100 protein-coding genes and 1 pseudogene (2 of these 101 running past the window's edge) are annotated in these 111,337 nt (G+C 73.8%); 41 read left to right on the top strand and 60 right to left on the bottom strand.

The window, feature by feature from the left end; translation table 11 throughout:
* The 6 genes from ACFYNO_RS13695 to ACFYNO_RS13670 all read right to left on the bottom strand — a co-directional run.
* Positions 1-510: the beginning of a DegT/DnrJ/EryC1/StrS family aminotransferase gene (locus tag ACFYNO_RS13695; protein WP_388010434.1), read on the bottom strand. It extends 633 nt beyond the left edge of the window; 510 of the gene's 1,143 nt are visible here — the first part of the coding sequence; it begins with the start codon at positions 508-510; its stop codon lies beyond the left edge, outside the window.
* Entirely contained in the window at positions 507-1,307 is an 801-nt protein-coding gene (gene trpA, locus ACFYNO_RS13690; protein ID WP_388010431.1) for a tryptophan synthase subunit alpha, read from the bottom strand. Before trpA ends, ACFYNO_RS13695 begins: the two co-directional genes overlap by 4 nt.
* Entirely contained in the window at positions 1,294-2,496 is a 1,203-nt protein-coding gene (trpB, locus tag ACFYNO_RS13685; protein WP_388010428.1) for a tryptophan synthase subunit beta, read from the bottom strand. The genes trpA and trpB overlap by 14 nt, the downstream gene beginning before the upstream one ends.
* Entirely contained in the window at positions 2,493-3,287 is a 795-nt protein-coding gene (locus ACFYNO_RS13680; protein WP_388010425.1) for an indole-3-glycerol-phosphate synthase, read from the bottom strand. The genes trpB and ACFYNO_RS13680 overlap by 4 nt, the downstream gene beginning before the upstream one ends.
* Positions 3,288-3,407: 120 nt before the next feature.
* On the bottom strand, positions 3,408-4,436 hold the full coding sequence (gene trpD, locus ACFYNO_RS13675) for an anthranilate phosphoribosyltransferase (protein ID WP_388010417.1): 1,029 nt from the start codon (positions 4,434-4,436) through the stop codon (positions 3,408-3,410).
* On the bottom strand, positions 4,436-5,782 hold the full coding sequence (locus tag ACFYNO_RS13670; protein ID WP_388010414.1) for a nucleotide sugar dehydrogenase: 1,347 nt from the start codon (positions 5,780-5,782) through the stop codon (positions 4,436-4,438). Before ACFYNO_RS13670 ends, trpD begins: the two co-directional genes overlap by 1 nt.
* A gap of 223 nt (positions 5,783-6,005) precedes the next feature.
* Here ACFYNO_RS13670 and ACFYNO_RS13665 point away from each other — a divergent pair.
* Positions 6,006-6,296 (top strand): annotated as a pseudogene (locus tag ACFYNO_RS13665) (GntR family transcriptional regulator); the annotation flags it as partial.
* 165 nt (positions 6,297-6,461) lie between these two features.
* The gene (locus ACFYNO_RS13660; RefSeq protein ID WP_388010758.1) at positions 6,462-7,529 is read left to right on the top strand and encodes a PLP-dependent aminotransferase family protein; all 1,068 of its coding nucleotides are present in this window, start codon (positions 6,462-6,464) and stop codon (positions 7,527-7,529) included.
* A 7-nt stretch (positions 7,530-7,536) separates the two neighbouring features.
* Here the strand turns inward: ACFYNO_RS13660 and ACFYNO_RS13655 are convergent, their stop codons facing one another.
* Positions 7,537-8,136 (bottom strand): phosphoribosylanthranilate isomerase, encoded by a 600-nt coding sequence (locus ACFYNO_RS13655; protein ID WP_388010411.1) that lies wholly within the window; start codon positions 8,134-8,136, stop codon positions 7,537-7,539.
* Between the two features lie 123 nt (positions 8,137-8,259).
* On the opposite strand from ACFYNO_RS13655, the gene ACFYNO_RS13650 reads away from it, so the two are divergent.
* Positions 8,260-9,222 (top strand): DMT family transporter, encoded by a 963-nt coding sequence (locus ACFYNO_RS13650; protein WP_388010408.1) that lies wholly within the window; start codon positions 8,260-8,262, stop codon positions 9,220-9,222.
* On the opposite strand, the gene ACFYNO_RS13645 is transcribed toward ACFYNO_RS13650, so the two are convergent.
* The 3 genes from ACFYNO_RS13645 to ACFYNO_RS13635 are packed head-to-tail and all read right to left on the bottom strand — an operon-like array spanning position 9,146 to position 13,903.
* Complete coding sequence (locus ACFYNO_RS13645) at positions 9,146-10,411, bottom strand: MFS transporter (RefSeq protein ID WP_388010405.1); 1,266 nt, start codon at positions 10,409-10,411, stop codon at positions 9,146-9,148. The genes ACFYNO_RS13650 and ACFYNO_RS13645 overlap by 77 nt on opposite strands.
* The gene (locus tag ACFYNO_RS13640; protein WP_388010402.1) at positions 10,404-12,899 is read right to left on the bottom strand and encodes an ATP-grasp domain-containing protein; all 2,496 of its coding nucleotides are present in this window, start codon (positions 12,897-12,899) and stop codon (positions 10,404-10,406) included. The genes ACFYNO_RS13645 and ACFYNO_RS13640 overlap by 8 nt, the downstream gene beginning before the upstream one ends.
* On the bottom strand, positions 12,896-13,903 hold the full coding sequence (locus ACFYNO_RS13635) for a Gfo/Idh/MocA family oxidoreductase (RefSeq protein WP_388010399.1): 1,008 nt from the start codon (positions 13,901-13,903) through the stop codon (positions 12,896-12,898). Before ACFYNO_RS13635 ends, ACFYNO_RS13640 begins: the two co-directional genes overlap by 4 nt.
* A gap of 300 nt (positions 13,904-14,203) precedes the next feature.
* Here ACFYNO_RS13635 and ACFYNO_RS13630 point away from each other — a divergent pair, with 300 nt between their 5' ends.
* Positions 14,204-14,593, top strand: coding sequence for a hypothetical protein (locus tag ACFYNO_RS13630; RefSeq protein WP_388010396.1), 390 nt, complete (start codon positions 14,204-14,206; stop codon positions 14,591-14,593).
* 97 nt (positions 14,594-14,690) lie between these two features.
* On the opposite strand, the gene lysA is transcribed toward ACFYNO_RS13630, so the two are convergent.
* On the bottom strand, positions 14,691-16,034 hold the full coding sequence (gene lysA, locus ACFYNO_RS13625) for a diaminopimelate decarboxylase (RefSeq protein WP_388010393.1): 1,344 nt from the start codon (positions 16,032-16,034) through the stop codon (positions 14,691-14,693).
* Between the two features lie 262 nt (positions 16,035-16,296).
* Between lysA and ACFYNO_RS13620 the strand changes: the two genes are divergently transcribed.
* Together ACFYNO_RS13620 and ACFYNO_RS13615 are read left to right on the top strand one after the other, a co-directional pair.
* Positions 16,297-17,850: a Na+/H+ antiporter gene (locus tag ACFYNO_RS13620; RefSeq protein ID WP_388010390.1), complete on the top strand. Its 1,554-nt coding sequence runs from the start codon at positions 16,297-16,299 to the stop codon at positions 17,848-17,850.
* Between the two features lie 78 nt (positions 17,851-17,928).
* Positions 17,929-18,570, top strand: a complete 642-nt coding sequence (locus ACFYNO_RS13615) for a class I SAM-dependent methyltransferase (RefSeq protein WP_388010387.1) — start codon at positions 17,929-17,931, stop codon at positions 18,568-18,570.
* Here ACFYNO_RS13615 and ACFYNO_RS13610 read toward each other — a convergent pair.
* The 3 genes from ACFYNO_RS13610 to ACFYNO_RS13600 form a co-directional block, all read right to left on the bottom strand.
* On the bottom strand, positions 18,551-19,804 hold the full coding sequence (locus ACFYNO_RS13610) for an MFS transporter (RefSeq protein ID WP_388010384.1): 1,254 nt from the start codon (positions 19,802-19,804) through the stop codon (positions 18,551-18,553). The genes ACFYNO_RS13615 and ACFYNO_RS13610 overlap by 20 nt on opposite strands.
* 87 nt (positions 19,805-19,891) lie before the next feature.
* Positions 19,892-20,248, bottom strand: coding sequence for an ArsR/SmtB family transcription factor (locus ACFYNO_RS13605; RefSeq protein WP_388010381.1), 357 nt, complete (start codon positions 20,246-20,248; stop codon positions 19,892-19,894).
* A gap of 236 nt (positions 20,249-20,484) precedes the next feature.
* Entirely contained in the window at positions 20,485-22,284 is a 1,800-nt protein-coding gene (locus tag ACFYNO_RS13600) for an APC family permease (RefSeq protein WP_388010378.1), read from the bottom strand.
* 483 nt (positions 22,285-22,767) lie between these two features.
* Between ACFYNO_RS13600 and ACFYNO_RS13595 the strand changes: the two genes are divergently transcribed.
* Positions 22,768-25,338 carry a carbohydrate-binding module family 20 domain-containing protein gene (locus ACFYNO_RS13595; RefSeq protein ID WP_388010375.1) on the top strand — a complete coding sequence of 857 codons (2,571 nt, stop codon included), beginning with the start codon at positions 22,768-22,770 and terminating at the stop codon, positions 25,336-25,338.
* A gap of 263 nt (positions 25,339-25,601) precedes the next feature.
* Positions 25,602-26,372: a G1 family glutamic endopeptidase gene (locus ACFYNO_RS13590; RefSeq protein WP_388010372.1), complete on the top strand. Its 771-nt coding sequence runs from the start codon at positions 25,602-25,604 to the stop codon at positions 26,370-26,372.
* Positions 26,373-26,391: 19 nt separating this feature from the next.
* On the opposite strand, the gene ACFYNO_RS13585 is transcribed toward ACFYNO_RS13590, so the two are convergent.
* Entirely contained in the window at positions 26,392-28,428 is a 2,037-nt protein-coding gene (locus tag ACFYNO_RS13585) for an AAA family ATPase (protein WP_388010370.1), read from the bottom strand.
* Positions 28,429-28,515: 87 nt separating this feature from the next.
* Here ACFYNO_RS13585 and ACFYNO_RS13580 point away from each other — a divergent pair, with 87 nt between their 5' ends.
* Positions 28,516-28,761 (top strand): hypothetical protein, encoded by a 246-nt coding sequence (locus tag ACFYNO_RS13580; protein ID WP_388010367.1) that lies wholly within the window; start codon positions 28,516-28,518, stop codon positions 28,759-28,761.
* On the opposite strand, the gene ACFYNO_RS13575 is transcribed toward ACFYNO_RS13580, so the two are convergent.
* Entirely contained in the window at positions 28,685-29,452 is a 768-nt protein-coding gene (locus ACFYNO_RS13575; RefSeq protein WP_388010364.1) for a hypothetical protein, read from the bottom strand. The genes ACFYNO_RS13580 and ACFYNO_RS13575 overlap by 77 nt on opposite strands.
* A 30-nt stretch (positions 29,453-29,482) precedes the next feature.
* Complete coding sequence (locus ACFYNO_RS13570) at positions 29,483-30,604, bottom strand: TIGR03364 family FAD-dependent oxidoreductase (protein WP_388010361.1); 1,122 nt, start codon at positions 30,602-30,604, stop codon at positions 29,483-29,485.
* Between the two features lie 247 nt (positions 30,605-30,851).
* Here ACFYNO_RS13570 and ACFYNO_RS13565 point away from each other — a divergent pair, with 247 nt between their 5' ends.
* Positions 30,852-32,273 (top strand): APC family permease, encoded by a 1,422-nt coding sequence (locus ACFYNO_RS13565; protein ID WP_388010358.1) that lies wholly within the window; start codon positions 30,852-30,854, stop codon positions 32,271-32,273.
* Positions 32,274-32,280: 7 nt separating this feature from the next.
* On the opposite strand, the gene ACFYNO_RS13560 is transcribed toward ACFYNO_RS13565, so the two are convergent.
* Positions 32,281-33,468 carry an ROK family protein gene (locus ACFYNO_RS13560; RefSeq protein ID WP_388010355.1) on the bottom strand — a complete coding sequence of 396 codons (1,188 nt, stop codon included), beginning with the start codon at positions 33,466-33,468 and terminating at the stop codon, positions 32,281-32,283.
* Positions 33,469-33,575: 107 nt separating this feature from the next.
* Between ACFYNO_RS13560 and ACFYNO_RS13555 the strand changes: the two genes are divergently transcribed.
* From ACFYNO_RS13555 to ACFYNO_RS13535, 5 genes are all read left to right on the top strand, one after another.
* Positions 33,576-34,439 (top strand): AAA family ATPase, encoded by an 864-nt coding sequence (locus ACFYNO_RS13555; protein ID WP_388010352.1) that lies wholly within the window; start codon positions 33,576-33,578, stop codon positions 34,437-34,439.
* Positions 34,436-35,788 (top strand): VWA domain-containing protein, encoded by a 1,353-nt coding sequence (locus tag ACFYNO_RS13550; RefSeq protein WP_388010349.1) that lies wholly within the window; start codon positions 34,436-34,438, stop codon positions 35,786-35,788. The genes ACFYNO_RS13555 and ACFYNO_RS13550 overlap by 4 nt, the downstream gene beginning before the upstream one ends.
* A gap of 145 nt (positions 35,789-35,933) precedes the next feature.
* Entirely contained in the window at positions 35,934-36,590 is a 657-nt protein-coding gene (locus ACFYNO_RS13545) for a GNAT family N-acetyltransferase (protein WP_388010346.1), read from the top strand.
* 125 nt (positions 36,591-36,715) lie between these two features.
* Positions 36,716-38,533 (top strand): serine/threonine-protein kinase, encoded by a 1,818-nt coding sequence (locus ACFYNO_RS13540; RefSeq protein ID WP_388010343.1) that lies wholly within the window; start codon positions 36,716-36,718, stop codon positions 38,531-38,533.
* A 19-nt stretch (positions 38,534-38,552) separates the two neighbouring features.
* Complete coding sequence (locus ACFYNO_RS13535; RefSeq protein ID WP_388010340.1) at positions 38,553-39,740, top strand: M20 family metallopeptidase; 1,188 nt, start codon at positions 38,553-38,555, stop codon at positions 39,738-39,740.
* A 40-nt stretch (positions 39,741-39,780) separates the two neighbouring features.
* Here the strand turns inward: ACFYNO_RS13535 and ACFYNO_RS13530 are convergent, their stop codons facing one another.
* Together ACFYNO_RS13530 and ACFYNO_RS13525 are read right to left on the bottom strand one after the other, a co-directional pair.
* Positions 39,781-40,674 carry a UTP--glucose-1-phosphate uridylyltransferase gene (locus ACFYNO_RS13530; protein WP_388010337.1) on the bottom strand — a complete coding sequence of 298 codons (894 nt, stop codon included), beginning with the start codon at positions 40,672-40,674 and terminating at the stop codon, positions 39,781-39,783.
* Between the two features lie 47 nt (positions 40,675-40,721).
* Complete coding sequence (locus ACFYNO_RS13525) at positions 40,722-41,123, bottom strand: VOC family protein (RefSeq protein ID WP_388010334.1); 402 nt, start codon at positions 41,121-41,123, stop codon at positions 40,722-40,724.
* A 163-nt stretch (positions 41,124-41,286) separates the two neighbouring features.
* Between ACFYNO_RS13525 and ACFYNO_RS13520 the strand changes: the two genes are divergently transcribed.
* Positions 41,287-42,663 carry an MFS transporter gene (locus tag ACFYNO_RS13520; RefSeq protein ID WP_388010755.1) on the top strand — a complete coding sequence of 459 codons (1,377 nt, stop codon included), beginning with the start codon at positions 41,287-41,289 and terminating at the stop codon, positions 42,661-42,663.
* Positions 42,664-42,670: 7 nt separating this feature from the next.
* On the opposite strand, the gene ACFYNO_RS13515 is transcribed toward ACFYNO_RS13520, so the two are convergent.
* The 4 genes from ACFYNO_RS13515 to ACFYNO_RS13500 all read right to left on the bottom strand — a co-directional run bounded on the left by ACFYNO_RS13515 (position 42,671) and on the right by ACFYNO_RS13500 (position 46,739).
* On the bottom strand, positions 42,671-43,939 hold the full coding sequence (locus ACFYNO_RS13515; RefSeq protein WP_388010752.1) for a sugar ABC transporter permease: 1,269 nt from the start codon (positions 43,937-43,939) through the stop codon (positions 42,671-42,673).
* 62 nt (positions 43,940-44,001) lie between these two features.
* Positions 44,002-44,781 carry an ATP-binding cassette domain-containing protein gene (locus tag ACFYNO_RS13510; RefSeq protein WP_388010331.1) on the bottom strand — a complete coding sequence of 260 codons (780 nt, stop codon included), beginning with the start codon at positions 44,779-44,781 and terminating at the stop codon, positions 44,002-44,004.
* A gap of 19 nt (positions 44,782-44,800) precedes the next feature.
* Positions 44,801-45,907: a sugar ABC transporter substrate-binding protein gene (locus tag ACFYNO_RS13505; RefSeq protein ID WP_388010328.1), complete on the bottom strand. Its 1,107-nt coding sequence runs from the start codon at positions 45,905-45,907 to the stop codon at positions 44,801-44,803.
* Positions 45,908-46,037: 130 nt separating this feature from the next.
* Positions 46,038-46,739, bottom strand: coding sequence for a transglycosylase SLT domain-containing protein (locus ACFYNO_RS13500; protein WP_388010325.1), 702 nt, complete (start codon positions 46,737-46,739; stop codon positions 46,038-46,040).
* Between the two features lie 116 nt (positions 46,740-46,855).
* Here ACFYNO_RS13500 and ACFYNO_RS13495 point away from each other — a divergent pair, with 116 nt between their 5' ends.
* The gene (locus ACFYNO_RS13495; protein ID WP_388010322.1) at positions 46,856-47,671 is read left to right on the top strand and encodes a class I SAM-dependent methyltransferase; all 816 of its coding nucleotides are present in this window, start codon (positions 46,856-46,858) and stop codon (positions 47,669-47,671) included.
* Here ACFYNO_RS13495 and ACFYNO_RS13490 read toward each other — a convergent pair.
* From ACFYNO_RS13490 to ACFYNO_RS13475, 4 genes are all read right to left on the bottom strand, one after another.
* Complete coding sequence (locus ACFYNO_RS13490) at positions 47,643-48,722, bottom strand: monodechloroaminopyrrolnitrin synthase PrnB family protein (RefSeq protein ID WP_388010319.1); 1,080 nt, start codon at positions 48,720-48,722, stop codon at positions 47,643-47,645. The two genes, ACFYNO_RS13495 and ACFYNO_RS13490, sit on opposite strands and share 29 nt — an antisense overlap.
* A gap of 24 nt (positions 48,723-48,746) precedes the next feature.
* Positions 48,747-49,346, bottom strand: coding sequence for a GNAT family N-acetyltransferase (locus ACFYNO_RS13485; RefSeq protein ID WP_388010316.1), 600 nt, complete (start codon positions 49,344-49,346; stop codon positions 48,747-48,749).
* Positions 49,347-49,358: 12 nt separating this feature from the next.
* Positions 49,359-53,327: a molybdopterin-dependent oxidoreductase gene (locus ACFYNO_RS13480; protein ID WP_388010749.1), complete on the bottom strand. Its 3,969-nt coding sequence runs from the start codon at positions 53,325-53,327 to the stop codon at positions 49,359-49,361.
* 224 nt (positions 53,328-53,551) lie between these two features.
* Entirely contained in the window at positions 53,552-54,904 is a 1,353-nt protein-coding gene (locus ACFYNO_RS13475; RefSeq protein WP_388010313.1) for a serine hydrolase domain-containing protein, read from the bottom strand.
* Positions 54,905-55,297: 393 nt separating this feature from the next.
* On the opposite strand from ACFYNO_RS13475, the gene ACFYNO_RS13470 reads away from it, so the two are divergent.
* Positions 55,298-55,855 (top strand): YceI family protein, encoded by a 558-nt coding sequence (locus ACFYNO_RS13470; RefSeq protein WP_388010310.1) that lies wholly within the window; start codon positions 55,298-55,300, stop codon positions 55,853-55,855.
* A gap of 42 nt (positions 55,856-55,897) precedes the next feature.
* Complete coding sequence (locus tag ACFYNO_RS13465) at positions 55,898-56,431, top strand: DUF3515 domain-containing protein (protein ID WP_388010307.1); 534 nt, start codon at positions 55,898-55,900, stop codon at positions 56,429-56,431.
* A 206-nt stretch (positions 56,432-56,637) separates the two neighbouring features.
* Here ACFYNO_RS13465 and ACFYNO_RS13460 read toward each other — a convergent pair whose 3' ends face one another.
* A complete protein-coding gene (locus ACFYNO_RS13460; RefSeq protein ID WP_388010304.1) occupies positions 56,638-57,579 on the bottom strand; it encodes an esterase/lipase family protein in 942 nt (313 codons plus the stop codon).
* Positions 57,580-57,900: 321 nt separating this feature from the next.
* Between ACFYNO_RS13460 and ACFYNO_RS13455 the strand changes: the two genes are divergently transcribed.
* Positions 57,901-59,085, top strand: a complete 1,185-nt coding sequence (locus ACFYNO_RS13455; RefSeq protein ID WP_388010301.1) for a helix-turn-helix domain-containing protein — start codon at positions 57,901-57,903, stop codon at positions 59,083-59,085.
* A 7-nt stretch (positions 59,086-59,092) separates the two neighbouring features.
* On the opposite strand, the gene ACFYNO_RS13450 is transcribed toward ACFYNO_RS13455, so the two are convergent.
* Together ACFYNO_RS13450 and ACFYNO_RS13445 are read right to left on the bottom strand one after the other, a co-directional pair.
* Positions 59,093-60,136: a LacI family DNA-binding transcriptional regulator gene (locus ACFYNO_RS13450; RefSeq protein WP_388010298.1), complete on the bottom strand. Its 1,044-nt coding sequence runs from the start codon at positions 60,134-60,136 to the stop codon at positions 59,093-59,095.
* A 73-nt stretch (positions 60,137-60,209) separates the two neighbouring features.
* Complete coding sequence (locus tag ACFYNO_RS13445) at positions 60,210-60,518, bottom strand: cupin domain-containing protein (protein ID WP_388010295.1); 309 nt, start codon at positions 60,516-60,518, stop codon at positions 60,210-60,212.
* Positions 60,519-60,659: 141 nt separating this feature from the next.
* Here ACFYNO_RS13445 and ACFYNO_RS13440 point away from each other — a divergent pair, with 141 nt between their 5' ends.
* Positions 60,660-61,262 carry a hypothetical protein gene (locus ACFYNO_RS13440; protein WP_388010292.1) on the top strand — a complete coding sequence of 201 codons (603 nt, stop codon included), beginning with the start codon at positions 60,660-60,662 and terminating at the stop codon, positions 61,260-61,262.
* Here ACFYNO_RS13440 and ACFYNO_RS13435 read toward each other — a convergent pair.
* The 5 genes from ACFYNO_RS13435 to ACFYNO_RS13415 all read right to left on the bottom strand — a co-directional run bounded on the left by ACFYNO_RS13435 (position 61,235) and on the right by ACFYNO_RS13415 (position 65,000).
* Positions 61,235-62,155 carry a PfkB family carbohydrate kinase gene (locus ACFYNO_RS13435; protein WP_388010289.1) on the bottom strand — a complete coding sequence of 307 codons (921 nt, stop codon included), beginning with the start codon at positions 62,153-62,155 and terminating at the stop codon, positions 61,235-61,237. The two genes, ACFYNO_RS13440 and ACFYNO_RS13435, sit on opposite strands and share 28 nt — an antisense overlap.
* Positions 62,156-62,350: 195 nt before the next feature.
* Positions 62,351-62,743, bottom strand: a complete 393-nt coding sequence (gene mscL, locus ACFYNO_RS13430) for a large conductance mechanosensitive channel protein MscL (protein ID WP_388010286.1) — start codon at positions 62,741-62,743, stop codon at positions 62,351-62,353.
* Positions 62,744-62,891: 148 nt separating this feature from the next.
* A complete protein-coding gene (locus ACFYNO_RS13425; RefSeq protein ID WP_388010283.1) occupies positions 62,892-63,200 on the bottom strand; it encodes a hypothetical protein in 309 nt (102 codons plus the stop codon).
* Positions 63,201-63,501: 301 nt separating this feature from the next.
* Positions 63,502-64,395 (bottom strand): SDR family oxidoreductase, encoded by an 894-nt coding sequence (locus ACFYNO_RS13420; RefSeq protein WP_388010280.1) that lies wholly within the window; start codon positions 64,393-64,395, stop codon positions 63,502-63,504.
* A gap of 20 nt (positions 64,396-64,415) precedes the next feature.
* Positions 64,416-65,000 carry a TetR/AcrR family transcriptional regulator gene (locus ACFYNO_RS13415; protein ID WP_388010277.1) on the bottom strand — a complete coding sequence of 195 codons (585 nt, stop codon included), beginning with the start codon at positions 64,998-65,000 and terminating at the stop codon, positions 64,416-64,418.
* Between the two features lie 457 nt (positions 65,001-65,457).
* Between ACFYNO_RS13415 and ACFYNO_RS13410 the strand changes: the two genes are divergently transcribed.
* From ACFYNO_RS13410 to ACFYNO_RS13395, 4 genes are read left to right on the top strand one after another with little or no spacing between them, the layout of a single operon-like run.
* On the top strand, positions 65,458-66,342 hold the full coding sequence (locus ACFYNO_RS13410; protein ID WP_388010275.1) for a DUF4231 domain-containing protein: 885 nt from the start codon (positions 65,458-65,460) through the stop codon (positions 66,340-66,342).
* Positions 66,342-66,764 (top strand): hypothetical protein, encoded by a 423-nt coding sequence (locus tag ACFYNO_RS13405; protein ID WP_388010272.1) that lies wholly within the window; start codon positions 66,342-66,344, stop codon positions 66,762-66,764. Before ACFYNO_RS13410 ends, ACFYNO_RS13405 begins: the two co-directional genes overlap by 1 nt.
* Before the next feature lie 54 nt (positions 66,765-66,818).
* Positions 66,819-67,133, top strand: a complete 315-nt coding sequence (locus ACFYNO_RS13400) for a DUF4267 domain-containing protein (protein ID WP_388010269.1) — start codon at positions 66,819-66,821, stop codon at positions 67,131-67,133.
* A gap of 10 nt (positions 67,134-67,143) precedes the next feature.
* Positions 67,144-67,794, top strand: a complete 651-nt coding sequence (locus ACFYNO_RS13395; protein ID WP_388010266.1) for a GNAT family N-acetyltransferase — start codon at positions 67,144-67,146, stop codon at positions 67,792-67,794.
* Positions 67,795-67,812: 18 nt separating this feature from the next.
* Here the strand turns inward: ACFYNO_RS13395 and ACFYNO_RS13390 are convergent, their stop codons facing one another.
* From ACFYNO_RS13390 to ACFYNO_RS13375, 4 genes are all read right to left on the bottom strand, one after another.
* Positions 67,813-68,421 carry a TIGR03086 family metal-binding protein gene (locus ACFYNO_RS13390; protein WP_388010263.1) on the bottom strand — a complete coding sequence of 203 codons (609 nt, stop codon included), beginning with the start codon at positions 68,419-68,421 and terminating at the stop codon, positions 67,813-67,815.
* A 73-nt stretch (positions 68,422-68,494) separates the two neighbouring features.
* Positions 68,495-69,031, bottom strand: a complete 537-nt coding sequence (locus ACFYNO_RS13385) for a PadR family transcriptional regulator (protein ID WP_388010260.1) — start codon at positions 69,029-69,031, stop codon at positions 68,495-68,497.
* 91 nt (positions 69,032-69,122) lie between these two features.
* On the bottom strand, positions 69,123-71,144 hold the full coding sequence (locus ACFYNO_RS13380) for an FAD-dependent oxidoreductase (RefSeq protein WP_388010257.1): 2,022 nt from the start codon (positions 71,142-71,144) through the stop codon (positions 69,123-69,125).
* 114 nt (positions 71,145-71,258) lie between these two features.
* Complete coding sequence (locus tag ACFYNO_RS13375; protein ID WP_388010254.1) at positions 71,259-72,794, bottom strand: MFS transporter; 1,536 nt, start codon at positions 72,792-72,794, stop codon at positions 71,259-71,261.
* 124 nt (positions 72,795-72,918) lie between these two features.
* Here ACFYNO_RS13375 and ACFYNO_RS13370 point away from each other — a divergent pair, with 124 nt between their 5' ends.
* Positions 72,919-73,917, top strand: coding sequence for an Lrp/AsnC family transcriptional regulator (locus ACFYNO_RS13370; protein WP_388010251.1), 999 nt, complete (start codon positions 72,919-72,921; stop codon positions 73,915-73,917).
* Between the two features lie 30 nt (positions 73,918-73,947).
* On the opposite strand, the gene ACFYNO_RS13365 is transcribed toward ACFYNO_RS13370, so the two are convergent.
* From ACFYNO_RS13365 to ACFYNO_RS13335, 7 genes are all read right to left on the bottom strand, one after another.
* Positions 73,948-75,027, bottom strand: a complete 1,080-nt coding sequence (locus tag ACFYNO_RS13365; RefSeq protein WP_388010248.1) for a Zn-dependent alcohol dehydrogenase — start codon at positions 75,025-75,027, stop codon at positions 73,948-73,950.
* A gap of 31 nt (positions 75,028-75,058) precedes the next feature.
* Entirely contained in the window at positions 75,059-76,477 is a 1,419-nt protein-coding gene (locus ACFYNO_RS13360) for an aldehyde dehydrogenase family protein (protein ID WP_388010245.1), read from the bottom strand.
* 112 nt (positions 76,478-76,589) lie between these two features.
* Entirely contained in the window at positions 76,590-77,351 is a 762-nt protein-coding gene (locus ACFYNO_RS13355) for a 3-oxoacyl-ACP reductase (protein ID WP_388010746.1), read from the bottom strand.
* Positions 77,352-77,402: 51 nt separating this feature from the next.
* Positions 77,403-78,800, bottom strand: coding sequence for an aldehyde dehydrogenase family protein (locus ACFYNO_RS13350; protein WP_388010242.1), 1,398 nt, complete (start codon positions 78,798-78,800; stop codon positions 77,403-77,405).
* Entirely contained in the window at positions 78,797-79,507 is a 711-nt protein-coding gene (locus tag ACFYNO_RS13345) for a gamma-glutamyl-gamma-aminobutyrate hydrolase family protein (protein WP_388010239.1), read from the bottom strand. The genes ACFYNO_RS13350 and ACFYNO_RS13345 overlap by 4 nt, the downstream gene beginning before the upstream one ends.
* Positions 79,504-80,862, bottom strand: a complete 1,359-nt coding sequence (locus ACFYNO_RS13340) for a glutamine synthetase family protein (RefSeq protein WP_388010236.1) — start codon at positions 80,860-80,862, stop codon at positions 79,504-79,506. The genes ACFYNO_RS13345 and ACFYNO_RS13340 overlap by 4 nt, the downstream gene beginning before the upstream one ends.
* Positions 80,859-82,415, bottom strand: a complete 1,557-nt coding sequence (locus tag ACFYNO_RS13335; protein ID WP_388010233.1) for an amino acid permease — start codon at positions 82,413-82,415, stop codon at positions 80,859-80,861. Before ACFYNO_RS13335 ends, ACFYNO_RS13340 begins: the two co-directional genes overlap by 4 nt.
* A 186-nt stretch (positions 82,416-82,601) precedes the next feature.
* On the opposite strand from ACFYNO_RS13335, the gene ACFYNO_RS13330 reads away from it, so the two are divergent.
* Entirely contained in the window at positions 82,602-83,345 is a 744-nt protein-coding gene (locus ACFYNO_RS13330; RefSeq protein WP_388010230.1) for a FadR/GntR family transcriptional regulator, read from the top strand.
* Positions 83,346-83,348: 3 nt separating this feature from the next.
* Here the strand turns inward: ACFYNO_RS13330 and ACFYNO_RS13325 are convergent, their stop codons facing one another.
* The gene (locus ACFYNO_RS13325; RefSeq protein ID WP_388010227.1) at positions 83,349-84,143 is read right to left on the bottom strand and encodes a DUF4389 domain-containing protein; all 795 of its coding nucleotides are present in this window, start codon (positions 84,141-84,143) and stop codon (positions 83,349-83,351) included.
* Positions 84,144-84,308: 165 nt separating this feature from the next.
* On the opposite strand from ACFYNO_RS13325, the gene ACFYNO_RS13320 reads away from it, so the two are divergent.
* Positions 84,309-84,749: an RrF2 family transcriptional regulator gene (locus tag ACFYNO_RS13320; RefSeq protein WP_388010224.1), complete on the top strand. Its 441-nt coding sequence runs from the start codon at positions 84,309-84,311 to the stop codon at positions 84,747-84,749.
* A 76-nt stretch (positions 84,750-84,825) separates the two neighbouring features.
* Positions 84,826-86,004, top strand: coding sequence for a globin domain-containing protein (locus tag ACFYNO_RS13315; protein WP_388010221.1), 1,179 nt, complete (start codon positions 84,826-84,828; stop codon positions 86,002-86,004).
* A gap of 28 nt (positions 86,005-86,032) precedes the next feature.
* Here ACFYNO_RS13315 and ACFYNO_RS13310 read toward each other — a convergent pair whose 3' ends face one another.
* Together ACFYNO_RS13310 and ACFYNO_RS13305 are read right to left on the bottom strand one after the other, a co-directional pair.
* The gene (locus tag ACFYNO_RS13310) at positions 86,033-86,437 is read right to left on the bottom strand and encodes a (2Fe-2S) ferredoxin domain-containing protein (protein WP_388010743.1); all 405 of its coding nucleotides are present in this window, start codon (positions 86,435-86,437) and stop codon (positions 86,033-86,035) included.
* Positions 86,438-86,506: 69 nt separating this feature from the next.
* Complete coding sequence (locus ACFYNO_RS13305; protein WP_388010218.1) at positions 86,507-86,716, bottom strand: hypothetical protein; 210 nt, start codon at positions 86,714-86,716, stop codon at positions 86,507-86,509.
* Between the two features lie 159 nt (positions 86,717-86,875).
* On the opposite strand from ACFYNO_RS13305, the gene ACFYNO_RS13300 reads away from it, so the two are divergent.
* Positions 86,876-87,547, top strand: a complete 672-nt coding sequence (locus ACFYNO_RS13300; protein ID WP_388010215.1) for an alpha/beta fold hydrolase — start codon at positions 86,876-86,878, stop codon at positions 87,545-87,547.
* 7 nt (positions 87,548-87,554) lie between these two features.
* On the opposite strand, the gene ACFYNO_RS13295 is transcribed toward ACFYNO_RS13300, so the two are convergent.
* Positions 87,555-88,676, bottom strand: coding sequence for a Gfo/Idh/MocA family protein (locus tag ACFYNO_RS13295; RefSeq protein WP_388010212.1), 1,122 nt, complete (start codon positions 88,674-88,676; stop codon positions 87,555-87,557).
* 113 nt (positions 88,677-88,789) lie between these two features.
* Between ACFYNO_RS13295 and ACFYNO_RS13290 the strand changes: the two genes are divergently transcribed.
* Positions 88,790-89,425: a TetR/AcrR family transcriptional regulator gene (locus tag ACFYNO_RS13290; RefSeq protein ID WP_388010209.1), complete on the top strand. Its 636-nt coding sequence runs from the start codon at positions 88,790-88,792 to the stop codon at positions 89,423-89,425.
* Between the two features lie 71 nt (positions 89,426-89,496).
* Entirely contained in the window at positions 89,497-90,066 is a 570-nt protein-coding gene (locus ACFYNO_RS13285) for a maleylpyruvate isomerase N-terminal domain-containing protein (protein ID WP_388010206.1), read from the top strand.
* Positions 90,067-90,132: 66 nt separating this feature from the next.
* On the opposite strand, the gene ACFYNO_RS13280 is transcribed toward ACFYNO_RS13285, so the two are convergent.
* The 3 genes from ACFYNO_RS13280 to ACFYNO_RS13270 form a co-directional block, all read right to left on the bottom strand.
* Positions 90,133-91,506, bottom strand: coding sequence for a hypothetical protein (locus ACFYNO_RS13280; RefSeq protein ID WP_388010203.1), 1,374 nt, complete (start codon positions 91,504-91,506; stop codon positions 90,133-90,135).
* A gap of 9 nt (positions 91,507-91,515) precedes the next feature.
* Positions 91,516-91,926: a DUF4259 domain-containing protein gene (locus ACFYNO_RS13275; RefSeq protein WP_388010200.1), complete on the bottom strand. Its 411-nt coding sequence runs from the start codon at positions 91,924-91,926 to the stop codon at positions 91,516-91,518.
* Between the two features lie 83 nt (positions 91,927-92,009).
* On the bottom strand, positions 92,010-93,227 hold the full coding sequence (locus ACFYNO_RS13270; protein WP_388010197.1) for a saccharopine dehydrogenase family protein: 1,218 nt from the start codon (positions 93,225-93,227) through the stop codon (positions 92,010-92,012).
* Between the two features lie 337 nt (positions 93,228-93,564).
* On the opposite strand from ACFYNO_RS13270, the gene ACFYNO_RS13265 reads away from it, so the two are divergent.
* Positions 93,565-94,509: a hypothetical protein gene (locus tag ACFYNO_RS13265; RefSeq protein WP_388010194.1), complete on the top strand. Its 945-nt coding sequence runs from the start codon at positions 93,565-93,567 to the stop codon at positions 94,507-94,509.
* A gap of 36 nt (positions 94,510-94,545) precedes the next feature.
* Here the strand turns inward: ACFYNO_RS13265 and ACFYNO_RS13260 are convergent, their stop codons facing one another.
* Positions 94,546-95,586, bottom strand: coding sequence for a PHP domain-containing protein (locus ACFYNO_RS13260; protein ID WP_388010191.1), 1,041 nt, complete (start codon positions 95,584-95,586; stop codon positions 94,546-94,548).
* Between the two features lie 73 nt (positions 95,587-95,659).
* Between ACFYNO_RS13260 and ligD (ACFYNO_RS13255) the strand changes: the two genes are divergently transcribed.
* Positions 95,660-96,556, top strand: a complete 897-nt coding sequence (ligD, locus tag ACFYNO_RS13255) for a non-homologous end-joining DNA ligase (RefSeq protein WP_388010188.1) — start codon at positions 95,660-95,662, stop codon at positions 96,554-96,556.
* 26 nt (positions 96,557-96,582) lie between these two features.
* On the opposite strand, the gene ACFYNO_RS13250 is transcribed toward ligD (ACFYNO_RS13255), so the two are convergent.
* Positions 96,583-97,581, bottom strand: a complete 999-nt coding sequence (locus ACFYNO_RS13250; protein WP_388010185.1) for a Ku protein — start codon at positions 97,579-97,581, stop codon at positions 96,583-96,585.
* Positions 97,582-97,680: 99 nt separating this feature from the next.
* Here ACFYNO_RS13250 and ACFYNO_RS13245 point away from each other — a divergent pair, with 99 nt between their 5' ends.
* Positions 97,681-98,481, top strand: a complete 801-nt coding sequence (locus tag ACFYNO_RS13245) for a helical backbone metal receptor (RefSeq protein ID WP_388010182.1) — start codon at positions 97,681-97,683, stop codon at positions 98,479-98,481.
* Between the two features lie 191 nt (positions 98,482-98,672).
* A complete protein-coding gene (locus tag ACFYNO_RS13240; protein ID WP_388010179.1) occupies positions 98,673-99,971 on the top strand; it encodes a recombinase family protein in 1,299 nt (432 codons plus the stop codon).
* 6 nt (positions 99,972-99,977) lie between these two features.
* Here the strand turns inward: ACFYNO_RS13240 and ACFYNO_RS13235 are convergent, their stop codons facing one another.
* Positions 99,978-100,232, bottom strand: a complete 255-nt coding sequence (locus ACFYNO_RS13235) for an SHOCT domain-containing protein (protein ID WP_388010175.1) — start codon at positions 100,230-100,232, stop codon at positions 99,978-99,980.
* Positions 100,233-100,475: 243 nt separating this feature from the next.
* Here ACFYNO_RS13235 and ACFYNO_RS13230 point away from each other — a divergent pair, with 243 nt between their 5' ends.
* Together ACFYNO_RS13230 and ACFYNO_RS13225 are read left to right on the top strand one after the other, a co-directional pair.
* A complete protein-coding gene (locus tag ACFYNO_RS13230) occupies positions 100,476-103,115 on the top strand; it encodes a TIM-barrel domain-containing protein (protein WP_388010172.1) in 2,640 nt (879 codons plus the stop codon).
* A 204-nt stretch (positions 103,116-103,319) separates the two neighbouring features.
* The gene (locus ACFYNO_RS13225; protein WP_388010169.1) at positions 103,320-104,093 is read left to right on the top strand and encodes a class I SAM-dependent methyltransferase; all 774 of its coding nucleotides are present in this window, start codon (positions 103,320-103,322) and stop codon (positions 104,091-104,093) included.
* A 7-nt stretch (positions 104,094-104,100) separates the two neighbouring features.
* On the opposite strand, the gene ACFYNO_RS13220 is transcribed toward ACFYNO_RS13225, so the two are convergent.
* Positions 104,101-105,150 (bottom strand): TIGR03617 family F420-dependent LLM class oxidoreductase, encoded by a 1,050-nt coding sequence (locus tag ACFYNO_RS13220; RefSeq protein WP_388010166.1) that lies wholly within the window; start codon positions 105,148-105,150, stop codon positions 104,101-104,103.
* Positions 105,151-105,527: 377 nt separating this feature from the next.
* Between ACFYNO_RS13220 and ACFYNO_RS13215 the strand changes: the two genes are divergently transcribed.
* Positions 105,528-107,483 (top strand): putative Ig domain-containing protein, encoded by a 1,956-nt coding sequence (locus tag ACFYNO_RS13215; protein WP_388010163.1) that lies wholly within the window; start codon positions 105,528-105,530, stop codon positions 107,481-107,483.
* A gap of 391 nt (positions 107,484-107,874) precedes the next feature.
* Here ACFYNO_RS13215 and ACFYNO_RS13210 read toward each other — a convergent pair whose 3' ends face one another.
* Entirely contained in the window at positions 107,875-108,393 is a 519-nt protein-coding gene (locus tag ACFYNO_RS13210; protein ID WP_388010160.1) for a histidine kinase, read from the bottom strand.
* A 188-nt stretch (positions 108,394-108,581) separates the two neighbouring features.
* Here ACFYNO_RS13210 and lnt point away from each other — a divergent pair, with 188 nt between their 5' ends.
* On the top strand, positions 108,582-110,126 hold the full coding sequence (gene lnt, locus ACFYNO_RS13205) for an apolipoprotein N-acyltransferase (protein WP_388010157.1): 1,545 nt from the start codon (positions 108,582-108,584) through the stop codon (positions 110,124-110,126).
* A gap of 7 nt (positions 110,127-110,133) precedes the next feature.
* On the opposite strand, the gene ligD (ACFYNO_RS13200) is transcribed toward lnt, so the two are convergent.
* Positions 110,134-111,141 (bottom strand): non-homologous end-joining DNA ligase, encoded by a 1,008-nt coding sequence (gene ligD, locus ACFYNO_RS13200; RefSeq protein WP_388010154.1) that lies wholly within the window; start codon positions 111,139-111,141, stop codon positions 110,134-110,136.
* 59 nt (positions 111,142-111,200) lie between these two features.
* Between ligD (ACFYNO_RS13200) and ACFYNO_RS13195 the strand changes: the two genes are divergently transcribed.
* Positions 111,201-111,337, top strand: the 5' end (the start) of a protein-coding gene (locus ACFYNO_RS13195) for an ATP-dependent DNA ligase (protein ID WP_388010151.1). It continues 931 nt past the right edge of the window; only the first 137 of its 1,068 coding nucleotides appear in the window; it begins with the start codon at positions 111,201-111,203; the stop codon falls past the right edge of the window.

Raw genomic sequence — 111,337 nt, 5'->3', positions numbered from 1 at the left:
GGCCCGCATGCCGATGCCCTCGGCGCTGTCCTCCAGCAGCAGCAGGCCATGCCGGTCGGCGAGGTCGCGCAGCGGGCGCATGTCGGCCATCTGGGTGAACAGGTGGACCGGCATGATCGCCTTGGTGCGCTCGCCGATCACGGCCTCGGCGGCGGCCGGGTCCATCGCGTAGGAGCCGGGCAGGATGTCCACCAGCACCGGCTCGGCGCCCACGTGCAGCACCGCGGAGGCGGAGGCGAAGAAGGTGTAGGCCGGGACGATCACCTCGTCGCCGGGGCCGATCCCGGCGGCGCGCAGCAGGATCACCAGCGCGTCGGTGCCGTTGCCCACCGCGATGGCGTGCTTGGCGCCGGTGTAGGCGGCGATCGCGGCCTCCAGCTCGCGGCCGAGCGGTCCGAAGGTGAACCGGCCGGACTCGCCGACGGCGCGCAGCCGCGGCTCCAGCCGGTCCCAGTCGCGGCGGATCGAGCCGGCGCCGGTGAAGAACGGCACCTGGTCGGCGGCGCTCATCGGCAGGCTCCCTTCAGCTCGCGGATCAGCTCGCCGGCCGCGCGGACCCGGGCGGACGGGCTGTCGGCCCCGCCGATCGCCTTGAGCAGCGCGCTGCCGACGATCACGCCGGCCGCCTTGCCGCGCAGCGACCGCACGTGCTCGGGCCGGGAGATGCCGAAGCCGACGCAGACCGGCAGCGGGCCGGCCGCGGTGCGCACCCGCTCCAGGTAGTCCTCGATGCCCGGGTCGAGCTGGTCGCGCACGCCGGTGACGCCGTTGGCGGCCAGCGCGTAGAGGAAGCCGCGGGAGCGGGCCGCGCCGGCGGCCAGCCGCTCGGGGCCGCTGCCGGGGGCGGAGAAGAACACCTGGCCCAGCTCGCGGGCCTCCGCCTCGGCCACCCACTCGTCGGCCTCGTGCGGCGGCAGGTCGGGGACGATGAAGCCGTCCGCGCCCGCGTCGGCGGCGTCCGCGTAGAGCTGGCCCAGGCCGTAGCGCAGGAACGGGTTGCAGTAGCCCATCAGCATGATCGGCACCTGCACTCCGGCCTCGCGCACCCCGGCCACCAGGTCCAGCACGGCGGCCGCGGTGGCGCCGTTGGCCAGCGCGTGCTGGGTGGTGGCCTGGATCACCGAGCCGTCGCCGAGCGGGTCGGAGAACGGCACGCCGAGCTCGATGATGTCGGCGCCGGCGGCGCAGACCGTCTCCAGCAGTGCGGCCGTCTCGGGGAGGCTGGGGTAGCCGCCGGTCAGGTAGGCGACCAGCACGGACTCGTCGCGCTCGGCGGCGCGGGCGAAGGTCTTCTCAAGCCGTTCCATCGGCCTGCTCCTTGCGCTGGGCGATCGCGGCCATGGCACTGGTGAGGTCCTTGTCGCCACGACCGGAGAGGTTGACCAGGATCTGGCTGCCGCGGCCGAGTTCGGCCGCCAGCTTGAGCGCGCCGGCGACGGCGTGCGCGGACTCCAGGGCCGGCACGATGCCCTCGGCCCGGGAGAGCAGCTGGAAGGCGTCCAGCGCCTCGTCGTCCGAGGCCGTGCGGTACTCGACCCGGCCGGTGTCCTTGAGGTGGCTGTGCTCGGGGCCGGCGCCGGGGTAGTCCAGGCCGGGGGCGATGCTGTGGGTGAGCATCACCTGGCCGTCGTCGTCCTGCAGCAGGTAGGTCCGCATGCCCTGCAGCACGCCCAGGTCGCCGTAGAGCAGCGGGGCCGCGTGGTGGCCGAGTTGGCCGCTGCCGTCGCCGGCGGCCTGGATCCCGACCAGCCGCACCGGATCGTCCAGGAACCCGCTGAAGACGCCGATCGAGTTGGAGCCGCCGCCGACGCAGGCGACCACCAGGTCGGGCAGCTGGCCGGCGGCGGCCAGGAACTGCTCGCGGGCCTCCTTGCCGATCACGGTCTGGAAGTCGCGCACCATGGTCGGGAACGGGTGCGGGCCGACCGCCGAGCCGAGCAGGTAGTGGGAGGTGTCGGGGTTCGCCAGCCAGTCCCGGATCGCCTCGTTGACCGCGTCCTTGAGGGTCGCGGTGCCCAGGTCGACCAGCCGCACCTCGGCGCCCAGCAGCTCCATCCGCTGCAGGTTGGGCTGTTGGCGCTCGGCGTCCACCCGGCCCATGTAGATGGTGGCGTCCAGGCCGAGGTGGGCGCAGGCGGCGGCCACGGCCACGCCGTGCTGGCCGGCGCCGGTCTCGGCGATGATCCGCTGCTTGCCCAGCCGGCGGGCCAGCAGGGCCTGGCCGATGGCGTTGTTGATCTTGTGCGCGCCGGTGTGGGTCAGGTCCTCGCGCTTGAGCCAGATGGTCACGCCGTGCGGCTCGATGCCGAGCCGGCGCAGCCGGGTCAGCGGGGTCGGCCGGCCCACGAAGGTGGCCAGCAGGTCCGCCAGCTCGGCCTCGAACATCGGGTCCTGACGGGCCTTCAGATAGGTGTCCCAGACCTCGTCGAGCGGGCCGACCAGGGTCTCGGAGACGAACTGCCCGCCGTACGGGCCGAACCGGCCGTTGCCGCTCATCGCCGCACCTCGCCCACCGGCAGGCCCAGCAGCTCGCCGAGCGCCTTGCCGCGGTCCGCGGCGGTGAGCAGGTTCTCGCCCACCAGGCAGGCGTCGAAGCCGTGGTCGGCGATCCGGCGCAGGTCCTCGCGGCCGGAGATGCCGCTCTCGCTGACCGTCAGCACGCCGGCCGGGATGCGCTCGCGCAGCCGGGCCGAGTTCTCCAGGTCGACCGCGAAGGTCTGCAGGTCGCGGTTGTTGATGCCGATGATCGAGGCGCCGGCGGTCAGCGCCCGGTCGATCTCCTCGGCGGTGAAGGTCTCGACCACGGCGTCGAGTTCGAGCTCGCGGGCGGCCTGGACCAGGTCGGCCAGCAGCGGGTCGCCGACCGCGCGGACGATCAGCAGCACCGCGTCGGCGCCGGTGCGGTGGGCCAGTTCGACCTGGCGGACGTCCACCAGGAAGTCCTTGTACATCACCGGGACGGTGACCTGCGGGTCGCCGGCCACCTGGGCCACCAGCTCCGGCGAGCCGCCGAAGAACGGGGTGTCGGCGAGCACCGAGACGGCCGAGGCGCCCTCCGCCGCGTAGCCCCGGGCGGTCTCCACCGCCCGCTCCAGCGGGAGCAGTTGGCCCTTGGTCGGGGACTTCGGCTTGACCTCGGCGATCACCGCCATCTCCGGCCCGCCGATCGCGGCGGCGAAGCGGCCGGCCACCGGCGCGGCGGTCCGCCCGGCGGCGGCCAGCTCGGGGACGCCGGTGATCCGGCTCCACTCCTCGCGCTTGCGCGCGACTATCTCGTCGAGGTGCACGGCGGCAGCTCTCCTTCGTTCCGTTCGGTTCGGTTCGGTTCGGGAAGCTCGGTTCGTCGGCCGGTGGTTGGTCCGGCCGGGCCCAGCGGCGGAGCGGGCCCGGCCGGACCGGCCTGGGGGTCAGGCGGTGGGGACCGCCTGGCCGGACAGCACCCGCAGCAGCGCGGTCCCGCTGCCGTCGGCGATGGCGGCCCGGGCCAGGTCGATCCCGCCGGCCAGGTCGGCCGCCTCGCCGGCCAGCAGCAGGGCCGCCGCCGCGTTCAGCACGCAGGTGTCCTGCACCGGTTCGCCGGCCCGGCCGGCCAGCACCTGGTGCACGGCGGCCGCGTTGCGCTCGGCACCGCCGCCGCGCAGCTGCTCGGCATCGGCCGGCAGCAGGTCGAACTCGGCCGGGTCCAGGGTGAATTCCTCCACCCGGCCGGCGGAGACGGCGAGCACCTGGTTGGGTCCGGTGGTGGTCAGCTCGTCCAGCCCGCCGTGGCCGTGCACCACCCAGGTGCGGTCCATGCCGAGCAGCAGTGCGGCCTCGGCCAGGATCTCCTGGTCGCGCCGGTCGGCGGCGCCGACCAGGCGGCCGGTCAGCGCCACCGGGTTGGCCAGCGGGCCGGCCAGGTTGAACAGCGTCCGGAAGCCCAGCCGCTTGCGGATCGGGGAGAGCCGGCCGACCACCGGGTGCACGGCGGGGCTGAACAGGAAGGCGAACCGGTTGCGGGCCAGCCGGTCGGCGACCTCGGTCACCGGGCCGAGCGGCACGCCCAGCCGCTCCAGCACGTCCGCGCTGCCGCAGCGGCTGGTGGCGGCACGGTTGCCGGCCTTGGCGACAGTGGCCCCGGCCGCGGCGGCCAGCAGGCCGGCGATGGTGGAGATGTTGATCGAGTCGCTGCCGTCGCCGCCGCTGCCGACCACGTCCACGGCCGGTCCGGACCAGTCGATCGGGGCCGCGGCGGCCCGGATCAGCCGGACGGTGGTGGCGATCTCCAGCGCGCTGGGGCCCTTGGCGGCCAGCGCGGTGAGCAGCGCCGCCGCGTCCAGCGGTTCGGCCCGCTCGTCCAGCAGGGCGCCGATCGCGGCCCGCGCCTGGTCCTCCGTCAGGTCCAGGCCGCGGACCGCCTGCTTGGTGGCGGCGCCGATGGCCAGGGCGAGGTCCATCAGAGCACCACGACGTTTCCGGCGGGGGCCAGGTCGCCGCGGGTGTCCAGCACCAGCTCGGCCTCGGCCCAGACCGGGTCGGCGGCGATCCGGCCGTGCGGGGTGACCAGCACCACGCAGTCGTAGTCGGCCAGTCGGGCGTCGGCCCACTCCACCGAGGCGACCTGGTGGCCGTCCACGGTGAGCTGCGGCACCATCGGGTCGTGGTAGGCGACCTCGGCGCCGGCCTCGCGCAGGAGCTGGATGATGTCCAGCGCCGGCGCGTTGCGCAGGTCGGACACGCCGGGCTTGTAACTCACGCCGACCACCAGCACCTTGGCGCCGGCCAGCTTGGCGTCGCGCTCGGCGAGCAGTTCCTCGATCCGGTCCACCACCTGGCCCGGGCGGCCGGCCACCCGGCGCTGCGCGGTGGCGACCAACTCCAGCGGTGTGCCCTCGAGTTCGGCCCGCTCGATGAGGAACAGCGGGTCGACCGGGATGCACTCGCCGCCGACCCCGGGGCCGGGGTAGTGCGCGAGGAAGCCGAAGGGCTTGGTGGCGGCGGCGTCGATCACCTCGCGGGCCCGCAGCCCGAGCTTGCCGCACAGGTCGGAGAACTCCAGCGCCAGCGCGATGTTGACCAGCCGGAAGGTGTTCTCGTACACCTTGGACAGCTCGGCGACGTCGGGGCTGGAGACCGGGTGCACCGAGCGGCAGACCTGGCCGAAGAGCAGCTCGGCCCGGGCGGTGCTCTCGGCACCGATCCCGCCGACCAGCTTGGCGGTGTTGGCCAGGGTCCAGCCGTTGGTGTTGGCGGGGTCCACCCGCTCCGGCGCCATGGCGACGAACAGGCTCTCGCCCGGGACCAGTTCGGTCCGCTCGGCGATGGTGCGGGCGATCTCGGCGGTGGTGCCGACCGGCACGGTGGACTGCAACACCAGCAGCATGCCGGGGCGCAGCAGCGGCAGCACGCTGTCCACCGCGCCGTGCACGTAGCTCAGGTCGGCGCCGCCGTCGGCGGTCACCGGGGTGGGCACGCAGAGGATCAGCACATCCGCCTCGCGGAGCCCGATGTGCTCGGTGGTGGCCGTCAACTTCTCGGCCACATCCTGGAGTTCAAGGTCGGTGAGGTCCGGGAGGTAGGACTCGCCGCGGTTCACGGCGGTGACCTTCCGGGGGTCGAGGTCGCAGCCGGTGACCGCGAAGCCGGCGCCGGCGAAGCCCAGGGCCAGCGGCAGGCCGGTGTAGCCGAGGCCGACGATCCCGACTCGCAGGGTGCGCTCGGCGACACGCTGGGCGAAGTCTCCGGCCAGGTCGCGGGTGGCACCGGTCTCGGCGGGGCGCACAGGACCAGACAGCATTGTCATGTCGATTTCCCTCAGTCCAGCAATCGGCTCGATGTGGGGGCTGATCCAGCAGACCAGTTGGGCGCCGCGACCACCCAGACCACTCCGGGGCCGGAACAACGGACCAGCCGGACCGAATGGCCCGCCCCCGCGTTCCCGACCGTGCGGTCGGGCCGACCGGGGTGTTGCATCGGACCCAGATCCTTAAGTCTTCAATTAGTGACAGGCCCGAGTTCCGGATGTAATGATCGGAGGGAGGGGGCGGGTGGCGGACCCGTTTCCGGCGTGGAGGGGGACGCATTCACCCATGGCTTGGCATATGTCGATCGAGGTCGACAGGGACTCCAGTGAATCCCTGACCAAACAGATCCAGACGGCCATCAAATACCGGATCACCGAGGGTATTCTCCGGCCGGGCAGCCGGCTCCCCTCCTCGCGGCAGCTGGCCAGCGACATCGGAGTCTCGCGGAGCGTCGCGGTGGAGGCGTACGCGCAGCTCACGGCCGAGGGCTATCTGGTCTGCGCACAGGGTTCGGGTACTCGGGTGGCCGATATCGGCGAGGCCATGTCATCCGGCAGCGAAAATACGCTCCGTGAGGTCGAACCAGCACCGGTTGCCTGGGATTTACGAACCGGCAAGGCCAATGTCACGAATTTTCCCCGAGTCGAATGGCTGGCGTGCTACCGGTCGGTACTCGCGGTGGCCGGCACCGCCGAACTGGATTATCCATTGGTCAATGGCCTGCCCGCGCTGCGCGAGGCACTGGCCGGTTATCTCGGTCGGGTACGCAACGCCCGCACCACGCCTGACCGGGTGATGGTGACGGCCGGTTTCGCGCAGGGTCTGTCACTGCTCTGCGAGGCCCTTCCCCTGCTCGGCATCCGCACCCTGGCCCTGGAGGATCCGGGCCACAGCGGCCAGCGCCGGTTCATCGAGCAGAGCGGCATGCACACCGTGCCGATCCCGGTGGACGCCGAGGGCATCGACGTGGACCGGCTGCGCGAGAGCGGCGTGCGCGCCGTCCTGGTCACCCCGGCGCACCAGTTCCCGACCGGCATCACGATGAGCCCGCAGCGCCGCCGCCAACTGGTCGATTGGGCCGAGCAGGTGGACGGCCTGATCATCGAGGACGACTACGACGGCGAGTTCTGGTTCGAGCCGCACCCGCGGCCCAGCGCCCTGCAGAGCCTGGCCCCCGGCCACACCGTCTACGCCGGCACGGCGAGCAAGACCCTGGTGCCCGGGCTGCGGCTGGGCTGGCTGGTCATCCCCGACCACCTGAGCCACCTGCTCACCCGGATCCGCTCCCGGCACGACCTGGGCTCGGACGGCATCACCCAGCGGGCCTTCGCCGAGCTGATCAACACCGGCATGCTCGACCGCCACCTGCGCCGGGTCCGGTCGCGCTACCGCTCGCGCCGCGAGGTGCTGTTGCAGGCGGTGGCCCAGCAGCTGCCGCAGGCCAAGGTGATCGGCTCCTCGGCCGGCCTCCACGCCTTCCTCCAACTCCCGGCCGGGGTGGACGAGTCGGCGCTGGTGGCGGCAGCACTGCGGCGCTCGGTGCTGGTGTACGGGGCGCAGCGCTACCAGTTCGCCCCCGGGGTGCGCCCGGCCGGGCTGGTGGTCGGCTACTCCAGCCTGCCGCTGGCCGGGCTGAGCGCGGCGATATTCGCCGTGCGGGACGCGCTGGACGAGCAAGCGCCGGGCGCCCGCCCGGCGCTGCGCGAACTGCCGGTCACCGAACGGACCGGGGTGCTGCTCGGCTGACGACCCGTCAGCCCGCGGCCTTGGCGAGCCGGACGAACTCGGCGATCAGCTCCGGGTCCTTCACTCCCCGGCTGATCTCGACCCCGCTGGAGACATCCACCCCCCAGGGGTCCGCGCCGGCCACCGCCTGCGCCACATTGCCGGGGTTCAGCCCGCCGGCCAGCAGCCAGCGGCCGCTCCGCCGCCCGCGCAGCGCCGACCAGTCCCAGGCCTCCCCCGAGCCCGGCCGCGGCGAGTCCAGGATCAGCAGGTCCTCGCCGAACTCCCCGCACTCGGCCGACCCGGCCGTGGCGGCGGCGGTGGCCCGCACCAGCGTCACCCCCAGGTCGCCGAGCTCGGCGAAGGCCCGGGGCGGATGGGCGCCGTGCAGCTGCACCGCCCGCATCCCGGCGGCCCGCACCTCGGCCCGCACCTGCTCGGCCGGCTCCTCCTGGTAGACCGCCACCGTCAGCACCTCCAGCGGCACCTCGGCGGCCAGCCGCCGGGCCTGCTCCACACTCACCCGGCGCGGACTGTCGCTGAGCAGGAACCCGACCGCGTCGGCACCGGCGGCTACCGCCGCCGCCACGTCCTCGGCGGTGCGCAACCCGCAGACCTTGACGAACACTGCGTACTCCCCTGATCGGCTCCGGCCGGTGGCCGGAACGGCGGTGTTGACGGAAGTGGTCCGGTGGACCGGACCAGAAGTGGACCGGGCACCGGACCGGGTGGCACCCGCTACGTTCGGTGCATGACGGTTGAGGCGAACACCCTGCGCGGCAGCCTGTACGGCGCCGCGGCGATGCTCTCGGTCGGCAGCTCGGCCGCGGTGAGCCCGCTGCTGACGGGTTATCCGCTGCTGGCCGGGCAGGCCTGGCGGTACCTGGTGGCCGGGCTGCTCCTGCTGCTGGCCGGCCGGCGCCCCGCCCTGCGGCCGCCGCGGCTGGCCGGCCGGCAGTGGGCCCGGCTGGTGCTGCTGGCCGGCACCGGCATGGCGGGCTTCAACGTCTGCCTGCTGCACGCCGTGCGGTACACCTCACCGTCCACGGTGGGCGCGGTGGTCGGGGCGGCGCCGGTGGTGCTGGCGGTGGCCGGGCCGCTGGGGGCCGGCCGGCGCCCGTCGGCCCGGATCGCGGTCTGCGCGGTGCTCAGCACGGTCGGGGTCTTCGTGGTGCAGGCCTTCGGCGGCGGTTCGGCGGCCGGGCTGCTCTGGGCGCTGGGCGCGCTGGCCTGCGAGTGCTGCTTCTCGCTGCTCGCGGTGGCGCTGCTGCCCGCGCTGGGGCCGCGCCGGCTGGCCGGGCTGGCGGCGCTGCTGGCCGCGCCGCTGCTGGCGCTGGCCGCGGCGCCGGCCGAGGGGGCCGGCGCGCTGCGGCTGCCGAGCGCCACCGAGCTGCTGGCGCTCGGATACCTGACCCTGGTGGTCACGGCGCTGGCCTTCTTCCTCTGGTACGCGGCCGTCGAGCGGCTGGGGGTGGACCGGGCCGGGCTCTTCGCCGGCCTGGTGCCGATCACCGCCGTGCTGCTCGGGCCGCTGCTGGGCACCGGCGGCCTGCGGCCGAGCGCGGTGCTCGGGGCGCTGCTGGTGACCGCCGCCGTGGTCTACGGTGTGGCGGCGCCCACCGCCGCCACCGCGCCCGCTACTCCGCCGCCGCCCGCCGCACCTCACGGGAGGCGAGGAACGCCAGCGCCCCCAGCACCAGGCCGATCCCGGTGACCAGCAGCGCCGTGCGCGGGCCGAGCCAGCCGGCCAGCAGCCCGCCGCAGAACCCGCCGACCGGGATCACCGCGAAGGCCGCGAACCGGTAGCTGGCGCTGACCCGCCCGGTCAGCTCCGGCGGCACCAGCGCCTGGCGCAGCGCCACCGAGTGCACGTTGAACACCGTCATGCCGAAGCCGTTGCCGACGTAGCCGGTGACCAGCAGCACCACGCCGAGCACGCCGCCGTCCGAGGCCGCCGGGAGCAGCAGCAGGAAGGCGCAGGCCACCACCATGCCCCAGGCCATCGAGCGCCCGGCGCCGAGCCGGTGGCCGAGCTTCTTGGCCACCAGCGAGCCGCCGAAGGCGCCCACGCTGCCGGCCGCCACCACCAGGCCCAGGCCCGCGTCGCCCAGGTGCAGGGAGCGGATCGCGTACAGCGGCATGACCACCAGGACCACGTCCCAGAGCAGGTTGAACCAGGCGCTCTCGGCCATCACCACCCGCAGCACGGGGTGCGAGAGGGTGACCCGCAGGCCCTCGGCGATCTCCGCCCGGATGCTGCGCCCGGTGCGCTCGCGCACCGGCTCGGTCTGCCGGATGCCGACCAGCGAGCCGACCGAGAACAGGTAGGCCAGCGAGTTGACCAGCACCGCGACGGGCGCGGTGAGCAGCTGGATCAGCACGCCGCCCAGGCCCTGTCCGGCGGTCTGCGCGATGGACTGGCTGGACTGCAGCTTGCTGTTGCCCTCGACCAGCAGCCGGCGCTCGATCAGGGTGGGCAGGTAGGCCTGGTAGGCGACGTCGAACTGGGCGGTGAACAGGCCGGTGCCGAAGGCCACCAGGTAGAGCAGCCCGATCGACAGGTGGCCGGCCCAGTAGCAGATCGGCACCAGGGCGAGCGCCGCGCACCGGCCGAGGTTGGCGGCGATCAGCAGCGGGCGGCGGCGCACCCGGTCGGCCAGCACGCCGGCCAGCAGGGTGACGCAGGCGACCGGCAGGTACTCCAGCGAGTTGAGCAGGCCGAGCTGCCGGGGGCTCGCGTTCAGCAGGTGCATCGCCGTCAGCGGCAGCGCCAGCAGGGTGACCTGGGCGCCGAACAGGGCCACGCTCTGCCCGGCCCACAGCCGCAGGAAGTCCCGGTGGCCCCAGAGCGTCTCGGCCTTGACGGGTGCGCCGACCTGAGCGAGGGTCTGCGTCTCAGCCATCGAGATCCCCGTCCGCCACGGGCGACCAGTCGATCCGGTAGAGCTTGACGGCGACGTCGATGGCCTGCCGGATCTGCTCCGAGCTCGCGGCCCGGAACCGGTAGGCGCCGGCGGTGTGCACCGCCCCGCCGTTGCCGTCCAGCACGGTGCCGGCCGGCGGCAGCGCCTCGGCGTAGACCTCCGGCACCTCGGCGAGCAGCGAGGAGACCTCGTGCACCACGCAGGGCCGCACCGGCGGCTCGGGCATCATCAGGTAGCCGCCGACCTCGCCGCCGACCTCGGCCGTCGGGTAGTCGCGCTCCAGGCCGAGCTGGACGTGCACGGAGGCCTCGATCAGGTCCAGCCCGTAGACCTCCTCCCAGACGAACCGCAGCTGGCCGCCGCCGGCCCGGGCGCCGATCTCCAGGAAGACCAGCTCGTCGGTGCCGTTGGCGCGGAACACCTCCAGGTGGAAGACCTCGTCGGTGAGGTCCAGCGCCTTGAGCACGCCGCGGGCGAACTCCACCACCCGGGCCTCGAACTCGGCGTCGTCGTTGACCACCGAGCCGAACGGGGTGCCGGTGGCGAAGTCCAGGCAGGAGCCGACGCAGCGCCAGCTGCGGATGGTGCGCAGCTCGCCGCCGGCCACCACGCCGTCCACCTGGTAGAGGTTGCCGTCGATGAACTCCTCGCACTGGTAGCCCGTCAGGTCCTCGCCGGCGGCCAGCACCCGCTCCAGGTCCGCGGGTTCGCCGATCACGTGGACGCCCTGGCTGTCGGCGCCGCCGCGCGGCTTGAGCACGAACGGGTAGCCGTCGGTGGCGGCGAACTCGCGGACCTGCTCGGCGGTCTCCACCGGACGGTTGGTCGGCACCCGCAGGCCCGCGGCGGCCACCGCGGCCTTCATCACCACCTTGTCGCGCACCAGCCGCACCTCCGCCGGCCGCTTGCCGGGCACGCCGAGGCGCTCGCGCAGCTCGCCGCCGAGCTCCAGGTCGAACTCGGAGAGCGCCAGCACATGGGTGAACGGGCCGGTCTCGGCCGCCAGTTCGGCGGCCGCGGCGTGCACGGCGGCACGGTCGGCGAGGTCGGGCAGCACGACGATCCGCTCGGCCTGCGCGGCGTCCAGCGGGCCGGCGCCGGCCTCGGTGGTCAGGTAGCTCACCCGGTCGGCCCGGTGGTCGAGGTAGCGGTGGTACTCGGCGAACCGGTTGTTCCAGCGGTTCAGCACCAGGACGTGCCGTCCCATGCGGGGCTCCAATCGGGTGGGGGCGGCCGGGGGGCGCGGTTCGAACCGCAGGCCCCGCTCGGCCAGGTCGAGGGCTTCGACGGTGGAGGGGTGGTCGGCCGCGGCCGCCAGCACGTAGCCGAGCCGGGCGGCCGAGCTGCCGGGCGGCGGGATCGGCCGGCCCGGCTCGATCAGCGCACCGACCTCGCGCACCCGGGGGTCCGCGGTCACTTCCGGTTCCACCAACAGGTTCTGATAGCTCGTCAGTTCGGGCCGGAGCAGGTAGCGGATGCCGGCCTGCGCGGTCGGCCGGGCCACCGGGCGGGCCACCGGCAGGCCGGCGTGGCAGCGCAGCGCCAGCTCGTAGAGGTCGCCGCCGCCGGCCAGCCGCAGCAGATCCGGGATCCGGTCGCCGGGCAGCCGGGCGCCCAGCTCCATCAGTCGCGGACCGGCCGCCGAGCGGCGCAGCTCCAGGTGGAACGGCCCGAGTTGGAGGCCGAGTGCGGCGACCACCTCGAGTGCGTACTGCTCGGTCTCGCGGCGGTCCGCCTCGCCGAGCCGGGCCGGCAGCAGGTGGCCGGTCTCGACGAACCAGGGCTCCGGGCCGAGCAGCTTCTCGGTGACGGCCAGCACCTGCGCCCGGCCGTCCTCGACGAACCCCTCGACGCTGAACTCCGGCCCGCTGATGTACTCCTCGACCAGCACCAGGGGCAGCCCGCGGCGGCCCAGGTAGCCGGTGCCGTAGTCGTGCACGGCCCGGAAGGCGGCCAGCGCCTGCTCCGGGTCGTCGGCCCGGCGGACGTTCAGGCTGCCCGACTGGTCCACCGGCTTGACCACGCAGGGGAAGCCCACCAGGGCGAGGGCGGCGGCGAGTTCGGACTCGGCGGCGACCACGGCGTAGCGCGGCTGCGGGAGGCCGGCGGCGGCCACCGCCTCGCGCATCAGGTGCTTGAGCCGCAGGGTGCGGGCGGTGCCGGCGGACAGGCCGGGCAGGCCCAGCTCGGCGGCGGCCGCGGCGGCCAGCGGCACGTAGTGCTCGAAGCCGGGCAGCACCGCGTGGAAGGCCCGGTCGGCGTGCAGGGTGCGCAGCAGGGCGAGCACCGCCGCATCGTCGTTGGTGTCGATCCGGTGCACCTCGGCGGCGAGTCCGAGGTGGCGGGCGGGCACCCGGCGCTCCTCCCGGTCGGCGGTCAGCACCACGGGCTGCCAGCCGAGTTCGGCGGCGCGGTCGATCAGCGCGCAGCCGGCCGAGCGGGGTTCGATCAGGGCGATCCGGATCATGCCGGCACCTCCAGCGGCCATTCGGTGGCGGTCTCCCGGGCTTCGGCGAGCAGGTCGATGGTGCGCCGGTGCTCGGCCAGGCTGCCCGGCGCCGGAGCAGAGGCGTCGGCGAAACGCGCGTAGGCGGCGGCCAGGAACTGGTCCAGCGGCGCGTCCTCGATCACCTCGCGCCCGGGGCGGCCGGCGATCCGCAGCTGGCCGTACGGGTCCTCGCCGCTCACCGGGTAGTCGGCCAGCAGCTCGCCCCGGGTGCCGGTGATTCGCAGGTGGCGGCGGCGCACCTGGGCGGTGAGGTCGCTGAGCAGGGTGCTGATCCGCCCGTCGGCGTGCTCCAGCCGCAGCAGCGCGCCGCCCATCGCCGGGACCGTCCGGTCGGGCAGCGGCAGCGGCCAGTGCAGTGCCGAGAGCAGCCGGGCCGGACCGCCCAACTCCAGGGCCAGCAGCACCTGGTGCGGCATCTCCACCTCGAAGGCGGTGTCATGGGCGCGGTTCGCGGCGGTACGGGCGAACCGGGGCTTGCTCTGCTCCATGTGCAGCGAGACCGGTTCGCCGATCTCGCCGGCCGCGATCAGCTCGCGGACCCGGGCGGTGATCCGGCTGCTCGGCCAGATGCTGACCGGCAGGATTTCGGCCACCTCGCCCAGCCGCTCCAACTCCCGTGCCTCCGCGGCGGTCGGGGCGATCGGCTTCTCCAGCACGATCCGGCGGGCGCCCAGCGCCACCAGCTCGCGCACGCACTCCAGGTGCACGGCGGGCGGGGTGGTGACGTGGAACACCGCCTGCGCCACCGGTACCCGCGCGGCCGCGGCCGCCACCGTGGGCAGCACCGGCACGCCCTGCGGCGCCTGCGGCAGCGCCGGATCGACCACCAGCACCTCCAGCCGGTCGCCGAACTGCGCCCGCAGCGCCCGGTGGTGCAACTCCCGCCCGGCCCGCCCGTATCCGACGAGCACCGCGGGGCCCGGCACCCGCCCGCCCGCATCACCGGCGTCCACCCAGGTCACGGCCGCCCTCCCTCTCCGGTGCCGGCCGTCCAGCTGCCGCCCAGCGGATCTCCTCCGGTCCTCGCCCCAAGTCTGCGAAGCGGCCCCGGAGTGCTCCAGACCACTGCCGACCGGGTGCAGCGGTCCACTCGCGGCGGGCGGTGCCGGGCCGCGCGGATTTGGCCGGAAAGTGCCGCAACCCCGGTGTTCAGCCGGCCGTCCCTGGCCACCTGGATCGCATACGTGTTCTTCTCACCAAGGCGTCGCTCCGCATCTCCTGTCCGGACAGGATCCTCACGAGACAACCGAAGGAACCGTCACATGCGCCTCATCCACGCCCTCGCCGCCACCGCCGTCACCGGCTCGCTGCTCCTGCTCGCCGCCCCCGCCTCGCAGGCCGCCACCCCCGCCGCGTGCACCACCTACAACCCCTCCAACCCGAGCCTCGGCTACGGCCAGGTCACCCTCTGTCCGCAGAGCAACGGCAGCGTGCAGGCCACCGGCTACGTGGTGATCACCGAGCCGTACAACGCCTGGCTCAGCCCGGAGTGCGTCGGCCTCTGGGTCAACGAGGGCAGCACCAACGGCACCCTGCTCGAGCCGATCGTCTGTGCCGTGTCGAGCGCACCGACCGCCCGGGCCACCATCAACGAGAACTTCACCCCGGCGGCTCCGGTGACGGGCGTCAAGGTCAGCCCGGTCACCATCTGATCCGCTTCCGACTGGCGGTGGGCCGCGCCGCCCGGGCGCGGTCCACCGCCGTTCAACTGCCGTTCCGAGATCAGTTGACGATCAGTCAGGGGCCGTCTCAGCGCCCCACCTCGCGGCGCAGGAAGTCCTCCACGGTCTCCCGGCGGATCAGCTGCCGGGCCCGGCCGTCCCGCACGGCGAGCACGGCGGGGCGGCCGACCAGGTTGTACCCGGAGGCCATCGACAGCTGGTAGGCGCCCGCCACCGGGACGGCGAGCAGGTCGCCGGGGCGCAGGTCGGCCGGGAGCTCGGCGTCGGGGATCAGCACGTCGCCGGCCTCGCAGTGCCGGCCGACCACGTCCACCGCCACCGGGGCCGCCGTGCTGGCCCGGCCGACCAGCCGGGCGGTGTAGCGGGAGCCGTAGAGCGCGGGGCGCGGGTTGTCGCTCATCCCGCCGTCCACCGCGGCGAAGACCCGCCCGTCGGTGCCGTGCTTCACCGCCAGCACCCGGTAGACCGCCACCCCGGCCGGCCCGACCACCGCCCGCCCGGGCTCGACCAGCAGCCGGGGCACCCGCAGTCCGTGCTCCGCGCAGGCCGCCGCCAGCCGGGCGGTGACCAGCCGGGCGAAGTCCGCCAGGTCCAGTTCGGGTTCGCCGGGCCGGTAGGCCACGCCGTGGCCGCCGCCCAGGTCGAGCTCGGGCAGTTCGACGCCGTGCTCCGCCCGGATGCCCGCCAGCAGCGCGGCGATCCGGTCGATCGCGGCCAGGAACGGCGCCACCTCGGTGATCTGCGAACCCAGGTGGCAGTGCAGCCCGGCGAGCCGCAGCCCGGGCTGGGCGAGCACCCGGCGGACCGCCTCGGCCGCGTCGCCGCCGTCGATCGGGAAGCCGAACTTCTGACCGGCCACCCCGGTCCGCACCGCCGCGTGGTGGCCGGCCGCCACCCCGGGCAGCACCCGGACCAGCACCCGCTGCGGCTCCTCCGCCACCGCCAGCGCGGCCAGCCTGGGGATCTCGGCCAGGCCGTCGATGACGATCCGTCCGACCCGCAGTCGCAGCGCCAGCCGCAGTTCCTCGGGGCTCTTGGCGTTGCCGTGCAGGATCATCCGCTGGGCCGGGAACCCGGCCGCGGCGGCGAGCCGCAGCTCGCCGGCCGAGCAGACGTCCAGACCCAGTCCTTCCTCGGCGACCCAGTCGGCCACCGCGCTGCACAGGAAGGCCTTGGCCGCGTAGCAGACCTCGGCGTGCGGCAGCGCGGTGCGGTAGGCCCGGGCGCGGGTCCGCAGCTCGGCCTCGTCCAGCAGGTAGAGCGGGGTGCCGAACCGGTCGGCCGCGTCGGCCAGGCCGACCCCGCCGATCGCGAGCTCGCCGCCGGGCAGCGCCCGGGCGGAGGCCGGCCACGGGGAGCCGGGGGCGCTGTGGCGCGGGTCGGCGGTCGGCGCGGTGGCGACGGTGGTCATCGGCTGCTCCTCGGTCCGGGCTGCCGCCTGTGCGGCCTGCTCCCTCCCAGTGCACGCCGCGCGGCCGGGTGCGCGCAGCGGCCTTGACGCGGGGTCTACGGGAACCCGCCCGGTTTTGACGGCTCCTTCACCCGCCCTGATCGCCGCAGTAAGAACTTGCTAAAATATGCAATCGGTGTGCCGGGAAGTCTGGTCGGCCGGGGGACGGACTGCGGCAGCCGCCGAGGGGGACCCCGAGAGCGGAAGCCCGAGGTCTCGGTCCATGCGCGCGGTCGGAACGGTCCTGCTCCTGGTGGTACTGGCGACGAGTGTCGCGACCGGTGCCCGGCGATGGCGGATTCCCGCGCCCTCCCTGCTGGTGCTGGCCGGGCTCGCCGTCGCCCTGGTGCCCGGCACCCCGCCGCTGCACATCGCCCCCGAGACCATCGGCCTGGTGGTGCTGCCCCCGCTGCTGTACGCCAGCGCGGAGGAACTGTCGCTGCGCGACCTGCGCACCGTCTGGCGACCCGTCACGGTGCTGGCGCTCGGCCTGGTGCTCTGCTCGGCGGCGGCCGTCGCCGGGCTGGCCGCCGCGCTCACCCCGCTGCCGCTGCCGATGGCCTTCGTGCTCGGCGCGGTGCTGGCCTCCACCGACCCGGTCGCGGTCAGCGCGCTCGGCCGCCGGCTCGCCCTGCCGGGGCGGGTGCAGGTGCTGGTGCAGGCCGAGAGCCTGTTCAACGACGCCACCTCACTGGTGCTCTTCCGGGTCACCGTGACCGTGGCGGTGGCCGCCTCCGCGTTCAGCTGGCCCGGCGCGCTCGGCGAGTTCGTGCTGCTGGCCGGCGGCGGCAGCGCGATCGGCGCGGCGGTGGCGGCGGTGGTCACGCTGATCCGGCGGCGGACCGCCGATCCGGTGCTGGAGACGGTGATCGCGCTGGTCACCCCGTACGGCGCGTACGTGCTGGCGGAGGGCGCGCACACCTCGGGGGTGACGGCGGTGGTGGTCGCCGGGGTGCTGCTCGGGCGCTCCGGGCACCGGCACAGCGACGCCCGGATCCGGCTCCAGCTGCACGCGGTGTACGCGGTGGTGATCTTCCTGCTGGAGAGCGTGGTCTTCAGCCTGGTCGGCCTGGAACTGCCCACCATGGTCCGCGAGCTGCCCGCCGGGACCGGGATGTGGCCGCTGCAGGCGCTGGCCGTGGCGACGCTGCTGGTGGGGCTGCGGGTGCTCTGGATGCTGCCGCTCTCCACCGCGCTGCGGCCCAGCGGCGGGCGGCCGTCCTGGCGGATAGCCGGGGTGGTCAGCTGGGCCGGCACCCGGGGCGTGATGCCGCTGGCCGCCGCGCTCTCCATCCCGCTGACGGCGGCCGACGGGCTGCCGCTGCCGGGGCGGCCGCTGATCCTGGTGCTGACCACGGCGGTGGTGGTCTTCACCCTGGTCGTCCAGGGGCTGAGCCTGGCCCCGCTGGTCACCCGCTCCGGCCTCGCCCTGGAGCCCGAGCACACCGCCCGCGAGGAGCAGCAGGCCCGCCGGCAGCTAGCCCAGGCGGGCCTCGAACACCTCGACGCCCTGGCCGAGTTGGAGGCCACCCCGGAACACGTGCTGGACCGCGTCCGGCGCAACCTCCAGGCCCGTCTCCAACACGCCGAGGACACCGCCGAACCCGACGCCGGCACCCCCACCCTCGCGGCCTACCTCGAACTGCGCCGCGAGGTGATCGAGATCCAGGGCACGGAGCTCCACCACCTCTACGACACCCACCGGATCAGCGACACCACCCGGCGCCGGCTCCAGCGCGACCTGGACCTGGAGGAGGCGGCGCTGGGGAGCCGCTGAGCCCGGCGGTGCTTGCACTCGGCCCGCCGTCGGCTAGCCTGACCTGCGGATCCATCACACCCGGACGAGGCGGCACAGGTGGTCGAGGGACAGCGGGAGCACTGGGAGCGCACCTACGGCGAGCACCCCGGGATGTACGGCGAGGAGCCCTCCGAGCCCGCACTGCGCGCCGCCGAGGTGTTCGGCGCCGCCGGGGCCCGCGAGCTGCTGGAGCTCGGCGCCGGCCACGGACGCGACGCGCTGCACTTCGCCCGGCGCGGGTTCACCGTCACGGCCGCCGACTTCAGCCCGGGCGGGCTGGCCCAGCTCGCCGGGGCGGCCCGCGCCCAGGGAGTCGCCGACCGGGTGCGCACCCTACTGCACGACGTGCGGGCGCCGCTGCCGCTGCCGGACGGCTCGGTGGACGGCGTCTTCGCGCACATGCTGCTCTGCATGGCGCTCGGCACCGGGGAGCTCCGCGCCCTGACCGCCGAGGTCCGCCGGGTGCTCCGGCCCGGCGGCACCTTCGTCTACACCGTCCGCCACACCGGCGACGCCCACTTCGGCGCGGGCACCGACCACGGCGACGACGTCTGGGAGCACGGCGGTTTCGCCGTCCACTTCTTCTCCCGCGAACTGGTCGACACCCTCGCCGAGGGCTGGACCCTGCACGAGGTCCGGCCCTTCGAGGAGGGCGCCCTGCCCCGCCGCCTCTGGCAGGTCACCCAGTCGCCCTCCTAGCCGCGACCGGCAGCCCGAACCGCACCACCCGGCCGGGCCGCCACCACCGCGCGGCCAGCACCGCCGCGCCGAGTGCCAGCCCGCCCTGGGCGAGCACGGCCGCCGGGAGCCCGGCCGTCGCGCCCAGCCAGCCGGCCAGCGGGTAGGTGAGCAGCCAGCAGCCGTGCGAGAGCGAGAACTGCGCCGCGAACGCCTCGGTCCGCCGCTCGGCACTGACGGACCGTCTGATCAGCCGTCCGGCAGGCGCGTTGACGGTCGCGCAGGCCGCGCCGAGCGCCGCCCACACCGCGAGCAGCGCCGGCCACCGCCAACTTCCGTGCCCAGCAGCCACGGTGAGCACCGCCAGCGGCCCGAAGAGGGCCGCGACCGCGAAGCCGCCGCCGAGCAGCACCGTCCGCTCCCGGACCCGCTCCAGCGCCCGGGGCAGCAGCAGGGCGGCGGTCATCGAGCCGGCCCCGTAGGCGCCGAGCGCGAACGGCACGTCGCCTGCCGCGCGGTGCAGCTGGTCGCGCACGTACACCACGGTGTTGACGTAGACCACCGCCCCGCCCGCCGCCACCGCCAGGTTGAGCGCCAGCAGCGCCCGCAGCCCGGGCACCCGCCAGAGCAGCCGCGCGCCTTCGGTGGAGCGGACCAGCGCCCCGCCCCGCACCTCCCGCGCGGCCGGCTTCGGCAGCGCCGCGGAGACCACCAGCGCCGCCGAGCCGAGGAACCCGATCGCCGTGCCGAAGAAGAGCTGGTGGTAGGTCAGCACGGCGAGCAGCCCGGCGGCCAGCGCGGGGCTGCACAGGTTCTCCAGGTCGTAGGCCAGGCTGGCGAGCGTGAGCGCCCGGGTGTACTCCCGTTCCTCGGTGAGGACTTCGGGGATCAGCGATTGGAAGGCGGGGGTGAACGCGGCCGAGGCGGCCTGCAGCACGAAGATCAGCAGGTACACCTGCCAGACCCGGTCCACGAACGGCAGCGCCAGCGCCGTGCCGGCCCGCAGCAGGTCGGCCCCGACAAGCAGCACCCGCCGCGGCAGCCGGTGCGCCTGGGCGCCGACCAGCGGCGCCAGTCCGACGAAGGCGACCATCTTGATCGCCAGCGCCGTGCCCAGGACCTCCCCGGCCCGCGCCCCGGCCAGCCCGTAGGCGAGCAGGCCGAGCGCCACGGTCGCCAGGCCCGTCCCGGTCAGCGCGACCACCTGGGCGGCGAAGAGACGGCGGTACGTACGGTGGCGGAACAACCCGAACACGGCACACCTCACCCGGGCCTCGGCTTCGGACGACGAGCCGAGCATAGCTCATGTGCGCACCTGCGCACATATGAACGGAACCCGCGGTCAGTCGTGCGCGGGCAGGTGCCCGATCTCGTGGTCCGCCACGCTCAGCGCCTCGTCCACCAACCGCCGCAGGTGCCCGTGCCGCAGCGCGTAGACCACCCGCCGGCCGTCCTTGCGGGTGTTCACCAGCCCGGCCAGCCGCAGCTTCCCGAGGTGCTGGCTCACCGAGGTCCGGGTCGCCCCGCTGATCTCGGTCAGCGTGCTGACATCGGCCTCCCCCTCCCCCAGCCGGTGCAGCAGCACCAGCCGGGTCCGGTCGGCCAGCAGCGCCAGGATCCCCGCCGCGACGTCCAACTGCTCGTCCGTCACCGCTGCCCGCACATGGTTCGCACCTGGGACCCGTTCGCCCTTGCTCATGCCTCTCATCCTAGGAGCCGCCACTCCCCGCCCACGTCGAAGGGCGCGGCACCCGGCCGCCATGCCAGGTACCGCGCCCTCCGGCGGTTCGACCGGGCCGCCGATTCCCCGTCGGGCGGCGCCGGTCCGTCGTCCACGGACGCTACCCGCGCCCGGCGGCCGGCCCGGCGGGCCCTGACGGGTTCTTCACGCGCGGGGGCCCGATCCTGACGGCATCCTGCCGCCCGGCCCCGCCGTCAGTCCGGCATCCGCAGCCGGAACCGCAGCCGGCAGATCACCGCGTCGGTGTAGCGCCGCAGCGCCAGGTCGAGCACCACGCCGCGCTGGTTCTGCAGCAGCCGCTGCCAGGGGTGCGGCAGGTGGATCTCCGGGATCAGCACCACCAACCGCTCGTGGCCGTGCTCCTCGGCGTCCACCCGGCGCAGGTAGTCCACGATCGGCCGGGTCAGCGAGCGGGTCCGGCTAGGCAGCGGGATCAGCGGCACCTGGGGGTGCCAGGCCGCCCAGTCCGCGCGCATCCGCTCGGCCGCCGCCTCGTCGTCCTGGTAGACCACGGTGACGGCGCGCACCTCGTCGCCCATCGAGAGCGCGGCGCTCAGCGCCTCCCGGGTGAGCAGGTCGACGGCGCCGACCGGCACCACGACCAGCGAGCGGCGCGGCTGCGGCGGCCCCGGCACCTCGTCCACCCGCAGCGCCCGGCCGATCCGCCGGTAGCTGCGGTGCACCGCCTCGAAGAGCAGCACGAGCACGGCCACCGCCAGGAAGACCAGCCAGCCGCCCTCGCCGAACTTGGCGACCAGCTCGATCACGGTGGCCGCCGCGGTGAGCACCGCGCCGACGCCGTTGAGCGCGGCCCGGCCGCGCCAGCCCGGACCGCGTTCCGCCAGCCAGTGCCGCACCATGCCGACCTGGGAGATGGTGAAGCCGATGAAGACGCCGATCGCGAAGACCGGCACCAGCGCCTGGGTGTCGCCCTGCGCCCCGACCAGCAGCACCAGGGCGGCCAGCGCCAGCACCAGCACCCCGTGCCGGTAGACCTGCCGGTCGGCGCGGAGCGCGAAGACGTGCGGCAGGTGGTGGTCGCGGGCCAGCAGCGAGGTGAGCACCGGCATGCCGCCGAAGGAGGTGTTGGCGGCCAGCGCGAGCAGCGCCATGGTGGCGAACTGCACCACGTAGAAGCCGAGGTTGTGCCCGATCGAGGCCTCGGTGAGCTGGGCCAGCAGGGTCTTGCCGCCGGTCGGCGCGGCGTGGAACCTGCGGATCAGCAGCGACAGGCCGATCAGCATCGCGCCGAGCAGCCCGCCCAGCGCGATCTCGGTCTGCTGGGCCCGCCGCACCCGGGGCGTGCGGAAGGTCGGCACGGCGTTGGCGATCGCCTCCACGCCGGTGAGCGCGGCGCAGCCGGAGGCGAAGGCCTTGAGCAGCAGGAGCAGCCCGACGCCCTGGGTGGCGGCGCCCGGCTGGGCCGGCGCGATGACCGGGTGGCTGCGGAGCAGGCCGGCGGCGATCACGGTGAGGACGGCGGCCACGAAGACCAGGGCGGGCAGGATCAGCACCTTGGCGGACTCGGCGATGCCGTACAGGTTGACGGCGGTGATCAGGGCCAGCACGGCCAGGCAGATCACCACCCGGTCGCCGTAGAGCGCCGGGAAGGCGGAGGTGAGCGCGGCCACGCCGGCCGAGACCGAGACGGCCACGTTGAGCACGTAGTCGATGATCAGCGAGGCGGCGGCGACCAGGCTGACCCGCCGTCCGAGGTGGCGTCCGGCCACCGCGTAGGCGCCGCCGCCGTTCGGGAAGGCGGCGATGACCTGGCGGTAGGAGAAGATCAGCGCGGCCAGCAGCACCACGATCGCCAGCGTGACCGGCAGGGCGAACTCCAGCCCCCGGGGGCCCGCGACGGCGAGCACCAGGACGATCGCCTCCGGGCCGTACGCCACCGAGGCCAGCGCGTCCAGGGAGAGCGCGGCCAGCCCCTGCGGCACGGTCAGCCGGTCCCGTTCGGCCTCGCCGCCGGCCCCCTCCGTCACCGCCACCACCGCTCCTCGCTGCCGGTCCGCCACCCCTGCGGCGACGGTAGTCGCCAGGCGTCGACTGCCCCGGAAAGGCGCGCCAATGCCTGCCGGAGACCCCCTTCGACCACCGTGGTGACACCTTGACTTCCATTGCAGCAAGTTACGGTAAGAATTTGCAATGAACTCTTGACGCACCTGGCCGGGAAGCGGGATCGTCAGGACCCGCGGCCGTCCCGTCCCGAGGGAGGCCGCGGCTGACGTTCCGTCAACGCCGCGCGGGCCCGTGCGGCGGCGGCAGCGGCAGCGGTCGTGCGGCACCGAGCGGGACCTCGGCGGCCGCACGGCGGAACGGGCAGCGCCTGACCCCCAGGCGCGAGCGGAGCGCGGCGCGAGCAGCGCTCCGGACCACCCCACCCACCGGCCGCCGGCCGCGGCCCCAGCATGCGCCCGCCCCACGGCGCGCCCCGCGGCCGGCCGTCCGTCACCCACGGGAGTTCCCCCGACATGAGCATCCTCCGCAGACAACCCGGCGAGCGGCCGACCCGCCGGGCCTCGGCCGGCCTGGCCGCCGCCGGCACCCTGATCGCCGGCGTCGTCCTGCCGCTCTCGCTCCAGGGCACGGCGCACGCCAGCTCGCCCAACGGCGGCGACGTGGTCGCCAACCTCTTCGAGTGGAACTGGCCCTCGGTGGCCAACGAGTGCGGCACCGTCCTCGGGCCGAAGGGCTACGGCGCGGTGCAGGTCGCCCCGCCGCAGGACTCGATCCGGCTCAACCAGTCCAGCCACCCGTGGTGGGAGGTGTACCAGCCGGTGGCCTACGACCTGCACAGCCGGATGGGCACCCGGGAGCAGTTCGCCGCCATGGTGACCGCCTGCCACAACGCGGGCGTCAAGGTCTACGTGGACGCGGTGCTCAACCACACCGCTGGCACCAACCAGACCAGCGGCGACTCCTACGGCGGCGCCACCTTCAACGAGGGCGGCTACTCCTACTCCTCGGCCGGCTACACCTCGGCCGACTTCCACAGCTACCCCGGCAACTGCCCCAACTCCAACCTGGCGATCAACGACTGGAACAACCAGCAGCAGGTACAGGAGTGCGACCTGGTCTCGCTCTCCGACCTCTACACGGAGTCGGACCACGTCCGCTCGATCGAGGCCAACTACCTCAACGACCTGGAGAGCCTGGGCGTCGACGGCTTCCGGATGGACGCCGCCAAGCACATCAACCAGGCCGACATGGCGGCGATCCTGTCCAAGGTCAACAACACCCAGTGGGGCGGCCGCCCGTACGTCTTCCAGGAGGTCATGCCGGGCGGCAGCGGCAACCTGGCGATGTCGGCGTTCGAGGGCAACGGCAGCCTGATCGAGTTCAACTACGCCGACGACCTGAAGAACCAGTTCACCGGCAACATCGCCAACCTCAAGACCTTCGGCCAGAGCTGGGGCCTGGAGCCGAGCAACAAGGCGAACGTCATGGTGACCAACCACGACACCGAGCGCAACGGCTCCACCCTCAACTACAAGAACGGTGCCACCTACAACCTGGCCACCATCTTCGAACTGGCCTGGGGGTACGGCACCCCCGAGGTCTACTCCGGCTTCAACTTCGCCTCCTCGGACGACTCCCCGCCCTCCGACGGCAACGGCTACGTCACCAACACGGACTGCTCCAACGGCTGGACCTGCACCGACCGGACCCAGGGCGTGGCCAACATGGTCGGCTGGCACAACGCCGCCCAGGGCCAGTCGGTGGCCAACTGGTACGACGACGGCAGCAACCTGATCGCCTTCAGCCGCGGCAGCAAGGCCTGGGTGGCGATCAACAACGAGGGCTCGACGGCCACCCGGACCTACGCGACCGGGCTGCCCGCCGGCACCTACTGCGACGTGATCCACGGTGACTACTCGGCCGCGAGCGGCACCTGCTCCGGCCCGACCGTGGCCGTGGACGCCAGCGGCAACGCGACCGTCTCGGTGGCCGCCAAGGACGCCGTGGCGCTCTACGCGATCTCCTCGCCGAGCCCCAGCCCCAGCCCGAGCCCGAGCCCCAGCTCCAGCACCAGCCCGACGCCGACCCAGACCGCCACGGGCACCCCCACGCCCACCCCGACCCCGACGCAGACCTCCACCTCCACCTCCACCTCCACCTCCACCGCCACGTCGACCGGCACCCCGACCGCCGGCCAGGTGGCGGAGACCTTCACCGTGACCGGCGCGCCCACCAGCGCCCCGCTCTACCTGGTCGGCTCGGTCGCGGGCCTGGGCAACTGGGCCCCCACCGCGTCGATCCCGATGACCCAGTCGGGCTCGACCTGGACCACCACGGTCACCCTGCCGCAGTCCACCGCGATCCAGTACAAGTACGTCGAGCGGGACGCCAACGGCAACACCACCTGGGAGCCCGGCGCCAACCACTCCGCCACCACCGGCACCGGCAGCACGGCGGCGCTGAACGACGGCTACAACGGCTCCGGCAGCACCGTCTCGGAGACCTTCAACGAGAACGCCACCACCTGGTACGGCCAGAACGTCTACGTCACCGGCTCGATCGGCGCGCTGGGCAGCTGGAACACCGCCAACGCGGTGAAGCTCGCCTCCACCGCCTACCCGGTCTGGTCGGCCGCCGTGACCCTGCCGCCGAACACCGCCTTCGAGTACAAGTACTTCAAGAAGGACCCGGACGGCACCGTCGAGTGGGAGAGCGGTGCCAACCACACCGCGACCACCGGCAGTTCGGGCAGTGCCACGCTGACCGACAGCTGGAACACGGCGAGCACCGCCCCGGTCGGCGTGACCTTCGACGAGACCAGGACCACCGCGCCCGGGCAGAGCGTCTACCTGGTCGGCTCGATCGGCGCGCTCGGCTTCTGGGACCCGAACAGCGCCGTGCCGCTCTCCTCGGCCGGCTACCCGGTCTGGTCCGCCACGCTCAGCCTGCCGCCGAACACCCCGTTCCAGTACAAGTACCTGATCAAGGACTCGGCGGGGAACGTCACCTGGGAGAGCGGGACCAACCGCAGCTACACCACCGGCGCCTCCGGCGCGGTGACCCTGAACGACAGCTGGAAGTGACCCGCTCCGGCTGAGAGTGGCCACCGGATCGACCGGACGGGCGGCGGGGAGACGGACCCCGCCGCCCGTCCGGCTTTCCCAGCTCAGCGGGCGGCTCCTCCGGCATCGACTGGCATGTTCCCGCCATGTCGTGTTCCAGCAGGCAGCCAGGCCTTTCCCAGCGGCCTCACAGACTCCACGCTGGTCGGCAACCGCGGACCCGGGGCCTCCCACACTTCCCGGGCCATCCGCCAAACCCCCACAACTCCCAGGGAGTTCAGCAGATGTCCGTCAACCTCCTGCGGTCCACCGCCGCAGCCGCCGCGCTCGTCCTGGCCGTCTCCGCCGCCTCCGCCGCGGCCGCCACCCCGGCCGTCGCGGCCCCGGCCGGCCACGCCCACCGCTACGGCCCCGCCCACGCCCACGGCTCCCACTACGCCGGCGGCGCCTGGGGCGGCTACGTCGCCACCGGCGGCAACTTCACCTCCATCTCCGGCTCCTGGACCATGCCGCAGGTGACCTGCAACACCGGCAGCGACCTGTTCGCGCCCTGGGTCGGCATCGACGGCTACGGCTCCAGCACCGTCGAGCAGACCGGCGTCCAGGTGGACTGCTCCTCCGGCTCGCCGGTCTACTCGCCCTGGTACGAGATGTACCCGGCGGACCCGCAGTTCTGGAGCGACTCCGTCAACGCCGGTGACAGCTTCACGGGTTCGGTCACCACCGACGGCTCGGGCAGCTACACCCTGACCCTGACCGACAACACGGCGGGCTGGACCGAGACCACCCGGCAGTCGCTCGACGGCCAGAACGTCAGCGCGGAGGCGGTCATCGAGTCGCCGAGCCAGAGCTACCCGTCCTTCGACGAGCTGGACTTCTCCGACGTCACGGTCAACGGCCAGTCCTTCGACCAGTCCAACCCGCAGGCGATCGACAGCGGCCAGTACACCGAGACGGGGCTGCAGGGCGGCTCCTTCGCGATCGTGCCGTCCGGGGCCTCCTCCTTCGTCCACCCGCACGCCACCGCACAGCGTCCGGCCACCCCGCGGTACTGAACCGCTTCCTGACCGGCCGTCAGCGCACCGGGCGGAAGCTGGTCCAGCTGTGCACCACCGCCCGGCCGACGAACACCATGGAGTTCTCCGGCGCCACCCGCTCGGCCCTGGCCAGGTCCTGCCTGGCCTCGGCCGGGCGGCCCAACTCCAGGAGCGTGAGCGCCCGTTGCACCAGGGCACTGGACTCCTGCGGGGCCAGCTCGACCACCCGGCCGAGGTCCACCAGCGCCTCCGGCTTGCGGCCCATCCGGTCGAAGGCCACCGCCCGGCCGAACAGCGCCCGGGTGCTGGTCGGTTCGAGAGCCAGCGCGGCCGTCAGATCGGCCACCGCCTCGGCGAACCGGCGCTCCGCCAGGTGCTGGCGCCCGCGCAGGGTGTAGGCCAGCGCCCGCCCGGCCGAGTCGTAGCCGGCCCGGCTGATCAGCAGGCCCAGCACCCCCGGACCGGGCTCGGCCGCCGCGGCCCGCAGCCGGCGGCCCCAGCCGCGCAGCACCGAGTCCGCGCTGTCCTCCCCCGCCCGCACCACCATCCGCACCCAGCAGCGCAGTTCGCCGTCCCCGTGGTCGGCCGCCTCCAACGCGGTGCGCAGCACCCCGGCCAGCTCCGGGCGCGGGTCGGCGCAGAGCCGGTGGTAGGCCTCGCCGCGGCGCAGCTCGCGCCACTCGGCGTCGGTCCACCAGCCGGGCTCCCAGCAGCCGCCCTCCGGTCCGTGCCGCTGCTCCAGCTCGGCCCGCCGCTCCGCACTGGCGTCGGCCAGCCGGGTGTGCAGCTCCCACCAGCCGGCCGGGGAGGAGGAGCGGAGCAGGCCGAGCAGCACGCTGCGGGCCGGCTCCAGGTAGCGCCAGCGGGGGCCGCGCTCGGTGACCAGCGGCAGCGCGGTGAGCCAGTCGAACTGGGCGCGCTGCTGCTCGGGCTCCTCGCCGGTGAGCGCCCGCCAGGCGGTCCGGTCCAGCTCCAGCGGCAGCGCACAGGCCAGCAGCAGGGCTTGGCGGTCCGGGTCCCGCACGGCCCGCAGCAGCCGGCCGACGGCGGCGGCCACGGTGTCCCCGCCGTCCGGCTCCACGGCGGCGGCCCGGATCGCGAGGCCGGGTGTGTCGGGGGCCTCGGCCGGTTCGCCGGCGTCGTCCGCCGAGCCGTCCGGGTCCGCCGGGCCGGCCCCCGCTCCCCAGCGCCGCCCGCCGACCAGCACCAGTCCGCGCCCGCCGGGCCGGGGCGCGGGCACCGCCGGGGCCACCGGCGCGGCGGCCGCCGCCAGCACCGCGGCCAGCAGCGGCGACCCGGCGGCCAGCCGCACCGCCTCGTCCGCCTGCTCCCGGGCCGGCACCCCGCGCCCGGCCAGCAGCTGCCGCGCCTCCTGGTCGCTGAACGGCTGCAGCGGCAGCTCGCTGACCAGGTCCGAGCAGTCCCCCCAGCGCTCCTGGTCCAGCGGCTCCCGCCCGGCCAGCACCACCAGCACATTGCCCGGCAGCTCGCCGTGCCGCCCGGTGATCACCAGGTCGTACAGCCACTCGTCCAGCACCGGGCCGAGCACCTGGTAGTCGTCCAGCACCAGCAGCAGCCAGGGGCGGGCGGCCGCGGCCTCGGCGAGGTCGTGCAGGAAGACCGGGGTCAGCTCGGCCGGCCCGTTGCGGGCGGCGACGGTGCCGCCGCCCCGGGGGCCGGCCGTGAGGGCGGCGGCGGCCCGGGCCACCTCGCCGTCCAGGTCGTGCCGGCGCCGCAGGTAGCGGTCCAGCTCGCGGGCGAAGCCGGGCAGCGGGCAGCCCTGGGCGGCGAACTGCGCGGCGATCTCGCCCATCGCGGCCACCGGGTCGGAGAGCTCGCCGTCCAGCCGGGCGCCGGTCGCGCCCGCCGCCCGGGCGGCCGCCTCGAACTGCCGGGTCAGCGCGGTCTTGCCGAGCCCGCTGCCGCCGTGCAGCAGGAAGAGGAACTGCCCGGCCTCGGCGGGCGGCTGGCGCAGCGCGGCGCGGAACGCGTCCAGCTCCGCGCGCCGCCCGACGAACCCGCTGCGCCGCTGCCGGCGGATCAACTCCTGCCGCGTAGGGATGCGCCCCGCCACCCGTACTCCCCGCTCCAAGGGCCCCCCACGGACCGCCAGGTCCCCATCCTGCCCGACCGGAGGCCGCTCGTCGCTGTCACGGGGCGCGTGTTCCTTGCCGAATCGCGCAACTGCGTCGACCGTGCACTCCATCCGCCCCCGGTCTTCGTCCGCCCGGACCACACCCTGTGCCAGGTCGCCTACGTCTTCGCCGAACAGGGCGTCACCGAGGCGGCAGCACCGGCCCACCACCCCGCCGACCAGCCGGTCGGCGTGATCACCGTGCCCCACCTGCTGCACGCCCGCCGCCACGACCTGACGGAGGAGCACCACCGGGAACGGGTGCCGGGGTGAGCCGGGAGCGCTGCCAGAGCAGCCCCCGCGGTGTGGTCCCGCAGACGAAGCCCTCAAAGGCCGGGTGGAAGGCCAGCAGGACGCCCTGACCGTCGAAGACCAGCCTGATGAGCTCGGCCTCCCGGTCGGTCGAGACGTACCCCAGCGTCCTCGGCCGACCGGGCTCGGCGCCCCCGAACACCACCGAGGGCTCGCCGAAGCGGTCCACCATCTGATCGAGGGTCGGGTCGGTGGCGGGCTGCCAGCACGCCAGCTCGGCCGCGATCGCGGCGTGCTCCTCGGCGGTCAGCAGGCGGTCCGGCCGCAGCCAGCCACGCCGGTGGGCCTCCTCGCCGTACTGGGCGGCCAGCACATGGCCCTGGGCGTCGTCGAAGCCCCGCAGCTCGGCCTCGGCGTCGAACCGCTGCATCTCGTCCGGCAGCCACACCACCCCGCGCTCCCGCTGCTCCGCCCACGCCAACTCGTCCAGCAGCAGGGGCAACACCGCCGCCCCGCCGAAGTCGGCGGGGCGGCGGAGGGCGAGGTTGAGCTGCCTGACCAGCGGCTCCGGGGCCCGGCGGACGGCTGCATCCGCCACCGGGCCCACCTCTGCCGGTTCGGCCACGACCAGGGCGGCTGCATCCGCGAGCTGGCCTGCCGTCACCGGCGGGGTCGCCAACGCACCTTCGATCGACGAGACTTCAGGGCTCATCCCGTCATCCTAAGGTCGTCGGCCCGTCTTTCACCCGAGGATCCTCCCGACCACCTCCGCGCCCAGCCCGAGCGCGGTGGTCATGCCGACGCCCGAGGTCACCGAGACCACGTGCACGCCCTCGACCGGCGACTCGATCAGGAACGGCTCGGTGCCCGAGGCGTACACCCCGCGCCAGCGCTCCAGCACGGTCAGCCGCTCGACGCCCAGCAGGCCGGCGATCTCGCGCTGGACGTGGGCGTCCAGGTGCTCCTCGTCGAAGAACTCCGGGGTGGTGTCGTAGACATGGGTGTCGCCGATGGTCAGGGTGCCGTCGGGGCGCTGGGTGAACATCAGGTTCAGCCCGATGCCGATCAGCTCCGGGCGCTCCCGCTCCAGCCGCTCGCGCACGGCGGTGAGCGACGGGCAGGCGGCGAAGCCGTTGTAGCGCAGCAGTGAGAAGCCGGTCTGCACGGCGGGCTCGATCACCCGGTCGCCGTGCGGGTTGGCGACCCGCTGCATCCGCAGCACGCAGCGGCGCACCCGGCCCTGGGCGGCCAGCTCGGGGAAGTGCCGGTCCAGGTCGTGACCGGTGGCCAGCAGCACGGTGCCGGCGTGCACCTCGCCGCGGCTGGTGTCGACCAGGCCGGTCCCGATCCGGTGCGCGTTGGTGGCCCAGTGGAACCGCACGCCGCGGCCCGCGAGGTAGCGGGCGATCGCGGCGACCGCCTCGCGCTGGTCCACCCGCAGGTCCTCGGGGAGGAAGGCCCCGCCGATCGCGTCGGCGCCGACCGGCACCTTGGCGGCGGTCTCGGCGGCGCTGAGCAGCTGCACCTGGCCGGCGCCGCGCAGCGCGGCGAACTCGCCGAGCACGGCCAGCTCGTCCTCCGCCCGGGCGACCATCACGGTGCCGGTGCGGGCGGCCCAGAAGCCGGCCTCCCGGCTGAGCCGCAGCCAGCGCTCGCGGGCGGCGAGTCCGTAGCGCAGGCCGTCCCCGTCGAGACCGGTGGCGCAGGCGTGGCCGAAGTTGCGCACCGAGGCGCCGACGGCGCGGTCGTTGCGCTCGACCACCACGACGCTCAGGCCGCGCTCCACCGCCTCGAAGGCGTGTGCGAGGCCGACTATCCCAGCCCCGACGACGACCAGGTCGGCCGAGTCCAGCGTGCTGCTCACGTTTCTCCCAAACCCTCAGTTGTATGAACAACTTTGTCAGAGGAAACATAGGACCGTCCAACGGGCCGACCGAGGGACGGCCGGTGAACTTCCCGTGAACTGACCCCGACATTCCGGTGGGGCGCCCGCGCGGCCCGCAGCGACGAAACCGAAGCCTGCCTGGTCCAGGGTATTGACGGGGCAAGTTAGGAAACCTAACTTATTGACACCTCGCCCCCACCCCTCCCCCGCCCCAGTGGAGTTGCCCATGTCCGTGGCAGACGGCACCGCGCTCACCCGAAGGATCGGCCTCTTCCAGGCCACCGCGATCAACATGAGCCAGATGTGCGGCATCGGGCCCTTCGTCACCATTCCGCTGATGGTCGCCGCCTTCGGCGGCCCGCAGGCGGTGATCGGCTGGATCGCCGGCGCCGTGCTCGCCCTGGTCGACGGCCTGGTCTGGGCCGAACTGGGCGCCTCGCTCCCCGGCTCCGGCGGCTCCTACGTCTACCTGCGCGAGGCGTTCCAGTACCGCACCGGCCGGCTGATGCCGTTCCTCTTCGTCTGGACGGCGATGCTCTTCATCCCGCTGATCATGTCCACCGGCGTGGTCGGCTTCGTCCAGTACCTGGCCTACCTCTGGCCGGGCATGTCCAAGCCCGACGGCGACCTGGTCGGCCTCGCCCTGATCGCGCTCGTGGTGCTGCTGCTCTGGCAGCAGGTGGACCGGATCGCCCGGCTGGCCACCGCGATGTGGGGCGTGATGATCACCGCCGTGCTGGCCGTGCTGGTCGCCTCCTACACCCACTTCTCCGCCCACCGCGCCTTCACCTGGCCCGCCCACGCGGTGCAGCTGACCCACGGGCAGTTCTGGCTCGGCTTCGCCGCCGGCCTGACCATCGGCATCTACGACTACCTCGGCTACAACACCGCCGCCTACCTGGGCGCCGAGGTGCGGCAGCCGGGCCGGGTGCTGCCGCGCTCCATCATCTACTCGGTCCTCGGCATCATGGTGATCTACCTGCTGCTGCAGATCGGCGTGCTGGGCGCGCTGGACTGGCACCGGATGCTGGACAAGACCGACGTCGCCAACCAGTCGGTCGCCTCCGCGGTGCTGCAGGCCGCCTGGGGCAAGGGCTGGGCCAAGGCGATCACCACGCTGATCCTGGTCACCGCCTTCGCCTCCGTCCTCACCGGCCTGCTCGGCGGCTCCCGGGTGCCCTACGACGCGGCCCGCGACCGGGTGTTCTTCCGCTCCTACGCCAAGCTGCACCGCACCCGCGGCTTCCCGGTGCTCGGCCTGCTCACCATGGGGGTGGTGACCGCCGGCGGCTTCCTGATCGGCCGGCACACCGATCTGAACACCCTGATCAACCTGCTGACCACAGTGATGGTGATCGTCCAGGCCTTCGCGCAGATCCTCGCCGTCACGGTGCTGCGCCGCCGCCAGCCCAACCTGCCACGGCCGTACCGGATGTGGCTCTACCCGGCACCGAGCGTGCTGGCCGCGGTCGGCTGGCTGGTGGTCTACGGCTACGCCGACCGCAACGCCCCCGGCTACCACCCGATCGAATGGTCGCTGGCCTGGGTGGCGGTGGGCGTCCTGGCCTTCGTGCTCTGGTCCAAGGTCGAGAAGGTCTGGCCGTTCGCGCCCAAGGAGATCACCGAGGAGTACCTGACTGCGAGCTGACGAGCCCTCAGCCGACCGCCGCGGTACGGGACTCGAAGACCTCCGGCCGCGCGATCCCGAGCGCCGTCGCCAACGCCCCGCGCAGCACCGCCTCGTCGCCCAGCAGACTCCCGGCCAGCCGGGGCCGCAGCGGGCTGAGGCGGTGCAGCGCCTGCTCCACCGGCTCCAGCAGCAGGTCCGCGCCGTTGCCCAGGCCGCCGCCCAGCACCACCAGGTCCGGATCCAGCACGGCGGCCACCACCGCCACCGAGTAGGCCAGTTGCTCCGCCTCGCGGAGCACCGCGGCGCCCGCCCGCGGATCACCCGCCCGCGCCGCGGCGAAGACCCGCTTGGCGGTCAGCGGGCCGGTCATGCCCTCCTCCCGGGCGCTGCGCACCACCGAGTCGGCGGCCGCCACCTGCTCCAGGTTCTCCCTGCTGCCGGGCAGCGGCAGGAAGCCGATCTCGCCAGCCGCCCCGTGCGCCCCGGTCTGCACCTCGCCGCCGACCACCACGCCCATGCCCAGGCCCGAGCCGGCCAGCAGGTAGACGAAGACCCGGCTGCCCGCGCCCGCCCCGCCCGCGTACTCGCCCAGCGCCGCCAGGTTGGCGTCGTTGTGCACGCTGATCCGGGTGCCGAGCCCGGCCTCGATCCGCTCGAACAGGCCGCGCCGGCCCCAGCCGGGCAGCTTGGTGGCGTAGTGCACCCGCTGCTGGCTCTCGTCCCAGACGCCGGGCGAGCCGACCGCCGCGTGCACCAGGTCGCGCTGCACCACGCCCGCCTCGGCGATCGCCTCGTGCGCGGCGGCCACCACCGCGTCGGCCACGGCGTTGGCGCTGCGGCCGCGGTTGGGCACGTCCCGGCGGGCGGTGATCCGGCCGGAGAGGTCGGCCACCGCCACCCGCAGCCGGGCCCGCCCGATGTCCACCCCGAGCACGTGGCCGGCCGTCGGGTCCGGCTCGTAGAGCACCGCGACCCGGCCGCGTTCCGGCGCCAGCAGCCCGGCCTCCCGGACCAGCCCCGCCTGCTCCAGCACGGCCAGCGCGGCCGACACGGTGGGCTTGGACAGGCCGGTGTCACGGGCGAGTTGGGCCCGCGAGACCGGGCCGTCGGTGCGCAGCCGCTCCAGCAGCAGCCACTCGTTGTTGCTGCGCAGCCGCTGCCGGTTCCACGGCTGGACAGAGGCCGGTGCGCCCTCCCGACCGGAAAGCGTCACCGGGCGGGCGTCCATCCGTAACCTCCATGCATCCGAGCTGCCGGGCCCCACTCTATGCAAGCGATCGCTAAGGTGGGGCGACGGATCGGGACAGGGGGGTCGGCGACATGACGACAGGGTTCTTCAGCTCGGTGGACGAGGTCGCCGCGCGGCTCGCGGAGGCCGGCTACCTGGCCTCCACCGCCGTCGCCACCACCGTCTTCCTCGCCGACCGGCTGGGCAAGCCGCTGCTGGTCGAGGGCCCGGCCGGGGTCGGCAAGACCGAACTCGCCAAGGCGGTGGCCGCGGTGGCCGGCGCCCGGCTGATCCGGCTGCAGTGCTACGAGGGCGTGGACGAGGCCCGGGCGCTCTACGAGTGGAACCACGCCAAGCAGCTGCTGCGGATCACCGCGGGCCGCGAGGAGAGCTGGGAGCAGGCCCGCACCGACATCTTCAGCGAGGAGTTCCTGCTCCCCCGCCCGCTGCTCACCGCGATCCGCGGCAGCGAGCCGACGGTGCTGCTGATCGACGAGACCGACAAGGCCGACGTCGAGGTGGAGGGCCTGCTGCTGGAGGTGCTCAGCGACTTCCAGGTGACGGTGCCGGAGCTGGGCACCATCACCGCCGAGCGCCGCCCCTTCGTGGTGCTCACCTCCAACGCCACCCGGGAGCTCTCCGAGGCCCTGCGCCGCCGCTGCCTCTTCCTCCACCTGGACTTCCCGGACCAGGAGTTGGAGCAGCGAATCGTCAGCCTGCGGGTGCCGGGGCTGGACGCGGCGCTGGCCGGGTCGGTGGTGAAGGTGGTGACGGCGCTGCGGGCGATGGAGCTGCGCAAGGCGCCCTCGGTGGCCGAGACCATCGACTGGGCCCGCACCCTGCTCGCGCTCGGCGCCGGCGCCCTGGACGACGCGCTGGTCCGCGACACCCTGGGCGTGCTGCTCAAGCACCAGGAGGACATCGTCCGCGCCGCCGGGAAGCTGACGCTCAGTTGATCGCCGCCCGGCTGACCTCCTTCGTCCAGGCGCTGCGCGCGAACGGCCTGCGGGTCGGCCCGAGCGAGACGGTGGACGCGGCGGCCGTGATCGAGGTGCTGGGCCTGGCCCACCGGGAGCGGCTGCGCGAGGGGCTGGCGGCGGCGCTGCTGCGCGGCGAGCGCCAGCGGGCGGTCTTCGACGCCACCTTCGACCTCTACTTCCCGCTCCGGGTCGGCGAGCCCCTGCCGGCCGCCGCCGAGGAGACCACCGCCGAGCAGCTGCGCGAGCGGCTGGCCGCCGCGCTGGCCGCGGGCGACGGGGCCGCGATGGGGCAGCTGGCCGCCGAGGCGGTGCAGGCGCTCGGCCGGTTCGGCTCCGCCCCGGGCTCGGACGGCTACTCGGCCGCCCAGACCCTGGACCGGCTGCGCCCGGAGATCCTGCTGGCCCGGGTGCTGGCCGCACTGCGCTCCGGCCAGGCCGCGCCCGACTTCACCGACCGGCTGACGGCCGACGAGATCCGCCGCCGGATCCAGGACTTCCGCGGGCAGGTCGGCACCGAGGCCCGCCGCCGGGTCGCCGAACTGCGCGGCACCGACCGGATCGCCCGCCGCGCCGTGGCACCCACGGTCGACCAGATCGACTTCCTCTACGCGGGCCGGGACCAGCTGGCCGAACTGCGCCGCGCCGTCGGCCCGCTCTCCCGCAAGCTCGCCACCCGGCTCGCGGCCCGCCGCCGCCGGGCCTCGCACGGCGAGATCGACCTGCGCCGCACCCTGCGCCGCTCGCTCTCCACCGGCGGGGTGCCGCTGCGCCCGGCCTACCGGCACCGCCGACCCCAGCGGCCCGAACTGGTGCTGCTCTGCGACGTCTCCGGCTCGGTGGCCGGGTTCGCCGACTTCACCATGCTGCTGGTGCAGGCGCTGCGGGCGGAGTTCAGCCGGGTCCGGGTGTTCGGTTTCGTCAACCGGATGGCGGAGGTGACCGAGCTGGTCGGCCCGGACTCCAGCTCCACCGCCTCCACCGCCGAGCGGATCCTGACCGGCGCGCGGGTGATGGGCTACCACGGCAACTCCGACTACGGCACGGCCCTGGGCGAGTTCGCCGAGCGCCACCTGGCGGCGGTCGGGCCGCGCACCACGGTGCTGGTGCTGGGCGACGCGCGGACCAACTACCGCGACCCCAACCTGGCGGCGCTGCGCGCCATCGCGCTGCGCGCCCGCCGCACCTTCTGGCTCAACCCGGAGCCCTCGAACCTCTGGACCACCGGCGACTCGGCGGCCCTGCGCTACGCCTCGGTGGTCGAGATGCACCCCTGCCGCAACGCCCGCCAGCTCGGCACCCTGATCGAGCGGCTGCTCCCGGTATGAGCGGGCGGTTCCCGATGCCGGTCAGCATCGTGCTGATCCGCCACCGCGGCGAGTGGCGGCAGCACCGCCCGCGACCGGCGGCCCCCCTGGGCGCCGCGCGGTAAATCCGGTGCCGGCCCCCGCCTCGACCAGCCAGAATGCCGGGATGCTGAGCGACCACTGGCCCCTGCTGGGCCTGCGCCTGACCACGCCCCGGCTCGAACTGCGGCTGCCCGACGACCGGGAGCTGGCCGCGCTGGCCGATCTGGCCGCCGAGGGCATCCACCCGCCCGAGCGGACGCCCTTCATCAACACCTGGACCGACCTGCCGCCGGCCGAGCGGGCCCGCTCGGTGGTGCAGTACCACTGGCTGCGGCGGGGCAACTGGACGCCGCGGGACTGGAGCCTCAACCTGACCGTCCTGCGGGACGGCGAGGTGCTGGGCCTGCAGTCCGTCTGGGGCAAGGAGTTCGCCGTCACCCGCGAGGTGGCCACCGGCTCCTGGCTGGGAATGCGGCACCAGGGTCAGGGCGTCGGCACCGAGATGCGGGCCGCCGTGCTGCACCTGGCCTTCGCCGGGCTGGGCGCGCTGGAGGCGGGCTCCGGCTTCCTGCCGGGCAACGAGGCCTCGCACACCGTCTCCCGGCGGCTCGGCTACCGGCAGGAGGGCGCCGACACCCACGTGGTGCGCGGCGAGCGGGTCACCGTACCCCGGCTGCGGCTGGACCGGGCGGCCTGGGAGCGGCACCGCACGGTGCCGGTGGAGATCCACGGCCTGGCCCCCTGTCTCCCGCTCTTCGGCCTCCCCGGGCGGTCCGGCTGACGTAGCATCAGCCTTCGTCACGTCACTGTTTTGCCACGACAGCTGTCGGTCCCGATCTGCCTCTTCACCTCCGCTGCAGGACCGGTACCTTCATCCCTGTCACCGAAACGGCGAGGGGTGGGGGCATGGAGGCACTGGGTCCGGAGGACCCCCGGCAGGTCGGCGAGTACCGGCTGCTGCGGCGGCTCGGCGCGGGCGGCATGGGGCGGGTCTACCTGGGGCGGACGGCCGGCGGCCGGACCGTCGCGGTCAAGGTGGTGCACGGCGAGTTCACGCACGACGACGAGTTCCGCCACCGGTTCCGCCAGGAGGTGCAGGCCGCCCGCACGGTCGGCGGCCGCTGGACCGCGCCGGTGCTGGACGCCGACACCGAGGGCCCGCTGCCCTGGGTGGCCACCGGTTACGTGGCCGGCCCCTCGCTGGGCCAGGCCGTGCGCGAGTTCGGCGCGCTGAACGGCGCGGCGGTGCGCACCCTGGGCGTCGGCCTGGCCGACGCGCTGGGCGCGGTGCACGGGCTCGGCCTGGTGCACCGGGACGTCAAGCCGTCCAACGTGATGCTGGCGCTGGACGGGCCGCGGCTGATCGACTTCGGCATCTCCCGGGCGCTGGACACCACCAGTCGGCTCACCCAGTCCGGCTTCGTGGTCGGCTCGCCCGGCTTCATGTCGCCCGAGCAGGCGCTGGGCGCGCCCGCCGGACCGCCCAGCGACATCTTCTCGCTCGGCGCGGTGCTGGCCTTCGCCGCCACCGCGATCGCGCCGTTCGGCGAGGGGCTGAGCGCGGCGGTGCTGCTCTACCGGGTGCTGCACGAGGAGCCCGACCTGGGCGCGCTGGACGGCGAGCTGCGCCGGGTGATCCTGGACTGCCTGGCCAAGGAGCCGGAGCGCCGGCCCACCCCGGCCGAGCTGCGGCAGCGGCTGGACAGCGGCCCGCCCGGCACCATGATGCTCGGTCAGGTCGGCTGGCTGCCGCCGCTGCTGGCCGAGTCGATGGGCCGGCTGGCGGCGCAGCTGCTGGAGCTGGACATCGACGCGCCCACCGCGCCGCTGCCCGCGGCGGAGCCGCCCGCCCCCGCGCCCACGCCCGCCCCGGAACCCGCCACCCCGCCCGCGCAGTTCGGCCCGCCGACCCCGTACCCGCCGCGCCCCTCGCCGTACAGCCCGCTGCCGCCGGCCCAGGGCACGCCGTACCCGCCGGCGCCCGGCCCGTTCCAGTCCGTTCCGTTCCAGTCGTCCACCCCGCCGCAGCCCCAGCAGCCCCCGCAGCTGCCCTACGGCTACCCGGCCAACGCCTACCAGCAGCCCGGCCACTCCGGCGGCCACCCGGTGCCGTACCAGCTGGGCCCGGCGCCGGTCACCACCACCTCCTCGCCCGGCGGCCGCGGCACCAAGTACCTGCTGGTCGCGCTCGGCACCGCCGTGGTGCTGGGCGCCACCGCCGCGCTCACCTACTATCTGACGGGCGGTCACTCCTCGGCGCAGTCCGACCCCCCGCCCTCGCCGACCGTGCACAGCGAGCCGCCGCCTTCCCCGACGCCCTCCCCGACGCCCTCCCCGACCCCGACGCCGACCCCGACGCCGACCCCGGACGGCGCGATAGCCACCGACTTCCTGGGCAACTGGTCCGGCAGCGTGACCTTCACCCAGGGCGGCAAGACCATCCCGACGGTCTACCAGATCTCCCTGGTGCAGGGCTCGGTGGGTGAGACGGTGGGCCAGTCCAGCACCAGCTACCCCACCCTCAACACCATCTGCAACGGCGCCGACACCCTGCTCGCGGCCAACGCGACCAAGGTGATGATCTCCGAGAAGGGCACCACCGGCACCTCGTCCTGCCGCAGCGACGCCCCGGCCGATCAGCTGACGCTCTCCCTCAACGGCGACGGCACCCTGGAGATCATCCAGGACGGCTTCGCCCCCGCCACCCTGACCCGCCGACAGTAGGAACAGTAGAAGGAGCCCCATGGACCTGCGGGAGAGCGCCGCCGCCCTGCAGCCCGACCTCGTCGCGCTGCGCAACCGCCTGCACGCCGTGCCCGAGCTGGGCCTGCGGCTGCCGCGCACCCAGCGGCTGGTGCTGGAGGCGCTGGCCGGCCTGCCGCTGGAGATCAGCACCGGCACGGCGCTGGACTCGGTCACCGCCGTGCTGCGCGGCGCGGGCGACGGGCCGACCGTGCTGCTGCGCGGCGACATGGACGGCCTGCCGGTGCCGGAGCGCCCGCTGCCGGGCGGCCCGGCCTCCGAGCTGGCCGGGCGGATGCACGCCTGCGGCCACGACCTGCACACCGCGATCCTGGTCGGCGCCGCCCGGCTGCTCTGCGAGCGCCGGGCCGACCTGCGCGGCGACGTGGTGCTGATGTTCCAGCCCGGCGAGGAGGACCCGGGCGGGGCCGCGCCGATGATCGAGGAGGGCGTGCTGACGGCGGCCGGCGCCGACCGCCCGGTGGCCGCCGCCTACGCGCTGCACGTCTCGGCCGGACTGCTGGAGAGCGGCGTCTTCGCGGTCCGGCCCGGGGCGATGATGGCCGCCGCCGACCAGCTGCGGGTGGTGGTGTGCGGGCGCGGCGGCCACGGCTCGGCCCCGCACGCCGCGCTGGACCCGGTGCCCGCCGCCTGCGAGATGGTCACCGCGCTGCAGACGGCGGTGACCAGGAGCTTCTGGATCTTCGACCCGGTGGTGGTCACCGTCGGCACCTTCCACGCCGGGGAGGTGCCCAATGTGATCCCCGAGGAGGCCCGGTTCACCGCGACCGTGCGCAGCTTCTCCGGCGAGGCCCGGGACCGCGCCGAGGAGGTGCTGCCCCGGGTGGTCCGGGGCATCGCCGAGGCGCACGGGCTGACCGTCGACGTCGAGTACCACCGCGGCTACCCGGTGACGGCCAACCACCCCGAGCACGCCGCGCTGGTGGCCGACACGGCGCGCGCCCTCTTCGGCCCGGACCGGATCACCGCGCTGGCCCAGCCGCTGGCGGGGGCGGAGGACTTCTCCTACGTGCTGGAGCGGGTGCCCGGCGCCTACTTCTTCCTCGGCGCCCTGCACCCGGACCGCCGACTGCCGGACGCGGCCTACAACCACTCGCCCGACGCGGTCTTCGACGACGCGGTGCTCGCCGACGGCGCCGCGATGCTGGCCGCGCTGGCGCTGGGCTGAGCCCGCGCGGCCCCCCCACCAGGGCGGGGGCCGCGGCGGCTCAGCCGTTCAGCTCGGCGGCCATCCGCCGCAGCGCGGGTCCGTACTCCGGATCGGCCAGCGCCGCCGCGAACTGCGCGGTCAGGTAGGCCAGCGGGTTGCCGGTGTCGTACCAGCGGCCGCGGATCACCTGGCCGTAGACGGCCCGCCCGGCGGCGTAGGCGTTGATCGCGTCGGTCAGGTAGACCTCGCCGGTGCGGTGCTCGTACCAGCGCGCGGTCTGCCGGCGCAGCTCCTCGATCACCCCCGGGGTGATCACGTAGCCGCCGATCGCCGCGTAGTCGGAGGGCGCGGCGGCCGGCTCGGGCTTCTCCACCAGGCCGGTGATCCGCAGCAGCCCGCCGTCCAGGTCCTCCTTGACCACCGGCACGCCGTACCGGAAGGCCTCCGCGCGGTCCATCGGCATCAGCGCCAGGACCGGGCAGTTGGTGGCCTCGTAGGCCTTGATCAGCTGCTGGGCCCGGGGCACCTCGGCGACGAAGACGTCGTCGGGCCAGAGCACCAGCATCGGCTCGTCGCCCAGGTTGCGGGCGGCGTTCAGCACCGGGGTGCCGTTGCCGTACGGGCCGTGCTGGTCGAGGTAGGTGATGTGGCCGGCCCGGGAGAGCTCGCCGACCTCGGCGACCGCGTCCGCGTAGGCCTCCTTGCCCGCTTCCCGGAGCTGGTCCACCAGGGCGGGGTTGGGCCGGAAGTGACGCTGGATCAGGTCCTTGTTGTCGGAGACGACGATGGTGATGTCGGTGATGCCGGAGGCGATCAGCTCGCGCACGGTGTGCTCGATCACCGGCTTGTCGCCGACCGGCAGCATCTCCTTGGGGATGGCCTTGGTCAGCGGCAGCAGTCGGGACCCGAGACCGGCGGCCGGGATGACGGCCCGGCGGATGGTGGTGGTCATGTCCCGACGCTACCAGCGGTGTTGACTGCCCCGGACCACCCGTGCGGTCAGCTCGGCCAGGAGCGCGAGCAGAGCACCAGCCGGTAGCCGTCCGGATCGGCGACGGTGACCCCGTGGGCGTCCCAGTACGGGTTGTGCGCGGGCACCCGGCGGCCGCCCGCGGCCTCCAGCCGCTGGACCACGTGTTCGTCAACCGGCGCGCCGAGATAGACCACGAACAGGTCGTCCACCGTGGGGGTGGGTTCCAGCGGGTTCTCGGGATCGCGGGTCAACTCGAAGTGCCAGCGGCCGCCGGCCGGGCCGACCATCACCAGGTCGTGCTCGCCGGGGACCCGCTCCCCGGTCCGCCAGAGCACGGCGAGCCCCAGCCCGTCCACGTAGAAGTGCTCGGCCGCGGCCAGGTCGCGCGAGGGCCGGGCGATCCGCACGTGCGTCGTCGCATCGATCATGGCCGGACGCTACCCCGTCGTCCCCGATCGATCCAGTGTTCACCCATCGACAGGACAGCTCTCCTACCGAATATGTCTGGCACCGATGTACTCTGCTCCCGATAGAGCCAATAGGTACGACGATCCGACAAGCAGGAGCCCTGGTGTGAACGCGGTACTGACCCTGCTCACCACCGAACGGGCCCGCCCCGAGCCGGTCCGGCGCTCCCCCCGGGCCTGGCGGCTGGCGGTCGGCACGGTCTGCTTCGGCGCCTTCATGGGCCAGCTGGACGCCAGCATCGTCACCCTCACCTACCAGCCGCTGCGCACCGAGTTCCACACCACCCCGGCCGGGGTGGAATGGGTCTCGCTCTCCTACCTGCTCACCCTGACCGCCCTGCTGGTCCCGGTCGGCCGGGTCTCCGACGTGCGCGGCCGCAAGCTGATGTACCTCTACGGCTTCGCCGTCTTCACCGCCGCCTCGGCGGCCTGCGGGCTGGCCCCCGGGCTGGCCGCCCTGGTGCTCTTCCGGGTGGTGCAGGCGCTGGGCGCCGCGATGATGCAGGCCAACAGCGTCGCCCTGGTCACCACCAGCGCGCCGCCGGAGCGGATGCGCGCCGCGCTCGGCATGCAGGCCGCCGGGCAGGCGCTGGGCCTGGCGCTCGGGCCGACCGTCGGCGGGGTACTGGTGAGTGCGCTCGGCTGGCGCTGGGTCTTCGGCGTCAACGTGCCGATCGGGGTACTCGCCCTGGTGGCCGGCCACTACCTGCTGCCGCGCACCCGGCAGTGCGCGGCCGGCGGGCGGATCGACCTGCCCGGCGTGCTGCTGCTCGGCGGCTCCACCACGGCCGCGCTGCTCGCCCTCTCGGTGGCCTCCGGCCTGGGCCTGCCGGTCTGGTCGGCGGCCCTGCTCGGAGCGGCCGCGGCCGGCGCGGGCTGGGCCTTCCTGCGCCGCCAGCGCAGCTGTCCGCGCCCGCTGCTGGACCTGGCACTGCTGCGCGAGCGGCGGCTCGGACCGGGCCTGCTCGGCGGGCTCTGCGGCTACCTGGTGCTGTTCGGGCCGCTGGTGCTGGTGCCGGTGGTGCTGACCCGGGCCGGCTCCACCCCGCTCGCCACCGGCCTGGTGCTGACCGCCCTGCCGCTGGGCTTCGCGCTGGCCGCCACCGGGGCGGAGCGGCTGCTGCCGGCCGCCTGGAGCGACGGGCTGCGCGGCCGGGCCGGCGCCGCGGGCTGCGTGGCGGCGCTCGCCCTGCTGGTGCTGCTGCCCGCCGAGGCGGCGGTGCTGCCGCTGCCGCTGGCGCTGCTCGGCCTCTCGCTGGGCGTCTACCTCCCCGCCAACAACACCCAGGTGATGCGGGCCGTCCCGGCCACCGCGGCCGGCACCGGCGGCGGCATGGTCAACATGACCCGCGGCCTGGGCACCGCGGTCGGGGTGGCCGCGGTGACCCTGGCCCTGCACCTGGCGGATGCCAGGACCGCCGCGCTCACCCTGTTGGGCTTCGCGCTGCTCATCCTGGCAACCACCAGTCTGGCGACAACCACCACCAGCCGCCGGAGCTGAGCGCCCGTCAGGCGCGCCCCGCTGCCTTCTGGGTCCGCCGGGCCAGCGAGTCGATCACCACGGCGGCCAGCAGCACCGCACCGGTGATCATGAACTGGATGGCGTTGCTCAGGCCCTCGATGTTCATCCCGGACTGGATCGAGCCGATCACCAGCGCACCGAGCAGCGCCGACCAGGTGGAGCCCCGGCCGCCGAACAGGCTGGTGCCGCCGATCACGGCCGCCGCGATCGCGTTCATCAGCAGGTTGCCGCCGCCGGAGGTCTGGCTGGCCGACTGGATCTGCGCGGCCAGGAAGAGGCCGCCGACCGCCGCCATGGTGGAGCAGATCATGAACACCGTCATCCGGATCAGCGGCACGCTGATGCCGGCCCGCCGGGCGCCCTCGATGTTGCCGCCGAGCGCGAAGACCTTGCGCCCGTAGGTGGTGCGCCGGAGCACGAACTCCAGCACCACGATGAAGATCAGGAACACCATCAGGGCCAGCGGCAGCCCCTTGTACTGGTTGAGCGTGTAGGCCGCCAGGTAGGCGACCACCGCGAGCAGCACGGTGCGCAGCGTGATGTCCGCGACCGGCCGGGACGGCACCCCGGCCTTCCGCCGCCGGGCCGAGTCCAGCAGCGAAGAGCCGAGGAAGAGCGCCACCCCGACCGTGGCCAGCCCGTAGGCGGCGATCTGCTGCCCGTAGATGGTGCTGTACAGCCGGGAGACGATGTCCCGGCCGGACAGGTTGACCGTGCCGCTGGCGCCCAGCACCTGCAGCATCAGGCCGTTCCAGCCCAGGTTTCCGGCCAGGGTGACCACGAAGGCCGGCACCCCGACCTTGGCGAAGAAGAAACCCTGCACCAGGCCGACGCCCGCACCGCTGACCACCGCGCAGAGCAGCGCCACCCACTGGTTGACGCCGTGGGTCACCTCCAGCACCGCGAAGATCGCCGCGCACAGGCCGCTGACCGAGCCGACCGAGAGGTCGATCTCGCCCAGCAGCAGCACGAAGACCACGCCGACCGCGATCAGCCCGGTGCCGACGATCTGCTGCGAGAGGTTGGAGAGGTTCTGCGCGGACAGGAAGCTGCTGTTCAGGCTGCCGAAGACGGCCCAGATGACGATCAGCGCCACGATGACCGGCAGCGAGCCCAGCTCGCCGCTGCTCACCCGGCGGCGGAACTCGCCCAGGTAGCCCTTGATGCCCTCCTGGCGGACGATCAGCCGCGGGTCCACCGCCGGGGTGGCCTCGGCGGCCACCGGCACCGGCGCGTTGACCCCGCCGGTGGGCATCGACTCCTCGGGCAGGTGGGGGTGGTCCTCGAAGCGCCCCTCCGGGCGGGGTTGCTCCTCGCTCATGACGGGTCCTCCGTGCCGCGGGCCCTGCGGCGGGTCACGGCGTTGTCCGTGGCGCCGGTGATGGCTGAGATGATCTCCTCCTGGCTGGTCGAACGGCGGTCGAAGACACCGTTGTTGCGGCCCAGCCGCAGCACCGCGACCCGGTCCGCCACGGCCATCACGTCGGCCATGTTGTGGCTGATCAGGATCACTCCCAGGCCCTGGCCCCGGAGCCGTTCGACCAGGTCGAGCACCTGGGCGGTCTGCTCCACGCCGAGCGCGGCGGTCGGTTCGTCCAGGATCACCACCTTGGGCGAGCCGATCAGCGAGCGGGCGATCGCCACCACCTGGCGCTGGCCGCCGGAGAGCGAGGCGATCGGGATCCGCACACTGGGGATCCGGATCGACAGGGTGTCCAGCAGGGCCCGGGAGCGCTGCTCCATCGCGACCTCGTCCAGCACCCCGAACCGGGTCAGCTCGCGGCCCAGGAAGAGGTTGCCGACCACGTCCAGGTTGTCGCAGAGCGCCAGGTCCTGGTAGACCGTGGCGATGCCCAACTGCTGGGCGTCCTGAGGCCGGTGGATGGTGACGGGGGCGCCCTCCCACTCGATCCGGCCCTCGTCCGGCTGGTTCACCCCGGCGATCGACTTGACCAGGGTGGACTTGCCCGCGCCGTTGTCGCCGACCAGCGCGACCACCTCTCCGGCGTTCACCTCCAGCTCGATGTCGGTCAGCGCCTGCACGGCGCCGAACCGCTTGGAGACCCCGCGCAGCGCGAGCACCGGTGTGCCTGCCATGGTGTCCACCCCCGCCCCCTTACTTCAGACCGGCCGCGGCGCAGTCACTGGCGAAGTCGGGCGTGCAGATCTGCGCGACCGTGTAGAGGCCGTCGGCGACCACGGTGGTCTTGATGTTGTCCTTGGTCAGCACGATCGGGGTGATCAGCAGCGCCTTGACCGTGTGCCCGCTGCCGTTGGTCGCGGTGGTCGGAGCGGCCGAGGCGCTCAGCGACTGGCCGGTGGCGAGGGAAACGGCCATCGCGGCGGCGGCCTCCGCCTCCGGCTTGTACGGCTTGTAGATCGACATCGTCTGGGTGCCCGCCAGGATCCGCTGCACCGCGTCCAGCTGGGCGTCCTGGCCGGTCAGCGGCACGTTCAGGCCGGCGGCCTTGAGCGCGGTGGCGATGCCGGCCGCCATGCCGTCGTTGGCGGAGTAGGCGCCGACCACGTTGGACGCGCCGATCGCGGTGATCGCGGCGGCGGCCTCCTGGTTGGCGTTGTTCGGGTCCCAGTTCGGAGTGTCGTACTCCTTGCCGATCTTCAGCTTGCCGTCCATCGCGCTGTGCGCGCCGGCCTTGAAGTCGGCCGCGTTGGGGTCGGTGGGCGAGCCGTTGATCATGAAGATCTGGCCGCTGCTCGCCTTGGCGCCCACCGCGGCGACCAGCGCCTCGCCCTGCAGCACGCCGACCTTGTGGTTGTCGAAGGAGACGTAGGCGTCCACCGGGCCCTGGGCCAGGCGGTCGTAGGCGATCACCTTGACGCCCGCGTCGTGCGCCTTCTGCACCGAGGACTGGATCGCCTTGGCGTCCACCGCGTCCAGGATCAGCACCTGGTTGCCCTTGGTGAGCGCGGTGTCCACCTGGGTCTGCTGCTGCGTCGCGTCCTGGTTGGCGTTGTAGTAGTCGATGGTGGCGTTGGGCGCCAGCGCCTTGATTTTCGACTCGATCAGCGGCTTGTCGAACTGCTCGTACCGGGTGGTCTTGGTCTCCGGCAGCAGCAGGCCGATCTTCAGTGCAGAGGTCGAACTGGTGGCACCACCGCCGGCGGAGCCGCTGGACTTCTTGGCGCTGCCGCAGGCGGCCGCGGTGACGGCCAGGCCGGCCAGTGCGGCGGCCAGGGCGGTACGGCGCAGAAGCGTGTTCACGAGGATTCCTCCCGGTCCGAGTTCACCCCCTTCTGCTGAGTCTGCGAACCGGTCCGCGCTCCGCACGATCGGAGCTGGTCCGAACGGGGCGGCTTTCCGCCCGTCCGGAGCAGTGCGCGGTGATGCCCCGTCAGCCGCCGAGTGCCTGGGCCGCCTTCTCCCAGTTGCCGTGAAGGGTGTTCAGGTAGCCGGCGGCGGCGCTGCCGGGGGCGGTGCCGCGGGCGAAGGCGAGCATGTTGCCCGCACCGGCGTTGTAGCCGAGCGCCATCAGCTCGTCGCGGTTCAGCGCGCCGGCCGGGTGGGCGGGCAGCTGGGCGCCGAGGTCGTGCAGGAACCAGGCGGCCGCCTCGATCGCCAGGTCCGGGTCGTCGGGCAGCTCCTCCCAGTGGCGGCCGGCGAAGTCGCGGCCGGCCTTGGTGTCGTCGAAGGCGGCCCGGTGCATGTTGGCGATGCCGAAGGCGGAGTCCGGCTTCAGCGACTGCCAGGCGCGTTCGAGGGCGGGGTCGTGCGGCTTGTAGCTCTCGTTGTAGAGGATCGCCATCAGCAGCTGCGGGTCGATCCCGGCCTGCCCGGCCCGCACCTTCACCTGCGCGGCGAACCGGGCCGGGTCGTAGGCGCCCGGCGTGCCCGAGGGCGAGGGGCCGTCCGGCCCGGACGGGCTGCGCCCCGGGCTCGCCGGCACCGCGGGACCCCCCGCCGGCGAGGCGCTCGCACCTGCCGGGCCGGCCGCGCCCGGCGTGCCCGTCCCGCCCTCGTGCCGCACCGCGTGCACCGCGAAGCCCAGCACCAGCACCGCCGCCACTCCGACCGCCGCCCGCCCGTACCTGCCCACCGTCTCCGCCCTCCGTCGCCGCCCCGCTCCCGCCATCCTGCCGCAGACCGGCCGCCCTCCCCACCGGCGCACCGGCTAGAGTCGAAGATCAACACCCGTTCCGGAGGGGGCTTCCGATGACCGACACCCAGCACGACACCACCGACCGCTATGTCTTCGACCGCGCCTGGGAACGCGAGCACGAGCGGCTCTCGGCGCTGGAGGCGGTGTACGACCCGGCCACCACGGAGCGGCTGACCGGGCTCGGGGTGGCCGAGGGCTGGAGCTGCCTGGAGGTGGGCTGCGGGGCGGGCAGCATCGCCCGCTGGCTGGCCGGCCGGGTGGGCGAGCAGGGCCGGGTGCTGGCGATCGACCTCGACCCGCGCTACGCCGTCCGGCACGAGCTGGCCAACCTGGAGGTCCGGCAGCAGGACCTGCTGACCGAGCCGCTGCCGGCCGGCGCCTTCGACCTGGTGCACGCCCGGGCGCTGCTGGAGCACCTGCCGGCCCGGGAGGAGGCGCTGCGCCGGCTGGCGGCCGCGACCCGGCCGGGCGGCTGGGTGGTGGTCGAGGACTTCGACATCGAGGGCCCGATGGTCGACATGATCGCCCGCTACTGGCCGGCCGGGCACGACCGGCTGGCCGGCCGGCTCTACCGGGCGCTGGAGGCCGCCTTCGGCGGGGCGGGCGCCGACGCGGGCTACGGGCGCCGCCTGCCGGACGCGCTGGCCGGGGCCGGCCTGGCCGAGGTGGGAGCCCGGCTGCACGCCCCGGTGCTGGCCGGCGGCACACCGTTCCTGGTGCTGACGCTGCGCCAGCTCCGCACTCCGCTGCTGGCCGGCGGCCTGCTCGGCGAGGCGGAGCTGGAGGAGGTGCTGGAGCTGATCCAGCGTCAGGACGTCCGGTACGTCCCGAACGTGATGGTCACGGCCTGGGGCCGTCGGCCGAGCTGAGCGATCCGGCCAGCTGGCGCTCGCAGGCCCGGGTCAGGTCGAGCACCAGCTTGACCACCTCGGGCGCGGCACCGGCGCTGCCGGCCGTGTAGGGGCTGTCCACGGTGTAGGAGTCGCGGACCAGCCGCAGGTGGCGGCCGCGGAACACCACCAGGGCGCGCAGCAGCTCGCCCACCGCGCGACCGGCCGCCAGCAGCTCCGCCGACGCCTCGCGGCGGGCGGCGAGCAGCGCGCGGACCACCTGGGTGACGACGGATTCGCTGCCCTGGCGCTTGCGGTAGAGCCGGATCCACTCCGGCAGGCCGTAGTCCATCAGCTCCTGGTGGAGCGCGACGTGCTCCGGGTCCACCCGGTCGCTGGACCAGAGCAGGTGGTCGATCAGGTAGAGCGGCACGTGCGCGGCGGCCGGGCCGTAGTACGAACGGCCGTTCACCAGCACGTCCTCCATGTAGGGACGCAGCCGCAGCATGAAGAACTCGGCCGGCGGCACCTTCTCGGCGACCAGCCCGATCTGGGCGGGCAGCACCGCGAAGTCCTCGGCGGCCCGTTGCAGCACCGCGAGGTACTCGGCGCCGGCCGGGTCCAGGTGGGCCAGCTCGGCCAGGCCGAGCGCCGAGCGCTCGATCGCCATCGCGCCGGCCCGCACCGAGTGGATCAGCACGTCCTCCTCCGCGGCCCCCGTGTACATCCGCTGCCGCGGGCCCCGCGGGTTCCACGCGCCGTAGTGCAGCACGGTGTCGCGCGGCACCATGGCGGTCTGGGCACCCAGGCGCAGCAGCAGCTGCTCGGCACCGGGGACGACGGTGAGCGGCTCCACCCCGTAGCGCTTGAACGAGCCGAGCGTCATGCCGATGTCGCGCACGGCGGCCAGCCGGTCGCTCGTGGACTCCAGCCCCACCCTGCCGGCGGTCTCCGTCAGCTGCGCGAGGATGTCCCCCAGCCGACCGAGGTCGGCCCGCTCGTTCACCTCGGGCAGGGTTGCGAGCAACCCGTCGGCCCCCAGCGGGTCGGCCGCGGCCACCTCGGCACAGAACGAATCGGTCAGTTGCATGGCTACCACCTCCCCCTTCTCTCATCAACTGTCGCACGAGTGTCCGGGGCCACCCGCGGCGGCCCCGTGAAAATGATCATCATGCCGCCGGGTGCGACTGGCCCGCGCCGCGGGCCGCACCATCCGCAGATTCGGCAACCGACCGGCCCAGAGCTGGCGTTCGCCGGTCTCGGTGAAACCGTGGCGGCGGTAGAAGCGCACGGCGCCCCGGTTGTACTCGGTCACCCAGAGCGCGATCGGCAGCTCCGGTCCCGCCCACTCCAGGAACTCGGCCATCAGCCGGCCCCCCAGGCCCCGCCCCTGGGCCGGTCCCAGCAGGTACATCGGGCCCAGGCTGACCCGCTCCGCCCGGACCCCGCAGACCATGCCGACCGGTTCGCCGCCCACGCCGTCCCGGACCGCGCGGCAGAAGTGGCCGTCCGGGTCCCGCTCCACCTTCGCCAGGAAGCCGCGCCACTCGCTCGCGCCCTGATCAGCGGCCCAGTGGCCGCAGGTCGCCGTGATCCACTCCCGGTCGATCCCGGCGGCCGGGTCCGGATACGTCTCCAGCCAGGCGGCGAGCCGCAGCCGTCCCATGGCTGCGGCCTCCTCCTGGCCGGGTGTGGTGATCATCAGTGGGCGCACGGGCCCTATTGTTCAGTAAACATCCCGAACATAGCGATGCTCTTTCGCCAATTGTTCGATTAGCGCGCCGGCCTGGTCCCCCGTCAGGCCGCCATGGCGCGAAATGATCTCCCGCAGCGCGTGGTCCACGTCGCGGGCCATCCGGGCCGCGTCACCGCAGACGTAGAGGTGCGCGCCGGCGCTCAGCCACTCCCAGAGCCGGGCGCCGTGCTCGCGCATCCGGTCCTGCACGTAGACCTTGGCCCGCTGGTCCCGGGAGAACGCCAGGTCCAGGCGGTCCAGCTGCCCCGCTTCCCGCAGCTGCGCCAGCTCCTCCTGGTAGTAGAAGTCCGTCGCCGCCCGCTGCTCGCCGAAGAAGAGCCAGTTGCGCCCGGTGTGCCCACGGGCCTGCCGCTCCTTCAGGAAGCCGAGGAACGGCGCCACCCCGGTGCCCGGACCCACCATGATCATCGCGGCGGCCGGGTCCTCCGGCGGGTGGAAGTGCGGGCTGCGCTGCACGAAGACCCGCACCGGGCCGTCCTGCGCCCGGTCCGCCAGGTAGCCCGAGCAGACGCCGGCCCGGTTGCCGTAGCGGATCACCGAGACGGTCAGGCTCACCGAGCCGGGGTCGGTGAGCGGGCTGGAGGATATCGAGTAGAGCCGCGGCTGCAGCTTCTTCAGCACGCCCGCCCACTCCGCCGCCGTCGCCCGGACCGGCAGCTGCGCCACCACGTCCACCGCCTGGCGGTCCCAGCTCCACTTCGCCAGCTCGTCCTTGTTGTCCCCGCGCAGCAGCCGGCGCAGCTCCCGGTCGCCGCTGCGCTCGGCGACGAAGCGCAGCAGCTCCGGGGTGATCCGGGCGATCTCCAGCCGGTGCGCCAGCGCCTCGGCGAAGGTGGTGGGCTCGCCGCCGACGGTGACCGGCTCGCTGCCGTCCAGATCGGTGACGGCCAGCCACTCCTTGACCAGCTCCGGGGAGTTGACCGGCCAGATGCCCAGCGCGTCGCCCGCCTGGTAGGCCAGCTCGCCGCCGCCCGTGCCGAAGGTGAACTGCCGCACCTCCTTGGTCGCGCCCGGGCGGCTGAGCAGCCGGTTGCCGGTCAGCTCGGTGGTGAACGGGTTCGCCTTGGTCCAGCCGGCGGCCGGCCCGGCGGGCGAGGTCAGCGCGGTCAGCACGGCGGCCAGCCAGGCGTCGGCGGCCTGCTGGTAGTCGGCCTCGCAGTCGGTGCGCGGCGCCAACCGGGTGCCGCCGAGCTCGGCCAGCCGGGCGTCCAGGCGGCGGCCGTGGCCGCAGAAGTCCCGGTAGCTGGAGTCGCCGAAGGCCAGCACCGCGAACCGCAGGCCGGTCAGCGCGCCGGGCGCGGCGGCCTCCAGCGCGGTCCAGAAGGCGGCGCCGCCGTCCGGCGCCTCGCCGTCGCCGAAGGTGCTGGTGATCAGCAGCACCGGCACCGCCGGGTCCAGCGACTCGGGCGTCCGGTCGGCCATCGCGGCGATGACCGGGCGCAGGCCGGCCTCGGCCAGCCCGGCCGCGCAGCTGGCGGCGTACTCCTCGGCGGTGCCGGTCTGCGAGGCCCAGAGCACCAGGACCTCGGGGCCGGCCTGGGGCGGGGGAACGGCGGCGGGCTGATCCTGCCGGGAGTAGAGGCCGGCCAGCAGGCCGTCCACCCAGCGGGTGTGCTCGGCGGGCAGCGGCGCGCCGGCCGGCAGCACCGGGACGCCGACCGGCGGGGCGGCCCGCAGCCCGGCAAGGAAGCCGGCCAGGTAGCGCTGCTCCTCGGCGCCCAGCACGGGCGGGGCCAGCGCCGGGGCGGCGAGACCGAGTGCCCGGGCGGCCAGCTCCACCCGGCCGTCGGCCTCCTCCGGCGGCTTCGGCGGCTCCACCGCCGCGGCCACCCGGGTCAGCGAGACCGCGCAGGCCTTGAGCTCGGGCTGGAAGGAGATCGGGTCGACGGCGTCATTGGTCACGGCGTTGATGCTCAGGTCCTCACCGAACACGTCGTTCCAATGCAAGGGGGCGAAGCAGGTGCCGGGCCGCACCCGGTCGGTCGGCACGGCGGGCAGCACCGCGTGGCCGCGCCGGGAGGCGATCTTCACCCGGTCCCCCTCGGCGATGCCCAGCGCCTCCGCGTCGGCGGGGTGCAGCTCGACGAACGGGCCCGGGTTGAGCTTGGTCAGCTTGGCCACCCGGCCGGTCTTGGTCATGGTGTGCCACTGGTGCGCCACCCGGCCGGTGGTCAGGGTGAACGGGTAGTCCTCGTCCGGCAGTTCGGCGGGCGGCAGGTGCGGGCGGGGGAAGAAGACGGCCCGGCCGCTGGGCGTCGGGAAGGCCAGCCGGGGGCGGCTGCCGTCGGGGCGGACCAGCAGGGTCTGGCTGACGCCGTCGTTGAGGTAGCGGATCGGGTTGCGGTCCTCGCCCGCCGGGTCGGCGCTCGGCCACTGCACCGGGGTGCGGCGCAGCCGGTCGTAGCTGATCCCGCGCAGATCCCAGCCGGTGCGCGGGTTCCAGGCCCGGCGCAGCTCCTCGAAGACCTCCTCGGCGCTGCCGTGCCCGAACCCCTCCTCGAAGCCCATCGCGCGGGCCACCCGGGCGATCAACTCCCAGTCCGGCAGGGCCTGTCCGGCGGGCTCGACGGCGCGCTGGGCGAGCGTCAGGTTCCGCTCCGAGTTGACCATCACGCCCTCGCTCTCGGACCAGGGCGCGGCGGGCAGCACCAGGTCGGCGTAGGCGCTGGTCTCGGTCTCGGGGTAGAGGTCCTGGACCACCACGAACTCGGCGGCCTCCAGGCCCTGGATCACGGTGCGCCGGTTGCCCACCGAGGCCACCGGGTTGGTGCAGATGATCCAGCAGGCCTTGACCGCGCCGTCGGCCAGCCGGCCGAACAGCTCCACCGTGCCCTGGCCGGTCTCGGTGCGGATGGTGCCGGGCTCCAGCCCCCACAGCTCCTCGCAGAACGCCCGGTCCGCGGCGTCCAGCACCGAGCGCTGGCCGGGCAGTCCGGGGCCCATGTAGCCCATCTCCCGGCCGCCCATCGCGTTCGGCTGGCCGGTCAGCGAGAACGGACCGCTGCCCGGGCGGCAGATCGCACCGGTGGCCAGGTGCAGGTTGACCAGCGCGTTGGTGTTCCAGGTGCCGTGGGTGCTCTGGTTGAGGCCCATGGTCCAGCAGCTCATCCACTCGCCGGCCTCGCCGATCCAACGAGCCGCCAGGCGCAGGTCCTTCTCCGGCACGCCGGTCAACTCGGCGACCACGGCGGGCGGGTAGTCGGCCAGGAAGGCGGGCATCGCCTCCCAGCCCTCGGTGTGCTCGGCGATGAACCGCGGGTCGGTGTGCCCGTTCTCCACCAGCAGGTGGAGCAGGCCGTTGAGCAGCGCCAGGTCGGTGCCGGGGCGCAGCTGGAGGAAGAGGTCGGCCTTCTCGGCGGTGGCGGTGCGGCGCGGGTCGACCACGATCAGCTTGGCGCCGCTGCGCACCCGGTCCATCATCCGCAGGAAGAGGATCGGGTGGCAGTCGGCCATGTTGGCGCCGGTGACCAGGAAGGTGTCGGCCCGGTCGAAGTCCCGGTAGGAGCCGGGCGGGCCGTCGGCGCCCAGCGAGAGCTTGTAGCCGCTGCCCGCGCTGGCCATGCAGAGGCGGGAGTTGGACTCGATCTGGTTGGTCCGCACGTACCCCTTGGCCAGCTTGGTGATCAGGTACTGGGCCTCCAGGGTGAGTTGGCCGGAGACGTAGAAGGAGAGCGCGTCCGGGCCGTGCTCGTCCAGCAGTTCGCGCAGCCGCCGGCCGGTCTCCCGGATCGCCTCCTCGACCTCCGCCGGCACGGCCGGGCCGCCGCGCTCGGGCCGGCGCAGCGCCGTCTCCAGCCGGCCGCCGGCGGCCAGGAACTCGGCGCTGGTGGCGCCCTTGGTGCAGAGCCGCCCGGCGTTGGTCGGGTGGTCCTTGTCGCCGACCGCCCGCAGCACCCCGGTCCGACCGCCGCCCGGCAGCGGGCCGACCTCCAGCACCATGCCGCAGCCCACGCCGCAGTAGGAGCAGGCGGTGCGCAGCTGATCGGCCGATGGCCGCGGTCCTGTCACGCCCTGCCTCCCCGGAACGGGCGGCCGGCCCGAGGAGGACCGCCACCGATGGCTCTGTGGTGTTACCCGCACCGTAGAAACCCGGTGTAACGCGCACATGACGGAAGGCAGGGCCCGCGCGTTACATCTCCTGCATTCCGGCCGGTCCGCGGGCGTCAGATCGGCGAGAGCTCGCAGGCGTGCACCAGGTAGTTCCCGAGCAGTCCGGAGCGGTCCCCGTCGGCGTACGCGGCGGCCCGGCCGACCAGTTTTCCGCCCGCCTCGTTCAGCTCCAGCGCGAGCATCGGGCTGTTCCGGCGGGCGTCGTCCGTGGGCAGTTGCAGGGCGACCGCGGACCGCAGCCGGTACTCCCGGCCGGCCGCGGCGGCCGCCCGCACCGGCTCGCCACCGGTGAACGCCACGGAAACCCGAGATTCCGTCAGGATGTCCAGAAGGATCGGGACTTCGCCCTCGGGGGTGCGGACCACACCGGCCCACCGGCCCACCGCCAGCGGCACCGGCCGGGCCGGATCGGGGGCGTACGGCGCGATCTTGCCCGGGTGGTACTCCGGGACCAGCTCGGTCAGCAGGTGGTCCACGACCGCGTCGCGGGCGGCCTTGATGGTGTGGTTGGTGAGCACGGCGAGCGACAGCTCCAGCTCGGGCACCGCGACCACCATGGTGGCCACCCCGCCCATCCCGCCGCCGTGGCTGCGCACCTGCGGGCCAGGGCCGGTGGAGAGGATCCAGCCGAGGCCGTAGCCCACGTGATCGGTGATGGCGGGCGCCTCGGCCACCGCGGCGGCGGTACCGGGGGCGAGCAGGCCGGGCGCGCCGTGGCCGAACCGGGCCAGATCTCCGGCGGTGGCCCAGGCGGCGCCCGCGGCGGGGGTGCTCAGCAGGTAGCCGGCGGGGTAGGCGCGGCCGTCGGCGGTGTAGCGCTCGGCGGTCGGGGCGCTGCCGGGGTAGGCGGCGCCGTAGTGGGTGTCGGCCATGCCGAGCGGCCGCAGCACCCGCTCGCGCAGGAAGTCGCCGAGTTGCTGTCCGCTGCTGCGCTCCAGCAGGCCGCCGAGCCGGTGGAAGCCCAGGTTGGCGTATTCGAACCGGGCGTCCGGCGCGGCCAGCGGGGCCTGGTAGCGGTCGGGGTCGATCAGCGCGGGCCCGCCCGGGTAGGCGAAGGCGACGTGGCCGCCCAGGCCGCCGCGGTGCCGCAGCAGCTGGCGCACGGTGGGCGCCGGGCTTCCGTCCGGGCCGTCCGGGCCGTCCGGGCCGGGCACCGGATCGTCCAGTCCGAGCAGCCCCGCGTCCGCCGCCAGGCAGACGCCGGTCGCGGTGATCGCCTTGCTGACGGACGCCACCGCGTAAGCGGTTCCGGGCGTCGCCGGGCGGCGGGCGGCGGTGTCGGCCCAGCCGTGCGCCTGCTCCAGCACCACCTCGCCGCGGTGGGCGACGGCGATCGAGACGGAGGCGGTGCCGTGCGCTGCCAGCGCCTCGGCACAGACCTTGGCCAGCGCGTCCCCGTCCACCATGTTCCCTCCCCGACTCCGGCAACCTGCGCCAGCGTAGCGGGACGGGTGCGGGCCGCGACCGCCGGATTGGCTCCCGCTCTCCCGGGTAGGCGGATCCAGGAGGTGACCGGTCATGAGCATCCCCTTCCCCACCGACCCCGACGCGGCCCCGCCGCACACGCCGCAGCCGCCGCTGCCGCCCGACCCCCTTCCCCCGGTGCCGGGGCCGCCGCCCCCGCACCCGCCCGTCCCGCCGCCGGACCCCACCGGGCCCGAGCCCGGCGACCCGCCGCCACGGGAGACTGCTCCATCCGGGCTCCATCCGGGCGATGAGCCTCGCGTCGCGCGGGAGCCCGGGGCGCCCACTGCCTAGCGTGGGCACCCCGACCGTTGCCCCCCGTTTGGAGCCACGCGATGACCACCTCCACCCCGCTGACCGAGCTCACCGGCTCGTACGTCCTCGACCCGGCCCACACCCGGATCGGCTTCGTCGCCCGGCACGCCATGGTCACCAAGGTGCGCGGCCACTTCGGCCAGTTCGAGGGCACCGCGGACCTGGACGGCGCCGACCCGTCGAAGTCCACCGTCAGCCTGACGATCAAGACCGAGAGCATCGACACCGGCGTCGAGCAGCGCGACCAGCACCTGCGGACGAACGACTTCCTGGACGCGCCGACCTACCCGGAGATCACGTTCCGCTCCACCGGCGTCGAGCCCCTGGGCGGCGACAAGTACCGGCTGAACGGCGAGCTGACCATCAAGGAGACCACCAAGCCGGTCGCCCTGGAGGTCGAGTTCGACGGCAGCGCCACCGACCCCTACGGCAACCTGCGGCTGGGCTTCGAGGGCTCCACCACGATCAGCCGCAAGGACTACGGCATCACCTGGAACGCGGCCCTGGAGGGCGGCGGCGTGCTGGTCGGCGACAAGGTGGTCCTGGAGTTCGACGTCTCCGCCATCCGCCAGCCCTGACCCGGGGGCTGCGACCTGACGGACGGCGGTTAGCATCGGTGCGTGTCCACCCCCCGCCGTCCGTCGCGCCTCCTCCAGGCCCTGCCCGCCCCCGTGCGCTGGCTCGCCCTGCCGGCGGCGCTGGGGGCTTGCGTGGCGGCGGTGTACTGGCCGAGCACGTACCAGCCGCCGCTCTCGGCGCCGTCGCCCGACGCGAAGGCCGTCGGGCCGTGCCAGGCCCTGATGAAGCAGCTCCCGGATCTCATCGAGGGCCACTCCCGCACCACCCCGTCCCCCTACGTCGCGGTCTGGTCCACCTCTCCGCGCACCGTCCTGCGCTGCGGCGTCCCGCGCCCGGCCTCGCTGGATGCCCACGCGGGCGACCTGGGCCCGAACGTGGACGGCGTGCAGTGGTACATGGAGGGCGACGGGCACGGCGGCAACACGTTCACGTTGACCCTGCACCAGCTGTACGTGGAGGTCGCGGTCCCCAAGGGCGCGACTCCGTACCCGGCTGATCCGCTGGCTCCGGTGTCGCCTGCGGTACTGGCGACGATTCCGGACCTGAGCGGGCAGTTGAACACCCCGTCGGACTGACGGCAGGGCCAGGCCGCGGTTTGGCGTCCCCTCCCCCCCGTCGACCTCCACCAAGCCGTCCAGCCGGTTCGCCCCAGCGCACCGAGGCCTGTCGGGCCATCGCCGGCCCGCCGAGTCCAGCGAGCGTTTCGTCTGCTCCGGGGCTCACGTGACCGCAGCCCAGCCCCCGACCCGGCAGCAGCCGGAGGCCGAACCACCGACCGCAACTACCCCAGCGGCCCCGTCACCGGCAGCACCACCTCGCAGGGGACCGGCACCGGGTGCGCCGGGTCGAGCGCGTTGAGCACGTCCGCCAGGGCGATCGGGTCGTAGGCGATCTCGATGTGCTCCGCCGCGTCCAGCACGCACTGGTCCTGGACGGTGATGTCGGTGACGTTCGGGCCCGCCGGCAGGAAGGCGTTGGTGTACGGCGTGACCACCTCGTCGTTCTTCGTCGCGATCACCGTGTAGCTCACCCCCGGCACCGTCTCCCCGCCCGCGTTGAGCGCGTTGATGAACGGGCCGCCCACCTCCTGCTCCACGCACGCCCGGCACCCGGCCGTCGCCAGGAACAGGTTCGCGGGCTCCAGCAGGCCGAGTTGGGTGGCGAACGCGGTCAGCCCGTCCAGGGTCGTCCCGTTGTTGCTGGGCGCCAGGCCGACGAGCTTCGCGACCTTCGCCGCGCCGCCCAGGTTCTTCAGGTAGTAGCGCGGCATCATGCCGCCCTGCGAGTGGCCGACCAGGTCGACCTTGGCCGCCCCCGTGGCCGCCAGCACCTGGTTGACGAAGCCGGACAGCTTCGCCGCGCCGTCCTCGATCGGGCCGGTCCCCTGGATCCACGAACCGTCGTTCGCGCCGCCGTAGTTGAATGTGTAGACGCAGTACCCGTGGTCCGCCAGCAGCGGGGCGGCCGCGCGCCAGTTGTCGTTGCGGTTCTCGAAGGTGCCGTGGACCAGCACGACCGGGTCGGGGTGGGCGGCGCTCGGGTGGCAGGTGGGGTCGTCGGCGCCCGGCGGGGCCTGCTGCGGGGTGGTGAAGCCGAGCACGAAGCCGGTGCTCGCGTGGTAGTCGACCGGGCGGTCGGCGGCGGCGGCCGGCTCAGCCGAGGCGGCGAGCAGGCCTGCCAGGGCAGCGGCAGCCGCCAGGGCCAGTGTGCGGTGCGTTCTCATCTCCAGTACCGTCCCTTGTTCTGGAATTCCGATACCGGCCGTAGCGCAATTCGGGAGAATTCCCGGGGCCAGTGCCCGGCGATGCTAGGAGCGACTCGGAAGGCGGTCAACGCGCTGCTCAGCGGCGCTCTCGAAACCCTCAGCCGAGTGCCAGCAATTCACCTCGGCCGAGGCCGAATCCTGTCATCGCCGCACAGGCCCCGGAGTTTTCCGGGAAGCACCGTCCGATCTATTGACTCGTCAGTAACTTCGGCTCCATACTCCGGTTCTGGACCTGCGGCAGCACGTCGGGGAGGCCGCCGAGCAGAGAAGGGAAAGCCGTTGGCCACGCCCTGGCAGATGCTGCCCAGCCAGTTGGCCGCCGAGCTGCGCCGGGAGAACCGGGCGATCGCCGCCGAGATCATCCGGGAGATTCGTGCACAGGTCCCGGAATTCTCCCGGCCATTGGCGGGAAAGTTCGGTGCCGGAATCCAGCAGGGCGTGGAGACGGCACTGGAGGAATTCGCCGACCTGGTCGCCGGCGCGGAGCCCGGCGGCCCGGAGCGGCTGCGGGTCTACCGGGCGCTGGGCCGGGGCGAGCTGACCGAGGGCCGCAGTCTGGACGCGCTGCAGGCCGCCTACCGGCTCGGCGCCCGGGTGGCCTGGCGGCGGTACTCGCGGGTGGTGCGCCGGGCCGGCGTCTCCAGCGAGGTGGTCGCGGCGCTCGCCGAGGCCGTTTTCGCGCACATCGACGAGGTGGCCGCCGCCTCCGTGCAGGGCTTCGTGGAGGCGCAGGCCGACCAGGCGGGCACCCTGGGCCGCAGCCGCCTGCAGCTGCTGCACCTGCTGGTCGGCGGGGCCGACCGCGGGGTGCTCGCCACGGCCGCCGCCCGGGCCGACTGGCCGCTGCCCGGCGAGCTGGCCTGCGTGGCGCTCGGGCCCGCCCGGGCCCGCGGTACCGAGGGCCGCTCCGCCACCCGCGAGCGGCTGCCCGCCGCCGCACTCACCGACTTCGAGGCCGTCGAGCCGTTCCTGCTGCTGCCCGAGCCGGCGCCGCTGCTGGCGGACGAGCGGGTGCGCAGGGTGCTGGCCGACCGCGGCGCGGTGATCGGGCCGACGGTGCCGCTGGAGGCGGCCGCCGACTCGCTGCGCTGGGCCCGGGCGGTGCGGGCCCGGCTGCCCGCCCCGGGCCCGGCCGAGCCGGTGCACTGCTCGGCACACCTGGTCGGGCTGCTGCTGCTCGCCGACGAGCCGCTGGTCCGGCTGATCGCGGCCCGCCGGCTGACGCCGCTGGACGGGCTCACACCCAAGCAGGCCGAGCGGCTGGCCGCCACCCTGCTGGCCTGGCTGCAGGCCGGCCGGGGCAGCGCCCCGGAGGTCGCCGCCCGGCTCGGCGTGCACCCGCAGACGGCCCGACAGCGGCTGCATCAGGTGCAACGGCTGTTCGGCGAGGCGCTGAGCGACCCGGACGCGCGCTTCGAGCTGGAGGTGGCCCTGCGCCATCGCCTACCGAGACCGGAGCACTGACGGCCCGTCAGGCGGACTCGCGCACCACCAGCTCGGTGGCCAGCACCAACTGCCGCCGGGCCCGCCCCGGTTCGGCGATCTCCTCGAGCAGCAGCCGGGCCATCGCGCGGCCCATCTCCTCGATCGGCTGGCGCACACTGGTCATCTGCGGGTCGGTGTGCCGGGCCACGATCGAGTCGTCGAAGCCGACCAGCGCGACGTCCTCCGGCACCCGCCGCCCGGCCGTCCGCAGCACCTGCAGGGCGCCCGAGGCCATCACGTCCGAGGCGCAGAACACCGCGTCCAACTCCGGTGACCGCTCCAGAAGTTCGGCCATCGCAGCGCGCCCGCCGGGTTCGGTGAAGTCGCCGTAGCCGATCAGCTCCTCCCGGTACTCGATGGCCTGCTCCCCCAAGGCCTCGCGGTAGCCCGCGAGTCGGGCCTGCGCGCCCTCCATGTCCAGCGGTCCGGTGATGGTGGCGATCTGCCGGCAGCCGCGCCGCAGCAGGTGCCGCACCGCCATCCGCGCGCCGCCCGCGTTGTCCGCCGCCACATAGCTCAGCGGCTCCTGCTCGCCCCGCCGGCCCGCCAGCACCGCCGGAATCCCCAACTGCTCCAGCACCCCCGGCAGCGGATCGTCCCGGTGCACCGCCACCAGCAGCACCCCGTCCACCCGCTGCGCCCGCAGATAGGCCGACAGCCGGTCCCGCTCCCGCTGGTTGCGCACCAGCACCAACAGCAACTGCATCTCGGTGTCCGCCAGTTCGGCGGACACTCCGCTGATGATGTCCGCGAAGTACGGCTCCGAGAACAGCCGGGTCTCCGCCTCCGGCACCACCAGCGCGATCGCGTCCGCCCGGGAGGTCACCAGCGTCCGCGCCGCCCGGTTCGGCACGTAGCCCAACTCGGCCACCGCCTGCTCCACCGCCGCCCGCGCCCGCTCGCTCACCCGCGGCGACCCGTTGATCACCCGCGACACCGTGCCCCGGCCCACCCCGGCCAACGCCGCCACCTCCTCCAGGGTCGGCCTGGCGGTCGGCGCCTTGGCGGGTCGCCGTGCGGTGCTGCTCATCCTTCACCTCGTACGGTCGCGGCAGATCGGGGGCCATTGTGACAGGTGCCCCCGCGCCGGGGACATCCGCTGGTCACCCGGCCTCACCCTGGAACAGCACCAGGGTGCCCCGGCTCCCGGCCGCCACCCGGTGCTCCGTACCCGCCGCAACGGTGAACAGCTCACCCGAGCGCAGCGGCACCGCGCGACCGGGCGTCAGCTCGAGCAGCAGCTCACCGTCCAGCACCAGGAGCACCTCGGGCGTGTCGTGGGTCTCCGGCGGCAGCGGCTCGCCCGACATCCGCAGCACCCGGACCCCCGCCCCGGCGACCCGCGCCACCTCGGCCGACTCCCACTCGCGCGGCAGTTGCGCCGCCGTCCGCCACAGATCGACCACCTGCACGTCCGTTCCCCCGTTCCGTTCCCGCGCGGCCGCGATCCTGTTCCGCATGCCGCCGATTTCCCAGGACGCTAGCCCATTACCGAGCGCCGTTGGCTGACCGTTCGGCAAAATCCGTGGCCGGACAGCCCCTAGGCTGGGCGGATGGCGATCAACGGCTTCGGCACCACCGAGTTCCAACTCGTGCTGCTGCGGCGCATGGCGGACTTCCAACCGGCCCTGGTCGAGGAGGCCGTCCGCACCCTGGGCGCCACCCGGGCCGAGCTGCGCGAGGCGAACAAGCGCTGGCAGGCCATGGTCCGCGCCCCGCGCTTCCCGCACGGGCTGCGCCGCCACACCGCCGTGCTCGGCCCGCCCAGCGCCACGATCCCGCGCCGGATCGGCGATCTGCCCTGCTCGGCCGTCCAGTGGCCGCTGCCGCTCTGGCCGGACCTGCGCTTCGAGCTGCTGCTCGGCCCGCGCGAGACCGGGCACGCCACGCTCAACGAATGGCTGGTCCGCGCCCCCGACGCGCCCCCGCCCGCCCTGCGCACGCTCGCCGACCTGACCCCCTGGAGCTGCGTGGTCGCCGACCTGGGCGCAGCCTTCCCGCCCGCCGTGCCCCGGGAGGGCAGCGCGCCGACCCGCTGGCAGCTCGACTTCACCGCGCCCGACGAGCACGGCCGCCCGCGCCCGAGCACCGCCGACTTCACCTGGGGCCTGCTGCAGGAGGTGCGCGACTACCCCGCGACCCCCGCACGGGCGTGAAGCTCCGCCGCACCCAGCGGCGCGACCCGGCTGGCCGGCACGGTGCAGGCGTGCGCCCCGGCCACCGCGCCGTACTCCGCGCACCGCGCGAGCGGCGCGCCGCCCAGCAGGCCGTACAGGAACCCGGCGGCGAAGGCGTCCCCGGCGCCGTTGGAGTCCACCACCGGCTCGGGCGGGGCGACGGCGGGCTGGTGGTGCAGTGCTCCGTCGGCGGCCGTCAGCAGGTAGCTGCCCGCCGCGCCGGCGGTGGCGACCACGGCCCGCGCCCGCCCGTAGCCGGCGATCCGGCGCATGGTGCGCTCGGGGTCGACCAGCGCGGCCGTCGAGACGAAGACCAGGTCGGCGGCCCGGGCGAACGGCTCGTGGTACGGGTTCTCGCCGTCCCAGTCGTGCAGGTCGGTGGAGAAGGGCACGCCCGCCGCCAGCAGTCCGGGCAGCGCGGCCGCGCACGGCTGGGTGATCGCCACGTGCGCCCAGCGGCTGGCGGCGGCCAGCTCGCGGACGGCGGCGGCCGGGAGGCGGTCCTCGTCCCGCGCCCGGCTGCCGTCGTAGAGCGAGAGCCGGCGGCCGTCCGGGCCGACCAGGTTGACGGCGCGCCGGGTGCCGCCGGGCAGCGGGAAGGCGGTCAGCGCGATGCCGTGGCGCTCGTGCAGCCGGCGGACCAGCTCGCCCTCGTGGTCGTCGCCGAGCAGGTCCAGGTGGTGGGTGCGCAGGCCGAGCGCCGTGAGGCCGAGCGCGACGAAGTCGCCGGTCTGGCCGGCCCGGGTCACCACGCCCGACACCGGGTAGCTGTCCGCGTAGGGCAGCGGCAGCTCGGGGACCGGCACGATGGTGTCCACCCCGGCTCCGCCCAGCACCAGCACGTCGATCCGATCCCGATCCCGATCCCGCATCAGGCACCCTCCCGTGGTGATCACCGGCGCCCGAGTCAAGCAGTCGGCCCAGCCCCGCGCAAGGACGTTCTGAAACTTTCTGCAAGAGATTTCCCATAGACTCCCGCACGGAGCGCAGGCCCGTCCCCCAGGGTGCCGGGGAACGGGCCTGCGCGAACGGGTCTCGCCTGCGGGTCGGGCGGGGTCGGGCGCGCCTCAGGCGCGCGGCGGGGTGCGCATCAGGTCGCGCATCTGGGTCAGCAGCTCGACCTCGGTCAGCGGCTCCTCCGCCGGCGGCAGGCCGGCCTTGCGGCGCTTGCGGTCGGCCAGTCTGTTCAGCGGGGCCACCACGAAGAAGTAGAGCGCGGCGGCGATCAGCACGAACGAGATCAGCGCGTTGATGAACGCGCCGTACCGGAAGATGCTGTGGTTGATCGTGAAGGTGAGCGCGGAGAAGTCCTGCTTGCCGAAGATCGCGGCGATCAGCGGCGTCAGCAGGTCGTTGACCAGGCTGTTGACCACGGCCACGAACGCGGCGCCCATGACGAACGCGACCGCCAGGTCGATCACGTTCCCGCGCATGATGAACTTCTTGAACCCCTGCAGCATCACAGCCTCCTCGTAGTCGCCACCCCTCCAGCGTTCGGCGCACCGGGGGGACCGGCGCGCCGGGACGGTCCGTCCGGGTGAGGCCGTCGGTCCGGGCGTAGGCCGTTCGGGGGAGGAAAGCTGAGGAGGCGTCAGCAGGCTGGCGGGCTCACCACGGCGGCACCGAGGGCGCGAAGGCCCAGCTGATCGCGAAGAAGAACGGGATCACCAGGTGTACCAGCAGTGCACCCTCCGCCGCGCACCGCAGCAACCGGACCCGGCCGGCCCGGTAGCCGGCCGCCAGCGCGCCGAGGCCCGCGCCCACACCGACCAGGAGCAGCAGCCCGACGGTCAACTGCCCGGCCGAGTTCGCCGCCGGATGGACGGACCAGACCGCCCAGAGCGTCGAACAGTCGATCACCAGCACCGCCGCCCCGCACAGTGCCGCCCCCCGCACCTCGCCACGCCGCGCACGCACGCGCGCGGCGCCCCCGTGTTCCATCCCCCGTCCCCCTTCAGCTCATTGGCTCTGGTCCAACGATCGAGCCAGAGGCGCCCCGGCGGCAATACCCGGGGCGGCTCCGACCGCGCCGACGGCCGTTCCGGCCCAGCCTTGACGGGCTGCGCTCCCGCTCGCGCCGAACGAAGGGCCCTCGGCAGCGGCATCCACCGTCGCCGCCGGGGCGATCCGCCGCGACCCGGCGCGCGGCAACGCAGAGCGGCGCGCCCCGGCACGGGCGGCGCGACCCAGCGCGAGCCCGCCCAGCGCAGCGCGCCCGCTACAGCGGCTCGCCCAACGGACCGTGCTCCGCCTCCAGGCTCTCCGCCCAGTGCGCCGCCCAGTCCGGCCGCGTGCCGTCGGCGTCGGTGAACCCGTACTCCCGCGCCAGACTCCAAGTGGCCAGCGCACGCCCTGACTTCGCCAGCACCTCCGGGTCCGCCGCAAGTGCCGCGACGGCCCGGCCAAGGTAGGCGGGCGACTCGGAGTAGGCGAAGTGCGGGTCCTTCGGCACGCCTTCGCGCCAGGTCGGCTCGGTGACGCCGAAGTGCTCCAACACCGCCTCCGAGCGCAGGAATCCGGGCGTGAGCGCCACCGCCGCGACACCGTGCGGACGCAACTCGGCGGCCTGGGCGACGGCGAGGCGGATCACGCTCGCCTTGGCGAGGTCGTAGAAGAACGAACCCCGGTAGCGCGCGGTGTTTCCGTCGGTCACCTCCACCACCAGGCCACGGCCGGCCCGCACCAGCAGCGGCAGGGCATGGCGGCTGGTGACCACGTGGGTCTCGACGGCCTGGCGGAGCAGCTTGAAGCCCCGCGCCAAGTCCTGTTCCCAGAGCGGATGTTCCCAGTCGGTCAGCGGATCGCCGCCCCAGACGCAGTTGACCAGCAGGTCCAGCCGACCACCCTGTTCGGCCTCGATCCTGGCGACCAGCGCCGCCACCTGGGCCGGATCGCTGTGGTCGACCCGCACGGGGATACCGGTACCGCCGGCGGCGGTCACCAACTCCGCGGTCTCCTCGACCGTTTCCGCTCTGCCCAGCTCCGAGGCGCCCGTGCTCCGACTGCTCCGCCCCGTCACGTAGACCGTCGCGCCCACGGCCCCGAGCTCGACGGCGATGCCCCGCCCGCCGCCCCTGGTACCGCCGGCCACCAGTGCCACCAGCTCCGGCATGTCCTCGACTCCCGTCCCTCTCAAGCCACATGGGGCGCGATCAACCGCCCGGTCTCCCGACGCAGCCGGTCGGCCAGGGTGCCGCGGCGCTCCAGCGCCCAGACCACCCCGACCCCGGCCACCATCGACTGCACGGACCAGGCGAGCGCGGCCACGTCCGTGCCGCGGCGCAGCGCGCCGGTCATCTCCGCCTCGGTGAGCAGCGTCGCGATCGCCCGCCCGTGCGCCTTGTGCACGGCGAGTGCGTGCTCGCGCAGTTCGTCGTCCACCAAGTCGCCGCAGAGGGCGGCCAGGTGGTTCGCGTAGCTCTCGGGCGTGGCCATCACGGCGGCCGACTCCACGATCAGCTCGCCCAGCGCCTCCAACGCCGAACCGCACCGCTCGCGCACCCGCCGCGCCGCACCCTCCGCCTCCCGCACCGACGACTCGGCCAGCGCCACCAGCAGGCCGCGCTTCGACCCGAACCGCTGCACCACGGTCCCGGGCACCAGCCCGACTTCCCGCGCGACCGCCGCGAGCGTGAGCCCGCCGGGCCCCGCCCGCCCGATCACCCCGGCGGCCGCCCGCAGGATCGCCTCGTCATCGATGCCACGCGGCCGCGCCATACCGGGGGGGCTCCTCTCCCTGGGCGAAGTTAATAAATGCTCGTTCATTTATTAAACCTCACCACCTGCCTCTCCACAACTCTCCCGGCTACGCCGCGGCCGCCCTCTGGCTCCCCCAGTTCACCTACCTGCCCGCCACCAACCGCGGCGCCCGAGCCGGATTCACGATCCTCGGCCTCCTGCCCTGGATCCCCACCGGCCTCCTGCTCGGCACCGGCGCGCTCATGCCGCACAGCACCTGACGGGCCTGGCGCTACGACATCCACTTCCCCTGACGCCCCATCAGCCGCCGAGCCCCAAGAGCATTCCGGAGTCACATCAATTCGAATCCTCCAGCGATCATCGTAAATGATTTCGGATTTTCTTCACCGGAATCGACCTCCTACCTGCACGAACTTGCCCGACAATCCCCCTCGCCCTATCCTCCGACATATTCACCCGGACAGCAGGGGGACACATGACAACGGACGTCGGCATTCCCAGCCAAGGGCGAAGCCAGCCCGAGATGCGCCCGGCACTCTCACCGGAAGAGGAGCAGAGCCGCCAGACGGAATACCGCAGAAGGGTCAAGGAGTTCGACCAGTTGGAGGTCGATCTCCGTGCCGCCCGTACCTTTCAGCGCCTCTTTCTGCTGAGCATGCTCGGCGCGATCGCCCTGGTGTTCCTGCTGGGCTACACCGTGATCATCGGCCTCTGGAACACCCAGCCGCTTTTCACCAGGTATGCGGGCCTCGCGATCGTCGTCGCACTGTGGGCCGCCATGGGCCGATTCCTACTGACCAACCGGAAGACGATCACCACCAAGTCCGGGGAGCTCCGCAACGCCCTGCAGGATCGGCAGACAGCCGCTGCCCAACTCCCCCTGGACTCTCCGTCCGCCCTGCGGATCTACCGCGAAGCCTCCCTCGAGATCGTTGATCAGTACCGGAGGAGCTCCAACAGGAACCGCCGAGTTCACAACCTCTTCCAGGTGATCATCATCACCGGGTCGATCGTGACCTCCTCACTCACCGCCCTGAATGATGGCAGCAGTATCGTCCTGAGATTCGGCGCAGCCTTCCTGAGCGGGTTCGTGGGAATTTCCGCAGGCGTGACCGGATACTTCAAGTTCCGCGAACGCGGCTACAATCTCCAGTCGACTGCCGATGAGATCGAGAAGCACTACAACGCCTCCCAGTTCATGCTCGATGAATACGCCGGAAGCGATCCGAGCAACCCTCCCGCCGAGGACGAGCGACTGCGTATGTTCGCCCGATTCGTCGAACGTCTGAAGGAGGAGCAGCGGAAGCGAGAGCTCCAGCTCGAGCAGTCCAGCTCAGCGAGCGAGGAGCATGCCGGCTGATGAGCCGGCGCAGCGGAACGGCGCAGCCGACAGCACGCTTCCTACTCGCGCCGGTCCAGCACTGGCGGACACGTCGGCTGGTGGCGGCCCACGGCTCGATCTCGTACGCCGTCGCCTGGTGCCTGGTGGAGCTGGCGCGATCGCCGTCCGAGTTGCCGTACGTCCACGACGTCGCTGCCCGCCTGAAGGCACTGGGCATGCCGCCCCCTGGAGTGTCGTTCGACTCCTGGGATTCCCTGCCCTTCGCCGAGCAGCACCGACGCCTCGCCTGGCTGAAGCGCCACGGAGCCACCCCCCTCGCCGCCCTCGGGGTGACACGCGGAGCCATCGAACGGGCACGGCTCCATGTCGTGGAGTGGGGTCTGCCGGCCAGGCATCGCGGCGCCACTGTGACGGTCGGCGGGGACACCTCGCCCGGCTGACCGACGCGCGTCAGTCAGCGCCCTCCCCGGCCCTCGGTCGTTCCCCTCCCCGCCATGCCCGTCCACAACTCCGCCTTCCAGTCCGGACGGCGGGGTGAAGGGACTCCGCGAGATCGGCTGCGGGCGTTCGCCTTCGTCCTGATGCTGGTGGCGGGGTCCTACCTGCTGGGCTGGTGCTCGCTGACCCTCGCCGCGGTTCCCGCCGGCGACGCGCTGGTCGTGCTGCACGGCGGCGGATCGCCGGCCACCGCCTACGGCCTCCACGCCGCAACGGTCTTGGTCATGGCGCTGATCGGCATCGGCCTGCCGGTCCGACCAGGAAACCGCGGACGGCGAAATCCGGATGCGCCCGCCCGGCGTCCTGGCTAACGTCCGGTCAGTGACCCGCTCCCACACGTATCCCCCGCTGAACCTCGAGGTCCGCACCCCGCGCCTCACCCTGGCGGGCGCCTCCGACGAGTTGCTGGAGCGCCTGGTGCCGACCGTGCGGGCCGGGGTCGCCGAGGCCGAGCCGTGGCCGTTCGACGACCCGATCTCGTTCTACGAGGACAGCCCCGAGCGCGAGTGGAAGTGGCTGCGGTCCATCTGGACCGGCCGCGGGCGGGTCAGCCCGGAGGCGTGGCGGCTGTACTTCGTGGTGCTCCTCGACGGTGAGCCGGTCGGTATGCAGGACTTGATCGGCCGCAACTTCGACCGCTTCGGCACGGTGACCAGCTTCTCCTGGCTCGCGCCCGGCAGTCGCGGGAAGGGCCTCGGCCGGGAGATGCGGTCGGCGATCCTGCACCTGGCCTTCGCGGGGCTCGGCGCGCGGGAGGCCGGCAGTGACGCCTTCTTCGACAACGAGGCCTCCAACCACATCTCCCGCAGCCTCGGTTACGAGCCGAACGGACTGGACTGGGACAGCCGCCGCGGCGAGGCCGCCCGCATCCAGATGTGGCGCCTGAGCCGCGAGACCTGGGAGCAGCACCGCCGGGACGACATCGAGCTCACCGGCGTCAAGGAGTGCCTGCCCGTGCTGGGCATCGGCTGAGCCGCCGACCGGGCCCGGTCAGGTGCCCTGCCGTCCCATCCGGTGCAGCAGCAGCGCCTGCTCCGACGCGTCCCGCTGCGGCACGCCCTCGGGCGCGGCGAAGAACCGGTGGGTGGTGTCCGCGGCGGTGGGCGTCTCCGGCAGGCCGGCGTAGATGTCCTCGAGGCGGGCGTTCGCCCAGCGGACCAGACCCGCGTCCAGCGTCTCGTCCGCGCCGACGGCCCGGGCGAGGTCCCAGGTGTGGACGAGGCTGTCCGTCGTCCGCACCGCCAGGCCCTGCTGCCCGGCGACCGGGCCCAGCGGGTAGTCGAGGATGCGCCAGAGCGCACCGGGCCCGCCGAAGGCCTCCGCCAGCTCGCGGACCGACGCGGTGTAACTGCCGACCGGATCGGCGCCCGACGCGTCGGCGTCGCGCGAGCGCAGGAACTCCGCCGCGTCGCCGCCGGCCAGCAGGCGCAGGTAGCTCCGGTTGCCCTGGGTCATGTGGTTGGCCAGCTGCCGCACGTTCCACTCCGTGCAGGGGGTCGGCCAGGTCCACTGCTCGGAACGGACGGCGCGCAGCCGCCGCTCGAACTCGCCACTCGCCAGCAGGAACCGGTCGAGGATCCCGTCGAACGCATCGGTCATACCGACCAGCATGCCGCCCGCCTCCGCCCGCCACCGGCGGGTATCGGACGCCGCGCTGGGCGCCCCGAGCCCCTCAGTCCCCCAGCACCGCCAGCGTCCCCCGCAGCCACTCCACCCAGTACTCCTCCATCCCGATCCCCGCCCGCAGCACCCGGTGCTGCAGGGCGAGCCGCTCGCCGCCCGCCGCCAGGCGCTCGGCCGGGAAGTCGTGCCGCTCGATCTCCAGGTACTCCGCGAGCTGCCGCACGTGCAGTTCCAGGTGGCGGCCCAGCTCCTCCGCCAGCCCGCGGCCGCCCACCGCCGCGGCGGCGCGGATGCGCAGGACCATGGGCTCGCGGACCGGCTTGGGGTCCTGCGGGTCGGCGATCCAGTCGGCGAGGGCGGTGCGGCCGGCGGGGAGGACTTCGTACTCCTTGCGCTGGCCGCGGCTGGGCGGCTGCGGGCAGGAGCGGATCAGGCCGGACTGCTCCAGCCGGCCCAGTTCGCGGTAGATCTGCTGGTGGGTGGCGGACCAGAAGAAGCCGATCGACTTGTCGAAACGCCGCGTCAACTCCAGCCCGGAGGAAGGCTTCTCCAGCAGGGCGGTGAGGATGGCGTGCGGCAGCGACATGGGAGGAGTCTATTTCCCGCGCGCCGTCCGCACCCAACCCGTCCGCGCCCCGCCCCGCCGCACCGCCCGCCGCACCGCCACCCGACAGCCCCTACAGCGCCGCCGCCAGCCGCGTCCCCTGGTCGATGGCGCGCTTGGCGTCCAGCTCGGCCGCCACGTCGGCGCCGCCGATCAGGTGCGGCTCGATGCCGGCCGCCCGCAGGCCGTCCACCAGGTCCCGGCGCGGCAGCTGGCCGGCGCAGAGCACCACGCTGTCGACCGGGAGCACCCGCACCTCGCCGTCGATCTCGACGTGCAGCCCGGCGTCGTCGATCTGCCGGTAGCCCGCACCCGCGACCATGGTGACGCCGCGGTGCTTCAGCTCGGTGCGGTGGATCCAGCCGGTGGTCTTGCCGAGCCCGGCGCCCACCTTGCTGGTCTTGCGCTGCAGCAGGTAGACGGTGCGCGGCGAGCTCGGCCGGACCGGCGGGCGCAGGCCGCCGGGGGTGGTGTGCCCGGTGTCCACGCCCCACTGCTCGAAGAAAGCGGCCGGGTCCTGGCTGGCGCCGGTGCCGGGGTCGGTCAGGTACTCGGCGACGTCGAAGCCGATGCCGCCCGCCCCGACGATGGCCACCCGCTCGCCGACCGGCTTCTTGTCCCGCAGCACGTCCAGGTAGCTGAGCACGCTGGGGTGGTCGCCGCCGGGGATCTCCGGGTCGCGCGGGGTGACGCCGGTGGCGAGCACCACCTCGTCGAAGCCCTCGCCGACGAGCTGATCCACCGTCACCACCGCGCCGAGCCGCAACTCCACCTCCAGTGAGGCGAGTCGGTGCCGGTAGTAGCGCAGCGTCTCGTTGAACTCCTCCTTGCCGGGCACCTGGCGGGCGATGTTGAGCTGCCCGCCGATCTCCTCGGCCGCGTCGAACAGCACCACGGCGTGCCCGCGTTCGGCGGCGCTGACCGCGAAGGCGAGGCCCGCCGGGCCGGCGCCGACCACGCCGATCCGCTTGCGCAGCCGGGTCGGGGCGAGCACCAGCTCGGTCTCGTGGCAGGCCCGGGGGTTCACCAGGCAGGAGGTGATCTTGCCGGAGAAGGTGTGGTCCAGGCAGGCCTGGTTGCAGCCGATGCAGGTGTTGACGGCCTCCGGCGTGCCGGCCGCCGCCTTGCCGACGAACTCCGGGTCGGCGAGCAGCGGTCGGGCCAGCGAGACCATGTCGGCGCAGCCGTCGGCGAGCAACTGCTCGGCCAGCTCGGGGGTGTTGATCCGGTTGGTGGTGATCAGCGGGATGCCGACCTGGCCCATCAGCTTCTTGGTCACCCAGCCGAAGGCGCCGCGCGGCACCGAGGTGGCGATGGTGGGGATCCGCGCCTCGTGCCAGCCGATGCCGGTGTTGATCAGGGTGGCGCCGGCCGCCTCGACCGCCTTGGCGAGCCGGACCACCTCGGGGAGGGTGGAGCCGCCGGGCACCAGGTCGAGCATGGAGAGCCGGTAGATGATGATGAAGTCCTCGCCGACCCGCTCCCGCACCCGGCGGACGATCTCGACCGGGAAGCGCATCCGGTTCTCGTAGGAACCGCCCCACTCGTCCTCGCGCCGGTTGGTCTGGGCGGCGATGAACTCGTTGATCAGGTAGCCCTCGGAGCCCATGATCTCGACGCCGTCGTAGCCGGCGCCGCGGGCGAGCTCGGCGGTGCGGGCGAAGTCCTCGATGGTCTGCTCGATCTGCTCCGCGGTGAGCTCGTTCGGCACGAACGGGCTGATCGGGGCCTGCAGCGGGCTCGGCGCGACCAGCCCGGGGTGGTAGGCGTAGCGGCCGAAGTGCAGGATCTGCAGGGCGATCCTGCCGCCCGCCGCGTGCACCGCCTCGGTGACCACGCGGTGCTCGGCGGCCTCCTGCTCGGTGGTGAGCTTGGCTCCGCCGCCCCAGGGCCGGCCGGCCTCGTTGGGCGCGATGCCGCCGGTGACGATCAGGCCGACGCCGCCGCGCGCCCGCTCCGCGTAGAACGCGGCCATCCGCTCGAAGCCGTGCTCCGCCTCCTCCAGGCCCACGTGCATCGACCCCATCAGCACCCGGTTGGGCAGCTTGGTGAAGCCGAGGTCGAGCGGCTCGAGCAGGTGGGGGTAGGCGGTCATCCGGACTCCTCGTACAGGTTTGTTACTGCACAGTAGGCGCCGGGGCGCCTACTGTGCAACCAGTTTCACAAACCCCTGCGGCCGACCCTCACGGCCGGCCGCCGCCCGCCCCGCTCAGTGCCCGGCCGGGACCGCCGCCGCCGGCTCGGCAGCTGCCGCCGCCACCCGGCCGCCGCCCGCCGAACCCCGCCCGACCAGCGCGAACACCAGCGCCGCGCCCAGCAGCCCGAGCCCACCGGAGACCAGGAAGGCATCCCGCAGACCCACCGCGAAGGCCTCGTGCACCAGGTCCGCCACGGCGGCCCGCTCGGCCACCGGCGCGTGGCCGATCACAGCGCCGGCCTGCCCGGCCGTCAGCGCGTCCGCCGCCTGCTTGGCGTCCGGCAGCACCCCGCCGTGCAGCCGGTCCTCCAGCCCGGCCTGGAAGACCGCGCCGAGCACCGCGATGCCGAGCGCGTTGCCCAACTGCCGAGCGGTGTTCAGCGCACCGCCGGCCATCCCGCTGCGCCGCTGCGGCACGGCGGACATCGCCGCGGCCGCCATCGCGGGCGTGGCCAGGCCGACGCCCGCGCCGGCCACCGCCAGGCCCGGCACCAGGACCGGCCAGCTCGACCCCGGCCCGATCATCGCCTGCAGCAGCGCGCCGACCGCGATCAGCACCAGCCCGCCGCCGATGGTCAGCCGCGGCGGCGCGGCGTGCAGCCGGCGCCCGACGATCGCCGCCACCACGAAGGCCAGCGCGCTCATCGGCACCAGGCCCAGGCCCGCCGCCACCGGACCGAGCCCGCGCACCGACTGCAGCCAGAGCGAGGTGTAGACCAGGTACGAGAAGGCGGCCACCGAGAGCAGCATGCCGCCCGCCAACACCCCGGTGAAGCCCGGGTTGCGCAGCAGACCGAGGTCGAACATCGGGTGGGAGCCGCGCAGTTCGACCACCACGAAGCCGATCAGCGCGACCAGGCTGAGCGCGAACAGCCCCAGCGTGCTGGCCGAGGTCCAGCCCTCGCCGGCGCCGCGGATCAGCGCGTAGGTGAGCGCGCCGGCCGCCACCGTGAAGGTGACCAGGCCGGGCAGGTCCAGCCCGCGCGCCTGCGGGTCGCGCGACTCCTGGACCGCGCGCAGCGTGACCGCCACGGCGACCACGCTGATCGGCAGGTTGATGAAGAAGATCCACCGCCAGCCCAGGTGCTCGGTGAGCAGACCGCCCACGATCGGCCCGGCGGCGGCCGCGGCGCCGTTCACCGCGCCCCAGACGCCGAACGCGACGCCCCGGTCGCGGCCCTGGTAGGAGGTGTTGAGCAGGGCCATGGTGGTGGCGAACATCGCCGCACCGCCGATCCCCTGCAGGCCGCGGAAGATGATCAGCTCCGCGCCGTTCTGGGCCAGCCCGCAGGCCAGCGAGGCGGCGGCGAAGAGCACCAGCCCGCCCAGGTAGAGCTTGCGCCGCCCGAACCGGTCGGCCAGCGAGCCGGCGCCGAGCAGCAGCGCGGCCAGTGCCAGCGCGTAGATGTCCAGCACCCACTGCAGGTCGGTGAAGCCGGTGCGCAGGCCCTTGGCCATGTCCGGCAGTGCCACGGTCACGATGGTGACGTCCACCAGCAGCATGAACGCCCCGAGGCTCACCGCCGTCAACGGCAGCCACTTGCGCATGTCGAAACCCCTCGTCGCTCCTCTGTGAATGCCCCGACGTTCCCATCCCGGTCCGCCGTCGCTCGCACCAAAAGGCGACTGGTGGCGGATTCCGATACCGCTCGGCCCTGGCATGATGGATTCCATGACCGTTCCCCTGCTGGATGACCTGGACCAGGCAATCGTGCAGGCACTGATGGTGAACGGCCGGGTGCCGTTCAACCGTCTTGCCGAGGTACTGGAGGTGTCGGATCAGACGGTGGTCCGGCGCTACCGGCGGCTGCGCGGCGAGGGGCTGGTCCGGGTGATCGGCCAGCCGCTGGCCAACCGGGTCGGGCTGGTCGAGTCCTGGCTGCGGCTGCAGTGCTCGCCGGACGCCGCACCCTCGGTGGCGGACGCGCTCGCCCGCCGCCCGGACATCTCCTGGGTGACGCTCAACTCCGGCGGCACCGAGGTGCAGTGCATCACCAAGGCCCGCACCCGCGAGGAGCACGACGAGCTGCTGCTGCGCCGGCTGCCGCGCACCCGCCGGATCACCGGCATCACCGCGCACAGCGTGCTCCGCTCCTTCACCGGCGGGCCCCGGCACTGGCGCGGGCTCGACCATCTGACGGAGCATCAACTCGCGCAACTCGTCGATCCGCTGCCGCCGTGGAACGGCCGGCGGGTGCAGCTGGACCAGGCCGAGCAGGCGATGTTCGCGGTGCTGGCCCGGGACGGCCGGGCCGGCTACCCCGAACTCGCCCGAGCCGCCGGACTCTCCGAGTCCACCGCCCGGCGCCGGCTCGACCAGCTGCGCGAGCGCGGCGCCTACTACCTGGACCTGGAGGTGGACCCGCGGCTGCTCGGCTTCGAGCTCTGCGCCACCCTGATGATCACCGTGGCGCCCGCCGAACTGGCCGCCGCGGGAGCGGCGCTGGCCGAGCACCGGGAAATCCCGTTCGCGGCCGCGATCACCGGCTCGGCCAACCTGGTGGCGATCACGATCTGCCGCGACAACGACGCGCTCTACACCTACCTGACCGAACGGATCGGCGCGCTGGCCGGCGTGCAGCACGTGGAGGTGGTGCCCCGGCTGCGCCAGGTCAAGTGCGCGGGCATGCTGATGGACGGCTACCGGCTGGTGGAGCCGCCCGCGGCCTGAACCGGCGAACGGCCCCGCGACCCCGTGGGGTCAGAAGACGACCAGCGACCGCCCGCCGTGCCCCGCCGCCATCCGCTCGAAGGCCGCCGGGATGTCCGCCAGCCCGATCCGGTCGGTGATCAGCGCCTCCAGGTCCAGCCGCCCGGCCCGCACGTGCTCGGCCAGCACCGGGATGTCCCGCGCCGGGTCGCTGTTGCCGTAGACGCAGGCGGAGAGCGTCCGGGCGAAGTGGAAGAGCTCCAGCGCGGAGAAGCTGACCAGGTCGTCCTTGCCGCCGATCCCCACCACCGTGGTCCGCCCGCCGCGCCGGGTGCTGGACCAGGCGGCCCGCACCGTGCTGCCGCGCCCGACGCACTCGATCGCGTGGTCCGCACCGTGACCATCCGTCAGCTTTCGTACCGTCCGGACGAGTTGGTCGTCGGCGAGGACGAACTCGGTCGCCCCGTGGCGGCGCGCCAGCTCCTCCTTCTCCGGCGAGACGTCCACCGCGATGATCGGGCCGGCCCCGGCGATCCGGGCCGACTGCAGCACCGCCAGCCCGACCCCGCCCAGGCCCAGCACCACCACCGACTCCCCCGGGCGCACCCGGGCCGAGTTGTGCACCGCGCCGTAGCCGGTCAGCACCGCGCAGCCGAGCAGCGCGGCCGAGGTCAGCGGCACGCCCTCGGGCAGCGGCAGCAGCGCCCGCTCGGCGACCACCGTCTCCTCCGCGAAGGCGGCCACCCCGAGGCCGGGGTAGACCCCGGTGCCGTCCGGCAGCGCCGCGTAGGTCTGCCCGTAGGCCTCCCCCGCGCGCTCGCACAGCCACGGCTCGCCGATCCCGCACAGATGGCAGCTCCCGCAGGCAGGCGCCCAGTTGAGCACCACCTGGTCGCCTTCCCGGACGCTGCCGACGCCCTCGCCGACGGCCGTCACGGTGCCGGCCCCCTCGTGGCCGAGCACCACCGGCGGCTGCGCCCGCAGCACTCCGTTGGCCAGCGACAGGTCGGAGTGGCAGACCCCGGCGGCGGCCAGCTTCACCCGGACCTGGCCGGGCCCGGGCTCCGGCAGCTCGATCTCGGCCAGTTCCAGCGGGGCGCCCACGGCAGTGAGCAGGGCAGCGCGAACCATGGTGTCCCTCACGGTAGTCGGTGAAAACGGATCAGAACTGCAGCGACTTGGTCTGCAGGAACTCCTCCAGCCCGTGCCGGCCCAACTCCCGCCCGATGCCGGAGGACTTGTAGCCGCCGAACGGCGCCTGCGGGTTGAACTGCCCGCCGTTCACGTGCACCTGGCCGGAGTCCATCCGGCGGGCGAAGGCCACCGCGGTCTCCTCGTCGGCCGCCCAGACCCCGCCGGCCAGGCCGTACTCGGTGCCGTTGGCGATCTCCAGCGCGTGCTCCTCGTCCCGGTAGGCGATGACCGAGAGCACCGGGCCGAAGATCTCCTCCTGGGCCACCGTCATCTCCGGGGTGACGTCGGCGAGCACGGTCGGCCGCACGAAGTAGCCGGTCGGCAGGCCCTCGGGCGTCTCCGGACCGCCGGCCGCCACCCGGGCGCCCTGCTCGATGCCGGAGCGGATGTAGCCCAGCACCCGGTCGCGCTGCTTGGCGCTGACCACCGGACCCATCCGGGTCTCCGGCGAGGCCGGGTCGCCCGGCGCGTACTTGGCGGCGGCCTTGGCGGCGATCGCCACCGCCTCCTCGTACTGGTCCTGGTGCACCAGCAGCCGGGTCCACGCGGTGCAGGTCTGGCCGGAGTTGGCGAAGACGTTGGCCGCGTTGACGTTGACCGCCCGGCCCAGGTCGGCGCCGGGCAGCACCACGTTGGCCGACTTGCCGCCCAGCTCCAGCGAGACCTTCTTGATGCCCCGCCCGGCGGTCTCGGCGATCAGCCGGCCCACGGCGGTGGAACCGGTGAACGAGACCAGGTCCACCCCGGGGTGCCCGGCCAGCGCGGCGCCGACCTCCACGCCCGTGCCGGTCACCAGGTTGAAGACGCCGGCCGGGAACCCGGCCGCGTCCACCAGTTCGGCGAACAGCCGGGCCACCAGCGGGGTGTCCTCGGCGGGCTTGAGCACCACCGTGCAGCCGGCGGCCAGCGCCGGGACGACCTTGGCGACCACCTGGTGCAGCGGGTAGTTCCACGGCGTGATCGCGGCCACCACGCCGGCCGGCTCGCTGAGGACGGTGGAGTTGCCGACCTTCTCCTGGAACTCGTAGCCGGCCAGCAGCTCCACGTACGAACTGGCCACCGCCAGCGGCAGCCCGGCCTGCACGGCGGTGGCGAAGCCGATCGGGCAGCCCAGCTCGGCCAGCACGGTCTCGGCGATCTGCTGCTGCCGCTCGGCCAGCGCGTCGCGCAGCCGGGTCAGCGGGGCCAGCCGCTCCTCCCGGGTGGTCAGTCCCCAGGCGCGCGCCGCACCGCGGGCAGCGGCCACGGCGGCGTCCACATCGGCGGCGGTTCCGGCCGGCACGGTGGCGATCACCGCCTCGGTGGCCGGGTTGCGCACCTCCAGCACCCCGCCGCCGAGGGTCGGCCGCCAGGCTCCACCGATGTACTGGTCCGCATGCTGCTGCACGGCGTGGGTCCTTCCTCGCAGAGTGCTACCGGGGCGTAAACTACCACTGCTAGTCAACGCCCCGGTCCCCGCTCGGCGCAAGGACACGCCCACCCTACAAAGCGCCCGGACCCTACTGCGGAGTCACGTAGGCGCCGGAGATCCCGCCGTCCACCAGGAAGGTGTTGGCGGTCATGAACGAGGAGTCGTCGCTGGCCAGGAAGGCCACGGCGGCGGCGATCTCCTCCGGCTCGGCGAACCGGCCGAGCGGGATGTGCACCAGGCGGCGGGCGGCCCGCTCCGGGTCCTTGGCGAACAGCTCGCGCAGCAGCGGCGTGTTCACCGGTCCGGGGCAGAGCGCGTTGATCCGGATGCCCTCCCGGGCGAACTGCACGCCCAGCTCGCGCGACATCGCCAGCACGCCGCCCTTGGAGGCGCTGTAGGAGATCTGCGAGGTGGCCGCGCCCATCACCGCGACGAACGAGGCGGTGTTGATGATCGAGCCCTTGCCCTGCTGCTGCATGTACGGGATCGCGTGCTTGCAGCAGAGGTAGACGCTGGTGAGGTTGACCTCCTGCACGCGCCGCCAGGCCTCCAGGCCGGTGGTCAGGATGGAGTCGTCCTCCGGCGGCGAGATGCCCGCGTTGTTGAAGGCGATGTCCAGGCTGCCGTAGGTGTCCACGGCGGCGCGGAACATCGCCTGCACCGACTCCTCGTCGGCCACGTCCACCTGCACGAAGAGGCCGCCGACCTCGGCGGCGGCCGCCTTGCCGGACCGCTCGTCCAGGTCCGCGCAGACCACCTTGGCGCCCTCGGCGGCCAGCCGCCGGGCGCTGGCCAGGCCGATCCCGCTGCCGGCCCCGGTGATCACGGCGACCCGGCCGTCCAGTCGCATGCTGGTCACAACTCACTCCTTCAGTCAGTACCGCTGTCAGTGGTGGTGCGGTCAGTCGGTGGCGATGAAGACGTTCTTGGTCTCGGTGAAGGCCTGCAGCGCGTCCGGCCCCAGCTCGCGCCCGAGCCCGGACTGCTTGAAGCCGCCGAACGGGGTCGAGTACCGCACCGAGGAGTGCGAGTTGACCGAGAGGTTGCCGGCCTCCACCGCCCGCGCCACCCGCAGCGCCCGCCCCACGTCCCGGGTCCAGATCGAGCCGGAGAGCCCGTAGTCGGTGGCGTTGGCGATCCGCACCGCCTCCGCCTCGTCCTCGAACGGGACGACGGCGACCACCGGCCCGAACACCTCCTCGGTGAACACCCGGGAGTCCTGCGTCACCGGTGCCAGCACGGTCGGCGGGAACCAGAACCCCTTGCCCTCGGGCGCCTCGCCCCGGAAGAGCACCGATTCCCCGTCGAGGTAGGAGGCGACCCGCTCCCGCTGCCCGGCCGAGATCAGCGGCCCCATCTCGGTGGCCTCGTCCGTCGGGTCGCCCACCCGCAGCCCGAGCACCGCCGGCTCCAGCAGCTCCAGGAACTCCTGGTACACGCTGCGCTGCACGAGGATGCGCGAGCGGGCGCAGCAGTCCTGCCCGGCGTTGTCGAAGACGGCGTACGGCGCGGTGGCCGCCGCCTTGGCCAGATCGGCGTCGGCGAAGACGATGTTGGCGCTCTTGCCGCCCAGCTCCAGGGTGACCGGCCGGATCCGCTCCCCGCAGGCGGCCGCGATCTCCCGCCCGACCCGGGTGGAGCCGGTGAAGACCACCTTGTGCACGTCGGGGTGGGTGGCCAACCGCCGCCCGGCGACCGGCCCGTGGCCCGGCAGCACCTGCAGCACGCCCTCCGGCAGCCCGGCCCGCAGCGCCAGCTCGGCGAGCCGCAGCGCGGTCAGCGGGGTCAGCTCGGCGGGCTTGAGCACCACCGTGTTGCCCGCCGCCAGCGCGGGCGCCAGGCCCCAGGCGGCGATCGGCATCGGGAAGTTCCACGGCACGATCAGGCCGACCACGCCCAGCGGCTCCTGGAAGGTGAGGTCGATGCCGCCGGCCACCGGGATCTGCCGGCCGAACAGCCGCTCGGGGGCGGCCGCGTAGTACTCGATCACGTCGCGGGCGTTGCCCGCCTCCCAGCGGGCGCTGCCGATGGTGTGGCCGGCGTTGGCCACCTCAAGCTGGGCCAGGTGCTCGCGGTCGGCGTCCACCTGGGCGGCGAACGCCCGCAGCAGCCGGGCCCGGTCGGCCGGGGCGACCTGCCGCCAGCCCTCGAAGGCCGCCTTGGCCCGGGCCACGGCGGCGTCGGTCCCGGCCGTGCCCGCCATCTCCACCGTGCCGATCACCTCCTCGCTGGCGGGGTTGATCACCTCGCACGGGCTCGCCTCGGTCACGCTCTCCTGCCTCTCCTGACGGTCCGTCACTTCTCCTCCGCCGCGGCCTCGACCAGCGCCCGGAAGAGCCGCCCGTCGCCCGGGTCCGCCTCCGGGTGCCACTGCACGCCGAGCGCGAAGGCCGCGCCGGGCAGTTCCAGCGCCTCCACCGTGCCGTCCTCGGCCCGGGCGGTCACCCGCAGGCCGGTGCCGATCCGGTCCACCGCCTGGTGGTGGTAGCAGAGCACCGCGGCCCGCTCGCCGAGCACCTTGCCGAGCCGGCTGCCGGGCAGCACGGTGACCTCGCGCCGCCGGTAGACGGCCGGCGCCTCCTGGTGGCCGCCCTCGCCGACCCGGTCCGGCAGGTGCTGCTCCAGCGTGCCGCCGCGCACCGCGTTGAGCAGCTGCATGCCCCGGCAGACGGCGAGCAGCGGCAACTCCCGCTCCAGCGCGGCGGTCAGCAGCGCCGCCTCCCAGGCGTCGCGCAGCCGGTGCGGCGCCCCGGTCCGCGGGTGCGGCTCGGCGCCGTAGCGGGCAGGGTCGACATCGGGGCCGCCGCCCAGCACCAGCGCGTCCAGCCGGTCCAGCAGCCGCGCGGGCGCGCCGCCGGGCTGCGGCGGCAGCAACACGGCGGTGCCGCCCGCGGCGGTCACCGCGTCCACGTACGACTGCGGTATCAGCGCGGCCGGTTGCTGCCAGACGCCCCAACCGGCCTGCTCCAGGTAGCTGGTGATCCCCACCAGCGGGGCCCCGGTCACAGCCGCTCGAATCCGCGCCGCCGCTCCCAGTCGGTCACCGCCGCCTCGAAGGCGGCCTGTTCGACCTCCCCGGCGCGGGTGTAGTGCTGCACCACGTCCTTGCCGAAGGCCAGCGCGGCGGCCTCGCTGGCGGCGAAGGCGGCCACCGCGTCGCGCAGCGTGGCGGGCACCCGGGGCGCGTCGGAGGCGTAGGCGTTGCCGATGAACTCGGGCTCCAACTCCAGCTGTTGCTCGACCCCGTGCAGCCCGGCGGCGATCAGCGCGGCGACCGCCAGGTACGGGTTGACGTCGCCGCCGGGCACCCGGTTCTCGAACCGCAGCGAGGCCCCGTGCCCGACCACCCGCAGCGCGCAGGTCCGGTTGTCCCGCCCCCAGGCGATCGCGGTCGGCGCGAAGCTGCCGGGCACGTACCGCTTGTAGGAGTTGACGGTCGGGGCGAGCAGCAGCGCGAACTCGCCCAGGCAGGCCAGCTGTCCGGCCAGGAAGTGCTCCATGGTGCGGGAGAACCCGTGCGCGCCGTTGCCCGGGAAGACCGGCTGCCCGGCCTGGTCGCGCAGACTCAGGTGGATGTGGCAGGAGTTGCCCTCGCGCTCGTCGTACTTCGCCATGAAGGTCAGGCTGACGCCCTCCTGGGCGGCGATCTCCTTGGCGCCGGTCTTGTAGACGGAGTGGTCGTCGCAGGTGGCCAGCGCCTCGGCGTAGCGGAAGGCGATCTCGTGCTGCCCGAGGTTGCACTCGCCCTTGGCGGACTCCACGGTCAGCCCGGCGCCGGCCATCTGGTTGCGCAGCCGGCGCAGCAACGGCTCGATCCGGCCGGTGCCGAGGATCGAGTAGTCCACGTTGTACTGGTTGGCCGGGGTGAGCTTGCGGTAGTCCCGGTCCCAGGCCTGCTCGTAGCTGTCCTTGAAGACGATGAACTCCAACTCGGTGCCCACCTGGGCCTGCCAGCCGTAGGCGGCGAGCCGGTCCAGCTGCCGGCGCAGCACCTGCCGCGGCGAGACCGCGATGGGCGCGCGGTCCTGCCCGGCCAGGTCGCACTGCACCATGGCGGTGCCGGGGTGCCAGGGCACCAGCCGCAGGGTGCTCAGGTCGGGCACCATCACCAGGTCGCCGTAGCCGTTCTCCCAGGAGGAGATCCGGTAGCCGTCCACGGTGTTCATCTCCACGTCCACCGCGAGCAGGTAGGAGCAGCCCTCGGCGGCGTGCGGCAGCACCTCGGTGAGGAAGTGCTCGGCGGCCAGCCGCTTGCCCTGCAGCCGGCCCTGCATGTCGGTGGCGGCCAGCACCACGGTGTCGATGGTGCCTTCGGCCACCCGGTTGCGGAGCTGATCGAGGGTCAGCCGGGCGCTGCTCATCCTGCCTCCTGATCCGTCGCCGACTCGGCGGTGCGCGGTCCGGTGAACCAGTGGCGGGCCGAGGACAGCCACCAGAGGCCGGCGGATCCGAGCACCACGGCGATCGCGACGGAGGTGTAGTTGAAGTTCTTGACGGTGATCGGGCTGAGGGTCGGCAGCATGAAGAGCACGGTGATCAGCCCGGTCCAGCCGACCGCGACGGCGCCGATCGGCCGGCTCCAGCGGCCCAGGTGCCAGGGGCCGCGCCGGAATTCCGCGCCCTGGCGCAGCCGCAGCCAGACCGGGATGATATAGGCGAGGTAGAGGCCGATCACCGAGACCGAGGTGACCGCCTGGTAGGCCGTGGAGTTCCAGAGCGCGGGCAGACCGAGGAGCAGCGCACCGCCGGTGCCCAGCCAGATGGCGTTCACGGGGGTCTGGGTGCGCGGGTCGATCCGGTGCCAGAACCTGGCGCCGGGCAGCGCGCCATCCCGCGAGAAGGCGTACACCATGCGGGAGTTGGCGGTGACCGAGGCCAGTCCGCAGAAGAACTGGGCGCCGATCACGATGATCAGCAGCAGTTCGGCACCGGTCCGGCCGAGCGCGTCCAGGAAGATCTGCGCGGGCGGCACGTTGGTCTGCGTGGTGGCCTCCTCCTGGTAGTGCTGGATCGCGAAGGTCAGCCCCAGCAGCAGGATCCAGCCCGCGGCGATCGAGACGCCTATCGAGTTGACGATGCCGCGCGGACCGGAGCGAGCCGCGTCACGGGTCTCCTCGGTCATGTGCGCGGAGGCGTCGTAGCCGGTGAGCGTGTACTGGGCCAGCAGCAGGCCCAGCAGCGAGACGTAGACGGCGGCGAACGGGCCGTGGAAGCCGGTGGTGTTGGCGAAGTGGCCGAAGACGAAGCCGGCCGAGGCGTGGCGGTGCGGCAGCAGCGCCAGGGCGCCGACGATCAGCACCACGCCGATCAGGTGCCACCAGACGCTGACCGTGTTGAACAGCGCGATCAGCCGCACCCCGAAGCAGTTCAGCAGGCCGTGCAGCAGCAGGATCACCGCGAAGATCAGCACGGTGTGCGGGGCGGTGGCGGCGAAGCCGAACCGCAGGTCGAGCAGGGCGTTGGTGAAGGTGGCGGCGCCGTAGTCGACGCTCGCGGTGACGGCGATCTGGCCCATGAAGTTGCACCAGCCGGTGACCCAGCTGGCGGCGGGCGCGTTCTTCCGGGCCAGTTTGGCGGCCCAGAAGTAGAGGCCGCCGGCGGTCGGGTAGGCGGAGCAGATCTCGGCCATCGCCAGGCCCACGCAGAGCGTCATCAGCCCGACCACCGGCCAGCCCCAGATGATCAGCGCGGGGCCGCCGGTCACCATGCCGTAGCCGTAGAGGGTCAGGCAGCCGGAGAGGATCGAGACGATCGAGAAGGAGACGGCGAAGTTCGAGAAGCCGGAGAGCGAGCGGGCCAGCTCCTGGGTGTAGCCCAGCTCGCGCAGGCGCCGTTCGTCCGCTGTAACGGCCACGGCGTCGGCCGGTAACAGCACAGCGGGAGCCTGGTCGGCAGGCGGAATTTCGAAGGACATGCACTCCCCTGGGGGAAGAGGGGCCGGTGGGGGATCCGAGACGTGCGTCCACCGCAGTGGCCGCAATGGCCTGTTTCCGGACCATTGACGTATGGCGCATGCTTCCGTCTGGACCACCACCGCGTCAAGGCCCCCGCGCTCAGCCGCGTCATGCCTCCACCGATCGCACCCCGGTACGATTCCCGCGTGGACATAGCCGGCGGCGACCCGCTGATCGACTGGGCGGGCGGTGCGATCTTCCGCCCGGTCCGGACCGGCAACACCTTCGAGGAGACCGTCGAGCGGATCCTCGCGGCGGTGAAGCTCGGCGTCTTCGGCTACGGCGACCGGCTGCCCGCCGAGCGGGAGTTGGCGGTCCGGATGGGCGTCAGCCGGGAGACCCTGCGCGAGGCGCTGCGCTCGCTGCAGGCCGCCGGCTGCGTGGAGTCCCGCCGCGGCCGCTACGGCGGCACCTTCGTCACCTACCGGCTGCCGCCGCCCGACCCGGCCGACCTGCGCCGGGCCGTCGAGGACCTGGGCGCCGGCCTGGAGGACGCGCTCACCTACCGGCTGGTGCTGGAGACCGGCGCCGCCGAGCAGGCCGCCCGCCGCCCGCTGGCCGAGGAGCACCGCGCCCACCTGCGCGACCGCCTGGCCGCGCTGGAGGCGGCCGGCCCGGAGGACTACCGCCGGCTGGACTCCCGCTTCCACCTGGCGATCGCCGAGCTCACCGGCTCCCCCTCGCTGGCCGCGGGCGTGGCGCAGAGCCGGATGCGGCTCAACGACCTGCTCAACGCGATCCCCGTGCTGGACCGCAACATCGAGCACGCGGCCCTGCAGCACCGGGCGATGGCGGACGCGATCCTGGCGGGCGACGTCGCCGCCGCCCGCCGCGCCACCGAGGAGCACCTGGAGGGCACCGCGGCCCTGCTCCGCGGCTTCCTCGGCTGAGGGTCAGCGCCCCTGGGTGTTCACGGTGGTGCTGTCCGTCGGCGTGCTGGTGTCGCGCCAGGCCGAGCTGCTGACGTCGGCGGCCAGGCCGAGCACCAGGTAGGCGATCAGCAGCGCGGTGCCGAGCTTGCTCATCAGCAGCGGGCGGGTGGCGGAGACCGGCGGTTCGCTGCCGGGCTGGTCGCCGAAGAGCCCCTTGGGGTAGGCGGAGCTGAGCATCAGGCTGTACGCGATGAACCGCATCCGGTAGCGCGCCAGCGCCGCCGTCGCCTCGAAGACCGGGCGCGGCTGGCGGCCGGCGACCAGCGTGATCAGCCAGAGGAAGAAGGCCAGCACCAGCCAGCCCGCGCCGAGCAGCCCGTTGATGACGGCGGCCGGGATCATCAGGACCAGCCGGAAGAAGACGGCGGCCCGGTTGAGCCGCCCGGGCCGCACCTCGACCCCGACCGGGTAGGGCTGCGAGAGCCGCAGCGCGAACGGCGGGTACTGGTCCACCAGCAGGGTCTGACTGGCGATCAGCCGGGTGTCGTACCCGAGGTACCCGGCCAGGTAGCCGGCGACCGGCCCGGGCAGCCGCGCGGTGAAGAGCGCGGCGAACCAGCCGAGGACCACGGCGAAGAAGGCGGCGATCGAGAGCACCCAGAGCACGATGTAGTGCGGGATCAGGATCAGCCAGCGGAAGGCCACGGTGAGCCGGCGCTGCCGGCCCGGTTCGGGCAGGTCCAGCACCGGCAGGAACTCCGGCGGTCCGGCGGCCGCCGCCGCGGGCATCGTCCAGCCGCCCTCGCCCTGTGCCATGCCGCACTCCTCACTGCTCCGCCGCTGCCCGCTGCCCCCGTCGCACCGCCACGGTCGCAGCGCGCGGTGCCGTCCGCACCCGGGCGGGGCCGGACGGGTCAAGGACCGCTTGGGAAAGGCCACTGCCGAATCCGACTCTCGGATACCAATTGATAGCCTCTTCGCGTGCGACTGACCAAGGGGACCGACATCGCCCTGCGGATCGCCATGCGTTTGGCGGTCCTGCAGGACCAGAACCCGACCACCCGCGAGGTGGCCGCCGCCGTCGACGTGCCGTACACGCACGCCGCGAAGGTGGTCAGCAGACTGCAGCACCTGGGCGTGGTCACCGCCCGCCGCGGCAACGGCGGGGGGCTGGCGCTCACCCAGGCCGGACGGACCGGCTCGCTCGGTCAGCTGGTCAGGGACTTGGAGGGGGTCGGCGACCCGGTCGGCTGCGAGGACGACCCGCCCTGCCCGCTGCGTGCCGCCTGCCGGCTGCGCGGAGCGCTGCGCGGAGCCCAGGAGGCGTTCTTCGCCGCGCTCGACCCGCTCTCGATCGAGGACCTGGTGGCCCCGCCGACCGGCCCGGTGCTGCTCTCGCTGAGCCCGCGCCGCGCCGACTGACCGGTCGGCACGGGGGATTGATCCGGTGTCAGCACGCCGTCGAATACGAAGATCATCTACCACTTTGGAGCCCACGATGCTGTCCGCGCAGGCCGCCTCCACCGTTCGCGCCACCCTGCCCGCCGTCGGCGGGGCGATCGGGGAGATCACCCCGGTCTTCTACCGGCGGCTCTTCGCCGCCCACCCCGAGCTGGCCCGCGACCTCTTCAACCGCGGCAACCAGGCCGCCGGCAGCCAGCAGCAGGCGCTGGCCGGCTCGATAGCCGCCTTCGCCACCGCGCTGCTGGAGCGCCCGCAGGAGCGCCCGGACGCGATGCTCGCCCGGATCGCCCACAAGCACGCCTCGCTGGGCGTGTGCGCCGAGCAGTACCCGGTGGTGCGCGAGCACCTGTTCGCCGCCATCGCCGAGGTGCTGGGCGAGGCCGTCACCCCCGAGGTCGCGGCCGCCTGGGACGAGGTCTACTGGCTGATGGCCAACGCCCTGATCGCCATCGAGGCCCGGCTCTACCAGGAGGCCGGCGTGCCGGCCGGCGGGGTCTGGGGCGAGTACCTTGTGGTCGGCCGCCGGGACGAGACCCCCGAGGTGGTGACCTTCGAGGTCCGCCCGGCCGACGGCTCCCCGGCGCCGGCGCAGTCGCCCGGCCAGTACGTCTCGGTCCAGGTCGAACTGGCCGACGGCGCGCACCAGATCCGCCAGTACAGCCTCTCCGGCGCCTCCGCCGAAACCCTGCGGTTCTCCGTCAAGCGCGACGGCGAGGTCTCCACCCGCCTGCACGAGCACGCCGCGCCGGGCAGCACGGTGCGGGTCAGCCGCCCGTTCGGCGACGTCCACTTGGACGAGGCCGGCGACTCCCCCGTGCTGCTGGTCTCCGCCGGGATCGGCTGCACCCCGATGATCGGCATCCTCGACCGGCTGGCCGCGACCGGCTCCAAGCGCCGGGTGATCTCCGCGCACGCCGACCGCTCCCCCGCCGAGCACGCCTTCCGCGCCGAGCTGGCCCGGCTGACCGCGGAACTGCCGGAGGCCGAGGCGCACATCTGGTACGAGCACCCGGCGGACGCCGACTGGCCGGCCGACCGCACCGGACTGATCGACCTGGACGCGCTGGTGGTGCCGGCCGGCGCCACCGCCTACCTGTGCGGGCCGCTGCCCTTCCTGCGCTTCACCCGCAACCAGCTGATCGACGCCGGGGTGCCCGCCGCCTCGATCCACTACGAGGTGTTCGGCCCGGACCTCTGGCTGGCCAACGCCTGAACCACCCCAGCACAGGCGGGCCCGCCCGTCAGCCCTCCAGCGTCTCGCGGACCCGGCGCGAGGGCGCGAAGGTGTACAGCTCCAGCACGGCCGGCGGGTCCACCAACCCGGGCCCGCCCGCGCCGACCCACTCGGTGATGTCCCGGGCGGCGTCCGGGTCGTTGACGAAGCCCAGCCAGACCGGCCGCCCACCGGCCCGCCGCCCCTCGGCGGAGGGCTGGACGACGATCACATTGGCCCGGTCGCAGGCGTCCAGGCAGTCCACCGGCCGCACCTCGGCCACCCCGGCCAGCCCGTGGCGCAGGTCGTTCAGCTGGCCCCGGTGGTCCACCCCCGGGACCTTCACCGTGCCGCAGCAGCACCCCCGGCAGACCGCCACCCGGCAACGCGCCTCTCCCGCACCCGCCGCCTGCTCCCGCTGCCGCCGCGCCATCGACCCCACCCCATCCATGCTGATCACTCCATCAGCTGATCAGTATGACCTGCGCCCGCCCACACCCCGTCAGCGCCCGCGCCACCACCGGCGACGCGCCCGGCTCCAGAACCAGCCGGCGGGCGGCTTGTCGGAGCGCCAGGGTTCGGGGCCCGGTGGCTCGCGGCGCCAGCGGGCGGCCAGCATCCGGGCCCGGCCGGACGGCTCCGTCACCGGCGCGGCACGGATGAACGCCTCGTCCAGCTCGACCTCGTCCCAGTCGTCCTCGTCCGCCGCCATCGGCCACGCCACCTCCCACCCCGCTCAACGCACGGTGGCGGCCGCGGAGTGCCCGATAACCGTTCGTTATGGGCACCAGCCGATCCAGCTCTTGGACGTATGGCCGCGACCGGAGCAGAGTGGACCCCGAAGCGATCTTCGACTCCCAAGGAGCGGGCCATGACCGCCTACATCCTCGTCCCGGGCACCTACCACGGCGGGTGGTGGTTCGAGCCGATCGCCGAGCGGCTGCGGCAGCAGGGCCACCGGGCGGTCGCGCTGAGCCTCACCGGCCTCGGCGAGCTCAACCACCTGCTGGACGGTTCCGTCAACCTCGAGACCCACATCGAGGACGTGCTCCGGGCGGTCGACGCCGAGGAGGCCGAGCAGGTGGTGCTGGTCGGCCACAGCTACGGCGGGATGCCGATCACCGGCGCGGCCGACCGCCGGCCCGAGCGGATCCGCTCGCTGGTCTACCTGGACGCCTTCGTCCCGCGCGACGGCGAGTCGGTGCTCGACATCCAGCCGGCGGACTGGCGGCAGCGGATCCTGAACGCGGCGAGCGGCAACGGCTACGCGATGGTCCCGCCGCCGATCCTCAGCGAGCAGGAGCCGCGGGTCACCAGCCACCCACTGGGCTCCTCGGTGCAGCGGATCCGGCTGACCGGAGCGCAGGAGAAGGTCGAGCGCCGCACCTACGTGCACCACAGCGCCTTCGTGGGCACCCCGTTCGTCCCGACCTGGGAGCGGATCCGCCAGGAGCCGGGCTGGACGGCCCTGGAGCTGCCGATCGGCCACGACATCGTGCGCGAGGCGCCGGAGGAGTTGCTGGAGCTGCTGCTGGCCGAGTGATCCGAACTCAGCCCACCTTCTCCCGACCGCCGCTCTCGGCCGACCGCCGCACCGCGTCCAGCAGCCGGTGCAGCCGCAGCCCTTCGGCGAAGTCCGGTACTCGCCGCCCGCCGTCCCGCAGGTCGGCGGCGAGCCGGGCGTAGAGCTCGCCGACGTGGTAGCCCTCCGCCCCGGTCCTGTCCTGATCCACCATCACATAGCTCTCTGGCAGCGCGAGTTCGCTCATCTCGCCACCCAGCTCGCGCGAGCCGAGCAGCCGCAGCCCGCCCATCTGGATGCCGCCGGGCCCGGCCGGGCCGGTGGACTCCAGCGTCAGCACCCCTTCGGTGCCGACCAGTTCGATCCGCGTACCGGCCCCGGCCGGCCGGCCGTCGTGGATGTGCGCCGACACCACGGCGCCACCCGGCAGCGTGCCGCCGACCAGCACCTGGTCGGGGCTGCTGACCGGCACCCGGCGGTCGCTGTCACCCGCCAGGTACGAGGTCCGCCACTGGGACAACTCTCCTCGCACCTCGAGCAGTTCACCGACCAGATACTGCACCGCGTCCAGCGTGTGGCCGCCCGCCACCTCCAGGGTGCCGGCCGCGTTGGCCCGGTCCAGGGTGTAGAGCGCCCAGTCCGGCATCCGCTCACCGGCGCCCTTGGCCCGGCCGGAGTAGACCGTCACCGAGCCGAGTTCACCCAGGTAGCCGTCGGCGATCAGGTCCCGGGCCTGCAACAGGGCCGGGGCGAATCGGGCCTGCAGTCCGATCGCGGTGCGCACCCCGGCCACGGCGGCGGCCTCGACCAGATGCTCCGCCTCCGCGGTGGTGCGGGCCAGCGGCCACTCGCAGTAGACGTGCTTGCCGGCCGCCAGCGCGGCGCTCACCAGCTCCAGGTGAGCGGGCACCTTGACCGTGACGACCACCAGGTCGACCTCCGGATGCTCGGCCAGCTCCCGCGCGTCGGCGAAGGCGTGCGCCACCCCGAAGTGCTCGGCGGCCGCCTTCGCACTCTCGATCCGACTGGTGCCGACCGCCGTGATCTCGTACTCCGGCAGCGACCGCAGCGCGGGAATGTGCGCCCTGGCCGCCCACCCCTGGTGCGGGTTCACTCCGATGATGCCGACCCGAATCCGCTGCTCCGCCATGGCAAGGCTCCGCCCCTCGAAAGAAACGGACAACTCCTGTCCGCTTGCTCGATGACAGTAGCCAACCGGACAGCTCCGGTCCAGTTCTTCGGGTCACCCGGTAGGCTCGACCTATGGACACGCATTCGAGCGCCGTGGACCGGCTCTTCGCCGATCCGACGGGCCGTCAGCCCCGCGCCGACGCCCGGCGCAACGCGGAGCGCCTGGTGGCCGCGGCCCGGCTGGCGATCGCCGAGATCGGCGCGGATGCCTCGGCCCACGAGATCGCGGCCCGCGCGGGGGTCGGCATCGGCACGTTCTACCGCCGTGTCCCGTCCCGCGAGGCCCTGCTGATGGCGATCCTGGAAGACGTGCTGAGCGAGATCCGCCGAGCCGCCGACGAGGCCCTGCTCGATCCGGACCCCTGGCACGGCCTCTCCGGGTTCGCTGCCGAGTACGTCGGCCTGCGCGGCGAGAGCTGCGGAATCAGTGACGCCCTCGGCGGCGCCTGCGGCGAGCGCCTGGACGACCTGCTCGCCGAACTGCGCGACCGCTTCCGCCTGTTGGTCACCCGCGCCCAAGAGGCCGGCGCCGTCCGCCCGGACCTGGCCTGGCAGGACCTGCCGTTCCTGCTCGCCTCACTCACTACGGGCCACCGCACCCTCGGCCTGACCGCCGACGAGGACCAGTGGCGCCGTGGCCTGCGCGTACTGCTCGACGGCCTGCGCACCCCGGAACCCGCCCCGCTCCCCGGTCACCCGCCGCACTGAAAGCCGACCGGTACTCCAGTTCGCCAGCCGACCATCACCACCCGGAGCTCCCCCTGTCCTCCCCCTCGCCGATGGGCCCCGCCGACGTCGACCAGGCCGTCCGCGCCACCCTCGCCCTCCTCGCCCCGCACAGCGGTGCCGACTGGTCCGTCCCCGCCGGCTCCCTCACCTGGAGCTGCCGGGAGACCGCCGCCCACATCGCCCACGACCTGCTCGCCTACGCCGCCCAACTCGCCGGGGCCGCGCCCGAGGCCTACCTGCCGATCGACCTCACGATCCAGCAGCAGGCCGAGCCCGCCGACCTGCTCCGCATCATCAGCGCTTGCGGCCGCCTGCTCTCCACCCAGCTTGCCGCCGCCGACCCCGCCGACCGGGCCTGGCACTGGGGCCCCTGCGACCCGAGCGGCTTCGCCGCGATGGGCACCGCCGAGGTGCTGCTGCACACCCATGACATCGCCCGGGGGCTCGGCCTCGACTGGCAGCCGCCCGCGCCGGCCGCTGCCCGCGTCCTCGACCGGCTCTTCCCGCAGGCCCCCGCGGGCGACCCGGTGGCGGTGCTCCTCTGGCAGACCGGCCGCGGCGAGCTGCCCGGCCGGGACCGGCTCACCTCCTGGGTCTGGAAGGCCGCGCTCAAAGCGTGACCCAAGGCGTGAAACGACCGAGCGGGCGCCCCGGGAAGGGACGCCCGCTCACTCCTCGTAGGAGGCTCAGGACTGGCCGCCGTCCTGACCCATCGCCAGGATCTGGTCGTAGCCGAGGCCCAGGCGGTTCATCGCCCGGATCTCCTCCGCCGAGCCGCCGGTCTTCTGCACCAGCTCCTGCACCTGGGCGTCGGTCAGCGTCGGCGCGGGGGTGTCGGGGAACTTGGTGCCGGTCAGCGCGCTGCCGTCGGCGCCCGCGCCCACGCCCGCCATGCCGCCGGCGAGGGCGCCGAAGGCGGCGGTCAGGTCCTGCTCGGTCAGCTTGACGGCCTTCTCCGGCGCCTGCACCTGCTTGGCGGTCTGGTCGAAGGTCAGCTTCAGCGGCAGCTGGGTGCCGGCCGGGGCCTTCTTGTCCAGCTGGGCCAGGTCGAAGCTGAGGCCGGTGAGCGCGCCGTTCTTGATCGACAGCAGGGCGCTGACGTTCTTGTCCGGGAGGTCGGTGGGGGCCGAGGTCGGGAGGCCGGCCTCCTTCGGCAGCTGGTCGGTCACCGGCTTGACGGCCTTCAGCAGGTCGTCGGCGAGCTTGCGGAAGGGGGCGGAGACGGCGATCTGGTCGGCGCCGTCCGCCTTGCCCTTGGCCTCGAAGCTGAAGTCGCCGGTGAAGGCGGACTTCAGCGAGTCGAGCACGTTCTGCTGAGCCTTCGGGTCCAGCGTGGGCTGGGCCGCGGCGGCCGCACCGGAGTCGCCGTTCGCCGCCGCCCTGCGGCCGGAGTCGGCGAGCAGCGACGGGTCGAGCTCGGCCCAGCCGCCGCTCAGCGCCTCCTTGAGCGGGGCGAGGCTGCTGCCCATGGCGTCCAGGCCCTCGGTCACCGAGGCCGGGTCCTCGCCGACCGCGGTGGCCAGCGCCTTGAGGTCGCCGTGCAGGTAGGTGAGGCCGGCGACCTGGCGGAGCTCCACCAGCGCGGCGCCGCTGCGGTCGGCGATCAGGTAGTCGGCGTGGAGCTGCTTCAGCTCGGCCTCGGCCTGCGGGTCGGGCGAGGCGCCGGTCGCCGGGCGGGCGGACTTGAGGTCCTTCAGCGGCTTGTCGGCGTGCAGGCTGATCGAGACGGTCAGGCCGGTCAGCGCCTTTGCGGCCTTCTCGTCCGGGCCGTCGCCGACCGCCTTGGAGTAGGCGGTCAGCTGCTCGGGGGTGGCGTCCAGCGAGAGCTTCACGCTCAGGTCCTGGCCCTCGCCCAGCTTCTGGAAGGCGTCGGACACCTTCTGGCCGGCGGTCAGCTCCTTGACGGTGCCGCAGGCGGCCAGACCGGCCGTCAGCACGGCGGCACCGGTGGTGGCGACGAGAGCGGCGCGAACGGCGCGCGCTATCGCGGTGTTGATGGCGGTCTCCCCCCTCAGCAGGCTCTTTTTTGCCTGTTCTTTACATCTGACGGGAGACAACATACAACACCGTCACAGGTGCTCCGCCACCAATATTCCGCGCAGCCTGGCCACCACCTCCTGCCACCGCTCGCCCTCCCCCGACTCGGCCCAGAGCTCGGCCAACTCCGAGCCGGGGCCGGTCACCGCGTCCAGCGCGCGCACCGCGAGACCGACCAGCTCGCCACCCAGCCCGGGGATCTCCTCCTGCGGTCCCCACACGGGGTTCACCGGTTCACCACCACGGCACCGCGCGGCGACCAGCGCCGCGGCGGCCACCGCCTCCTGCCCGAGGTCCGCGTCCAGCTCAGCCCCGCTGGCCGGCGCCGCCAGCAGCGCGGCGCGGACCAGGCCGGGGCGCGCTCCGATCGGCGACCGGTCCAGCGTGTCCGCGAAGTCGGCCGCTCCGTCGTTGTCGAAGGGTCCGAAGTCCCAGGTGCCCATGGAGCCGCTCCTCCTCGTGTTCGAGTGGTCGACGGCCATGCTGACACCCGGGACTGACAACTCCCCGCAGCTCAGGACGGAGGTCAGACAACCCGGCGGGGCGGCCCCGCGGGCGGCTGTTCGAACACCCGGAACCGCATCCCGGCCTCCTGCAGCCGCCCGGTCAGCGCCTCGCCCATGGCCGCCGACGGCGTCACCTGGCCCGCCGTCACCGGCAGGTCCGGGTCGAACGCCAGGCAGAGCGCGGCCTCGGCGAGGATCCGCGAGGTCTCGGTGTAGCCCGGGTCGCCGCCGGAGACCTCGGTGTAGACGGTCGCCCCGGCGGCCTCGGCCACGAACCTGACCGCGAACCAGCCCTTGGCCCGCTGCTCCGCGCTCGGCCCCTCCCCCGGCGCGCGCAGCCGTCCGAGCGCCCGGCGGACGGCGGGCAGCTGCGCCCCGAGGGCGATCAGCCCGACCGCCGCGGTGCCGCCCAGCGCCACCGGCAGCCGCCGCACGGCCGCGTAGTGGCTGTACCGGAAGTCGGCACCGTACTCCGGCAGCGCGGCGGCCGAGCGGGCCACCACCTGCGGGTCGATGGTGGGCAGCGGCCAGGCCCAGGCCTGCGCCTCGGTGGACCAGTGCGGGCGCTCGGTGGCGGTGCTGATCCGCCGGCCGGCCGGGCGGGGGTCGGCGGCCCGGCGCTCCTTGGCGGTCCGCAGCGCGGCGCGCGGGCGGGAGAGCGCGGTCAGCACGGAGTCGAAGGTCCCGCCGGACGGGCTGCCGCCGGCCCGCACGTAGCCGCGCACCCGGACCTCGGCGCCCTCGGTGGCCACCGGCAGCTGGGCCAGCGCGAACCGCACGCCCAGGTCGTGCGGCACCGAGTCGAAGCCGCAGGAGTGCACCAGGCGGGCGCCGCTGCGCACCGCCCGCTCGTGGTGGCGCAGGTACATCCGGTCCACGAACTCGGGCTCGCCGGTCAGGTCCAGGTAGTCGGTGCCGGCCTCGGCGCAGGCGGCCACCAGCGGCTCGCCGTAGCGCAGGTAGGGGCCGACGGTGGAGACGACCACCCGGCTGGACCGGGCCACCTCGGCGAGCGCGGCCCGGTCGCCGGCGTCCGCGGTGAGCAGCGGCAGCTCGGCCAACTCGGGGTGGGCCGCGGCGAGTTCGCTCCGCACGGCGGCCAGCCGCTCGGGGCTGCGCCCGGCCAGCGCCCAGCGGCAGTCCGGCGGCACGGCCGTGGCGAGGTACTCGGCGGTGAGCCGACCGGTGAACCCGGTGGCACCGAAGAGGACGAGGTCAAAGGGGCGTTCGGCGTCCATCGAGCTGATCCCTACTGGCCGGTAGTCGTGTCGGGCCACGCTAGGACGGCGCCGGGCCACTGTCAACGAAGCGCCAACCCGGCGCGCCACCAGGCCTCTTGGCGTTAGGTCAACAGTTCGCCAAATCGACGAAGCGAGGCTTCCTGAGCCCTTGCTGAGTACTTCCTGATGCTGTTTGATGAACACCGGTCAAGCGGCCCCGGAAGCAGCCCCCCGGCTCCCCACAAAGCCGGCCCCGGTACACCGGGCCCCGCCGCCGACCTCGACGGGACCCGTCCGGCCGCACCCGGCCCCTTCCGGTCCCCGCCTGTTCCCCCACCCCCAAGAGGAGCCAGGAATGCGCGACTCGCGCGAACCCCGTACCGTCCGCCGCCTGACCGGCATCGCGACCGCCGCCGCGCTGGCCACCGCCGGCCTGGTGGCCGGCGCCGGCAGCAGCAACGCGGCGCCCGCCGCCGCCCCCGGCGTGCACCTCGTCACCACCCACGGCCAGGTGCAGCGGGTGGAGACCCACGGCCGGCACGGCGTCGTCCCGTTGAAGGGCAGCGCCCACCGGACCGCCGCCCGCCCGGCGGCCGGCGGCGGTGACCTGGTCTACGGCGGCGGTCCGGTCCAGCACCAGGTCACCGTGTACCTCGTCTTCTGGGGTAACCAGTGGGATAGCGACGGCAACGGCGTTCAGCAGTACGAGACCGACCTCTTCAACGGCCTCGGCACCGGCCAGGACACCTGGTCCACCGTCACCTCCCAGTACACGGACAGCAGCGGTGCCGGCCCGGCGTTCAACGGTGCGGTGCTCGGCGGCACCTGGGTGGACGACTCGGCCGCCGCCCCCGGCTCGGCCGCCCAGGCCGACATCGCGGCCGAGGCCAACGTCGGCGCCCAGCACTTCGGCGTCTCCGGCACCGACGCCCAGATCGTGGTGATGAGCCCGAGCGGCACCTCGCCCGACGGCTTCCCGAACAGCGGCTTCTGCGCCTGGCACGACTGGAACGGCACCGTCTCCTACACCAACATGCCCTACGTGCTGGACGCCGGCTCCGGCTGCGGCGCCAACTCGGTGGGCGGCCAGCTCGACGGCTTCAGCATCGTCGAGGGCCACGAGTACGCCGAGAGCCTGACCGACCCGGAGCCGTCCAGCGGCTGGGTCGCCTCCGACGGCGAGGAGAACGGCGACCTGTGCGCCTGGCAGAACCTGGCCGCGGTCAGCCTGCCCACCGGCTCCTTCGCGATGCAGCCCACCTGGAGCAACGCGGCCGGCGGCTGCGCGATGTCCAGCTGATCTCCGGCCGGTAGCGGAGTGGGCCCGCCGGGACCGTCAGCCCCGGCGGCTCGCGCGGGTCCACTCCAGCAGGCGCTCCACCGGCCAGGTGGTCACCACCCGCTCCGGCGGCACCCCCGCCTCGGCCGCGCGCAGGCAGCCGTAGTCCTGCCAGGCGAGCTGGCCGGGTGCGTGGGCGTCGGTGTCCAGCGCGAACAGGCAGCCCGCCCGCTCCGCCTCGCGCAGCAGCCGCAGCGGCGGATCCCGGCGCTCCGGACGGGAGTTGATCTCCACGGCGGTGCCGTGCTCGGCACAGGCGGCGAACACCGCCGCCGCGTCGAACTCCGACTCCGGGCGCGGCTTCCCGCCGCCGCGCACCCCGCCCTCCTTGCCCAGCAGCCGTCCGGTGCAGTGGCCCAGCACGTCCACCAGCGGATTGGCCACCGCGGCCAGCATCCGCCGGGTCATCGGCCCGGCCGGCATCCGCAGCTTGGAGTGGACGGAGGCCACCACCAGGTCCAACTCGGCCAGCAGCTCCGGCTCCTGGTCCAGCGAGCCGTCCTCCAGGATGTCGCACTCGATGCCGGTCAGCAGCCGGAACGGCGCCAACTCCTCGTTCAGCCCGGCCACCACCTCCAGCTGCCGGCGCAACCGCTCGGGGCTGAGCCCGTGGGCCACCGTCAGCCGCGGCGAGTGGTCGGTCAACACCGCCCACTCATGGCCGAGTTCACGGGCGGTGCGGGCCATCAGGGCGATCGGGCTGCCGCCGTCCGACCAGTTGGAGTGCAGATGGCAGTCGCCGCGCAGCACGGCCCGCAACTCGGCCGCCGCGCCGGTCAGTTCGGGCAGGGCCTGGGCCGCGCGCTGCTCCGCCTCGGCCAGGTACCCGGGGGTCCGCCCGGCCAGCGCCTCCGCCACCACCCCGGCGGTCACCGGCCCCAGCCCGGGCAGCGCGGCCAGCCCGGCCGCCGTCCTGGGCAGCTCGGTCCGCGGGCGCAGCTCGTCCGCCGCATTGCGGAAGGCCTGCACCCGGTAGCTGGAGGCCTGCTCGCGCTCCAGCAGGAAGGCGATCCGCTCCAGGGCCGCGATCGGGTCCATGCCGCCATGATCCGCCATCCGCCCGGCGCGTCGCGGCCGACTCGCCGGGCCGTCCGGCTGACACCATCGACCCATGCCCGATCCCACCGCGACGGTGACCGAAGTCGCCGGGCGCCGGCTGCGCCTGACCCACCTGGACCGCGTCCTCTACCCCGGCACCGGCTTCACCAAGGCCGCCCTGCTGCACTACTACACCCGGGTGGCCCCGGCCATGCTGCGGCAGCTGGCGGGCCGGCCGGCCAGCTTCCTGCGGCTGCCGGAGGGAGTGGACGGCCAGCGCTTCTGGGCGAAGCGGGTGCCGCCCGGCTCGCCGGACTGGGTGCCCCGGCTGGCGGTGACGCACCGCACCGAGACCATGCCCCAGGTGGTGGTGGACGACCTGCCGACCCTGCTCTGGGCCGCCAACCTGGGCTGCCTGGAGTTCCACGTCCCGCAGTGGCGCACCGACCCGGCCACCCACGACCGGCTGATCATCGACCTGGACCCGGGCGAGGGCACCGGTCTGCTGGAGTGCTGCGTCGTCGCCCTGACGGCCCGCCACCTGCTCGCCGAGGACGGGCTGACGGCCTTTCCGAAGACCACCGGCAGCAAAGGCCTGCACCTCAGCGTGCCGCTGCAACCCGCCCCGGCCGAGGCGGCGGGCGAGTACGCCAGGGCGCTGGCCCGGCGGCTGCGGCGGGCGCTGCCCGAGCTGGTGGTGGACCAGATGGCCAAGGAGCTGCGGCCGGGCCGGGTCTTCGTCGACTGGTCGCAGAACAACAGCGCCAAGACCACCGTCGCCGCCTACTCGCTGCGCGCCCGCCCCGCCCCCGCCGTCTCGGCCCCGCTCGGCTGGCCCGAACTCGCCGCCGCCCGGCGCCCGGAGGACCTGGTGTTCACCCCGGACGCCGTCGCGCAGCGCCTGGCGGCGGACGGCGACCCGCACGCGGGCCTGGCGGACCCGGGGCTGGCGGGGCGGCTGCCGGTCTAGCCCAGGAAGGCACCGGGTGAGGAGACTCAGGAGACCGCCCGCAGCCGCCGCTTCTTCCCCTTCGCCGGCCCCTGCAGCGCCTCGACCAGCTGCTCCCGGTTCATCGAGGACCGCCCGGGCACCTCCCGCTCGGTCGCCAGCCGGTACAGCTCCGCCTTGGTCAGCTCCCCGAGCTCCGGCTCCTTCCGGTCGGCCGCCGCCGGCTCCTCCGCCGGCTGCGCCGCCGACTGCTCCGCGGGCACCGCCGACGCCTGCTGCAGGCTCCGCTCCAGCACGGCCATCAGGTCCACCACGTTCGTGGACTCCGGCGCCGGCTCCGCCGTGACGACCTCCTTGCCCGCCACCTTGGCCTCCACCAGCTCGCGCACCTGGGCGGTGTAGTCGTCCCGGTAGGCCTCCGGGTCCCAGTCGGTGCTCAGCGCCTCGATCAGCTGGCAGGCCACCGCCAGCTCCTTCTCCGAGGGCACCGCCGCCTGCTCCGGCAGGCTGTCGATCTCCCGGTGCGGATCCCGCACCTCGTCGGCGTAGTGCATGGTCTGCAGCACCAGCACGTCGCCCTCCACCCGCACCGCCGCCAGATACTGCTTGCCCCGCATCACGAAGCTGGCCAGGCCGGCCCGGTTGGTCTCGGAGAGGGCGCGGTGCAGCAGGCCGTAGACCTTGGCGTACTCGGCGCCGCGCGGGCCCAGGTAGTAGGTCTTGTCGAAGAAGATCGGGTCCACCTGCGCGAGGTCGACGAAGCCGCCGATCTCGATCGACTTGGACCGTCCGGGTGAGATCCTGTCCAGCTCCTCCGGCTCCACCACCACGTACTCGCCCTCGGTCAGCTCGTAGCCCTTGACGATGTCGCGGTAGCCGACCTCCTCGCCGGTGCGCTCGTTGACCCGCTGGTTGCGCACCCGGTCGGAGGTGCCGCGCTGCAGCTGCCGGAAGTGCACCGCGTGGTCCTCGGTCGCCGAGTAGAGGCCCACCGGCACCGCCACCAGCCCGAAGCTCAGGGTTCCCGTCCAGATCGGCCTGGCCATCGCCGCACACCTCCTCCACACACCCCCTCCCGGTCCTCCCCATGGTGCTCCCCGCCGGGCCTCGGCGCACCACTCACCGGCCCCGTTACAGTGCGGACCATGGCGAGCGTCCCGAGCACCCCGACCGACGACCTCGGCCACCCCGTGCCGCTCACCCGCCCGGTGCGCCGGGTCGTCTCGCTGGTCCCCTCGCTGACCGAGGCGGTGGCCGCCACCGCGCCGGAGCTGCTGGTCGGCGCCACCGACTGGTGCACCCACCCCGCCGGCCTCGCCGTCGCCCGGATCGGCGGCACCAAGAACCCCGACACCGCCGCGATCACGGCGCTCCGCCCCGACCTGGTGATCGCCAACGAGGAGGAGAACCGCGCCCCCGACCTGGCCGCCCTGCGGGCCGCCGGCATCCCGGTGCACGTCACCGCGATCCGCACCCTGGACCAGGCGTTCGGCTCGCTGGACCGCCTGCTCACCACGGTCTGCGGCCTCCCCCGGCCGGCCTGGCTGGACCGGGCCGAGGCCGCCTGGGCCGCGGCCGAGCCGGGGCCCGCCGAGCCCCGGCCCGCCGTGGTGCCGATCTGGCGCCGTCCCTGGATGGTGCTGGGCCGGGACACCTTCGCCGGCGACCTGCTCGCCCGGCTCGGCGTGCGCAACCTCTACGCCGGCCACCCCGAGCGCTACCCGGCCGTCCCGCTGCCCGAGCTGCGTGCCGCCGGCCCCGGGCTGCTGGTGCTGCCGGACGAGCCTTACCGGTTCACCGCCGAGGACGGCCCCGAGGCCTTCCCCGGCGTCCCGGCCGCTCTGCTGAGCGGCCGTCACCTCACCTGGTACGGACCGTCACTGGTCGAGGCCCCCGCCGTACTGCGCGCGCAGCTCGACCGGGCCGTGCTCGGGCCGGCCGGCTGAACCGGTTCGATCCGGACCAGGGTCAGACCTCCCGCGACACGCTCCCATGAGGGTAGGCTAGCCTTCCTTAGGCTGCCCTTGCCTGCCGGCTCGGGGCCAGCTCTGCCGTGCGCCGCCGAGGCCGGTCCGGTCCCGACTGCTTCTCCCCCCGGCACCCCCTGACGCCCGAGGACCAGCGCGAGGACCCGCCAGTGCCCACACCCACCCCCGGCAGCGAGTCGGCCCGCCGGGCCGCCGCCTACTGCTGGCCGCACAGCTCCCCACCCCGCCCCGCCGACGGACCGCCCGACCCGCAGGCCGCCCTGGACGCCGAGGTGCGGCTGGCCCACGAGCAGGCCGCCGCGCTCGGGCTGGAGCTGGCCGCCCGGCACGTCTTCACCGATCCCCGCCCGCCGGCCTGGTCGCCGGACGGGCCCGATCCGAGCCGGCCCGCCGCCGACACCGGCTGGCAGGCGTTACTGGCCGCGTTGCGCGACGGCGAGGTGGCCCACCTGGTGCTGCCCGGCGCGCAGCGACTGGAGCGCCAACCCTGCGCCTACGCCGAGCTGCTGGCGCTGGCCACCGACCGCGGGGTGCTGCTGCACGGCCACCCGGACGACCTCAACGACGACGCGGTCCGCGCGGATGCCCTGCAACGCGCCGAACGCGCCTGCCAGTCGGCCCGGCAGGCCTCGGTCCGGGCCCGCAAGGCGCACCGGCAGGCGGCCGCCGAAGGCCGGACGCACGGCGGCGGGCTGCGCCGGTTCGGCTACACGGCGGGCATGGCCGAACTGGTGGCGGACGAGGCCGCGGTGGTCCGCGAGCTGTTCACCCGGTTCCTGGCCGGCGAGTCGCTGCGCGCGCTGGCGCTGGACCTGAACCAGCGTCAGATCCCCACCGCCTACGGCAACCGCTGGACGGTCAGCGGCGTCGGCCGGCTGATCGAGGCCCCGCGCTACGCCGGGCTCCGGGTGGCGGACGGCGAGCCGGCCCGGACGGCGGACGGCGGCTACGTGACGGCCGACTGGCCGCCCTGCGTGAGCCTCGCCGACTGGGAGGCGGCCCAGCGGCTGCGCGCCGACCGGGCACGGGCCCAGGCGGCGGGCCGCCGGCCGCGGCGCGAGTACCCGCTGACCTCACTGCTGCGGTGCACCCGGTGCGAGCGGCACATGGTCGGCTCGGCGATCGGCGGCTACCCGACCTACGCCTGCACCTCCAACAGCAGCCTGGAGGCCGAACACTGCTCCCGGCACATCGCCGCCGAGTCACTGGAGGCGCATGTCGCCGACCGGGCCATCGCACTGCTCGAGGCGCTCACCGAGCCGGTACTGGACGGGGTGCCGGTCGGCCCGACGGCCCGGTTCGGCTGGTCCCGGCTGAGTCCGGCGCGGCGGGCGGCGGTCTTCCGGCACTTCTTCGCCAGCATCCGGATCGCCGCCTCCTCGACCAGCCGAAGCGTCTTCGACCCCAGCCGGATAGAGATCCTGCCCCGCCGCGGCCCGACCGGCTGAGCCCGGTCAGCCCGGTGGCTCGCGCAGCGTGCGCAGCCGCCGCTGGTACTCCTCGTCGTCCAACTCCCCCTTGGCGTACCGCTCGGCCAGGATCCGCTCGGCCTCGGCCGAGCCGCCGCGCCCGACCGCCGTGGCCCCGGCACCGCCCCAGACCGGCGGCCCGGCGGCCGGCTCGGCCCGGCGCGCGGCCTGGGCCCGGAGCACCAGCACGATCAGCACCACGAGCAGCACCGCCAGCAGCCCGAAACCGACCGTGACCAACCAGAACCCCGGCCCCCACGCTCCACCGACATGGTGGTGATGGCGGAAGAACATCACGCACCGCCTCTCGTCGACCACCTTCCAGTGTGCGCCGCCATCCCACGCTCGATTGCTCGTTTCTGCGCGCAGATCCATTGAACGCGCAGAAACGGACTGTTAGCCTCCCTGGGACGGTGGTCCTCATCAACTTCTCATCCAACCGGCCATGCCACTGTCATGATCACGCCATGAACCGGAGGCGACATGCGCACACCCTCGCTCCGCCGCTTACCCCTCGCCACCCTGACCGCCGTGCTCGCCGTGCTCTGCGCCCTGCTCGGCGGCCAACTGCCCGCCCGCGCCGCCACCCCGAGCGCCGGCACGCTCGCCCTCGACGGCAGCCACGCGCTGACCTGGCAGGGCCACACGTACACCAGCGGCTCGGTCCCCGACCCCGCGCACTGCCCGCCGCAGGCCCAGGACCCGGACGGCCGGACCTGCGACCGCTTCGACCTCACCGTCGACGTCCCGGCCGCCTACTGGCAGGGCAACCCGGACGGCGGCGTCCCGGTCGCCATCCAGTGGCCCGACCAGAACAACGACTTCGACCTCTACATCTACGACAGCGCCGGCCACGAGGTCGCCGAGAGCGCCGGCTCCGCCGACCCGGAGAGCACCGTGATCCCGAACGCCTCGGGCCTCTACCACGTGCTGGTCGTGCCGTACGCCGTCACCGACTCCGGCTACACCGCGACCGCGAGCCTGCCGAGCGCCACCACGGTCGGCCAGGCCACTGCCATCTCCCTTGCAGCCGACGGAAGTTATGCCGTTCAGGCTGGCGCGGCCACAGCCCGGATTGACTTCACCTCCGCCGACGTCTTCCGCCTGCAGCTCGCCCCCGAGGGCTCCTTCACCGACCCGGCGGGCCGCGAGATCATCCCTGACCCTCCGTCAACCTCAAAGGACACCAGGGAGGTCGACGCCGGTGACCACTGGTCCGTCAGCACCTCCGACCTCACCCTGCGGATCTACAAGAACCCGCTGCGGTTCGCCCTCTACCGCGCCGACGACCGCACCCTGCTCTGGCAGGAGACCCGCGGCCTGACCTGGACCGCCGACGCGATGCAGCAGACCCTCTCCCGCGGCCCGCAGGAGCAGTTCTACGGCGCCGGCGAGCAGAACGGCAGCTTCTCGCACCGCGACCAGACCGTGCACGTGGCCAACAGCTTCGACTGGAACGAGGGCGGCTACAACAACTCCCAGCCCTTCTACCTCTCCTCGAACGGCTACGGGGTGCTCCGCGACACCTTCGCCCCGGGCGTCTACAGCTTCGGCGACCCGGTCCGCACCTCGGCCCAGGAGCACCGGTTCGACGGCTGGTTCATGGCCAGCCCGCACACCCCGGACCTCAAGTCGCTGATCGGCGAGTACACCGACCTGGTCGGCAAGCCCTTCATGCCCCCGGTCTACGGCCTGGAGCCCGGCGACTCGGACTGCTACCTGCACAACGCCAACCGCGGCGAGCGGCACACCCTGGACGCGCTCAAGGTGGCCGACGGGTACACCCAGAACCAGGACCCGCTCGGCTGGATGCTGGTCAACGACGGCTACGGCTGCGGTTACCAGGACCTGCAGCAGACCGGCCAGGGCCTGCGCGACCGGCACGCCCAGCTCGGCCTGTGGACCTCCACCGGCCTGCCGAACCAGGGCCAGGAGGTCCAAGCGGGCGTCCGGGTCCGCAAGTTGGACGTCGCCTGGGTCGGCCCCGGCTACCAGTTCGCGCTGGACGGCTGCACCCAGGCCAAGCAGGGCATCGAGCAGAACAGCGACGCCCGCGGCTTCGTCTGGCTGCCGGTCTCCTGGGCCGGCGCGCAGCGCTGCGGGGTGCTCTGGAGCGGTGACCAGACCGGCAGTTACGACTACGTGCGGTGGCAGATCCCGACCTACGCCGGCGCCACCATGTCCGGCATCGCCTACGACACCGGCGACGTGGGCGGCATCTTCGGCAGCGACCCGCAGGTGGAGACCCGCGACCTGGAGTGGAAGACCTTCGTCCCGGCCATCATGACCATGGACGGCTGGGCGGCGAGCGACAAGCAGCCCTGGCGGTTCGGCGAGCCCTACACCTCGGTCAACACCAAGTACCTGCAGCTCAAGGAGCGGCTGCTGCCGTACTTCTACACGCTGGCCGCGCAGGCGCACAGCACCGGCGTCGGCGCGGTGCGCCCGCTGGTGCTGGAGTACCCGAACGACCCCAACGCCTGGGGCGACGCCGCCAAGTACGAGTTCCTCAGCGGCGACAGCTTCCTGGTCGCGCCGGTCTACGACGCCTCCCGGACCCGCGACGGCATCTACCTGCCGGCCGGCACCTGGACGGACTACTGGACCGGCAGGACCTATCAGGGCCCGACCACCATCAACGGCTACCAGGCCCCGCTGGACACCCTGCCGCTCTTCGTCAAGGCCGGTGCGGTGGTGCCGATGTGGGCGCAGGGCACGCTCTCCTGGCAGACCCGCAACACCGCCGAACTGGACTACGACGTCTACGCCCAGGGCGACTCCGCGTTCAGCCTCTACGAGGACGACGGGACCACCCGGGCCTACCAGAACGGCGCCAGCGCCACCCAGCAGGTGACGGTGCACGCCGCCGGCCACGGCCACGGCGCCACCGAGATCACCGTGGGCCCGAGCACCGGCTCCTACACCGGCAAGCCGGCCGCCCGGTCCTATGGGTTCTCGATCCACGTCGGCGCCCAGCCCGCCGTGGTGCTGCTCGACCACCGGCCGCTGCCCGCCTCCTCCTGGAGCTGGGACCAGGCCACCGGCACCGTCCACCTGACCACCCCGCCCGAGTCCACCGGCAGCGGCTTCTCCCTCCTGCTCGCGGGCGCGGGCGGCATCTGAGCCCCGCCGCACCACACCGGCCCGGTCCGCGCAGCTGCGCGGGCCGGGCCGGGTCCGTTCGCCAGGCGAGGCAGGACTCCCCGGAGGTAAAGGACTCCCCAGATGTAAGAACCCCTGATCCCCCTTGCCACTTACCTGCTGATGCGCCAGAGTAGGTAATACCTGCTGACCGAGCAGAGTCCTTACGCAATCAGGGGGACACCCATGACCACCACCAGCACCCAGGCCGCCGACCGCGCCTACTGGAACGCCTGGCAGCGCAGTTGGGACCGCCAGCAGGGCTGGTACCTGCCGGACCGCGAGGAGCGGTTCCGGGTGATGCTCGACCTGGTCGAGGCCGTCGGTGGCCCGCAGGCCCGGGTGCTCGACCTGGCCTGTGGCACCGGCAGCATCAGCGAGCGGCTGCTGGGCCGGCTGCCGGGCGCCCGCAGCGTCGGCGTCGACCTGGACCCTGCCCTGCTGGCCATCGCCGGGGGCCACTTCGCCGGGGACGACCGGTTCACCCTGGTCACCGCCGACCTGCGCGACCCCGACTGGGCCGCCGCCCTGCCCGAGGGCCAGTTCGACACGGTGGTCACGGCCACCGCGCTGCACTGGCTGGGCACCGAGGACCTGCTGCGGCTCTACCGCGACCTGGCCGGCCTGCTCCGCCCGGGCGGCGTCTTCCTCAACGCCGACCACTGCCCGCAGCCCGCCACCCCGCTGCTGAACGAGGCCGCACAGGCCGTCCACCAGCGGCACCGGGAGACCGAGTCGGCGGCCGGCGTGCCGGACTGGGCCGAGTGGTGGCGGATCGCGGCGGCCGACCCCCGGCTGGCCGAGGTGGTGGCCGCCCGCAGCGCCGCCTACCGCGACCACCAGGACGGCGAGATCCACACCACCGAGTGGCAGTTGGAGCAGCTGGTCGCCGCCGGGTTCGGCGAGGCCGGGCTCGCCTGGCGGTCGGTCACCGACGCGATGACCGCCGCGATCCGCTGATGCTCCGTCAGTTCTGCTGGATCGACCGCAGTTCGGCCAGCACGTCCAATAGCGGCCCCGGGTCCGCCTGTTCCGGTCCGCTGACCGAGAGCCGGTCCACCAGGCCGGCGTAGCGGCGGTGCAGCTCGCGCGCCACCGCCGCCGGCTCGCCGGCCACCGCGAAGGCGTCGAAGACCTCGCCGTCGATCAGCTCGGCCATCTCCGCCCACCGGCCGCGCACCGACATCCGGTGCAGCTGCTCGTGCAACTCGCCCCAGCCGTGGGCGTCCAGCACGGCCCGGTAGGCGGGGGTGGAGGCGTAGAAGGCGATCCGCTCGGCCACCCCGCGCCGGTTCGCGGCCAGCTCCTCCTCGGTGCGGCCGGTGGCGGTCAACACGTTGCCCACCACCTGGAACGGCCGGCCGGTCCAACTCGCCTTTTCCGCCTCCGCCTTGGCGCGGGCGGCGCGGACCCGGGGCAGCACCGCGCCGCGCAGGTGGGCGACCGAGGTGAAGGGGTGGCAGATCAGGCCGTCGGCGACCGCGCCGGCGGCCTCGGTCATCAGCGGCCCGACCCCCGCCAGCAGGATCGGCGGGGCGCCCGGTGCGACCGGGCCGGGCGCGAAGGCCGGGGTCATCAGCGTGTGGGTGTAGAACTCGCCGCGGAAGGCCAGCCGTTCACCGGTCTGCCAGCTGTGCCAGATCGCCCGCACCGCCGCCACGTACTCGCGCATCCGGGCGGCCGGCCGGTCCCAGGGCATCCCGAACCGCCGCACCACGTGCGGCTTCACCTGCGAGCCCAGCCCGATCACCGCGCGGCCGCCGCAGGCCTCGTGCAGCCCCCAGGCCTGATAGGCCAGCGCCATCGGGGTCCGGGCGAAGGCGATCGCCACGCCGGTGGCCAGCTCGATCCGCTCGGTCCGCTCCGCCACCCGCATCAGCTGGAGGAAGGGGTCGTGGGTGGTCTCCGAGATCGCGAACCGGTCCAGCCCCCGGCGCTCCGCCTCGGCCGCCAACTCCGGTGCGGCGGCCGGGTGTCCGGTGGCGGCGACGTCCAGGCTCAGGGGTCGGGGGGTCATCGGTCTCCTTCTGACAGGTGCATTCTGGCCGTTCGGCCTGAAATACCCCGCCGCTAAATTGCTCGAGTACTTCTCGATCGGCAAAAACTGTATTCCGACCGGGATTCAGTGAATTGCTACGCGCGTCATGTTCAACTGCCCCACGTCTCCCACCTGCGGAAACACCAATCGCTCGAGTTCCTTTGCGTACCCCGTTGACCTTCGTTAACCCACTCTGCTTTGCTTCACCACCAGCAGGCAGTTGTGGTGATGCACAGTCAAGTCATCCGATCCCACTCCCGCCTTGCCCGGACACCGCCGTCCTTTCCCCCACAAGGGACCAGTCCCGTGCACCCCAATGCACGGGCGGTCGGTCACGAGAGAGGCTCCCACACCTCATGGGTCACTCGCCCACCACGCGCCGCGCCAAGACCGCGTCGCTCACCGGCATAGCGGCACTGGCGCTCGCCGCCGCCGGTCTTTCCGTCTTCTCCGCCCCGGCGCAGGCTGCCTCCCCGGCCGCCCCCGCCGTCTCGGGCCAGGCCCACCACGGCGCCGCCGCCGTCGCGGGCTCTCCGGTCCACAACGAGTTCAACCCGTACAGCCCCTCGATCAACGCCAGCAAGATGCCGGGCGTGAAGCAGTACGAGGCGCAGCGCCGCCAGCAGCTCGCCGGCCAGGCCCGGGCTGCCGCGACCGGCCAGGAGACCCTCTCCTACGGCGGTGGCGTGGACGGCATCGGCGTGCAGAGCGGCCACTCCAAGGTCTACCTGGTCTTCTACGGCACCCAGTGGGGTACCCAGACCACCGACGCCAACGGCAACGCCAAGTTCTCCGGCGACTCGGCCGGCGCGGCGGGCGCCACCCAGCAGATGTTCAAGGGCATCGGCACCAACGGCGAGACCTGGTCCGCCGACCTGACCCAGTGGTGCGACGGCCCGAACGTGGCCTCCGGCGCCACCAGTTGCCCGAGCAACGCCAACTTCATCCCGTACCAGGCCGGTGGCGTGCTCTCCGGCGTCTGGTACGACAACTCGGCCGCCTCGCCGTCCGCCGCGACCGGCAACCAGCTGGCCCAGGAGGCGATCAACGCCGCCGGCCACTTCGGCAACACCACGGCCGCCGCCAACCGCGACGCCTACTACATCATCCTGTCGCCCCACGGCACCGACCCGGACGGCTACCAGGACCCGAACACCGGCTACTGCGCCTGGCACGACTGGAACGGCGACACCACCCTCACCGGCGGTGCGGCGAACTCGCCCTACGGCGACATCGCCTTCTCGAACCAGCCGTACAACATCGACCAGGGTGCCAACTGCGGCGTCGGCTTCGTCAACTCGCCCGGCACGCTTGATGGTTACACGATGACCCTCGGCCACGAGTGGCACGAGATGATGTCGGACCAGAACCCGGCGGGCGGCTGGACCAACCACGTCTCGGGCAGCTCCTACAACGGCCAGGAGAACTCCGACGAGTGCGCCTGGCTGAAGCCCGGCACCACCGGCGGCGCCGCGATGGTCAACTTCGGCTCCTTCGGCTCCTACGCCGAGCAGGCCAGCTGGTCGAACGACACCAACTCCTGCGCCATCACCCACGCCATCCTGACCCACGGCAGCACCGGCAACACGGTGACCGTGACCAACCCGGGCAGCCAGAGCGGCACCGTCGGCACCCCGGCCAGCCTGCAGATCAAGGGCAGTGACTCGGCCTCCGGCCAGACCCTGACCTACACGGCCACCGGCCTGCCGGCCGGCCTGTCGATCAGCTCCAGCGGCCTGATCTCCGGCACCCCGACCACCGCGGGCACCTCCAGCGTCACCGTGACCGCCAAGGACACCACCGGCGCCACCGGCTCCACCACCTTCAGCTGGACCGAGGCCGGCTCGGGCGGCGGCGGCACCTGCACCGGCGGCCAGCTGCTCGCCAACTCCGGCTTCGAGAGCGGCAGCACCGGCTGGACCACCTCCTCCGGCGTGATCGACAACTCGACCAGCGAGCCCGCCCACAGCGGCTCCTACAAGGCCTGGCTGGACGGCTACGGCAGCACCCACACCGACACCCTGTCGCAGACCGTCACCATCCCGGCCGGCTGCAAGGCCAGCTTCAGCTTCTGGCTGCACATCGACACCGCCGAGACCGGCAGCACCGCCTACGACAAGCTGACCGTCCAGGCCAACTCCACCACCCTGGCGACCTACAGCAACGTCAACGCCGCCACCGGCTACGTGCAGAAGACCTTCGACCTGTCGAGCTTCGCGGGCCAGACCGTGACCCTGAAGTTCACCGGCACCGAGGACTCCTCGCAGCAGACCAGCTTCGTGATCGACGACACCGCCCTGAACGCCTCCTGACGCTCAGCCGGTACAGCAGAACCGGAGGGCCGTGGCTGCTGCCACGGCCCTCCGGCCTTTCCGCGTCCCGGGGAAGGGAAGTCCCGGAAGGGAGGTCCCAGGGGTTGCCGACACCGAATCTGTCGGGGTGTCGGCACCGGCAACCCCTGCTCCGGTGGGCTGAGCCGACCCTCAACGGCCGCCCACCTCCGCCGTCCGGCGAGGCCCGGGCCGCTCAGCGTCGAGCCGCCCGATAGCCGGCCTCGCACCGGCGGAAGTCCGCACCGCCCTCACACCTGTGGGCGGAACAGCGAGAACATTAGAACAGTTTCCATCAGAAGTCATCGCCGATCCCCGGTGACGCGTTCGAACCTGTTGACTTCTGCTGGCCGACAAGGGCTGCCCCGGCCCGCTAGAGCTCCCCGCGCTCCGCCCGGGCCGCCTCCTCCGCCGCGGTGTCCGCCGCCCTCACCTCGGCCTCCACCTCCGAGGCCGGGCGGCGCAGCAGCCTGCCGCCGTGCGCGGCCGCGAGCCGGTCGGCGGGCGCCGGGTCGTGCTCGTTCACCTCGACGATCAGCATGGCGTGCCCCTCCGCCAGGTCCTTGCTGTAGACCAGCAGCCCCTCCGCCCCCGCCTGGAACTGCTTCAGCTCGGCCGCGCCGCCGATCACGGTGCCCGCGCTCCAGCCGAGCAGCGCGCCGACCGGCCCGGCGAACAGGCCCAGCAGCCCGCCGACGATGCCGGTGGCCACGGTGGGCCGCCCGGCGCCGTGCACCCAGCTCTCGGGGGTCTCCAGGAGCCCTTCGTCCGACCTGGTCAGCACGGCCGCCTGCCGTGCCCCGGGCAGTTCCTTGGCCTCCCGGTACGCCGCCTCGGCCGCCGTGCGGTCGTCGAAGGTGATGAAGAGCATGCTGTCGATCGCCTCGGCCATGACCGGTGTGCCGTCCTCTCCGCGCGGGCCAGTTGCTCGCACCGTACGGCGTGCGCCGGGCCCGGGCGAGCCGACCCGCCACCACTCGGCCCAATCGCCCCGGACACTCCACGGTCCTCTCACGACACGTGCGGTCGAATTCGGTCCGCGTCATGGTGCAGTGCGCTCCGGAAGCGGACAATCGGCGCATGTCGCTCCGTGCCGCGCTCTCGCATCCCGTCCGGTACGGCTCGCTGGGTGCGGGCATGCTGCCGGTGGTGGCCTTCCCCTCGCTCGACCTGGAGTGGCTGGCCTGGGTCGCCCTCGTCCCCGGGCTGCTGCTGATGCAGCGGGCGCCGCGGGCCCGGGAGGCGGTGGTGCGCGGCTGGTGGTTCGGCGCGGGCTTCGTGCTGGCGGCGATGTACTGGCTGGTCCCGACGGTGGGGCCCGGGCTGCTGCTGATCGCGGTGCTCTTCGGCGCGCTGCAGGGCGCGGTCGGCCTGGCGGTCTGGTCGCTGCTGCGGCCCCCGATCACGGCGCGCCGGGCGCTGGCGGCGCTGGTGGTGGTGCCCGCCGTCTGGGTGGTCACCGAGTTCGCCCGCTCCTGGCAGGCGCTCGGCGGGCCGTGGGCGCTGCTCGGTGCCACCCAGTGGCGCCGGCCCACCCAGCTGGCGCTGGCCTCGGTGGGCGGGATCTGGCTGGTCAGCGCGGCCGTGGTGGCCGTCAACACGGCGGTGCTGATCGCCCTGCTGGCCGAACGCACGGTGCTGCGGGCCTGCGCGGTCTGGGCGGGCGCCGCGGTGCTGGCGGCCGGCCCGGTGGTCTTCGCGCTCTCGGCCGCCCCGGCCACCGCCCGCACCGCCACCGTGGCCCTGGTGCAGCCCGGCGGGACCCCGGCGGGCGCGGTCCGGGTGGACGCGGCCACCGCGATCACCCGGCAGCTGCCCGGCGCGCCCGACCTGATCGTCTGGGGCGAGTCCAGCATCACCACCGACCTGGCCCGGGACCCGGCCACCCTGGCCCGGCTGCGCGCGCTCTCCGCGGCGGCCGGCACCGACCTGCTGGTCAACGAGGACGCCCGCAAGGCCGACGGCCACATCTCCAAGGACGCGGTGCTGATCGACCCGTCCGGCATCGAGGGCCGCTACGCCAAGATGCGCCTGGTGCCGTTCGGCGAGTACATCCCGTTCCGCGGCCAGCTGGGCTGGCTGACCCGGATCAGCAAGGCGGCCGACCAGAACCGCACCCCCGGCACCGCCTTCCACCTCTTCGCCCCGCCCGACCGCGGCGGCCGGCCGCTGCCCACGGGCGTGCTGATCTGCTTCGAGTCGGCCTTCCCCGACCTCTCCAGGACCGCCGCCCGGCAGGGCGCCCAGCTGCTGGTCTACCAGTCGGCCACCTCGACCTTCCAGGACACCTGGGCGCCGGACCAGCACGCCTCGCTGGCGGCGGTCCGGGCCGCCGAGACCGGGCGGCCCGCGGTGCAGGCGGCGCTCACCGGCGACTCGGTGGCCTTCGACGCCCAGGGCCGCCAACTGGCCCGGCTGGACACCGCCCACACCGGCGCGCTGACCGTCCGGCTGGCGCTGCCCGCGCCCGGCTACCTGACCTGGTACGACCGGATCGGCGACGTGGTGCCGTGGACGGCGCTCGCCGTCACCCTGGCCGCCGCCGCGGCCGGTCTGCGGGGAGCCCGCCGCCGCCCGCCGGCCGAACTGCCGGAGCCCGCCGAGCCCAGGGCCGCCACGCTCTGACGGCCGCTCACTCCTTCTTCGCCCGGCTCGGCTGCACCCGGGGCGGCTCGCCCGGCGCCTTCGGGTGGTCGGGCGGGTAGGGCAGCTCGCCCAGGCCGTGCTCGTGCTCCTGGCGGTCCGCCAGCTCCAGCACCGACTCCAGCCCGAAGGCGTGCTCGGCCATCGACGCGTTGGGGTCGCCGACCTCGGCCAGCCGGGCGGGCACGGTCCGCAGCGTGAAGTCCAGCGGGGCGACCTCGTCCAGTTCCTCCCAGTGCAGCGGGGTGGAGGCGGTGGCCTGCGGACGGGCCCGCAGCGAGTAGGCGGAGGCGATGGTGCGGTCCCGGGCCATCTGGTTGTAGTCGACGAAGACCCTGGCCCCGCGCTCCTCCTTCCACCAGTTGGTGGTCACCTGTTCGGGCATCCGGTGCTCCAGCGCCCGGCCCAGCGCGATGGCGCAGCGGCGCACCTCGGCGAAGGTCCAGTCCGGCCGGATCGGCACGTAGACGTGCAGGCCGCGCCCGCCGGAGGTCTTCGGCCAGCCGCGCAGCCCGTGCTCGGCCAGCACCTCGCGCAGCTGGTGGGCGGCGCGCACCGCGTCGGCGAAGTCGGTGCCGGGCTGCGGGTCCAGGTCGATCCGCAGCTCGTCGGGGTGGTCGGTGTCGGCGCGGCGGACCGGCCAGGGGTGGAAGGTGAGGCTGCCCAGGTTGGCGGCCCAGAGCACGGCGGCCGGCTCGCCGGGGCAGATCTCGTCGGCGTGCCGGCCGCTGGGGAAGGAGATCCGGGCCGTCGGCAGCCACTCGGGCGTGTTCTTGGGTGCCCGCTTCTGGTAGAAGAAGTCGCCCTCCACACCGTCCACGAACCGCTGCAGCGTGGTCGGCCGGTCCCGCAGCCCGCGCAGCGCCGCCTCGGCCACGGCCTGGTAGTACCGGGCCACGTCCAACTTCGTGTAGCCGGGCTCCGGGTAGTAGACCTTGCCCGGGTTGGAGATCCTGACCAGTCGCCCCCCGGCTTCCAGTTCCACCGATTCCGCCATGCCACCCACGCTAAGTCTCCGCGCTGCGACCTGCTCGCGGGTGACGCACCATCAGTGGCATGGACCTTCCCGTGATGCCGCCGGTCGAGCCGATGCTGGCCAAGGCGGTCGCCGCGATCCCCGAGGGCATGCACTACGAGGCCAAGTGGGACGGCTTCCGGGCGATCGTCTTCCGCGACGGCGCGGAGGTGGAGCT

The organism is Kitasatospora sp. NPDC006697 (genome assembly GCF_042869935.1).
Lineage (GTDB): Bacteria > Actinomycetota > Actinomycetes > Streptomycetales > Streptomycetaceae > Kitasatospora.
This window is presented reverse-complemented; position numbering and strand designations above follow the sequence as displayed.

Excerpts from the sequence above, each read along its gene's own strand:
- ACFYNO_RS13380 (WP_388010257.1), bottom strand. The coding sequence starts at position 71,144 with ATGACCGCCTACCCCCACCTGCTCGAGCCGCTCGACCTCGGCTTCACC.
- trpA (WP_388010431.1), bottom strand. The coding sequence starts at position 1,307 with ATGGAACGGCTTGAGAAGACCTTCGCCCGCGCCGCCGAGCGCGACGAG.
- ACFYNO_RS13285 (WP_388010206.1), top strand. The coding sequence starts at position 89,497 with ATGGGCCCCGCCGACGTCGACCAGGCCGTCCGCGCCACCCTCGCCCTC.
- ACFYNO_RS13325 (WP_388010227.1), bottom strand. The coding sequence starts at position 84,143 with ATGGCACAGGGCGAGGGCGGCTGGACGATGCCCGCGGCGGCGGCCGCC.
- ACFYNO_RS13460 (WP_388010304.1), bottom strand. The coding sequence starts at position 57,579 with ATGAGAACGCACCGCACACTGGCCCTGGCGGCTGCCGCTGCCCTGGCA.
- ligD (WP_388010188.1), top strand. The coding sequence starts at position 95,660 with ATGCCCGATCCCACCGCGACGGTGACCGAAGTCGCCGGGCGCCGGCTG.
- ACFYNO_RS13530 (WP_388010337.1), bottom strand. The coding sequence starts at position 40,674 with ATGACCACCACCATCCGCCGGGCCGTCATCCCGGCCGCCGGTCTCGGG.
- ACFYNO_RS13495 (WP_388010322.1), top strand. The coding sequence starts at position 46,856 with ATGACCGACACCCAGCACGACACCACCGACCGCTATGTCTTCGACCGC.
- ACFYNO_RS13310 (WP_388010743.1), bottom strand. The coding sequence starts at position 86,437 with ATGGCGCGGCGGCAGCGGGAGCAGGCGGCGGGTGCGGGAGAGGCGCGT.
- ACFYNO_RS13620 (WP_388010390.1), top strand. The coding sequence starts at position 16,297 with ATGCGCGCGGTCGGAACGGTCCTGCTCCTGGTGGTACTGGCGACGAGT.
- ACFYNO_RS13300 (WP_388010215.1), top strand. The coding sequence starts at position 86,876 with ATGACCGCCTACATCCTCGTCCCGGGCACCTACCACGGCGGGTGGTGG.
- ACFYNO_RS13555 (WP_388010352.1), top strand. The coding sequence starts at position 33,576 with ATGACGACAGGGTTCTTCAGCTCGGTGGACGAGGTCGCCGCGCGGCTC.
- ACFYNO_RS13270 (WP_388010197.1), bottom strand. The coding sequence starts at position 93,227 with ATGGACGCCGAACGCCCCTTTGACCTCGTCCTCTTCGGTGCCACCGGG.
- ACFYNO_RS13390 (WP_388010263.1), bottom strand. The coding sequence starts at position 68,421 with ATGACCGATGCGTTCGACGGGATCCTCGACCGGTTCCTGCTGGCGAGT.
- lysA (WP_388010393.1), bottom strand. The coding sequence starts at position 16,034 with ATGACCACCGTCGCCACCGCGCCGACCGCCGACCCGCGCCACAGCGCC.
- ACFYNO_RS13370 (WP_388010251.1), top strand. The coding sequence starts at position 72,919 with ATGACCGTTCCCCTGCTGGATGACCTGGACCAGGCAATCGTGCAGGCA.
- lnt (WP_388010157.1), top strand. The coding sequence starts at position 108,582 with ATGTCGCTCCGTGCCGCGCTCTCGCATCCCGTCCGGTACGGCTCGCTG.
- ACFYNO_RS13335 (WP_388010233.1), bottom strand. The coding sequence starts at position 82,415 with ATGTCCTTCGAAATTCCGCCTGCCGACCAGGCTCCCGCTGTGCTGTTA.
- ACFYNO_RS13305 (WP_388010218.1), bottom strand. The coding sequence starts at position 86,716 with ATGGCGGCGGACGAGGACGACTGGGACGAGGTCGAGCTGGACGAGGCG.
- ACFYNO_RS13475 (WP_388010313.1), bottom strand. The coding sequence starts at position 54,904 with ATGGTGGACGGGGACGCGCTGGCCAAGGTCTGTGCCGAGGCGCTGGCA.
- ACFYNO_RS13670 (WP_388010414.1), bottom strand. The coding sequence starts at position 5,782 with ATGACAATGCTGTCTGGTCCTGTGCGCCCCGCCGAGACCGGTGCCACC.
- ACFYNO_RS13260 (WP_388010191.1), bottom strand. The coding sequence starts at position 95,586 with ATGGACCCGATCGCGGCCCTGGAGCGGATCGCCTTCCTGCTGGAGCGC.
- ACFYNO_RS13470 (WP_388010310.1), top strand. The coding sequence starts at position 55,298 with ATGACCACCTCCACCCCGCTGACCGAGCTCACCGGCTCGTACGTCCTC.
- ACFYNO_RS13450 (WP_388010298.1), bottom strand. The coding sequence starts at position 60,136 with ATGAGCAGCACCGCACGGCGACCCGCCAAGGCGCCGACCGCCAGGCCG.
- ACFYNO_RS13385 (WP_388010260.1), bottom strand. The coding sequence starts at position 69,031 with ATGTCGCTGCCGCACGCCATCCTCACCGCCCTGCTGGAGAAGCCTTCC.
- ACFYNO_RS13280 (WP_388010203.1), bottom strand. The coding sequence starts at position 91,506 with ATGTTGTCTCCCGTCAGATGTAAAGAACAGGCAAAAAAGAGCCTGCTG.
- ACFYNO_RS13250 (WP_388010185.1), bottom strand. The coding sequence starts at position 97,581 with ATGGCCAGGCCGATCTGGACGGGAACCCTGAGCTTCGGGCTGGTGGCG.
- ACFYNO_RS13410 (WP_388010275.1), top strand. The coding sequence starts at position 65,458 with ATGACAACGGACGTCGGCATTCCCAGCCAAGGGCGAAGCCAGCCCGAG.
- ACFYNO_RS13590 (WP_388010372.1), top strand. The coding sequence starts at position 25,602 with ATGTCCGTCAACCTCCTGCGGTCCACCGCCGCAGCCGCCGCGCTCGTC.
- ACFYNO_RS13650 (WP_388010408.1), top strand. The coding sequence starts at position 8,260 with ATGACGGTTGAGGCGAACACCCTGCGCGGCAGCCTGTACGGCGCCGCG.
- ACFYNO_RS13215 (WP_388010163.1), top strand. The coding sequence starts at position 105,528 with ATGGGTCACTCGCCCACCACGCGCCGCGCCAAGACCGCGTCGCTCACC.
- trpB (WP_388010428.1), bottom strand. The coding sequence starts at position 2,496 with ATGAGCGGCAACGGCCGGTTCGGCCCGTACGGCGGGCAGTTCGTCTCC.
- mscL (WP_388010286.1), bottom strand. The coding sequence starts at position 62,743 with ATGCTGCAGGGGTTCAAGAAGTTCATCATGCGCGGGAACGTGATCGAC.
- ACFYNO_RS13225 (WP_388010169.1), top strand. The coding sequence starts at position 103,320 with ATGACCACCACCAGCACCCAGGCCGCCGACCGCGCCTACTGGAACGCC.
- ACFYNO_RS13375 (WP_388010254.1), bottom strand. The coding sequence starts at position 72,794 with ATGCGCAAGTGGCTGCCGTTGACGGCGGTGAGCCTCGGGGCGTTCATG.
- ACFYNO_RS13230 (WP_388010172.1), top strand. The coding sequence starts at position 100,476 with ATGCGCACACCCTCGCTCCGCCGCTTACCCCTCGCCACCCTGACCGCC.
- ACFYNO_RS13295 (WP_388010212.1), bottom strand. The coding sequence starts at position 88,676 with ATGGCGGAGCAGCGGATTCGGGTCGGCATCATCGGAGTGAACCCGCAC.
- trpD (WP_388010417.1), bottom strand. The coding sequence starts at position 4,436 with ATGGACCTCGCCCTGGCCATCGGCGCCGCCACCAAGCAGGCGGTCCGC.
- ACFYNO_RS13405 (WP_388010272.1), top strand. The coding sequence starts at position 66,342 with ATGAGCCGGCGCAGCGGAACGGCGCAGCCGACAGCACGCTTCCTACTC.
- ACFYNO_RS13565 (WP_388010358.1), top strand. The coding sequence starts at position 30,852 with ATGTCCGTGGCAGACGGCACCGCGCTCACCCGAAGGATCGGCCTCTTC.
- ACFYNO_RS13265 (WP_388010194.1), top strand. The coding sequence starts at position 93,565 with ATGCGCGACTCGCGCGAACCCCGTACCGTCCGCCGCCTGACCGGCATC.
- ACFYNO_RS13440 (WP_388010292.1), top strand. The coding sequence starts at position 60,660 with ATGGCGATCAACGGCTTCGGCACCACCGAGTTCCAACTCGTGCTGCTG.
- ACFYNO_RS13545 (WP_388010346.1), top strand. The coding sequence starts at position 35,934 with ATGCTGAGCGACCACTGGCCCCTGCTGGGCCTGCGCCTGACCACGCCC.
- ACFYNO_RS13245 (WP_388010182.1), top strand. The coding sequence starts at position 97,681 with ATGGCGAGCGTCCCGAGCACCCCGACCGACGACCTCGGCCACCCCGTG.
- ACFYNO_RS13315 (WP_388010221.1), top strand. The coding sequence starts at position 84,826 with ATGCTGTCCGCGCAGGCCGCCTCCACCGTTCGCGCCACCCTGCCCGCC.
- ACFYNO_RS13595 (WP_388010375.1), top strand. The coding sequence starts at position 22,768 with ATGAGCATCCTCCGCAGACAACCCGGCGAGCGGCCGACCCGCCGGGCC.
- ACFYNO_RS13510 (WP_388010331.1), bottom strand. The coding sequence starts at position 44,781 with ATGGCAGGCACACCGGTGCTCGCGCTGCGCGGGGTCTCCAAGCGGTTC.
- ACFYNO_RS13525 (WP_388010334.1), bottom strand. The coding sequence starts at position 41,123 with ATGATCGATGCGACGACGCACGTGCGGATCGCCCGGCCCTCGCGCGAC.
- ACFYNO_RS13420 (WP_388010280.1), bottom strand. The coding sequence starts at position 64,395 with ATGCCGGAGCTGGTGGCACTGGTGGCCGGCGGTACCAGGGGCGGCGGG.
- ACFYNO_RS13415 (WP_388010277.1), bottom strand. The coding sequence starts at position 65,000 with ATGGCGCGGCCGCGTGGCATCGATGACGAGGCGATCCTGCGGGCGGCC.
- ACFYNO_RS13490 (WP_388010319.1), bottom strand. The coding sequence starts at position 48,722 with ATGCAACTGACCGATTCGTTCTGTGCCGAGGTGGCCGCGGCCGACCCG.
- ACFYNO_RS13355 (WP_388010746.1), bottom strand. The coding sequence starts at position 77,351 with ATGCGACTGGACGGCCGGGTCGCCGTGATCACCGGGGCCGGCAGCGGG.
- ACFYNO_RS13290 (WP_388010209.1), top strand. The coding sequence starts at position 88,790 with ATGGACACGCATTCGAGCGCCGTGGACCGGCTCTTCGCCGATCCGACG.
- ACFYNO_RS13515 (WP_388010752.1), bottom strand. The coding sequence starts at position 43,939 with ATGCCCACCGGCGGGGTCAACGCGCCGGTGCCGGTGGCCGCCGAGGCC.
- ACFYNO_RS13275 (WP_388010200.1), bottom strand. The coding sequence starts at position 91,926 with ATGGGCACCTGGGACTTCGGACCCTTCGACAACGACGGAGCGGCCGAC.
- ACFYNO_RS13630 (WP_388010396.1), top strand. The coding sequence starts at position 14,204 with ATGCGCCTCATCCACGCCCTCGCCGCCACCGCCGTCACCGGCTCGCTG.
- ACFYNO_RS13435 (WP_388010289.1), bottom strand. The coding sequence starts at position 62,155 with ATGCGGGATCGGGATCGGGATCGGATCGACGTGCTGGTGCTGGGCGGA.
- ACFYNO_RS13400 (WP_388010269.1), top strand. The coding sequence starts at position 66,819 with ATGCCCGTCCACAACTCCGCCTTCCAGTCCGGACGGCGGGGTGAAGGG.
- ACFYNO_RS13340 (WP_388010236.1), bottom strand. The coding sequence starts at position 80,862 with ATGAGCAGCGCCCGGCTGACCCTCGATCAGCTCCGCAACCGGGTGGCC.
- ACFYNO_RS13220 (WP_388010166.1), bottom strand. The coding sequence starts at position 105,150 with ATGACCCCCCGACCCCTGAGCCTGGACGTCGCCGCCACCGGACACCCG.
- ACFYNO_RS13210 (WP_388010160.1), bottom strand. The coding sequence starts at position 108,393 with ATGGCCGAGGCGATCGACAGCATGCTCTTCATCACCTTCGACGACCGC.
- ACFYNO_RS13640 (WP_388010402.1), bottom strand. The coding sequence starts at position 12,899 with ATGATCCGGATCGCCCTGATCGAACCCCGCTCGGCCGGCTGCGCGCTG.
- ligD (WP_388010154.1), bottom strand. The coding sequence starts at position 111,141 with ATGGCGGAATCGGTGGAACTGGAAGCCGGGGGGCGACTGGTCAGGATC.
- ACFYNO_RS13605 (WP_388010381.1), bottom strand. The coding sequence starts at position 20,248 with ATGAGCAAGGGCGAACGGGTCCCAGGTGCGAACCATGTGCGGGCAGCG.
- ACFYNO_RS13540 (WP_388010343.1), top strand. The coding sequence starts at position 36,716 with ATGGAGGCACTGGGTCCGGAGGACCCCCGGCAGGTCGGCGAGTACCGG.
- ACFYNO_RS13480 (WP_388010749.1), bottom strand. The coding sequence starts at position 53,327 with ATGGTGCTGGAGGTCGGCCCGCTGCCGGGCGGCGGTCGGACCGGGGTG.
- ACFYNO_RS13575 (WP_388010364.1), bottom strand. The coding sequence starts at position 29,452 with ATGAGCCCTGAAGTCTCGTCGATCGAAGGTGCGTTGGCGACCCCGCCG.
- ACFYNO_RS13645 (WP_388010405.1), bottom strand. The coding sequence starts at position 10,411 with ATGGCTGAGACGCAGACCCTCGCTCAGGTCGGCGCACCCGTCAAGGCC.
- ACFYNO_RS13365 (WP_388010248.1), bottom strand. The coding sequence starts at position 75,027 with ATGGTTCGCGCTGCCCTGCTCACTGCCGTGGGCGCCCCGCTGGAACTG.
- ACFYNO_RS13535 (WP_388010340.1), top strand. The coding sequence starts at position 38,553 with ATGGACCTGCGGGAGAGCGCCGCCGCCCTGCAGCCCGACCTCGTCGCG.